Annotated in this window: 82 protein-coding genes, 1 tRNA gene, 2 pseudogenes and 1 CRISPR repeat array; of the genes and pseudogenes, 18 read left to right on the top strand and 67 right to left on the bottom strand. The window is 48.1% G+C overall.

The genetic code is table 11. The features are described 5' to 3' along the window. Positions 1–516 precede the first annotated feature (516 nt). From radA to cas9, 10 genes are all read right to left on the bottom strand, one after another. Positions 517–1896, bottom strand: a complete 1380-nt coding sequence (gene radA, locus DW965_RS12260) for a DNA repair protein RadA (RefSeq protein ID WP_118640954.1) — start codon at positions 1894–1896, stop codon at positions 517–519. A 73-nt stretch (positions 1897–1969) separates the two neighbouring features. Further along, complete coding sequence (locus tag DW965_RS12255; RefSeq protein ID WP_118640956.1) at positions 1970–2383, bottom strand: endosialidase; 414 nt, start codon at positions 2381–2383, stop codon at positions 1970–1972. Positions 2384–2486: 103 nt separating this feature from the next. Next, positions 2487–4961, bottom strand: a complete 2475-nt coding sequence (locus tag DW965_RS12250) for an ATP-dependent Clp protease ATP-binding subunit (RefSeq protein ID WP_117762143.1) — start codon at positions 4959–4961, stop codon at positions 2487–2489. Positions 4962–4977: 16 nt separating this feature from the next. Next, positions 4978–5364 carry a GntR family transcriptional regulator gene (locus tag DW965_RS12245; RefSeq protein WP_117510240.1) on the bottom strand — a complete coding sequence of 129 codons (387 nt, stop codon included), beginning with the start codon at positions 5362–5364 and terminating at the stop codon, positions 4978–4980. A 79-nt stretch (positions 5365–5443) separates the two neighbouring features. After that, complete coding sequence (locus DW965_RS12240; protein ID WP_118595508.1) at positions 5444–6208, bottom strand: type III pantothenate kinase; 765 nt, start codon at positions 6206–6208, stop codon at positions 5444–5446. A 225-nt stretch (positions 6209–6433) separates the two neighbouring features. After that, positions 6434–7063: direct repeats of the CRISPR family, unit length 36 nt; unit sequence GTTTGAGTACCATACATTTTTACATCATTCTCAAAC. Between the two features lie 63 nt (positions 7064–7126). Continuing rightward, positions 7127–7801: a type II-A CRISPR-associated protein Csn2 gene (gene csn2, locus DW965_RS12235; RefSeq protein ID WP_117510242.1), complete on the bottom strand. Its 675-nt coding sequence runs from the start codon at positions 7799–7801 to the stop codon at positions 7127–7129. Next, positions 7798–8103 (bottom strand): CRISPR-associated endonuclease Cas2, encoded by a 306-nt coding sequence (gene cas2, locus DW965_RS12230; protein WP_118640958.1) that lies wholly within the window; start codon positions 8101–8103, stop codon positions 7798–7800. Before cas2 ends, csn2 begins: the two co-directional genes overlap by 4 nt. Before the next feature lie 11 nt (positions 8104–8114). Next, a complete protein-coding gene (gene cas1, locus DW965_RS12225) occupies positions 8115–8981 on the bottom strand; it encodes a type II CRISPR-associated endonuclease Cas1 (protein WP_117814296.1) in 867 nt (288 codons plus the stop codon). After that, complete coding sequence (locus DW965_RS22180; RefSeq protein ID WP_256372859.1) at positions 8978–9253, bottom strand: Cas9 endonuclease PAM-interacting domain-containing protein; 276 nt, start codon at positions 9251–9253, stop codon at positions 8978–8980. The genes cas1 and DW965_RS22180 overlap by 4 nt, the downstream gene beginning before the upstream one ends. After that, the gene (gene cas9 / locus DW965_RS12220; RefSeq protein WP_256372857.1) at positions 9195–12956 is read right to left on the bottom strand and encodes a type II CRISPR RNA-guided endonuclease Cas9; all 3762 of its coding nucleotides are present in this window, start codon (positions 12954–12956) and stop codon (positions 9195–9197) included. The genes DW965_RS22180 and cas9 overlap by 59 nt, the downstream gene beginning before the upstream one ends. Before the next feature lie 413 nt (positions 12957–13369). Here cas9 and DW965_RS12215 point away from each other — a divergent pair. Further along, positions 13370–13452, top strand: a tRNA-Leu gene (locus DW965_RS12215). Between the two features lie 157 nt (positions 13453–13609). On the opposite strand, the gene DW965_RS12210 is transcribed toward DW965_RS12215, so the two are convergent. From DW965_RS12210 to DW965_RS12200, 3 genes are read right to left on the bottom strand one after another with little or no spacing between them, the layout of a single operon-like run. Further along, positions 13610–14887, bottom strand: a complete 1278-nt coding sequence (locus DW965_RS12210; RefSeq protein WP_117510246.1) for a diaminopimelate decarboxylase — start codon at positions 14885–14887, stop codon at positions 13610–13612. 23 nt (positions 14888–14910) lie between these two features. After that, positions 14911–16347 (bottom strand): pyruvate kinase, encoded by a 1437-nt coding sequence (gene pyk / locus DW965_RS12205; protein ID WP_118595511.1) that lies wholly within the window; start codon positions 16345–16347, stop codon positions 14911–14913. Positions 16348–16362: 15 nt separating this feature from the next. Further along, positions 16363–17226, bottom strand: a complete 864-nt coding sequence (locus tag DW965_RS12200) for a hypothetical protein (protein WP_055228519.1) — start codon at positions 17224–17226, stop codon at positions 16363–16365. Between the two features lie 218 nt (positions 17227–17444). On the opposite strand from DW965_RS12200, the gene aroC reads away from it, so the two are divergent. Beyond that, positions 17445–18551, top strand: a complete 1107-nt coding sequence (gene aroC, locus DW965_RS12195; RefSeq protein ID WP_117762148.1) for a chorismate synthase — start codon at positions 17445–17447, stop codon at positions 18549–18551. Positions 18552–18634: 83 nt separating this feature from the next. Here the strand turns inward: aroC and DW965_RS12190 are convergent, their stop codons facing one another. The 6 genes from DW965_RS12190 to DW965_RS12165 form a co-directional block, all read right to left on the bottom strand. Further along, entirely contained in the window at positions 18635–19636 is a 1002-nt protein-coding gene (locus tag DW965_RS12190; RefSeq protein ID WP_334295220.1) for a lactonase family protein, read from the bottom strand. 279 nt (positions 19637–19915) lie between these two features. Then, positions 19916–20443, bottom strand: coding sequence for an RNA polymerase sigma factor (locus DW965_RS12185; RefSeq protein WP_022463214.1), 528 nt, complete (start codon positions 20441–20443; stop codon positions 19916–19918). Positions 20444–20721: 278 nt separating this feature from the next. Then, positions 20722–24519, bottom strand: a complete 3798-nt coding sequence (locus tag DW965_RS12180; RefSeq protein ID WP_117762150.1) for a phosphoribosylformylglycinamidine synthase — start codon at positions 24517–24519, stop codon at positions 20722–20724. Positions 24520–24765: 246 nt separating this feature from the next. Then, on the bottom strand, positions 24766–25437 hold the full coding sequence (locus DW965_RS12175; RefSeq protein WP_055268197.1) for a phosphatase PAP2 family protein: 672 nt from the start codon (positions 25435–25437) through the stop codon (positions 24766–24768). Positions 25438–25509: 72 nt separating this feature from the next. After that, positions 25510–26382, bottom strand: coding sequence for a glycerophosphodiester phosphodiesterase family protein (locus DW965_RS12170; protein ID WP_022463211.1), 873 nt, complete (start codon positions 26380–26382; stop codon positions 25510–25512). Beyond that, positions 26379–27326 carry a diacylglycerol/lipid kinase family protein gene (locus DW965_RS12165; protein ID WP_158568590.1) on the bottom strand — a complete coding sequence of 316 codons (948 nt, stop codon included), beginning with the start codon at positions 27324–27326 and terminating at the stop codon, positions 26379–26381. Before DW965_RS12165 ends, DW965_RS12170 begins: the two co-directional genes overlap by 4 nt. A 335-nt stretch (positions 27327–27661) precedes the next feature. Here DW965_RS12165 and DW965_RS12160 point away from each other — a divergent pair, with 335 nt between their 5' ends. Continuing rightward, a complete protein-coding gene (locus DW965_RS12160) occupies positions 27662–29224 on the top strand; it encodes a PucR family transcriptional regulator (protein WP_055221422.1) in 1563 nt (520 codons plus the stop codon). On the opposite strand, the gene DW965_RS22175 is transcribed toward DW965_RS12160, so the two are convergent. Genes DW965_RS22175 through DW965_RS12150 form a run of 3 tightly spaced genes read right to left on the bottom strand, consistent with a single transcriptional unit; the run spans position 29160 to position 30339 of the window. Further along, entirely contained in the window at positions 29160–29339 is a 180-nt protein-coding gene (locus DW965_RS22175) for a phosphatase PAP2 family protein (protein ID WP_334295219.1), read from the bottom strand. The two genes, DW965_RS12160 and DW965_RS22175, sit on opposite strands and share 65 nt — an antisense overlap. Next, complete coding sequence (locus DW965_RS12155; RefSeq protein WP_330421164.1) at positions 29339–29680, bottom strand: phosphatase PAP2 family protein; 342 nt, start codon at positions 29678–29680, stop codon at positions 29339–29341. Before DW965_RS12155 ends, DW965_RS22175 begins: the two co-directional genes overlap by 1 nt. Positions 29681–29682: 2 nt before the next feature. Then, complete coding sequence (locus DW965_RS12150; RefSeq protein ID WP_147345119.1) at positions 29683–30339, bottom strand: NAD(P)-dependent oxidoreductase; 657 nt, start codon at positions 30337–30339, stop codon at positions 29683–29685. A gap of 190 nt (positions 30340–30529) precedes the next feature. Between DW965_RS12150 and DW965_RS12145 the strand changes: the two genes are divergently transcribed. Further along, on the top strand, positions 30530–31414 hold the full coding sequence (locus DW965_RS12145; RefSeq protein WP_118742230.1) for an N-acetylmuramoyl-L-alanine amidase: 885 nt from the start codon (positions 30530–30532) through the stop codon (positions 31412–31414). 67 nt (positions 31415–31481) lie between these two features. On the opposite strand, the gene pcrA is transcribed toward DW965_RS12145, so the two are convergent. Continuing rightward, positions 31482–33710, bottom strand: coding sequence for a DNA helicase PcrA (pcrA, locus tag DW965_RS12140; protein WP_055228510.1), 2229 nt, complete (start codon positions 33708–33710; stop codon positions 31482–31484). A 178-nt stretch (positions 33711–33888) separates the two neighbouring features. On the opposite strand from pcrA, the gene DW965_RS12135 reads away from it, so the two are divergent. Further along, complete coding sequence (locus DW965_RS12135; RefSeq protein WP_117762188.1) at positions 33889–34509, top strand: DUF1836 domain-containing protein; 621 nt, start codon at positions 33889–33891, stop codon at positions 34507–34509. A 59-nt stretch (positions 34510–34568) separates the two neighbouring features. Here the strand turns inward: DW965_RS12135 and DW965_RS12130 are convergent, their stop codons facing one another. The 5 genes from DW965_RS12130 to DW965_RS12110 form a co-directional block, all read right to left on the bottom strand. Next, positions 34569–34868, bottom strand: a complete 300-nt coding sequence (locus DW965_RS12130) for a YerC/YecD family TrpR-related protein (RefSeq protein ID WP_022463203.1) — start codon at positions 34866–34868, stop codon at positions 34569–34571. A gap of 96 nt (positions 34869–34964) precedes the next feature. Beyond that, positions 34965–35852 carry an AraC family transcriptional regulator gene (locus DW965_RS12125; protein ID WP_117762189.1) on the bottom strand — a complete coding sequence of 296 codons (888 nt, stop codon included), beginning with the start codon at positions 35850–35852 and terminating at the stop codon, positions 34965–34967. 21 nt (positions 35853–35873) lie between these two features. Then, positions 35874–37343: a xylulokinase gene (gene xylB / locus DW965_RS12120; protein WP_117805009.1), complete on the bottom strand. Its 1470-nt coding sequence runs from the start codon at positions 37341–37343 to the stop codon at positions 35874–35876. A 124-nt stretch (positions 37344–37467) separates the two neighbouring features. Further along, entirely contained in the window at positions 37468–38934 is a 1467-nt protein-coding gene (locus DW965_RS12115) for an L-fucose/L-arabinose isomerase family protein (protein ID WP_055221457.1), read from the bottom strand. 109 nt (positions 38935–39043) lie between these two features. Beyond that, on the bottom strand, positions 39044–39661 hold the full coding sequence (locus tag DW965_RS12110; RefSeq protein WP_117805010.1) for a DUF4867 family protein: 618 nt from the start codon (positions 39659–39661) through the stop codon (positions 39044–39046). A gap of 326 nt (positions 39662–39987) precedes the next feature. Between DW965_RS12110 and DW965_RS22590 the strand changes: the two genes are divergently transcribed. Then, positions 39988–40167, top strand: a complete 180-nt coding sequence (locus DW965_RS22590; RefSeq protein WP_330421163.1) for a hypothetical protein — start codon at positions 39988–39990, stop codon at positions 40165–40167. Then, the gene (locus DW965_RS12105; RefSeq protein WP_442857801.1) at positions 40128–40655 is read left to right on the top strand and encodes an energy-coupled thiamine transporter ThiT; all 528 of its coding nucleotides are present in this window, start codon (positions 40128–40130) and stop codon (positions 40653–40655) included. The genes DW965_RS22590 and DW965_RS12105 overlap by 40 nt, the downstream gene beginning before the upstream one ends. 71 nt (positions 40656–40726) lie before the next feature. Here DW965_RS12105 and DW965_RS12100 read toward each other — a convergent pair whose 3' ends face one another. The 18 genes and pseudogenes from DW965_RS12100 to DW965_RS12025 form a co-directional block, all read right to left on the bottom strand. Next, complete coding sequence (locus DW965_RS12100) at positions 40727–41446, bottom strand: SpoIIIAH-like family protein (RefSeq protein WP_238033485.1); 720 nt, start codon at positions 41444–41446, stop codon at positions 40727–40729. Between the two features lie 13 nt (positions 41447–41459). Continuing rightward, a complete protein-coding gene (locus tag DW965_RS12095; RefSeq protein WP_055221404.1) occupies positions 41460–42029 on the bottom strand; it encodes a hypothetical protein in 570 nt (189 codons plus the stop codon). 4 nt (positions 42030–42033) lie between these two features. After that, positions 42034–42588: a stage III sporulation protein AF gene (locus DW965_RS12090; protein WP_022463195.1), complete on the bottom strand. Its 555-nt coding sequence runs from the start codon at positions 42586–42588 to the stop codon at positions 42034–42036. A 26-nt stretch (positions 42589–42614) separates the two neighbouring features. Next, positions 42615–42671 (bottom strand): annotated as a pseudogene (locus tag DW965_RS22585) (DUF6783 domain-containing protein); the annotation flags it as partial. Between the two features lie 23 nt (positions 42672–42694). After that, positions 42695–43981, bottom strand: coding sequence for a stage III sporulation protein AE (locus DW965_RS12085; RefSeq protein WP_158565909.1), 1287 nt, complete (start codon positions 43979–43981; stop codon positions 42695–42697). After that, positions 43968–44351, bottom strand: coding sequence for a SpoIIIAC/SpoIIIAD family protein (locus DW965_RS12080; RefSeq protein WP_055221401.1), 384 nt, complete (start codon positions 44349–44351; stop codon positions 43968–43970). The genes DW965_RS12085 and DW965_RS12080 overlap by 14 nt, the downstream gene beginning before the upstream one ends. A gap of 29 nt (positions 44352–44380) precedes the next feature. Continuing rightward, positions 44381–44551: a stage III sporulation protein AC gene (gene spoIIIAC / locus DW965_RS12075; RefSeq protein WP_119198426.1), complete on the bottom strand. Its 171-nt coding sequence runs from the start codon at positions 44549–44551 to the stop codon at positions 44381–44383. Between the two features lie 50 nt (positions 44552–44601). Beyond that, positions 44602–45117 carry a stage III sporulation protein AB gene (locus tag DW965_RS12070; RefSeq protein WP_055221399.1) on the bottom strand — a complete coding sequence of 172 codons (516 nt, stop codon included), beginning with the start codon at positions 45115–45117 and terminating at the stop codon, positions 44602–44604. After that, the gene (spoIIIAA, locus tag DW965_RS12065; RefSeq protein ID WP_055228503.1) at positions 45117–46124 is read right to left on the bottom strand and encodes a stage III sporulation protein AA; all 1008 of its coding nucleotides are present in this window, start codon (positions 46122–46124) and stop codon (positions 45117–45119) included. The genes DW965_RS12070 and spoIIIAA overlap by 1 nt, the downstream gene beginning before the upstream one ends. A gap of 57 nt (positions 46125–46181) precedes the next feature. Next, on the bottom strand, positions 46182–46733 hold the full coding sequence (locus DW965_RS12060; RefSeq protein WP_117802514.1) for a 4'-phosphopantetheinyl transferase family protein: 552 nt from the start codon (positions 46731–46733) through the stop codon (positions 46182–46184). A gap of 82 nt (positions 46734–46815) precedes the next feature. Next, complete coding sequence (locus tag DW965_RS12055; protein ID WP_055221393.1) at positions 46816–47322, bottom strand: SEC-C metal-binding domain-containing protein; 507 nt, start codon at positions 47320–47322, stop codon at positions 46816–46818. Positions 47323–47432: 110 nt separating this feature from the next. Further along, positions 47433–47909 carry an Lrp/AsnC family transcriptional regulator gene (locus DW965_RS12050; protein WP_055221452.1) on the bottom strand — a complete coding sequence of 159 codons (477 nt, stop codon included), beginning with the start codon at positions 47907–47909 and terminating at the stop codon, positions 47433–47435. Positions 47910–47917: 8 nt separating this feature from the next. Beyond that, positions 47918–48811 carry a hemolysin family protein gene (locus tag DW965_RS12045; RefSeq protein ID WP_330421161.1) on the bottom strand — a complete coding sequence of 298 codons (894 nt, stop codon included), beginning with the start codon at positions 48809–48811 and terminating at the stop codon, positions 47918–47920. Between the two features lie 14 nt (positions 48812–48825). Further along, a complete protein-coding gene (locus DW965_RS21435; RefSeq protein WP_330421160.1) occupies positions 48826–49266 on the bottom strand; it encodes a CNNM domain-containing protein in 441 nt (146 codons plus the stop codon). Positions 49267–49291: 25 nt separating this feature from the next. After that, positions 49292–50670, bottom strand: a pseudogene (locus DW965_RS12040) (aminopeptidase). Positions 50671–50958: 288 nt separating this feature from the next. After that, the gene (locus DW965_RS12035) at positions 50959–51666 is read right to left on the bottom strand and encodes a DnaJ domain-containing protein (protein WP_119198425.1); all 708 of its coding nucleotides are present in this window, start codon (positions 51664–51666) and stop codon (positions 50959–50961) included. A gap of 6 nt (positions 51667–51672) precedes the next feature. After that, a complete protein-coding gene (locus DW965_RS12030; protein ID WP_055264770.1) occupies positions 51673–52512 on the bottom strand; it encodes a DUF5685 family protein in 840 nt (279 codons plus the stop codon). A gap of 21 nt (positions 52513–52533) precedes the next feature. Beyond that, positions 52534–52935: a hypothetical protein gene (locus DW965_RS12025; protein ID WP_022463182.1), complete on the bottom strand. Its 402-nt coding sequence runs from the start codon at positions 52933–52935 to the stop codon at positions 52534–52536. Between the two features lie 191 nt (positions 52936–53126). Between DW965_RS12025 and DW965_RS12020 the strand changes: the two genes are divergently transcribed. The 3 genes from DW965_RS12020 to DW965_RS20045 are packed head-to-tail and all read left to right on the top strand — an operon-like array spanning position 53127 to position 53961. After that, positions 53127–53363: a hypothetical protein gene (locus DW965_RS12020; protein ID WP_055264772.1), complete on the top strand. Its 237-nt coding sequence runs from the start codon at positions 53127–53129 to the stop codon at positions 53361–53363. Next, a complete protein-coding gene (locus DW965_RS20050; protein WP_243036630.1) occupies positions 53360–53536 on the top strand; it encodes a hypothetical protein in 177 nt (58 codons plus the stop codon). Before DW965_RS12020 ends, DW965_RS20050 begins: the two co-directional genes overlap by 4 nt. Beyond that, positions 53512–53961: an HAD family hydrolase gene (locus DW965_RS20045; protein WP_330421165.1), complete on the top strand. Its 450-nt coding sequence runs from the start codon at positions 53512–53514 to the stop codon at positions 53959–53961. The genes DW965_RS20050 and DW965_RS20045 overlap by 25 nt, the downstream gene beginning before the upstream one ends. Positions 53962–54009: 48 nt before the next feature. Here DW965_RS20045 and DW965_RS20040 read toward each other — a convergent pair whose 3' ends face one another. The 9 genes from DW965_RS20040 to DW965_RS11975 all read right to left on the bottom strand — a co-directional run bounded on the left by DW965_RS20040 (position 54010) and on the right by DW965_RS11975 (position 65576). Beyond that, on the bottom strand, positions 54010–55062 hold the full coding sequence (locus tag DW965_RS20040; protein WP_243036632.1) for a transglutaminase domain-containing protein: 1053 nt from the start codon (positions 55060–55062) through the stop codon (positions 54010–54012). Positions 55063–55199: 137 nt separating this feature from the next. After that, complete coding sequence (locus DW965_RS20035; RefSeq protein WP_243036629.1) at positions 55200–56546, bottom strand: transglutaminase-like domain-containing protein; 1347 nt, start codon at positions 56544–56546, stop codon at positions 55200–55202. 153 nt (positions 56547–56699) lie between these two features. Next, positions 56700–57281, bottom strand: a complete 582-nt coding sequence (locus DW965_RS22580; protein ID WP_119188856.1) for a glycoside hydrolase family 18 protein — start codon at positions 57279–57281, stop codon at positions 56700–56702. Beyond that, positions 57272–57712, bottom strand: coding sequence for a glycosyl hydrolase family 18 protein (locus tag DW965_RS22575; protein ID WP_119188855.1), 441 nt, complete (start codon positions 57710–57712; stop codon positions 57272–57274). The genes DW965_RS22580 and DW965_RS22575 overlap by 10 nt, the downstream gene beginning before the upstream one ends. A 27-nt stretch (positions 57713–57739) precedes the next feature. After that, a complete protein-coding gene (locus tag DW965_RS11995; RefSeq protein WP_256372493.1) occupies positions 57740–59038 on the bottom strand; it encodes an alpha-L-fucosidase in 1299 nt (432 codons plus the stop codon). 184 nt (positions 59039–59222) lie between these two features. Continuing rightward, positions 59223–60863, bottom strand: a complete 1641-nt coding sequence (locus DW965_RS11990; protein ID WP_117814259.1) for an extracellular solute-binding protein — start codon at positions 60861–60863, stop codon at positions 59223–59225. Between the two features lie 138 nt (positions 60864–61001). Then, the gene (locus tag DW965_RS11985; protein WP_022463175.1) at positions 61002–61931 is read right to left on the bottom strand and encodes a carbohydrate ABC transporter permease; all 930 of its coding nucleotides are present in this window, start codon (positions 61929–61931) and stop codon (positions 61002–61004) included. Between the two features lie 14 nt (positions 61932–61945). After that, the gene (locus DW965_RS11980; RefSeq protein ID WP_022463174.1) at positions 61946–62881 is read right to left on the bottom strand and encodes an ABC transporter permease; all 936 of its coding nucleotides are present in this window, start codon (positions 62879–62881) and stop codon (positions 61946–61948) included. 454 nt (positions 62882–63335) lie between these two features. Further along, positions 63336–65576, bottom strand: a complete 2241-nt coding sequence (locus tag DW965_RS11975) for a glycoside hydrolase family 3 N-terminal domain-containing protein (protein ID WP_147398788.1) — start codon at positions 65574–65576, stop codon at positions 63336–63338. 242 nt (positions 65577–65818) lie between these two features. On the opposite strand from DW965_RS11975, the gene DW965_RS11970 reads away from it, so the two are divergent. From DW965_RS11970 to DW965_RS11960, 3 genes are read left to right on the top strand one after another with little or no spacing between them, the layout of a single operon-like run. Then, the gene (locus DW965_RS11970) at positions 65819–66886 is read left to right on the top strand and encodes a carbohydrate-binding family 9-like protein (protein WP_055221380.1); all 1068 of its coding nucleotides are present in this window, start codon (positions 65819–65821) and stop codon (positions 66884–66886) included. 51 nt (positions 66887–66937) lie between these two features. After that, positions 66938–67570, top strand: coding sequence for a LacI family DNA-binding transcriptional regulator (locus tag DW965_RS11965; RefSeq protein WP_119198422.1), 633 nt, complete (start codon positions 66938–66940; stop codon positions 67568–67570). Next, a complete protein-coding gene (locus DW965_RS11960) occupies positions 67507–67959 on the top strand; it encodes a substrate-binding domain-containing protein (RefSeq protein ID WP_119198421.1) in 453 nt (150 codons plus the stop codon). Before DW965_RS11965 ends, DW965_RS11960 begins: the two co-directional genes overlap by 64 nt. A gap of 84 nt (positions 67960–68043) precedes the next feature. Here the strand turns inward: DW965_RS11960 and DW965_RS21425 are convergent, their stop codons facing one another. The 5 genes from DW965_RS21425 to DW965_RS11945 all read right to left on the bottom strand — a co-directional run bounded on the left by DW965_RS21425 (position 68044) and on the right by DW965_RS11945 (position 74346). Continuing rightward, positions 68044–68862 (bottom strand): glycoside hydrolase family 38 C-terminal domain-containing protein, encoded by an 819-nt coding sequence (locus DW965_RS21425; protein WP_330421157.1) that lies wholly within the window; start codon positions 68860–68862, stop codon positions 68044–68046. Then, positions 68805–70814, bottom strand: coding sequence for an alpha-mannosidase (locus DW965_RS21420; RefSeq protein WP_330421156.1), 2010 nt, complete (start codon positions 70812–70814; stop codon positions 68805–68807). Before DW965_RS21420 ends, DW965_RS21425 begins: the two co-directional genes overlap by 58 nt. After that, on the bottom strand, positions 70784–71152 hold the full coding sequence (locus tag DW965_RS21415) for a hypothetical protein (protein WP_330421155.1): 369 nt from the start codon (positions 71150–71152) through the stop codon (positions 70784–70786). The genes DW965_RS21420 and DW965_RS21415 overlap by 31 nt, the downstream gene beginning before the upstream one ends. Positions 71153–71267: 115 nt before the next feature. Continuing rightward, positions 71268–72257, bottom strand: coding sequence for a glycoside hydrolase family 130 protein (locus DW965_RS11950; protein ID WP_055221374.1), 990 nt, complete (start codon positions 72255–72257; stop codon positions 71268–71270). Positions 72258–72474: 217 nt separating this feature from the next. After that, a complete protein-coding gene (locus DW965_RS11945) occupies positions 72475–74346 on the bottom strand; it encodes a beta-N-acetylhexosaminidase (RefSeq protein WP_117762250.1) in 1872 nt (623 codons plus the stop codon). A 238-nt stretch (positions 74347–74584) separates the two neighbouring features. Here DW965_RS11945 and DW965_RS21410 point away from each other — a divergent pair, with 238 nt between their 5' ends. The 3 genes from DW965_RS21410 to DW965_RS11935 all read left to right on the top strand — a co-directional run bounded on the left by DW965_RS21410 (position 74585) and on the right by DW965_RS11935 (position 76208). Further along, entirely contained in the window at positions 74585–74794 is a 210-nt protein-coding gene (locus tag DW965_RS21410) for a hypothetical protein (protein ID WP_330421154.1), read from the top strand. Continuing rightward, complete coding sequence (locus DW965_RS11940; RefSeq protein ID WP_264466096.1) at positions 74697–75170, top strand: ATP-binding response regulator; 474 nt, start codon at positions 74697–74699, stop codon at positions 75168–75170. The genes DW965_RS21410 and DW965_RS11940 overlap by 98 nt, the downstream gene beginning before the upstream one ends. Before the next feature lie 147 nt (positions 75171–75317). Continuing rightward, the gene (locus DW965_RS11935; RefSeq protein ID WP_022463164.1) at positions 75318–76208 is read left to right on the top strand and encodes a LysR family transcriptional regulator; all 891 of its coding nucleotides are present in this window, start codon (positions 75318–75320) and stop codon (positions 76206–76208) included. Between the two features lie 93 nt (positions 76209–76301). Here the strand turns inward: DW965_RS11935 and DW965_RS11930 are convergent, their stop codons facing one another. The 3 genes from DW965_RS11930 to pflA all read right to left on the bottom strand — a co-directional run bounded on the left by DW965_RS11930 (position 76302) and on the right by pflA (position 79489). Then, positions 76302–77879 carry a flotillin family protein gene (locus tag DW965_RS11930; RefSeq protein ID WP_022463163.1) on the bottom strand — a complete coding sequence of 526 codons (1578 nt, stop codon included), beginning with the start codon at positions 77877–77879 and terminating at the stop codon, positions 76302–76304. Positions 77880–78126: 247 nt separating this feature from the next. After that, positions 78127–78474, bottom strand: a complete 348-nt coding sequence (locus DW965_RS11925; protein ID WP_055221368.1) for a HEAT repeat domain-containing protein — start codon at positions 78472–78474, stop codon at positions 78127–78129. A 235-nt stretch (positions 78475–78709) separates the two neighbouring features. Further along, positions 78710–79489 (bottom strand): pyruvate formate-lyase-activating protein, encoded by a 780-nt coding sequence (gene pflA, locus DW965_RS11920; RefSeq protein WP_330411471.1) that lies wholly within the window; start codon positions 79487–79489, stop codon positions 78710–78712. Between the two features lie 213 nt (positions 79490–79702). Between pflA and DW965_RS11915 the strand changes: the two genes are divergently transcribed. Continuing rightward, positions 79703–80020, top strand: coding sequence for a PadR family transcriptional regulator (locus tag DW965_RS11915; RefSeq protein WP_022463160.1), 318 nt, complete (start codon positions 79703–79705; stop codon positions 80018–80020). 17 nt (positions 80021–80037) lie between these two features. Beyond that, positions 80038–81093 (top strand): DUF4097 family beta strand repeat-containing protein, encoded by a 1056-nt coding sequence (locus DW965_RS11910; RefSeq protein WP_119198420.1) that lies wholly within the window; start codon positions 80038–80040, stop codon positions 81091–81093. A gap of 93 nt (positions 81094–81186) precedes the next feature. Here DW965_RS11910 and DW965_RS11905 read toward each other — a convergent pair whose 3' ends face one another. The 4 genes from DW965_RS11905 to DW965_RS11895 all read right to left on the bottom strand — a co-directional run bounded on the left by DW965_RS11905 (position 81187) and on the right by DW965_RS11895 (position 86344). Then, complete coding sequence (locus DW965_RS11905; RefSeq protein ID WP_118601331.1) at positions 81187–83109, bottom strand: hybrid sensor histidine kinase/response regulator; 1923 nt, start codon at positions 83107–83109, stop codon at positions 81187–81189. Between the two features lie 78 nt (positions 83110–83187). Beyond that, positions 83188–83391, bottom strand: coding sequence for a hypothetical protein (locus DW965_RS11900; RefSeq protein WP_022462380.1), 204 nt, complete (start codon positions 83389–83391; stop codon positions 83188–83190). Between the two features lie 80 nt (positions 83392–83471). Beyond that, positions 83472–84227, bottom strand: a complete 756-nt coding sequence (locus tag DW965_RS20025) for an ATP-binding response regulator (protein WP_243036631.1) — start codon at positions 84225–84227, stop codon at positions 83472–83474. 86 nt (positions 84228–84313) lie between these two features. Beyond that, a complete protein-coding gene (locus DW965_RS11895; protein ID WP_243036628.1) occupies positions 84314–86344 on the bottom strand; it encodes a transporter substrate-binding domain-containing protein in 2031 nt (676 codons plus the stop codon). Positions 86345–86727: the final 383 nt, after the last annotated feature.

Here is an 86727-nt window from a genome sequence, read left to right as displayed (position 1 = left end):
ACTGTTTTAAGGATCTTTCGATCGTTTTGAATTACTTATTCAGAACTTTCGAGGATGTGTTTCACTGTTTAATTATCAAGGATCTTTGCTGTTCCGACTCGGATCAGCTCATTTATTTTATCACAGAACTTTTCGTTTGTCAAGAACTTTTTTAATTTATTTTTTGAAGCTCTTTCGAACTTCTTTGCTGTTCTCTCGATCAGCAACTCGTTTATTTTATCAAACTCATTCGCTTTTGTCAAGAACTTTTTTCAGGTTTTTTTGAAGCAGTTTTTGCAACCCGCGGCAGCCACCCGGCTCCGAACTAAGTTTTTCTGTTTCAAAAGAACTCATTCGCATCAGCTCTCGCTGACAGCTTAGTTATAATAACACCGCCAAAAGCAAAAGTCAACACCTTTTTTCGAATTTTCTTATTTTTAGAAAAATATAGTTAATTCTGCATATTTTATATTTTATCTGAATTTTTTAAAAAAGACCGTACGCATCACACGCCGGTCCTTTTTCCACAACTTCCTTCTAATTTTTCCCCACGCGCAGAATCGCATCCTGAATATTTTCCACCGGAATCAGTGCGATTCCACCGATTTTCTCCACGGACTTCATGCAGACAGCAGGTAAAATCACCCGCTCGAAGCCCAGTTTTTTTGCTTCCAGTACACGCTGTTCCGCCATGCTGACGGCGCGGACCTCACCGCTTAAGCCGACCTCGCCAAATACGACCGTTTTCTCATCGATCACCTGATCTTTGTAGCTCGATACGACGGCAAGTGCGATGCCAAGATCGATCGCCGGCTCATTCATCTTGATTCCGCCTGCGATGTTGACGTAGGCATCGCTTGTCGAAAGATTGACTCTTGCGCGTTTTTCCAGCACTGCCATCAGCAGGTTCACACGGTTGAAATCGCATCCTGCTGCGGTGCGGCGCGGGATTCCGAAATTACTGTGGCAGACCAGTGCCTGAATCTCGATCAGGATCGGGCGCGTTCCCTCCATGGAGCATGCGACAACCGAACCGGAAGCTCCCTCCGGCCGTCCGTTCAGCATGTACTCCGATGGATTTTTCACTTCCACGAGTCCCTCTGTCTGCATTTCGAAGACGCCGATCTCATTTGTAGAACCAAAACGGTTTTTGACGCCGCGTAGAATCCGGTAGGACGCATGACGGTCGCCCTCGAAGTACAGCACGGTATCTACCATGTGTTCCAGCACACGTGGGCCGGCCACATTACCGTCTTTTGTCACATGACCGACGATAAAGATCGAAATTCCCATTCCCTTTGCAATCTGCATCAGCACATTCGTCGATTCCCGGACCTGGGATACACTGCCCGGCGCGGAGCTGACCTCCTCGTTGTACATGGTCTGGATCGAGTCGATGACGGCAATCTCCGGCTTCTCTTTTTCCATGACGGCGCGGATGATGTCAAGATTCGTCTCACAGAGCAGGGACAGATTTTCATTAAATTCTCCGATCCGCACGGCGCGCAGTTTGATCTGGCGCAGGGACTCCTCGCCGGAAATGTATAAAACCTGATGTCCTGCTGTGGACAGCATGCGGCACACCTGCAGAAGGAGTGTGGATTTTCCAATTCCCGGATCGCCGCCGACCAGTGTCAGGGAACCCGGCACGATTCCTCCGCCGAGCACCCGGTCGAGTTCTCCGATTCCCGTCGGGATACGCTCTTCTTTTCCTGTTGAAATTTCCGTCAGATGCACCGGCTTTCTGCCCGCTGCGCTGTGGCTTCCGAGCCCCTGGTTTCCCGCCGGTGTTTTGGCCGCCGTCGGTTCCTCCACAAACGTATTCCATTCTCTGCACGCCGGACACTGGCCCATCCATTTTGCTGACTCATATCCGCAGTTCTGGCAGAAAAAGGCTGTTTTTTTTGCTTTTGCCATAGTTGTGTCTCCCTTATAATTGTCAAAAAAAGCTGCCGCACACGTTCTGCGACAGCCTTCTTTTCTTATTTCATCATGCTTTTACGATTTCTACTGCTACATTCTCTGCTTTTTCCAGCTCTACGCTGAAGGAAAGTTTTCCGCCGAGGTTTGTGGTCATGTGGCCAACGTTTACACCGTCGAGCAGCACCTTGTATTCGGTCTCTGCTTCCATTTCAACGGTGATCTGTGCATCCTCCGGTCCTTCTACTTTGAAGGTCATGCCGCCGTCGAATACGTTCAGATCGGTAACTGCGGTTCCCGGAACAGATTCGTATACGAACAGTCCGTTTCTCTCCAGCTTTGTGATTTCCTTAAAGGTTTTTACTTTATACAGATCTCCTCTGTGCTCAAAATCAGATTTTTTTGCCTTTGCCGCAAGCTCATAATCTCCGAAGCTGATGCCTCCGTCTGCCTCTGTGCGGATTAATTCTTTTACTACTGACATTTGTAAATGCCCTCCTGGTCTTGTCTTTTGTGGTGTTTCGTTTGTTTGTGAAAATCATACCATAATCGAAAAGATTTTACCATATAATTTATGGAATTTTATATTATTTTTTCTCAAGAACCTTAAATGTAATCTCTTTCTTATTCATTCCAGCCGCAACGGTATCGCCTTTTTTCACTTCTCCGTTCAGGATGGCTTCTGCGAGCGGATCCTCAATTTTGCTCTGGATCGCGCGTTTTAACGGGCGGGCACCGTACTTGCTGTCGAAGCTGTTTTCCACGAGATATTCTTTCACGGTGTCACGGACTTTCAATTCAATGTCCATCTGCTCCTTGCAGCGGCGCTCCAGATCTTTGAGCAGAATCTGCAGAATCTTCTTCATATCCGCCTTGGTAAGCTGATGGAATACAATAATCTCGTCGATTCGGTTCAGGAATTCCGGCTTAAACATCCGTTTGACTTCTTCCATCACCTGGCCCTTCATGTATTCGTAGTCTTTCCGCTCATCTTCTGTCGAAAGGAATCCAAGGCGTTTCGGCGCTACAATGTTCTGTGCTCCGGCATTGGATGTCATGATAATGCAGGTCTGTTTGAAATCAACTTTTCTGCCCTGCGCGTCGGTGATATGGCCATCATCAAGTACCTGCAGCAGAATGTTGAACACATCCGGGTGAGCTTTCTCGATCTCATCGAACAGGATCACACTGTACGGGTTGCGGCGCACTTTTTCAGAGAGCTGGCCGCCTTCCTCGTAGCCAACGTATCCCGGAGGGGAACCGATCAGCTTGGAAACGCTGTGTTTCTCCATGTATTCCGACATATCAACGCGGATCAGGGCCTGCTCTGTACCGAAAACTGCCTCGGCGAGTGCTTTGGAAAGTTCTGTTTTTCCGACACCGGTCGGTCCAAGAAACAGGAAGGATCCTGTCGGACGGTTCGGGTCTTTTAATCCGACTCTGCCTCGTTTTACGGCTTTTGCCACAGCTGTCACGGCTTCTTCCTGGCCGACAACGCGTTTATGGAGTGTCTGCTCCAGTCTTGCCAGACGTTTCGATTCTCCTTCCGCGAGACGCTGTACCGGAATTTTCGTCCAGGTGGATACGGTTTTTGCGATTTCTTCTTCTGTTACCTGCAGTTTTTTGTTTTTGCAACGGCGTTCAAAGCGTTTTCGGATCTGCTCCAGATCTTTTTCGAGCTCCTGCTGGCGCGCCTGCAGTTCTTTTGCCTGCTCAAAATCGCCGGTACTGATCGCGGATTCTTTTTCTTTCTGTACTTCGAACAGTGTCTGCTCCTCTTTTGCCATGTTGTCCGGCACCTGGTAGCCGGCGAGCTGTACGCCTGCGGATGCCTCATCGATCAGATCGATGGCTTTATCCGGCAGGAAACGGTCGTTGATGTAGCGGACGCTCATTTTTACGGCTGCTTCCAGTGCTTCATCGGTGATTTCCACGCCGTGGTGGCGTTCGTAGTATGGGCGCAGGCCTTTTAAGATATCAAGTGCTTCGCTTTCCGTCGGTTCTTCTACTTTCACCGGCTGGAAACGGCGCTCCAATGCGGCATCTTTTTCGATGTATTTACGGTATTCTTCGAGCGTGGTTGCACCGATGAGCTGAATTTCTCCGCGGGAAAGGGACGGTTTTAAGATATTGGATGCATCGAGTGCTCCCTCTGCACCGCCGGCCCCGATGATGGTGTGAAGTTCATCGATGAACAGCAGAATATTTTCATTGTCCGTCACTTCCTTGACGACACGTTTGATACGTTCTTCGAACTCACCGCGGTATTTGCTTCCGGCTACCATTCCGGAAAGGTCAAGGACAACAACTCGCTTATCGCGGATCGTTTCCGGCACAATGCCAAGGGCAATCCGCTGCGCCAGACCTTCCGCAATCGCCGTTTTTCCGACACCCGGCTCTCCGATCAGACACGGGTTGTTTTTTGTCCGGCGACTTAAGATCTGAATGACACGCTCAATTTCCTGCCCACGGCCGACAACCGGATCGAGTTTTCCTTCGCGCGCAAGCTCAGTTAGATCCCGGCTGTACTGGTCCAGTGCCGGCGTTTCGCTGGTCTGCGCTCCACCTCTTGTCTGCGGTCCGCGGCCGGTATTTGCATTTCCGCTTGCACCGCCCTGCAGCGGTGCCTCGCCCATGGCAGTAAGGATTGCTCCATATAGTTTCTGAATGTTGATCCCCATGGTAAAAAGCAAACGGGTAGCAACACAGTCACTTTCTTTTAAGATTGCGATCAGCAGATGCTCGGTTCCCACAGCTCTGCTCTTAAAACGCGCTGCCTCCGCTTCTGCATTTTCAAGCACTCTGCGTACCCGCGGAGTATAGCCCGGTCGGGATTCGGTCACGGTGTTTCCGCCTGGTGCAATCAGACGGTCAATCAGTTCGGTAAGCTGTCCGGCATCTACGTGAAACTCAGAAAGCACCATGCCTGCTGTGCCATCCTCCACGTTCAGAAGTCCGATCAGAAGGTGTTCGGTTCCTACGTAATTATGTCCACATTTTTCAGCTGTCCTAACCGCATATGCCAGTGCTTTTTTTGCCTGACTGGTATATCCTTCTCTCATAATACTATTGTCTCCTTCATGTTTCGTCTGCGTAATTGCTGTAAATTTCATCTACAAGCTGATGTACTTCTTCTTTTGATATATTTTTGCAGACGGCTTTTGCAAGAATCACCTGCAGATCTTCGCGCAGTTCCTGCATGGCATACAGTTTATCCGCATCGATAGAGATAACGGCTCCTTTTCTTCGGTCAATCGAAAGAAGCCCCTCCTGCCGGAGTACGCTGTAGGCCTTATTTACGGTATGCATGTTGATACCGATATTGTCTGCGAGCTGTCTTACCGAAGGTAGAGTATCTCCTTCCTGAATTCTGGAAGTGGCAATACCCAGAATAATCTGATTTCTCAGCTGGATATAGATCGCTTCATCGCTGTTGAAATCGATCTGTATTGTCTCATAATACATAGTTACACCCTGCTTTCTCGTATCGTTTTGTTATACATATGTTATAACAATTCGCAAACTTTGTCAACAAACGGTTTCCCTACCTGTTTTTCTCGTAGATGATCTGAAGACCTTTCAGGAGCAGATTCTCATCGATGATGATGTCATGTCTGCAGTGCGGAATCACAGCTTTCGCCAGACCTCCGGTAGCCACAATCGTGCATTTGCAGCCAAGTTCTTCTTCCATCCGTTCGATCATGCCGTCGATGCTGGCAGCGTTTCCATAAATCATACCGCCTTTCATACAGTCCAGCGTATTTTTGCCAATGACTTTTTTCGGTGCTGTCAGACTGGTCTGGCTAAGCTGCGCGGCATTTGATACGAGAGCATCCAGCGAAGTACGAAGTCCCGGAAGAATCACGCCTCCGATGAAGCTTCCTTTCTGATCAAGTACACTCATCGTCGTGGCAGTTCCCATATCGATAAGAATCTGCGGACATGTGTATTCATTCAGCGCTGCTACTGCTACAACAACAAGATCGCTTCCTGCCGTTGCGGGGTCGTCCAGTTTGATATTAAGTCCGGTCTTCACACCGGGGCCGACAACTTTGACCGGCTTTTTAATCACTTTTTCTGCCGCACTCCGGCAGAGCTCTGTCACCTGCGGAACAACGGAAGAGATGATACCTCCTTCGATCTGCTCCACCGGAATCTCATACAGTTCCAGTACATTTTTCAGGCTGACTGCGTATTCCAGCTCTGTTTTTGCCTTGTCCGTGGAGAGTCTTTCGATGAAGTATGTTTTTTTCCCTTCCACACACCCAAGGACGATGTTCGTGTTGCCGATGTCTATTGCAAGGATCATGATTCAGGTTCCTCCTGTAAAAACTATGAAATGAAATTCTTGTGGTTTTATTATACATGGTGCGGCGCTTTGAGACAAGGAAAAAGACAGCAAGAAAAAGACAATTAAGTCGATTTCATACTGTCTTCTGAATATTTCATTTTGAATTATCTATTCTTGTTGTTCACAAAAATAAATTTTACATCATTCTCAAACGTACGATTTAGCAGAATTTGCCCTGAAAATGTTTGAGTACTATACATTTTTACATCATTCTCAAACCATTACTTACAGATTTAGGGGAGGTGGAAAGTTTGAGTACCATACATTTTTACATCATTCTCAAACGACAACACGACTGGACAACAACAAGAAAAAGTTTGAGTACCATACATTTTTACATCATTCTCAAACCCGGAAACGACATTGGAGGGTTATCGGATTGTTTGAGTACCATACATTTTTACATCATTCTCAAACTAATATAAATATAACCCTCTTCGTAATACTGTTTGAGTACCATACATTTTTACATCATTCTCAAACCTGGCTGATGAATGGCGACGCTTGCGTCCTGTTTGAGTACCATACATTTTTACATCATTCTCAAACCCAGCAGACACACGACGCCGTGACACTGAAGTTTGAGTACCATACATTTTTACATCATTCTCAAACAGTGTTGCAAGACAGTCGCCCTCATGGAAGGTTTGAGTACCATACATTTTTACATCATTCTCAAACGCTTTCTGTTCTCATTGCTCACTACTCCTTGTTTGAGTACCATACATTTTTACATCATTCTCAAACAGGCGGCAAATTGGGACTCTGACGGCATTTGTTTGAGTACCATACATTTTTACATCATTCTCAAACCTCAAATTTAAAAATGAACTGCTTTCATCTGCACAAAACAGGTACTCAAACATCCGATGGATATTAATAGACATCACATCCATCTTTGTCAATTATATAATATTCTCTCTGATTCGAAAAGTCCCTTTGTATATTTTCTATGAAAAGCAAGGATATTTCATAGTAGCATGCCATTTGGGAGAGTTTGTTTATTTGTGTTTCGTTCAGATAGGATCGAATATTGACTAAAATCACCAGTTCTTTTTGGAGAAGTTCGGCCATAACTTTGATATATTGCGTTAATTTTTCCAGAAGTCCCATCTCTTTTTCGGTTTCTGTCTGAACTCCCATCAATTTTAGGAGTGCGCTCAAATCGATTTCCTCATTTTGTTCCAATTCGTACCCACTGACAGCTTCCAATTGATAGATGTATTTCTTCAGTTCCGCAATAATTCTCTGTGTTTCCAGAAACATTTCTTCATTTTGCGCACTTTTGACCAGCTCTGTAAATAACCGTTTTTGTATTCTGTGATCCGCAAAATCAAGAGAAAAGGGCGTTAATACCAATTCCACATCTCTTTTCATATTCAGCTCTGTGTCAGCTTTAGAAAGTACGAAATTTCCCTCCTCTCCCTGATTTTGTTTTTGCAGCTGCTCCACATATTTTAAAAACAGCTCCGGTGATTCTATAATCCATTCCGTGGGACAGTTCCGATGAATCGCAATAGGTTTTTCCAAGTCCACATGTACCAGTTTCATAAAATCACCAGCCTTTCATCCGTATTCAACACTTCGCTCTTTACGTTCCCAACAATCAGATCCATTTTCGCATACTGCTTCTCAGTCACCGTTAAAAGCTGTAGCAGGCCTTCTTCCGGCTTATTTTTATGAATCTGATCCACGATTCCATTCACTGCAGTTGTATTTAACGCAAGCTTACAGTATACGGATTCCTGGAGCATCAGGAATCCGCTTTTCAATAAAAACTTTTGAAATCTCGCATATTCTCTTCTCTGATCGCCCGTCAGCACCGGAAGATCAAACAGTACCAATACTCTCATAAAACGATAACTCATAGGCCGTAAAACCGGATCAATGCACTGTCATTCTCATTTAAGGCATCAAATACACTTTTACAGTAAATTTTTATGGCATTATTCACATACTGTGTTTTCCCGTCTATCATGACTTCGTTGTTTAATACATTGACCAATTGTATTTTTTCCTCATGCGTAAATTCTTTCCTCTGCATTTGGATTACTTCCCGGTCAATCAGGACACGGAACGGTTCCATCAAATCGGACGCCAGATTAAACTGATTAAACATATTATCATGAAAGAGTCCGAGCTGTGTAATATAACCGCTCGCTACAATTTCTCTCGCAAACGCAGACAACAAAATGCTATATCCGTAATTCAGCGCTGCATTTTCCGGACAATCCGCAGTTCTGGTAAATGTCATACCGAACAACGCATTAAAATATACCTTTGCCGCATGCCCTTCCCGGTTTGTCTCATCGTTCCAGCCAATCTCCTGTAAATATGCTTCTAACAGACCCGCTTCTTCCTTTCCCAGATTTTTTAACAGTTCCTTCTGTTTTCGTATTTTTTCCGTCACAATCTCTGTCCAGATCGCTTCTTTACTGTGCCGGCTCCACTGAATCTGCTTTCTGACCTTATTGCTGGTATCATGACTTCCGTAATACCCAACCAGTTCCGACGATGGATTTCTCTTTTCATCGCAAAAAATCACTTTTATTTTCTTTTTTGTCAGCTCTGCCAGCAGACTTGTTGTGACTGTTGCTGCTGTTGACTCAATCAGAATGGTTGATATTTCACTTAAATGTATTTTTGTTACTTCCTCATTTCGCACCACAAGATAACCAAGCTGATAGTCCAGCTTTGCCCGTTTGGAAATAACCACAATCCGCCAGCTCATAATGCATTCAGGTCTACTGCCTGCTCGTAAATACCGGTTGGCGATTGATGAATCATTTCGATTCGACTGCAATCGGTTATATTTTTGTTGAGATACAAAATTCCTGCTCTTCCAGATCCTCCAATTAATTTCAAATCAGCGGTAACACTCTGGCACTGGAAAAAATGTAAAATTTCATACAAAACGATACACTTTTCTTCTATGCATAATTCTTTAAATTTTTCTCTTTTTTCCGTTAATGTCTTTGCCTGTGCTCCAAGTTTTTTTGCTATATACCGTATTTGTTAATTTATTTAAAAAGGTTTCATACTGCATCACCACCTTCTTTTCTTCTAAATGGTCGGAATCGTAAATTTTCAGTTCTTTATTCTGTTTTTTACGTTCCACGTACTGTACTATTTTTTTCAGTATTTCCATTTCTTCCTGGGAAAGTACCAGCTGATTTGCACCTTGCATCAATAGCTGATCTCCTGATCTTCCGGAAACCCACATATAAAATCCGTCCACACAAAACAGAGTATCTATTTTGATTTCCGGCACCAGCACTCGCGGATTCTTTAACTGTCTTTCCTCTTCCAGATACCGAATTATATTTTCTTCTGACTTCTGAATTTCCTTTTTCAGACGAATCGGCACATACTCGATTGTTCGTATTTTCTTTCCCTTTTTGCCCTCCGATTCTGCCAGTACAAAGTAAGCTCCCGCCTCTTTGTTATATCCTCCATACTTCTGTATATCACAAAGCCGTTCATCACTGCTCTTGATCGGAACCTGACCTTTTCCTTTTTTGACAATCTGCTGGTCAAACAATGCACCTGTTGCCTCATACGATCTTCGCGTCACAAGAATGTTGTTCTTTTCCATAAACTTTCGAACTGTCACAATGGTTCCGTTCCCGCCTTCCCAGGCAATTTCTCCGTTTCGTTCAATTCTTTCCTGTTCAAACATCTTCTTCAGATTATAACTTCTTCCCGGATTTTCCTTAATGAAGTGAATCGGATTTGATGTGAATTTTACAAAATATGCGTTGCCAACGACAATATTCAAATAAGCATCCTTCGCATGATGATAATCATTCATCTCCCGTACCTTCAGAAATTTAAAATCCTTACGGAACTTTGAAACGGTTGGCGCTTTCACATAAACAATCTGTGTATCCGGGATCACCTGCTGCAGAATACTTGCTGCCGCTTTTGTACTCTGACGAGTTTCCACCAGCTGCCTGGAAATAAATCCAGCCAATTCAGACGGTTCAAATCCGTTTCTTCTTATCAGCCGTTTATATTTTTCTTCACTGATCAATCCGGCATCCACTAAAGATTTCCAGAATGGCTGCATTTTTTTCCGAACTGTTTCATCGATCGGATATTTATCCTCTTTCATCTGATTACACTTTTTCTTTACAAGTACCCGGTTATCCAGGCTATCATCCATCACTTTGGACTGTGGAAAAATATGATCAATGTCATACTTCTGATTATCCCACAATTCCTCCAGTTCAATTGTTTCACCGGAATACATGCATTTTCCTTTTTGCGTATAATACAAATACAGCTTGTCTCTTCTCATTTCCGCATCGGAACGTTTTTCAATCTCATCTATCCAGTCTTTTTCTTCCGCTTTACATTTTTTATAGAGTTCCAGCAGTTTCTTTTTTCTTGAAGAGGTTCTTCCCTGATCGGTTTTTTCTCTTGCCATTTCTATAAAAACACGTTTCGGTGGGTTTCCCATTACTTTACAGATTTCCTTTACAATCAAAAGGCTCTGCCAAATCTGCCGCTTCACTGCCGGTGATACGTAAAGTTCCTCGACTAATTCATACGAAATATCCCGTTTTTTCTGTTCGTTTCCATTCTTTTCTTCGATTGCCGATGCAAACAAATATTTTTCGCTAAGCAGTTGCATCAGATTGTCATTCGTCTCCCACAAAGCCCGAATAATAGACCATGCCTCTCCCGTTTCCGGTGCCGGTGCTTCCGTCTCTTCCAAAAACACTTTTGAGAGTCTTCCCCAACCACGATACGGCAGTTTACTTATGCTGTCTCTTTGTTTTTCTGTCAACTCCGGAAACAGTTTCTTTAATCTCTGTTTCAGTATCGCTTTATCATCTCCAAACAGCGTTACGTTCAGGATGATGCATTCTTTTTCCGCCTGGTTCAGTGACAGATTTGTTAATTTCTCTTTAAAGTCATGGTATGCCGTAAGAGAACTCTTGAAATCACCATCAATTCCGGTAATTTCAACTTCTTTTCCGGTAATTCCTTCTTTCACTAAATAGTTTTTCAGTTTTTTCTGTGTAACTTTTCTGCTTTTCTGGAATACTTCTTCATATATTTTCTGTTTCTGCTCTACAGATATCTTTTCTCCATCCAAACGCAGATTATTTAATTCATTTAAAACTTCGTATTTGCTATACAGCAGAGAATACTTTGGTAAAACATCTTCACTTGGCAGATAAGTACATTTATTCGTCATTCTTCGAATAAACTGCTCTGCACTTGCTTCCAAATCTACCATCTCATCGAAGTTCCATGGATATATTTTGCCTTCTTTTCGTACCGCCCAGTTACTCTTCTCCCCTTTTTTTCGAATTCCGTTTAAGGGTCCTACGTAGTACGGAATGCGGAATGTGAAAATCTTTTGAATCTTCTCTCCATTCTCTTTCAGTAGCGGAACTTTATCTTCCAGATTTTTCAGGATTGCATTTAATTCATATAAATGAATCTGATACGGAATGACACTGTTGTCTTTTACAGTCTGTTTCGGAAGAAACGTTCCCATTTCCATTTCCTTCTGCATACAGGATACTTTCGTCACATCTGATATCTTGCCCAGAATATTCTTTTTCAGATAACCGTAAAAGTCTTCCTGACTACATTGTTTTGGTGCCTTGATATACGCATAATAATTAGCTTTTTCATCCTTTTTTGCAAACAGTCTCTGATATTCTTCCCTTGAAAGATTCTCTCTGACCAGCTTTTTCAGATCTTTCAGATCTTTTTTATGCTTTTCATAAAGTGCCACTTTTGCCTCTGAAAGAGAAGAATAGTTCTGCAAAATATCAGCCAGAACAGCCCAATCGTACACTGCTTTTGCGTGTTCAATTAATACATATTTTTCTCCCAGCTCTGCTTCGATCTCTCCAGCGTATTCTTCATAACCTGCATCTGCGAAGCAAAGTTTTGGCCGTTCCAGTGTATCCATCTGTTTTTCCCCAAACAGATTTCCCAGTTTTGCTGTTCCACCGGTAATCAATCCCAGCCACTCTTTTTCACAGGATGTTTCTGCCCGCATTGCTTTTACTGCTTTTGTCTTTTTCGCAGATTTGGTCAATGTCCGGTCTTTTAAAATTGCCTCTATTTCCTTGCTTCTTTCCACTCCAATCTCGGAAGAAAAGCCAAGTTCTTCTGCCCTCACTGCTTCAAGGAACTGTTCAAATGTTGTCTGAAATTCTCTTACCTGTTCGATATTTCCGTTTAATAGAAAATGGCCTCTGTGTTTCATCATATGATGCAGAGCAAGATATATCAGGCGAATATCAGGCGTTTCGTCAGTTTCCATTAACCATTTTCTCAGATGATAGATGGTTGGAAACTGTTTATGATATTCTTTGTCTGTGTAATCATCATCCGCAAACAATGCATAGGGAAGTTCTGGACACTTTCCCCGCCTGTCACGCTTATCCTCTGGCCAGTAACGACTCTCTTTCATTCTGCGAAAAAATCCATCATCTATCTTTTCTACTTCTTCCGCAAAAATTTTCTGCAGCAATTCTATTCTCCAATTACGACGATCCAATCTTCGTTTTGCTGTCCGAAACCCTCTTCTCTCTTCTGCAGTCTGTGCACTGTCAAATAGCCGTACACCCCAAAGTGTTTTTCCATGTGCGCGCAAAATTTCGTACTTCTCATTTGTCACAGCCCATCCAACCGAACTGCTTCCCATATCAAGTCCGAGATAATATTCCCCTTTCATCTATTCTTTCCTCCATTTTCTACATTTTATCTAATTTTACCATATATTTTGATTTTTTACATCTTTTCTTTCCTATTTTCAACAATTCTACTTCCTGGTTCTTGCTGTTCCCACAGTACTGAATCATAACCATGTTTCATTTCTAATTTTAGACAACAAAAAAACTGCTGTCTATGAAGACAACAGTTTTCGTTCCACACACTGTGGACCATCTAACGATGGCGTTTTCGATAAATCGTTATTTGAACTTATGATGTAAAATTTAGTATGGTACTAAACTATTTACACTATACTTCTATTTTTTCCTTTCGTCAATCTTTTTTAGAAAGTTTTTATGATAATTATTCCATTTTTTTCTCTTGCGTCCTTCTTGTTTTTATGGTAAAATATATCTTGTTCTGATTACGAACACTGCCGCTGTGGCGGAATTGGTAGACGCACTTGACTCAAAATCAAGCGGTGAATAACCGTGCCGGTTCGAGTCCGGCCAGCGGCATAGCTAAAAAAGATCTGCAAAAACGAACGTTGATGCAGATCTTTTTTTATTGTCTTCCCTTCAAAAAAACAGCTTTTGAAAGAAAGAAAACCCCTTTCGAAGAACCGGCCATCTGCCGCATGGTTCTTTTTGAAAGGGGTTTTACTGTTGTTATCTCTTATTTATTTCCAAACATCTTCTCATACTCCGGTGTTCCATCCAGTGTAGCGAAATAGTCTTTCGGGGTTTCTGCGCGGCGGATGACTTCAAAGCTGCCGTCCTCTTTTAACAGAACCTCTGCAGATTTTAATTTTCCGTTGTAGTTGTATCCCATGGAAAATCCATGTGCGCCGGTGTCGTGGATGAAGAGGAGGTCTCCGACTTCCACTTCCGGAAGCATGCGGTCGATCGCGAATTTATCGTTGTTTTCGCACAGGGAACCTGTTACGTCATATTTGTGGTCGCACGGCTGATCTTCTTTTCCCATCACCGTGATGTGGTGGTAAGCGCCGTACATTGCCGGCCGCATCAGGTTGACCGCGCAGGCGTCGCAGCCGATGTACTCTTTGTAGATGTGTTTCTGATGGATGGCGCGGGTAACGAGTCCGCCGTACGGTCCCATCATAAAACGGCCCATTTCCGTGTAAATTGCAACATCGCCCATGCCGGCCGGAACAAGAACTTCATCGTACACTTTATGTACACCCTCGCCAATCACGCGGATGTCATTGCCTTCCTGACCCGGTTTGTACGGGATTCCGACACCGCCGGAAAGATTGATGAATTTAATCTTCACGCCCGTCTCTTTCTGCAGCTTTACAGCCAGCTCAAACAGTGTTTTTGCCAGAACCGGGTAGTAATCGTTGGTTACGGTATTACTTGCAAGGAAGGAATGGATGCCGAACTCTTCTGCCCCTTTTGCCTTCAGAATGCGGAATGCCTCAAAAATCTGCTCGGTTGTCATACCATATTTGGCATCTCCCGGATTATCCATGATGTCGGTGCTGATTTTAAACAGTCCGCCCGGGTTATAACGGCAGCAGATTTTCTTCGGAATGTAGCCCAATGTTTTCTCAAGAAAATCAATATGCGTAATATCATCAAGGTTAATGATCGCACCAAGCTCTGCAGCCAGTTGATACTCTGCAGCCGGTGTTACGTTGGATGAAAACATGATTTTATCTTTCTCAAATCCCATCGCATCGGAAAGCATCAGCTCCGTGTAAGAAGAGCAGTCGCATCCGCAGTCATATTCACCCAGCATTTTGATCAGTGTCGGGTTTGGGTTCGCTTTTACAGCAAAATACTCACGAAATCCCGGATTCCAGGAAAAAGCTTCCTTTACTGCTTTCGCATTCTCACGAATTCCTTTTTCATCGTAAATGTGAAACGGAGTTGGTACTGCTGCTGCGATTTCTTCCAGTTTTTCTTTTGTTACAAAAGGCTTCTTCGTCATTCTCTTTTGTCTCCTTCTTCTGCTTATTTTGCCTGAATAATGTGAAGCATGTTTGTCATATATCCTTCACCCGTCACCTCGTTAGTAGCAGGGTCTCCGGCCGTAAAAATAACCATATCGCCACGTTCTACGAGCTCCTCACGGCGCACCATATACATAGCATGGGAAATGATGTTCTCCGTAGAATCTTCCTCGTATCCGGTCACCGGACGAACGCCCCAGTAGAGCTGCATTTTTCTTCTTGCCCATTCATATGGGGTAACGCCGTAAATCGGTACGCTCGGACGAAGGTTGGAAATCAGTCTTGCGGTCTGACCAGACATAGTCGGGGTCACAATGCAGGCTGCTTTGATGTGTTCTACCATAGAAACGGCTGCACTTCCGACTGCTGCGGAAACATTCAGCTTTCCTTCCAGCGCTTTTCCATCGCGGTAATCTTCGAATTTCAGATAGCGCTCTGTCTGCTCGGCAATCTCTCCCATCATGGTAACTGCCTCGATCGGATATTTTCCGGCTGCTGTTTCGCCGGAGAGCATGATTGCATCCGTTCCATCATAAATTGCATTCGCAACATCGGCTACCTCTGCACGGGTCGGGCGCGGGTTCCGGATCATGGAATCCAGCATCTGGGTTGCTGTGATAACCGGTTTGTATTTATGATTGCATTTTTCAATGATGATTTTCTGTACATGCGGTACCTGGCACGCCGGAATCTCTACACCAAGGTCTCCCCTTGCAACCATCACACCATCTGCCGCATCGATGATGCTGTCGATGTTCTGCACACCCTCCGCATTTTCGATCTTGGCAATGATATCAATACGCTCTCCTCCGTTTGCCACAAGGAACTCACGGATTTCGTTAATTGCCTCTGCATTTCGGATAAAAGAAGCCGCTACAAAATCAATATCCTGTTCAATACCAAAGAGAAGATCTCCTTTGTCTTTCTCCGTCAGGTTCGGAAGATTGATCGAAACGTTTGGTACATTCACACCCTTCTTCTCTCCGAGCTCGCCGCCGTTTACTACGGTACAGACAATTTCCGGTGCATTTACTTTTTCTACGCGCAGGCCGATCAGACCATCATCGATCAGAATTGTGTCTCCCTCTTTGATATCGTCGGTAAGGCCGGTGTAGCTGACCGAACAGTGATTTTCATCTCCGGTCTCCTGAACGGTTGTCAGGGTAAAAGTCTGTCCGGTTACCAGATTTACTTTTTTGCCATCTTTCAAAACGCCGGTACGGATTTCCGGTCCTTTGGTATCCAGAAGGATTGCCACAGGAGTTTTCAGCTCTTTTCGAAGCTCTTTCAGCATATCCATACGCATTTTCTGCTCATCGTGGTCTCCATGAGAAAAATTAAAACGAGCAACATCCATTCCGGTTTCAATCAGTTTTTTCATCAGGTCACGGGAGTTGGTATTTGGTCCCATGGTGCAGACAATTTTCGTTCTTCTCATACTTTCTCTCCTTCTTCATTTTACATGTTCATGCGTAAACAGGTGATCCTGGCAGTATTCATAGTTTCCGTTGCATCGGGAACAGAAACGGAACTCCAGATTCGGATCATCTTTTTCGGTCCGGCCGCAGATCGCACATTTGTGTTTTGTGATCCCGTTCGGATTGCGGTATTCGGCTTCGCCTCTTGAAACGGCCTTTTTAAATTCCTTCCGGCGTCTGTTCTGCTGGAAAGAGCCGCGTTTTCCTTTTCTTGTCATCAGGAAGAACACAAGGACGTTTGCAAGGGAACAAAGAATAACAACACATCCTGCCCAGTTTCCGCTCATGATGCTGGTAATCATGCTGTAGGCGAGAAGCGCTACGTCAAGGTATGCCAGCCATTTGATTTTGATCGGAATAATGAAATACAGCAGTACCTGCATATCCGGGAAGCTGATCGCAAAGCCAAGGAAAATCGAGAGGCTGATGTAGTAAGTGCTGAATGCCGTTCCCATCAGCGACGGATATCCGTTGACTGCATATAAGATTCCATACAGCAGGAAGGAACCGATAATGGTCATCAGAATGCCGGAAAAGATGTAAACATTATACTTGAAATCTCCCCAGGCTCTCTCAAGGCTTGTTCCGATTGAGTAATAGAAAAACAGCATGATGATCGTAAAGATATCAAGGCTGCTCGGCGGAATCAGAATCCAGCTCACCAGACGCCAGATCTGTCCGTGCAGAATATAATATGGTTCCAGCGTCAGATACTGTCTCATGATGGGAGCCGCAAGCGCAATGATATATCCCGCAATGTACGTTACGATAATGTACATCGTCAGATGGCTTAACGCGTATCTCCCATATTTTCGCTCCATTTTGTCTAAAAAATTCATGCACACTCTTCCTTTTTGTTTGTTTTATTTTACCGGCTTTCACTGCCCGAAAATACATTCTCATTATACGTGCTGCCTTTTCGTTTGTCAAACGGTATAACGGTGAATTTCGTCTCCGAAAAAGAGCTTTACGAATGTTTTACTTTCCGGTATAATTTATTAGAAATCTTTTCCAGTTATTTTATAAATATACGAAAAAATTCAGGAGGACTTTATATATGGCAGGATCATCATTTGGTACCATCTTCAGACTGACCACCTGGGGAGAGTCTCATGGAAAAGGCGTGGGCGTTGTTGTGGACGGAGTGCCGGCCGGCCTTTCGCTTTCCGAGGAGGATATTCAGTTTTACCTCGACCGCAGGAAGCCGGGACAGAACCGCTTTACCACAAAACGGAAAGAATCCGATACCGTTCAGATTTTATCCGGCACTTTCGAAGGAAAAACGACCGGTACCCCGATTTCCATGGTGGTATGGAATGAGGATCAGCATTCCAAAGATTACAGCGACATTGCTTCCTATTACAGACCGGGCCACGCCGACTATACGTTTGATGCAAAATACGGTTTCCGCGACTACCGCGGCGGCGGACGCTCCTCAGGACGCGAGACGATCGCACGCGTGGCTGCAGGTGCCATTGCCTTAAAAATGCTCTCTGAGCTTGGCATCACCGTTTCCGCCTACACCCGCTCCATCGGTGACGTGGAAATCCAGTCTTTTGATACCGCTGAAATCGCGAATAACGCCCTGAATATGCCGGATGCAGAGGCTGCCGAAAAGGCTTCCGAGCTTTTAACAAAAGCCATGGCGGAAAAAAATTCCGTCGGCGGTGTGGTCGAATGTGTCGTTCACCATATGCCGGCCGGTGTCGGCGATCCGGTGTTTGAAAAGCTCGATGCCAACCTTGCAAAAGCACTCGTCTCCATCGGCGCCGTAAAAGGCGTGGAAATCGGAGACGGTTTCTCGGTCTGCACAGCTACCGGGCTTACCAATAACGATGCCTTCCATGTAAATGCGGACGGCTCCATTGTCAAGCTGACCAACCACGCCGGCGGTATTTTAGGCGGTATCAGCGACGGAAGCGATATCGTTGTCCGGGCTGGTTTCAAACCGACCCCGTCCGTTGCTGCTTCCCAGCAGACCATCAACAAAGACGGCGAAAATATTGCCATCGAAATCAAAGGCCGCCACGACCCGATCATCGTTGCACGCGCCGTTGTTGTCGTGGAATGCATGACCGCTCTTGTCCTGGCGGACGCACTGCTCGTCGGCATGAGCGCCAAACTGGACAATGTAAAGAAAGTCTGGGCTCTGGACGAGAAATAAAGGCCGGACTGCTTCTTTCTGGCTTCAACACAAAAAATGCCTGCGGGATACAGTTCTTCCTGCAGGCATTTTTGCGTTATTTTTTAGTGAACGCCTTTTTTCGTAATCAGAATACAGTTCGGCGTCTCCACTTTCATCGGGCGGCCTTTCTGAACCAGCACGTTTTTCTCATAATCAACGGTAAATGTTGTGATCGTGTTGGACTCATGGTTTGCCACTGCGATATGTTTTCCGTCCGGGAACATTGCAATATCCTTTGGATATTCGCCGCTGATCGGAAGTGCAAACTTCTTCTCCATGCAGCCGGTCTCCGGGTCGATATGGAACATTGCTACGGTATTGTCTCCGGCTGTAGAAGTAAACAGGTAGTGGTGATCCGGGGAAAGGCACATGCCGGATGCAGCGTCGTGCGCCTGGTCCACGTTCGCGGATGTGGTGCTGATCGACTGCAGTTTTTCAAATTCCGGTCCGTTTCCCGTATCACGGTAGCTGAATACATCGACTTTGTTCATCAGCTCGTAAATGACATACGCGTATTTTCCGGATTCACTGAAAACGATCTCTCTCGGACCGGATTCACGCTCACAGCGCAGGATATCCACCAGTTTCAGGCGGTCACGCTGTGTGTTCAGCTTGTACATTTTGATCTGGTCAATGCCGTTGTCGACTGCGCAGACATATTTGTTGTCCGGTGTAGGAACGACACAGCTGACATGCGGGCGGAAGTTACGCTCTGCCACACTGCCAAGGCCCTTGTGGAACACGCCGTCCATCAGACTTCCGAGGCGGCCGTCCTTATGGGTATGTACAACGGTTACTTTTCCGTCATGATAGCCTGCCACGAACAGGTATCTTCCGGTTTTGTCCACCGACAGATAGCAGCCGCGCATGCCGTCGATGTCTACTTTGTTGATCGGGGTCAGGTCTCCGTCATCCTCCACTGCAAACACTGCAACGCCTTCATCTGCAATCGAATACAGGTATTTGCCGTTTAAGGAACGGGCAATGTGGGAAGAGTTGTTGACCGGTATGACTTTTCGCTCTGTCAGAGTGCCTTCTTCTACATTTACATCATATAAATGAATACCAATGCTGCTTCCATGGGTATAAGTGCCTACATAGCTACGTACTCATCCTTCATGTTGTTTTCATCCTTTCTGCCTTCTCGCACATCGTGTGAATTTTCTAAAAATATTTTAACACAATTTCCGCGCCACGACAACGAGGAAAACGGATTTTTGATATGTAAACGGTAACACTTTATTTTTAGACACAGGATATTCTCCTGCAGAGAATTTTTTAGATATTTCTATTGTTTTTGGATTGTAAGAGTTGAGGTTTCCGCTGCATACCATTTCCATTTTCTACGCTCTCGTCAGACTGATTTCCTGACTCATCATTCCCTGCAGTTTCTTGATTGCGCGGCTGTACTGGCACTGCAGCGCCTGCTCGCTTTTCTTGCAGAATCCGCTGAGCTCTTTGTAGCTGAATCCATATGCTCTCCCCCAGAAAATGCGCTGATCCATCGGATTCAGGTTCTGGATGCAGTTCTGCATCACCATTCGTTCCTCAATCTCGGCTGTCGCGGCCGCCTCCCCTTCATTTCTGTTCTCTTTCTGATACTGTGTATAGGAAACTTCATTCTGATAATAATGTTTTCTGCGCTGATTCTTGATCTTGTTTTTTGCCACACAGAACAGCCATTTCGTCATCTCTTCTCCTTCGAGATCGGCAACGGTTTCAAATTTTACCACCAATACCTCCCATACATCGTTCAGCACATCCTTCGCCGTCTCCCGGTCATTGTTCAACTGACCGCAGATATAACGGAACAGCACATGACTGTTTTCCTCGAATATGATCTGAAAAAATCGTTCCTTCTCTTGTCTCATACACTTCTTTCTCCCTCCTGTTATTTCGCTGTCCTTCTCTTCCGGGCCCGTCATATATGTAATGTGTTGAGACTATCGAAATCTTTCGTTTTTTCAGAATATTTCTACTATTTGACCTTATTACTTTTGTTAATAAAGCAAAATATTGCGTTATAACTGCACCGCGGCGCATAATCAAATTTTTTCTTTCGAAATCAGAAATTACTGTTTCTGACAAAAAATTCCCGCAGAAAGGAGCTTTCTTCCTCTCTGCGGGAATCTTCTATTTTGGTTTTATTTTATTTAAAGTAAGCAACACCGGACTCAAAGATCTTCAGATCCTGCTCTCCGTAGATGTTGACTGCTACGCCGTTGTCGCGGCGCTCTGCGTGTGCCATCTTACCAAAGACACGGCCGTCCGGGCTGGTGATACCCTCGATTCCGCAGTAGGAACCGTTGACATTCCAGTACTCGTCGTTGGTCAGGTTTCCGTTGACATCGCAGTAGCGGGTTGCAATCTGGCCGTTTGCCATCAGCTTGTCGATCCACTCTTTCGATGCTACGAAACGTCCCTCTCCGTGGGATGCCGGGTTGGTGTAAACACCGCCAAGCTCGGCGCCTGCCAGCCATGGGGATTTGTTGGTCACAACCTTCGTGTAAACCATCTTGGAAATATGGCGTCCGATAGTGTTGAAGGTCAGAGTCGGGGAATCCTCCGTCTGTCCGAGAATCTCACCGTACGGAACGAGTCCCAGTTTGATCAGTGCCTGGAATCCGTTGCAGATACCAAGGGCAAGTCCGTCTCTCTCATTCAGCAGTTTGGTAACAGCTTCTTTGATCTTCGCATTCTGGAATGCGGTTGCAAAGAATTTTGCTGATCCATCCGGCTCATCACCTGCGGAGAATCCGCCAGGGAACATGATGATCTGCGCCTGGTTGATGACTTTTTCAAAGGCATCGACAGAACCGCGGATGTCTTCTGCGGAAAGATTGCTGAATACCTGAGTGATAACTTTTGCACCGGCACGCTCGAAAGCTCTGGTGCTGTCATACTCACAGTTCGTTCCCGGGAAGACCGGAATGAATACGGTCGGCTGTGCCAGCTTGTGGGAGCATACGTGGATGCTCTTTGCCTGATAGCAGCTGTCTGCAACAATTCCGTTTTCGTCTGCTGCTGCCACATTCAGGGCATCTACCTCCGGAAGCTCTGCACCGGATACGGTCTTGAATACTTTTTCCAGCGGTTTGTTCCATGCGGAAACGGCCTCGCGGATGGTGATTTCGGTGTCTTTATAGGAAAGAACCGGTTTGTCTGTCACTTCACCGATGACGGTGTAGGTGCTTGCCAGCTCTCCGACTTTTTCAGCCGGAACTTCGCAGATCAGATCTGCAATATATGGAGTAAAGAGATCTCTCTCGTCTACATTGTGCTCGATGGTTACGCCGAGAGCATTACCGAATGCCATCTTGGATACGGCTGCTGCGATACCCTGACGGTCTACGACATAAGCGGCTTTCACACGGCCGTTCTGCATATCCTCATGCAGTTTTCTGTAGGTTTCCATGACGCCTTCGTACTCTGGAAGCAGATGTGCGTCGACTGGAAGGTGGATCCACACGAGTTTGTCTCCTGTGTTTTTCAGCTCCGGAGATACTACATCTTTTAATTTTGCAACGTCAACCGCGAAGGATACGAGTGTCGGCGGTACATCGATATGGTTGAAGGTACCGGACATACTGTCTTTTCCTCCGATAGACGGCAGGCCGTAGCCCATCTGTGCGTCGTATGCACCAAGAAGTGCTGCGAACGGCTGGCTCCAGCGGTGCGGATCCTCAGTCATTCTGCGGAAATATTCCTGGAAGGTGAAGCGGACTTTGCTGTAATCGCCGCCGACTGCCACGATGCGGGACAGGGACTCGGTTACGGCATAGACTGCTCCGTGATACGGGCTCCAGCTCGATACGTATGGATCAAAGCCGTAGCTCATCATGGTAACGGTGTTGGTTTTTCCATCCGGAACCGGCACTTTTGCAACCATGGCCTGAGTTTCAGTCAGCTGATATTTTCCACCGTACGGCATCAGCACGCTGGCTGCTCCGATGGAGGAGTCAAACATCTCGACAAGACCTTTCTGGGAGCATGCGTTGAGGTCTGACAGGGTGGACAGCCATTTTTCTTTCACGTCGGCAATGTCACCGCTTCTTTTTAACGGGGTGTCCTCTGCTTTTGGAATCTCTACGAAGACATCATTCTCCTGATGTGCTCCGTTGGTATCCAGGAATGCACGGGAAATATTGACGATCTCTTTTCCTCTCCAGGAGAGTACCAGACGCGGGTCCTCGGTTACGACTGCAACTTCGGTTGCCTCCAGGTTCTCTTCTGCGGCATATTTCAGGAACTGCTCACGGTCTTTCGGGTCGATGACAACGGCCATACGCTCCTGGGACTCGGAGATGGCGATCTCGGTTCCGTCGAGGCCGGCATATTTTTTCGGTACTTTGTCCAGATTGATCTTAAGGCCCGGTGCCAGCTCGCCGATGGCAACGGAAACTCCGCCTGCACCGAAGTCGTTGCATTTTTTAATCAGAAGGCTGACTTCCTCGCGGCGGAACAGTCTCTGCAGTTTACGCTCAGTCGGTGCGTTTCCTTTCTGTACCTCTGCACCGCAGGTCTCGATGGATTCTGTCGTATGTACTTTGGAGGAACCGGTTGCACCGCCGCAGCCGTCTCTTCCAGTACGGCCGCCGAGCAGGATGATGATATCGCCCGGATCGGAATTTTCACGGACAACGGCACGGCGCGGTGCTGCTCCAAGGACGGCTCCGATCTCCATACGTTTTGCCACGTAGTCCGGATGGTAAACTTCTTTGACATAGCCGGTTGCAAGACCGATCTGGTTTCCATAGGAGCTGTAGCCGTGTGCTGCTTCTCTTACGAGTTTTTTCTGCGGAAGTTTTCCTTCGAGTGTCTCGCTCTGCGGACGGGTCGGATCTGCGGCTCCGGTCACACGCATTGCCTGATATACATAGGTTCTGCCGGAAAGCGGGTCACGGATTGCACCGCCAAGGCAGGTTGCTGCACCACCGAACGGCTCGATCTCGGTCGGGTGGTTGTGGGTCTCGTTTTTGAAGTTGATCAGCCACTCTTCGTCTTTTCCGTCTACATCTACCGGTACGACGATGGAGCATGCGTTGATTTCATCAGACTCTTCCTGATCTGCGAGTTTTCCTTCGGATTTCAGTTTTTTCATTGCCAGAAGGGCAAGGTCCATAAGGCAGATGAATTTGTCGTCACGGCCTTTGTAGAGTACCTCACGGTCGCTTAAGTAGCGGTCGTAGCTTTTTTTCATCGGCTCGTAGTAGTCGCCTTCGCCGAAGGTCACGTTGGTAAGCTCGGTGGAGAAGGTGGTATGGCGGCAGTGATCGGACCAGTAGGTATCGAGTACGCGGATCTCGGTCATGGATGGATTTCGTTTTTCTTCGCCGCGGAAGTAGTTCTGGATATGCAGGAAGTCTTTGAAGGTCATGGCAAGGCCGAGGGAATCATACAGGGCTTTTAATTCTGCCTCCGGCATGTCGATGAATCCGTCGAAGATTTTGACGTCTGCCGGCTCTTCAAATTTTGTCACGAGGGTTTCCGGTTTTTCAAGTCCTGTCTCTCTGGAGTCTACCGGATTGATGCAGTGTGCTTTGACTGCGTCAAACTGCTCATCAGTCATCTCTCCTTCGATAACATACGTAACGGCGGAGCGGATGATCGGCTGCTCGTCTTCTTTTAAGAACTGCACGCACTGTACGGCAGAATCGGCTCTCTGATCAAACTGTCCCGGAAGGAATTCTACGGAAAATACTCTCGCACCTTCTGCACGCGGGAAATCTTCCTGATAGCAGATATCAACCGGCGGCTCTGCAAAGACTACTTTACATGCTTTCTCATATGTCTCATCACTGATATTTTCTACATCGTACCGGATCAGCTCCCGTACGTTGGTTACGGTCTGGATGTTCAGATAGTGCTTGATTTCATGCTTCAGATCTTTCGCCTTAATCGCAAATTCCGGCTTTTTCTCCACATAAACGCGTCTGACTGTACTCATTTTTATCCTCCATTTGTCTGAATCATAGTCCCCCAAAAACGGGACAATCTTTCGTTACTTACAGAATAGCATATTTATCTTTATAAATGAAATTAATATATCTTATATGTTTTATAAGTTTTGTTTCTTAATAGACGGACGCATTCCATTTTTCCTGCACTACCATCCCACTCATCACCCATTCTCTCCCGTCCTAAACCGTCAGGCCCGCGCACCTTCTGGTGCGCGGGCCGTCCGTTTCCGTTTTTACATTCTATATTTCGCTTTTTTCTCCCGTGTCCGCAGTGCATTCCCCGCCTTTGCCGGCCGGTACAGCAGCATACAGGTTCCCGCATTCATAACAAGCGCACAGCACACATCCGATACGGAGTGCTGTTTTAAAAACATGGTCGAAAACACAATCAGCACCGTCAGGCCCAGGCAGACGTTTCGGAATACCGGGCGGTTTTTGAGCTGCTCGCTGTGTTCTACGGCAACAGCTACGGCTACGGAATTATATACGTGAATACTTGGGAATACGTTGGTCGGTGTGTCTGTCAGGTAAAGGCCTCTGACCAGATCCGTGAAAATGTTCTCCCGTGGGAATACCGTCGGGCGCAGGTTCTGGCCGTTCGGGTACAGATAGGAGATCACGAGGAACGCCGTCATTCCGATTCCCAGGTTGATAATCAGCTGATAATATTCTCTGCGGTTCTTGTTGCAGAAGCCGAAATAAAGGACAGACCATGCAATATATCCAAACCACATAAAATAAGGAATCACAAAAAACTCACAGAACGGAATCATATCATCAAACGGAGTATGAATCAGATGATAACCTTTCGTAATGTGCGTTTCCAGATATTGAAAACATTTCAGATAGAAAATACCATAAACCACTACCGGAAGAAAATGCTTATATTTTTTTATTGTCTTCATAGTTTCCCTCCACTTTTCTGACGAGGTTTTTCTCTTCAACCTGCTGAAATTATAGCACACCGAAAACCGAAGTCAATAAGCTTTATTATTTTTTAAGAAACAATTCATCGGTTTCTGAAAACCGTCCTTGGGATGGAAATGTTCAAAGATCGCCGCGTCGAATTTTTTCCGTGTCCGGTTATATACATGCTCATCTTTTACCGTCCATGCAAATGCCGGTGTCCGAAACAGCATACGGTCGATCAGGAAGCCCGGGCAGTCGGCGTAGCGGTGGTCGTAGGCGATAAAATCCGGTTTCCCGATAAAATTCAGCATCAGATGACGCGCCATTATCCGCAGGATCAGATGCACCTTATCATCCTTTGAAAAACGGCCGGAAAGCTGGCCGCGCAGCGTCTGCGGCATGTGGCGGCGGCACCAGCGGAGGGCCAGGCTGTTGAAGGATTCCATGCAGAACATACCGGTGTACCCCTCCATCTCCTTCTGAAATCCCGCACAGACCGCCGTGGAAAGTCCCGGCATCTTGATTTCGATTAAAAGCGGCACGCGGCCGTCTACCGTCTGCAGTACCTCACGAAGCAGCGGAATCTTTTCCGTGCTGTCGCCCAGATGGAACTGCTGGAGTTCCTCATACGTATAATCGCTGATTTTTCCCTCGTTTCCACACATCCGCTTCATCGTGTCATCGTGGAACACCACAATCCGTCCATCCTTTGTTATCTGAATATCCAGCTCGATGGCATATCCCTGCTCCGCCGCGCGGGCAAAAGCCGGAAGAGAATTCTCCGGAACTCCCTCCGCCGCGTTCCACAGACCGCGGTGCGCATAATTCCATTCCGCAAATTTCAGACATTCCTGCCGTCTCGATGTAGCCGGCAGAATGGAAAAGAAATAACCTGCTGCCAGGACGGCAAGCACTGCAAAAAATATGATCCAGAACATCATCTTTCCATCCCTTCTTTCACCCAGTCGCCCAAAAGGCGGAGACGCTCCGTTTCCAGTCCGATCCTTTCCTCCGTGCGGTGTCCGCCCGATTCTCCGTCCAGGTGGACCGGTTCCGCGCGGTCTGTCTGAAAGGAAAGGCTGCTGCACCGCTCCATATGTACCTCAGGAAATCCCGTGTGGCGTCCAAACAGCGCCATCGGCAGAAGATAGCTGACTTTCCATTTGGCAAGATTGGAAACCACCATCACGTCGAGCAGATCATCTGTCCCGTCCGCCTCCGGGCAGAAGCAAAAGCCGCCGCCCTCGTACGGAAAATTCATTGTCACTGCAAAAAGAACATTTTCAAACGAACGGTGTTCTCCGTTTTCCAGCGCTGCATCCAGTGTGAACGGTTCGAGATAAAAGAGCTGCCGCAGTGCAATCATCACATACGTAAGTTTTCCCAGATGCAGCCGGTTCAGCGTATTCTTGATTTTTGATGCCAGCGCCTCGTGGCAGATGCCTGCATCAAAACCGATGCCGGTGCTGACGAGAAATCTCCGCTTTTGGCTGCCAAGAAGCGCCGTTCCAATGTTGATCTCCTTTTCCTCCCCTTTCAGCACAGCTTCCAGCGCCTGCAGCGGATCGGAGGGAATTCCGGCACCGCGCGCAAAATCGTTGCCGCTTCCCGTTGGAATATAACCGAACTTTACATCCGACAGGCTGGTGATTCCATCGACCGCCTCATTCGCCGTACCGTCTCCGCCGATCGCCAGAAGGACATCATCGGGATTCCATACCCCTTTCGCGGTCAGCCGTGCTGCCGTCTCCCGTGCGCTTCCGTGATACTTTGTCGGATATACACGAAATTCCGTCCTGCGCCGCTCAAGCTCGCCCTCAATCACCGGCCACAGCTTCTCGCCGCGCCCCGACCGCGATTTTTTATTTACTATAATATGATACATTAAAGTCATACCTTCCTTTTTCTTCTGTAAAAAACCACTTCAAATCACCTGAATCATATTCTTACGCAGCGAAACAGCAAGTGTTTCACTGCTGAGTGAACAGTAACCAAATCAGCCATATTGTAGCAGTTTTCCCCGCAAACCACAACTATCTTCACAAAATCTTAACTTGTTGCCGCCGTAAAAATTCCCGCACCCCTGTCTTTTCTTTCTTGACAGACCTTTTTGTTCTGCTAAAATAAAAAGTACCGCGGTTTCGTCCGCAGAACGTCACTCATTTCTGAGGAGGTTTTTATGAATTTTTACGATATGACACGCGCAGGGAGGATGATACGATGAAGCTCTCCCCCGCATTTCTCGCTTATAAACTAAGCAGCGCTTTTTCGGTTCTTGCACCGGAAAACCTGCCGCTCTCCGGCACACTGGAACTGCCTGTTCTTTATCAGACAAGCTCCGCAGCCACTGCGCACCGGGTCTTTCTCTGCACAGAAGAACAGATCGGCTCTCTTTCCTCCCTCCCTGAAGAAAGCAGCTCCCTTTTTCTTCTCTGTACCGAAGAACTGCCGGAGGAACTTCCGGCTCCGGTTTCGATCGCCGTTAAAAGCAGCGTATCCGCTGTTTTTTCGTTCCTGCAGGAGCTTTTCTGGACGTACGATTCCTGGCAGAAGGAGCTGATGCAGGCACGGCTCGACGGAAAATCGATCCAGCATCTTTTAAATCTCTCCCTGCCTGTTTTTGCCCACCCGCTGATGGTGGTCGGCATGGATTTTTCCATCATCGCCGCAGCGTCCGAAGAACCTTCCTTTTTTCCCGAAAAGGTGTTTGGCTCCCTCGATGCAACGCGCCCGCTTCTGCTCTCCTTGACAGAAAGCAGCGAATACGCGTCCGTCCGCGATCTCGATGGATGGTTCCGCTTTCCGGATCACGTAACGGGACTTGGTTCCCTCTGCGTCAACATCACGCAGCATGGTCAGAGCGCCTACCGCCTGCTGCTCCTCGACACGAAAAAGGATCTTTCTGATTCCGAAGGCTTTCTTCTTGAATTTCTTGCAGAAATGATCCATCACGCCTTCCTGCACAATGTGATGCAGAAAACCTCGCCGGCGCAGTCGCTTCACACCGTGCTGCTCCGTGCCCTCGACGACCGGATGGCCGACTATATTGCGGTCAGCCAGGCTCTCGATGCGCTCGGCTGGCATTCCCGCCACACCTACTGCTGCCTCTATCTGCAGCTCTCCGATATGGATCAGAAAAACCTGACGGCAAACTCGGTCTGCGCCTATCTGGAAAACATTCTGACCGGCTGCTCCGCGTTTCCGCACGGCGGCGGTATCGTTGCGTTCTTTAACCTCACGCTGTCCGATTTTTCCATGACCGATCTGATGGAACGCATGGTGCACTTTGTGGAGGACAGTTCCTTAAATGCCGGCTTTTCGCGCTGCATGAACGGCCACATGAATCTGCGCCGCCAGTATATCCAGGCAAAAATCGCCCTGCAGTTCGGTACGCGAAAATATCCCGACAAACGGATGCATCCGTTCAACGATATCTCGTTTGACTACATCCTCGATCAGGCAACAAAAAAGCTCCCAGGCTACATGCTGTGCCATGAGAGACTTCTCTTTCTGCAGGAGCACGACGACAGCTCCGGCAGTGACTATATGCGGACGCTCCGCTGCTATCTGGACAACCACTGCAATGTCGTCCAGACGGCGCGTGAGCTTTTTATCCACCGCAGTACCCTGCTCTACCGCCTGGAAAAGATCAAGGAAATTTTAGAATCTGATCTTTCCAGCCCGGATGAAATTCTGTATCTGATGCTTTCGTTCCGTTTTATCGACCTCGAGAATGAAGAAGAAAACCGTTCTGGATCTTCGCAGCCAGAAAAGCACAGATAAAACCAACCGCAATTCCCGCTAGGACATCGGTCGGGAAATGCACAAACAGATACAGTCTGGAAAATGCAATCAGGCAGGCCAGAATCAGTGCGGCAGCTCCTTCTTTTTTGTGCATCACAAAATAGAGACTGCCGCCGCAAACGAGGCTGCCGAATGGCCCGATGGGAAGGAATAGTCCTTCGGAGCGGCAACCAGCAGCTTTACCTGCTCGTCAATCCAGCACGGACGCGGGCGCGCTGCCAGCGGCTTTAACACCAGATTACATAAAATCAAATCTAAAATCAGCGCGATCGCCATTCTTACACCGCATTTCCGGTATTTCGGAAGGATTAAGAAAACGGCGGTCAGCGCAATCCAGATCCATCCCGCATTTCCAAGTGAAGTGATTCCCACCATCACCCGATCGAGCACTGCATTGTGAAGATGCTGCAGTGCATATAAAATTGAAAAATCCATTCTTACCCCTCTCTGTAAAAAATGGGCATTTTTCTGCTGTACATCTGCTGATCGGCGGCCGCCTCGTACAGAAATTCCGCCAGGGCCTCTCTCGAGTATCCAGGCCGGAACTGGCTGCCGTCCAGCGAAATACTGCAGTTCTGCCCTACCTTTTTCACTTTCCCGTCTCTTCCAGGACACGTCCGCACCAGTGTCCAGTTCAGATCGCTCCGTGCCAGAACCTGTCCCATCTTCTGCATATCTTTATAGACACCTGGCCAGAAAATCTGCATGAATTTCGTACTCATTCTCTGGTATTTGTCCTCGCAGTCTCCAAACGCATGAATGCAGACATGGCCTACCGTCACAAACCGCGTTTTTCCAAGCTGCTTCATGGCCGAGAGAATCATTGCGTTTCCGTCAGCCAGCGGTGTCTCCTCTTCTTTTACATGTTTCACACGCATCGGAGTCAGCACGCTGATGACTGCATCCGCTTCCAGCAGTGCCTCCAGCACGCGTTCCCGGTTCTGAAGGCTTCCCTCAATCACGGTCATATTTTTTCTCGGCCAGATCGCTTTTGCATCCGGCACGTAGGCGGTCACCTGTGCGCCGTGAAGAAGCGCCGTGTTGGTCACATACTGCCCAAGCAGTCCCCCCAGACTGAATATTGTAATTCTCATGAAATCCTCACTCTCATCTGTGTGTCTTTTGTATCCTCCGCAGATTTTTTGACACACTTTCCTAATGTTATCTCCTATTCTAACACACCGCCCGTATACGATACAATGAAATAAAACTAAAAAAAGTATAACCTTTTTCGTCCTTTCTTCATATCGTAAGTAGAACCGTATTTTCAGGAGCTTTGATCTTATGCCCTATACTATCGTAATTGATGCCGGACACGGGGGAAGTGATCCGGGCGCTGTCTATGAGGGACGCAGGGAAAAGGATGACAATCTTTCCCTCGCCATCGCGGTCGGCGAGCTTCTTTCCCAGCAGGGTGTCTCTGTCATTTATACCCGCACAACCGATGTTTATCAGACGCCGTTTGAAAAGGCGCAGATGGCCAATCAGGCGGATGCCGACTTTTTTATTTCTTTTCACCGGAATTCTTCGGAGGAACCGAACCAGTATACCGGCGTGGAAACGCTTGTCTATGACAACTCCGGCATCAAACAGACAATGGCAGAAAACATTAACGGCGCGCTCTCGGAGCTGGGATTCCGGAATCTCGGTGTCAAGGCACGGCCAGGGCTTGTTGTTCTGCGGCGGACGAAAATGCCGGCTCTTCTGATTGAAACCGGCTTTCTGAACAATGAGCAGGACAATACGCTCTACGATGAAAAGCAGGAAGAAATCGCCCGCGCCATCGCGGATGCAGTGCTTGGAACGCTGGATCTCGAGACGGTCACGGAGGCTGACCGGCGCGCTGCGGAAACGGAAGCCGCCCGTCCGTCCGTTTCAACAGCGGATACCGTCACTGCTTCCGCTTCGCCCCGTCCCACGCCGCCGGAACAGGAAAATCCTTCCGACACACCGGAAACCTTCTACCGTGTCCAGACCGGCCTTTTCCGCATCCGCCAGAATGCCGACCGTATGCTTTACGACCTTCTCGACCAGGGCTATCCCGCTTTTCTTCTCGCCGAGGACGGCTTTTTCAAGGTCCAGGTCGGCGCTTACCGCCAGCTCGGAAATGCCATTCTGATGGAACGCCGCCTGCGCCGCGACGGCTATTCCACCCTGATTACCACCTGAGCGTCTGCCGCATCAGTCGAAAAAAGAGCGTGCCGGAATTTTGTTTTCCGACACGCTCTCGTTCTCCTTATAACTTTTTCAGTTTTGCAAACGAAGCAAACATTTTCTTCGTACCAGCCTGGTCGAAGTTGACGGTAACTTCATAATCTCTTCCGCCGTCCACGATATCCGTGACAATGCCGACACCGAACTTGATATGGCGCACCGTATCCCCGATTTCGTAATCGAGTTTCGTCGCCTTCTGCGCGCTGAAGGTTTTCGCCTGCTGCGGCTTCTCGCGGAATGCCTGCTTCATCGCCGCATAGACGCTGCCTCTCGTCGGAATGTCCATCTTCGGCTTCCGGTCTTCGATCTCCCCGCGCTCCCGCTCCAGGGAAATCAGCTCCCGCGGAATCTCTTTGACAAAACGGGACATCTTGTTGTACTGCACTTCGCCGCGGATCATTCTCTGGCGCGCACACGTCAATGTCAGATGCTGCATCGCACGCGTGATGCCCACGTAGCAGAGACGGCGCTCCTCCTCCAGCTCCGACGGATCATCCCCGGTGATCGTCATGTAGCTTGGGAAAATGCCATCCTCCATGCCGGCAAGGAATACGTTCGGGAACTCCAGTCCTTTTGCGGAATGCAGTGTCATCAACAGCACGTAATCGCTCTCCTCATCCACCGAGTCGATATCAGACACCAGCGCAACCTCCTGCAGAAAACCACCGAGAGATGGCTGTTCGGCGCTCTCCTCATAATCCGCAATCTTTGAAATCAGCTCGTCGATGTTCTCGATGCGGGCTGCCGCTTCTTCGGTTCCCTCCGCCTGCAGATCTGCTACATAGCCGGTCTCCTCGATGATTTCATTCAGCAGCTCTTTGACCGACAGATAATCTGCTTTCGCGCGGAGTACCTGTAAAAAGGACGTGAAGGATTTAATCTTATTTAAAGACCGCATCAGCCCCGGCACATACTCGGCCTCGAGAAGCGCATCGTAGAAACGGATGCCCTGCTCTGCCTCCCAGTCCTGCACTTTGTTGATCGTCGCCGCTCCGATACCGCGCCGCGGAACGTTGATGATACGCAGTACCGCAAGGTCATCCTCCGGGTTCTCGATCACACGCAGATACGCCAGCAGATCCTTGATCTCGCGTCTCGCATAGAAGTTGACACCGCCCACGATTTTATATGGAACATTTGCAAGCAGCAGTTTCTCCTCAAAAAGACGGGACTGTGCGTTGGTACGGTAGAGAATTGCATAATCACGATACTTCTTTCCCTCCGTGCGGACGCCGCGCGTGATTTCTCCTGCCACGTACTCCGCCTCCTCAAAACCGCTCTGGAACTGCCGCAGATCGATCAGGTCACCCTCCGGGTTCTCTGTCCACAGGCGTTTTGCTTTTCGTCCCTGGTTATTCGCAATCACTTCATTTGCCGCATTCAGAATATTCTGCGTAGAACGGTAATTCTGCTCCAGTTTAATGACCTTCGCATCCGGGAATACATGCTCAAAACTCAGAATATTTTCAATATTCGCCCCGCGGAATTTGTAGATCGACTGATCATCATCGCCGACAACGCAGAGATTGCGGTATTTTGCCGCCAGAAGGCTCACAAAGCGGAACTGAACCGTGTTGGTATCCTGATACTCATCGACCATGATATAGCGGAACTGCTCCTGATAATAGTCGAGCACTTCCGGGAACTGCTGGAATAATTTTACGGTCTGTACCAGCAGATCATCGAAGTCCATCGCATTGTTTTTCTTTAACTCTGCCTGATACTCCGCATAAACTGCCGCATACTTCTGCAGCTTCCAGTCGATTCCCGCGTCAATCCGGTACTGGTCCGGCTCAATCATCTCATCCTTTGCGGACGAAATTGCCGCCATGATCGCACGGTCGCGGTACAGTTTCGGATCCATCTGGAGCCGTTTCATGATGTCCTTGATCAGCGATTTCTGGTCATCGGTATCGTAAATTGCAAAATTGTTGGCGTATCCCAGACGTTCAGCATGGCGGCGCAGAATCCGCACGCAGCTGGAATGGAAGGTGCTGACCCAGATCCGCTCCGATCCGTATCCCACGATTTTATCGACACGCTCACGCATTTCTCCGGCGGCCTTGTTCGTAAAAGTGATCGCCATAATATTCCACGGATTGACGCCTTTGTCCCTGATCAGGGAGGCGATGCGGTGCGTCAGTACCCTCGTCTTTCCCGAACCGGCACCTGCAAGGATCAGAAGCGGCCCTTCGGTGTGCTCCACAGCTTCCATCTGCATCGGGTTTAATCCTGTTTCTGTCTGATTCATGTTCTTTCTCCTTCATCTGCTTCGAATCTTTTCACATGCATCTCAGTATATAACAAATCCGCCCCGGTTACAAGTAAGAACGAACATACGTTGCATTTTTATCATGGAAACTTTTTTCGCAAAGTCCTTGCTATCTGGTATTAAAAACTATATAATGGGAACAGTGAGGTGATAACAAATGACGATAGACTCAGATAAAATTCTTCATGATTTACTGAATTCACTGGATTCTCTCGAAGGCATCCGCCCGGAGGAAATCCCGAACATTGCTTTATATATGGACCAGGTCACGACCTTTATGGACGCACAGCTCGCTTCTTCGCGCCGCTTCGAGTCCGATAAGGTTCTGACAAAAACAATGATCAACAACTATGCAAAAAACAAGCTGCTCCCGCCGCCGGTCAAAAAGAAATATTCGCCGGAGCACATGATGCTTCTGGTTTTTATTTACTACTTTAAAAACATCCTCTCGATCACGGATATCCAGACACTGCTCGCCCCGATCACCGATCGGTATTTCGGCACGGAGAGCGGCTTTTCCATCAAAGATATCTACGACGAAATTTTCCAGATGGAAAAAGAAGAAATTGCATCCGTAAAAGAAGATCTTCTGAAAAAAGCGGATGTATCCAAGTCCATGTTCGGCAGCTCACCGGAGGAGGACCGGGAATTTCTCCAGCTCTTTTCGTTTATCTGTCTGCTGAGTTTCGATGTCTATCTGAAAAAACAGATGATCGAGCACATGGTGGATGAACTGGCATCCCTCGCGGCGCCTTCTGATCCGAAAAAGAAAAATTAAGAACAAATGTGTAATCAAAAAAAGACGGCTGCGTTGGAATCGCACCGTCTTTTTTGATTTTACACATTTTCTTTCTTTTCCATCCGTTCAAACACCATCTCATATCCGTCGTTTCCATAGCTTAAGGAACGGTTCACGCGGCTGATCGTCGCCGTGGATGCTCCCGTCTTTTCGGAGATTTCCAGATACGTTCTCTTCTCCCGCAACATTTTCGCCACTTCAAACCGCTGCGACAGCGAAAGCAGTTCATTGATGGTGCATACATCCTCAAAAAAAGTATAGCATTCTTCCTTATTCTTCAGACACAAAATTGCCTCAAAAAGCTGGTCTACTGCTTCTGAATGAAGTTTCTTGTTCATTTCAAGCCCTCCTGTACGAAAATTAAGTCCCCATCTCATTCTTATAACTCGGAATACTACCATTTTAGCACAGTAAAGTGTGAAATACAAGTCCTTTTATCCCTGCATCAGCAAAGCCTGTACCATCGACTCCCGCTGTCTGCGGTAATCGCTCGGCGAACAGGCCTTTACCGTCTTGAAGGTACGGTTGAAGGCACTTAAAGAAGAGAATCCGGAATTCATCGCCACATCCGTGATACTCATCTTTTTGTCGTACAGAAGCTCCTCTGCGCGTTTGACGCGTTTAGAATTGAGGTACTCATAGAATGTCATGTTCATGTACTGCTTGAAAATTCTGGTAAAGTGGAACTTGGAAAATCCGCTGACCGCAGCTACTTCCTCGAGAGAAAGATTCTCCATGTAATGGACATTGATATAACGGCAGGCGCTTAAAACAGCCTCTATATATTCCTGCTGCTTCATTGCCCCGAACGTATTCTGCGCGTTGGCATCCGAAAAGCCCTTGCGGCCAAACTCTGAAAAAAGCTCTTTGAGGCCGGTGCAGATTCTGTGCGTCATCACTGCGCCCTCATTATCGTATTCCCGCACCAGTTCCAGAATCTGGCTGCGTAGAAACAGATAGAAGGGATCTTCCTCATCCTCTTTTTTGAAGTAGATGGCCGGAAGCCGCAGGAAAATCGTTTCCATTTCTTCCTGATTCTCCACACAGCCCGGTTCCACCAGCATGACAATCCGTTCTCCCTGGGATACGAATCTCATTCCGTGTACAACGCCGGAATTGATCATAATGATGTCGCCCTCTTTCAGATTATAGCTGTCTTTTCCGACAACAACCTCATATTCGCCTCTGGTCGGCATGATAATTTCAATTGCGGTATGCCAGTGCTTCGGATAGCCTTCTGTCACGGTGTTGTGAAAGATTTCAAACGCCGGCGGGTTTGCTGCATTCCGGTCAAATGTTTTCCCATGTTCCACTTTCTTCATCTTATTTCTTACCTCTTTTTATTACAGCAGCTCTGTAAACAGATCTTTTACGGTCGGATAAATCTTTGCAAATTTCTGATACTGGCGCTCATATTTCTCAACCAGTTCCGGTTCCGGCTCGATGGTCTCTGTCACACGAACAATTTTTTCTGCCGCCTCTTCTACGGATGAAAAGACACCGCAGGCAACGGCTGCCAGCATGGCTCCGCCAAGTGCCGGGCCTTCCTCGGACTCAATACGGTCCACTTTGATGTTCAGCACGTTTGCGATCATGCGTCTCCACAGCGGGCTCTTTGCACCGCCTCCGCAGATTTTCGTTCTCTCGATCTGGATGCCGAGGGATTTTGCTACCTCAAAGGAATCGCGGATCGCAAAGGCAACGCCCTCGAGAACAGCCTGGGTCATATCCTCTCTTGTGGTGTCCATGGTCAGGCCGATGAAGGTTCCTCTTGCATCCGGGTTGTTGTGCGGGGAACGCTCGCCCATCAGATACGGCAGGAAGAATACATTATTCTCGCCAAGTTTTGTGATGTTCTCCTGCTCTTTTGTATATTCTTTTGTGCGGATGATTTCATCCATCCACCATTTGTTGCAGGAAGCTGCACTCAGCATGCATCCCATCAGGTGATAGTGGCCGTCTGCGTGTGCGAATGCGTGCAGGGCATTGTGGCTGTCTACGCCGAATTTGTTGCTGGAAATGAATACGGTTCCGCTTGTACCAAGGGAAACGTTGCACATGCCGTCGCCTACGGTTCCGGTTCCGACTGCGGCTGCTGCGTTGTCTCCGGCTCCTGCTACAACTTTACAGGTCTCCGGCAGTCCAAGTTCTGCTGCTACTTCCGGTTTTAAGGTTCCGACAGCGTCAAAGCTCTCATGGAGCTCCGGCAGCATCTCCAGGGAAATACCGCAGATTTCTGCCATCTCTTTGGACCAGCATTTGTTCTTGACATCCATCAGAAGCATGCCCGATGCATCGGAGTAGTCGCTTACGAATGCGCCGGAGAGACGGTATGCCAGGTAATCTTTTGGAAGCATGATTTTGCAGATTTTTGCGAAGTTATCCGGCTCATTTTCTTTCACCCAGAGAATCTTCGGTGCGGTAAAGCCTGCAAATGCAATGTTTGCGGTGTACTCGGAGAGTTTTTCTTTTCCGATTACGGTGTTCAGATAATCGGTCTGTTTTGCGGTACGGCCGTCGTTCCAGAGGATCGCCGGGCGGATGACGTTATCGTTCTCATCCAGGATGACAAGACCATGCATCTGGCCGCCGAAGCTGATGCCGGCTACCTGGGATTTGTCTATGTCTTTTACCAGCTCGCGGATTCCCTCTTTGCTCTGCTCCCACCAGTCTTCCGGTTTCTGCTCAGACCAGCCTGGATGCGGGAAATACAGCGGATACTCTCTCGATACAATATTTACAATTTTGCCTTCCTCGTCCATCAGAAGCAGTTTGACAGCGGAAGTACCAAGGTCAACACCAATAAAATACATGTCGAATCTCCTTTTTCTACTCTTTTTCAAAAAGGGCGGCAGCAGACCTAGATCTCTGCTCCGCCCTTTTGCTTATGCGTTACTGCATATCTTTCTTATTTTTCAGTGAATCTTCCGGAACGGATTAGCCCCACGGATTCTCTGTCGGGTAACGAACACCCTTCGGCTGGTTGTAGCCGATCTCATCTACTTCAACACCGAGCATTTTGAATACTTCGAATAACGGTTTTCCGAAGTGTCCGAATGCTACTGCGCCGTGATGCGGATAGTTTTTCTCTACCAGTACGTGACGGTAGAATCTGCCCATCTCCGGAATAGCGAAGATACCGATGCTTCCGAAGGAACGTGTTGCTACAGGAAGAACCTCGCCCTCTGCGATGTATCCGCGCAGTTTTGCGTCAGATGTGCTCTGCAGACGATAGAAGGTGATGTCTCCAGGAACGATATCTCCCTCGAGGGTACCCTGTGTTACTTCTTCCGGAAGGGTTCTTGCCATGATCATCTGATATTTCATAGAGCAGAATGCCAGTTTGGTGGAAGCGGTATTTCCGCAGTGGAATCCCATGAAGGTATCTTTTAAGGTGTAATCAAATTTGCCTTTGATTTCGCTCTCATACATATCCTTCGGAACGGTGTTGTTGATGTCGAGGAGTGTTACGGTGTCTTTGGATACAACGGTTCCGATGAACTCGGACAGTGTTCCGTAGATATCTACCTCACAGGATACCGGGATGCCCATCTTGGTCAGACGGCTGTTGACATAGCAAGGAACGAATCCGAACTGTGTCTGGAATGCCGGCCAGCATTTTCCGGTCAGGGTTACGTATTTTCTGGAGCCTTTGTGTGCTTCGATCCAGTCTAACAAGGTGATCTCGTACTGAGCCAGTTTCGGCAGGATTTCCGGTTTCAGGTTTCCTTCGCCGAGCTCTTTTGCCATATCTTCTACGACTGCCGGGATTCTCTCGTCGCCTGCGTGTTTGTTGAATGCTTCAAACAGGTCAAGCTCGGAGTTCTCTTCGATTTCTACGCCGAGGTTGTACAGCTGTTTGATCGGTGCGTTACATGCCAGGAAGTTGGTCGGACGCGGTCCGAAGCTGATGATTTTCAGGTTCTTAACAGCTACAACTGCAGTTGCAACCGGTACGAAATCTTTGATCATGGCTGCTACGTCTTCTGCATCGCCAACCGGGTACTCTGGAATGTATGCGTGCAGGTTGCGCAGTTTCAGGTTGTAGCTTGCGTTCAGAACGCCGCAGTATGCATCGCCGCGTCCGCCTACAAGGTCGTCGCCGGTCTCTTCTGCTGCTGCTACTACCATGCAAGGTCCGTCGAAGTATTTTACAAGCAGGGTTTCCTCGGTCTCCGGTCCGAAGTTTCCAAGGTATACAACAAGTGCATCACACTCTGCTTTTTTCAGGTCTTCGAGTGCGTTCATCATGTCGATTTCATTCTCGACGATGATTGGACATTCGTAGATTTCTCCGTCGTATGCTTTTACGACTGCTTTTCTTCTGTTCTCGGAAAGGCTGTTCGGGAAGCAGTCACGGCTTACTGCAACGATACCTAATTTGATTTCCGGTGTATTGTTGATCATTTTTGAAGATCCTCCTTTTTTTGGTTTTCTTGGTTTTTGGTTTCTTTTTATGTTCAGAACTGCTCTTTTGGGGCAGTGTTTCTGATTTCTGGTTTTGTCTCTGGTTTTATTTTACCGAGAGGTTTTCTCCTTTGATGCCTGCTACGCTTCCAGCGATGTTTGCATCCGGGTGGCTTAAGAGCCATTTGTTTCTGGCGAAGAGCAGGTCGTCTTCCGGGGTGTGTTTTTCTTCCAGGGTGATGTCGGTATTGGTTCCTTTTGGAAGGACTACGACGCATTTGAAGCCGCTGGCTGCCACGTTGCATGGTGCGTAGTGGAGGGTGGTTGCGTAGACTTCAATGGTGGTTCCGGCCGGGATTAAGAAGGCCTCCATTTTGGATGAGTCGTAGGTGTGGTCTTCGGTGATGTCCTGTTCTTTTCCGAGGATCAGGATCAGGTCGGTTACGGCGATGTTGATTTCGCTGTCGCGGTGGTATTCTACGGCGTTCAGTAAATGGTTGTGGCCGTTGCAGTAGCCGATCTGGATCGGCATGCCGCCGTAGAGGCTGTCGGATACGGACTGGGCGCTTTTGCAGGCTTCGAGGCTTTCAATGGCAGGCTCGTAGACTACGTCGTCGGGACATGGGGTCTCGGACATGGCGGTGATGATGTCGCTGACGTCGAGGTCTTTGATGACTTTGCCGTACTGGCGGAATGCTTCGTCTGTTACTTTCAGAATCTGCATTGTGTTGGTGCTCCTTTCGTACAATTAGTTTAATGATTGAACTAATTGTAATATAGCACTTGTATGTACTTCTTGTCAACATGTATTTGGATGAAAAAACGGGTAGGTTGACAAATAAGGGGGAGGTTGGTATACTTTAATACGTTAAAATAATAAGACGCTAGGGGAGCCTTTGGCTGAGAACGTGGGACAGGGATAAGCTCACGGACCTCACTACCTGAACGGGATAATTCCTGCGTAGGGAAGCTGGAACGTGGTTTCGGAGGTGATTCGGGACTGTGTTTTTATGTGAGCCCCTCCAAGCGGAATGCGAAGGAGGTTTTTTTATGAGTTTTTTTGTTACTGCTGACGGCGGACTGACGACGGCCGGTTATGTTGGATGCGTGGTGCTGATGGTGGCGCTGGTGGTGATTGCTTCGGTTCTTTCTGCTCAGAAGAGTAAGGGGACGGGAATGGATGCAAGGAGCTGGCGTTTTGTGCGATGGGGATGGCGCTGGCGTTTGTGACTTCGTATGTGAAAGTGTTTGAGCTGCCGTACGGGGGATCGGTTACGTTGTTTTCGATGCTGTTTATTGTGCTGATTGCGAACTGGTATGGGGCGAAGACGGGTATTCTCGTTGGTTTTGCTTATGGACTGCTGCAGTTTATCCAGGGGCCGTATGTGCTGTCGCTGTTCCAGGTGTGCTGTGATTATGTGTTTGCGTTTGCGGCGCTGGGTGTGGCCGGATTCTTTGGAAAGAAGAAAAACGGGCTGCTGATCGGGTATATTGTAGCTGTGCTGGCGAGGGGATTTTTCCATACGTTAGGCGGGTATCTGTACTGGATGGATTATATGCCGGAGAATTTCCCGCAGTCTTTAAAGGCGCTGTATCCGATTATTTACAACTACAGCTATCTGCTGGCTGAAGGTGTGCTGACGGTGATTCTGATCTCGCTGCCGCCGGTGAAGAAAGCACTGCAGACGGTTGCAAGAACAGCACATGGTGCAAATTAAATAGAATTACGTGAAAAAATCCGGGAACGCATGATTTTGCGTTTCCGGATTTTTTACGTGGATATCAAAATTTACTGAGCACTCTCCTCTGCGGCTGTGTCGGCGGCGGAGCTCATGGGGGTGATGACGATGTTTTCTACGCCGATTCCGGTTTTGCGGGTTACGATGTCTTCGATCTGGGCACGCTGTTCCTCGGTTACTTCTTTCATCGGAACGACGATGTCGGCGGTTTCGCCGGTCAGGTTTACAACGACGTCGGTGAAGCCTTTGGCTTCGAGGAGGAGTTCGGTTGCCGACTCTTTTTCTACGAGTTCCGTCATTTCCACCATGCTCTGGACGGCGCTCTGGCGCTCGGTTTCGGAGAGGTTGGTGTTGTTGATGATTTCATTTAAAGTGTCTTTGTTCTGGGAACGGATCTGTTCGCGGTCGATTCTGGCCTGGGCCATGTATGTAGATGCCCCGGCAAGGACTGCCTCTCCCGGCGTTTCGGTGACGGTCCGCGACGAGTCCCCTGCTGTGCCGGCATCCACCTCGTCGGTGATATCGGTGTCCAGGCTGGAGATGTCTTTTAAAACGGTGCTGGCATCCGCCGTGGTTCCGTCTGCCTTCTCCTTCGTGGACAGGGTACTGTCAGCATAGTTGATGTATCCGGCGACGGCGATCATGATCGCAAGGGCGGTGATGATGACCTGATTTTTCCGGAATTTTTTCTTTTTCCCGGCCGTCTTTTTCGGCGATGGTGTCTCTGCCATTTTCTCAGGTGCATTCATTTCCTGTTCTAATTTTTCCACGCATTTGACTCCTTTACTTCATTTTGACTACTTTAATCTTATTTGCGCCCACCTGAAATAATGCCATCACGGCCTCCTGAATCTCCTGTACCGTCACCGGGTTTCCCCCGCCTTCTGCGATGACGAGCACGCCGCGCACCGCCGGGTACTCCTCGGAAACCACATACGGCGTCTCGGCCCCGTTCTGCGTCTTTTCATAGACAGTTGCCTCATCCTGCGACGCGGATGTAACGCTTCCGGTCTCCTCTCCCTTCTTGTTTTCCTCCGTTGTGCTCCGCGTTGGGACATCTTTTTCCACAATCTTTTTTCCTGTGGATTCCAGCGTCACCACGACGTGCACTGCGCCCACACCGTCCATCTGGGAAAGTGCGTCACAAAGGCGCTGTTCCATCTCCTCCTGCACCGAAAGTCCCGCATCCCCCGCCGGACGCGCAGCCGTCTCCTGCGGCTGTTCTGTCTCCTCACTGGTCTTTTTTGTTCCCGTCGGCAGCAGCAGGACAACGCCGATTGCCGCCAGCAGGAAGTACAGCATCCACTGCTCCTTTTTCTGTTTCCGGAAAAACGCCGCTGCCTTTTCCCTCATAGGCCTATTCCGAAATCTCTACCATAATATGCGCCGGATCGGTTCCGTAGACCTCACTTAAAACACTTTTGATCTCTGTCAGCTTTTCATCGAGCATTTCCCGCTGTTTTTTCTGTTCTTCGCGGTAAATGCTCGTCTGCCGCATCGGCGCTTCAATGCGGATCTCTTTTGCCTCACCGGTGTTTCCCGGCTCCAGCGTTACCGAAACGGCTGCCCCCGGAATGCCGCTCTCTGACAGATACATCCGGATCTGGCGCTCCGTCTCTTTTTCCCAGGCGCCCACGTAATACTGTTTTTCAAAGCTTTCTGCACGAATCTGTACATTTTCCATTGCTGCTGCCTCCTCTTCCAGCGTCAGACGGTCGAGCGTCTGCGCCATTTTCTGCTCCAAACCTCCCGCTTTTAGCACGGGCTGGAAAAAAATCAGTACCATCACAATTCCAAGAAAAAACTGAACCGGCTTCTTGTCCTCCTTCTCCGGGATCAGGTTCAGCACAGTTGTCATAAAAATCAGAAAAATTGAAATATTCTTAAGCCACTGCAGAATCTCTTCTACCATGCCGCCTCCCGCCGCTGCCTGCCCAACTACATGCTAGAGCATGTCTGAAAAATCATTTCCGCAATCTGCAAGCCCCAGTTTGCGAAAAGCCTTTTTCAGACACGCTCTAGGAAAAAGTTCCCGCCAGGATTGCAATCGTCAGCAGAAACAGGACTTCTACGGTCAGAAGGAGACGCAGAAGCATCGCATATCCTTTTCCTGCCGCCGCAAGACATCCCGCGATCCGCTTGTCCGAGACGGGCTGCGCCGCCGCGGCGAGAAGGCGGAAGGAAAGACCCGAAACGAGAAGCTGAACGGCGGGAACCATGCCTGCTGCGAGCAGTACCAGCATTGCCGTCACGCCAAAGCAGTTGCGGATCAGCACCGCGGAGCCTGCCACCAACTCGGTTACAGCATTCACCGCATTTCCGATGCCGGGAATCATTCCGGCAGTCCGCCAGAGTGCCATCTGCCGCAGGGAATCGAGCGCCGGTGCGATCAGATTCCGGATCATCTGCATTCCCACAAGTACGCCGAGCGACGATTTTAAAAGGCCGTTCACGCAGGTTTCCAGCAGCTCTGTCATATGGGACAAAATCTCCTCGCCGGAAAGATCGTTTACAAGGGCGATGAGCAGATAGATATGGATCATCGGGAGGACGAGGGCGAGCAGAAGCTTTTCGACAGCCAGAATCACTAGAAGGAGCATCTGATAAAACATCACGGCTGATGATGCACCACCGGCGGCCGCGGCCGCCAGATAGTAGGATGGCGTCAGAATCCGCATAAAAGCGACCAGCGATGTGATGACAGCTTTCAGGTTTTCCCCGCTCGACTGGAAATTTTTCAGAATCAGTGCAAGCGCAAGCAGATAGACCATATAAAAACTGGCGTCCCTGACCTGTTTTCCTTCAAAGAGAGAGGAAAAACTGCCGAGCACCGCGCCTGCCAGAACGAGGAGAAACAGCTCCTTCATCAGCCCCTTCTGCGCAAGGAATGCTGTTTTGGCACAGGAGAGAACGGCATTTCCGGCACGGAAAATGCGGAAGGGATCGCCATCCTGCAAAAGAGAACGCACCGTACCGGCAAAAGAAAACTGCTGGCTGGACAGCAGGCTGTCCACTTCCTGCTGGATTGCATCGAAGTCGAGTTCTGCAAGAAGTTCGTCCTGCGCTGCTGCTGCCTGATCCGTTTCGGTATCCCCCGCTTCTTTCTCCTGCTGTCCTTTCTTTTCTCTGACCGCCGCACGCTCCGTCTCCTGATCTGTTCCTACGGTGTCCAAACGTGATTCTTCTTCCAGGCTCTCCGGCACGTTTTGTACCGCTGCTTCGATTTTCTGCGTTCTTCCCGTTCCGAAAATGAGACACAGAAAAAGCAGCGCCATGCCCCATCCGGCTTTTTTACAGAAAATCATGAACCGTTTCCAGCAGAGCGAGCAGCACTGGCATACTGACGGCAAGGACCGCCAGGCGGGCGAACAGTTCAATCTGCCCTGCAATGGAAGAATAGCCCGCATCCTTACAGATCCCGGCGGAAAACTGCCCCACATACGTGATCCCAAGCATTTTCAGCAGCGTATTCAGATACGATGAGTCCACCGGGAGATACGATTTCATTTGTGCGAGCATGCCGAGCAGATACTGCATTTTTCCGACGGTCCCGGCAAGAATGCAGAGGCCGGCACCGACCGTCACAAGAAGGGCAAATTCCGGCTTTGCTCCCTTTACTGTGATTCCAAGCAGCACGCCCGCCGTGCCAAGCGCAGCGATCCGAAGTATATCCATATGATCCCCTCCGTTTTTTCTCCCTGCTCTTAAATTGTAAACAGTTGTTTGATGTCCTCAAACAGCGCGGAAATATAGGGAAGAATCCAGAACAGCACCAGCACAAGACCGGCAAGGCTTGCAAGAAATGCCTGTTCTTCCCGGCCGCTGTGTTTTAATACCTGGCACAGGACCGATACCAGAATCCCGACTGCCCCGATTTAAATAGAATCCCGACCTCCACGCCTGCTCCTCCGTTTTCAGACACGCCCTAAACCAGAATCAAAAATAAAAAAAGGCCTCCCATGATTCCAAGACTCTGACAGAGCCTCTTCCTTTCCGGCAATCCTTTCTGCAGTTCCGCGATCCGCTGCACAAGGCGTGCCTCATACCGGTCCAGATTCGCCTTCTGCATGGCGCGGTCCCCGGTTCCAAGGCTGCATCCGGCCTCCTGCAGCTCTTCTTTTTCTTCTTTTGTAAGGCGTGTGTCCGCCAGGTGGACTGCCGTATTCTCTTCCAGAATCGCCGGCAGTGTCTTTCCGTCCGGGCGGCGCATATCCTCGGAAATATCCTGTAAAAAATCCCGGTACGGATCCCGCATCCGCCTTCCCGTCTCCCAGAACGCATCCGGCAGCGGGGAAGCCGCCGTCACAATCTCTCCACGCAGATACTGGATAATTTTCTGCAGTGTTTCCAGATCTTTCACATGAGCCGACAGCGCCGCACTCTTTGCAAAGCCGATCCCGACGCAGGCAAGAGAAGCCGCCAGTAAAACTGCAAGCCGCATCACAAAAACGCCTCCCTTCGGTACAGTGTCGTTCCTCTTCCGTCAAAAATAGCCTGTACGCTTCCGGCGTGGGGTTTCGCATCCAGCACGATGTACCGCTCGAAAACGTGGGATTCCACGAGGCGGTTCAGGAGAGGCTTCTGCTTCATATCCTCCATGGAATTGCCATGCACGGTCGCGAGCAGCTTGCACCCGCAGTTAACGACGGACTCGATCGCACGGATGTCCTCGCCCGTTCCGATCTCATCGACTGCCACCACATCGGGCGACATGGCGCGGATCAGCATCATCATGCCCTCCGCCTTCGGACAGCAGTCGAGCACATCGGTGCGGATGCCGACATCATTCTGCGCAACGCCGAGATAGCAGCCTGCGATCTCGCTCCGTTCATCGACCACACCGACGGTCAGCCCCGGATACGGCGACTCCCCGTCCGAAATCTGGCGGATGATATCGCGCAGCATCGTCGTTTTGCCGCAGCCGGGTGCGGAGACAATCAGGGTGTGCAGGAAACGGCCGTCTTCCCAAAGGTACGGCATCACTCGGTCCGCGCAGCCCTTTTTCTCATGAGCAACCCGCACGTTGATGCAGGATATATGACTGATGCCTTTCACCTTTTCCCCTTCGATTACCGTCTTTCCGGCAATGCCGATCCGGTGGCCGCCCTCCACGGTCAGAAAACCCTGCCGCAGTTCATCCTCGTAGGCGTAGAGGGAAAAACTTCCTATGTAATCCATCGTATCGCGGATATCCGTCGGTGAGACGGGATAACCTTTCTCCCACTCCCCGGTCAGTGCTCCGTCCGGGGTCAGAAAGTACTCCTGATCCTTTGCGACCACCAGAAGCGGCGCGCCGGTCCGCAGACGGATTTCCTGCAGGTCATCAGCCAGCAGATCTGTGTTTTTCAGAATTTTCCGTATATTCGCAGAAAACAGGCGCAAAAGTTCCCTTTGCTCCTGTTTTTTCTCTGGCGTAACAATATCCTTTTGTCTTCCTGTCCTTTTCATCTTCACCACCTCTTATCGTTATATATATGAGATGGCGGGACAGGTTATGCACGGTTTTTATGGTTCTATTCTTTTCATGCAGATTTTCACGGGCTCCGCTGCCCAGACGGCGCCTTCATATCCTTTCTCCGGACTGAAATGCGTGCAGAGGCCCTCTTTCTTTTCCGTTCCAAGAGAACCCGAAAGACCGGTTCCCCTCCACTTGCCGTAGCTCTCCTCCTCGGTCCAGATCCGGAAAAACAGCGTTTCAGCATTCTCCACTGCGGCAAGGCGTTTCTGGTCTTCGGCGGAAAAATACCGTTCTGCCATGCGCTCCCAGGCAGCGCGGCGGTGCTGCTGCAGATCCATGCCGATCGGAATGGAAGCAAAAGCGCAGGCAGCGTATTCCCCCGAATGAGAAATATTAAAACAGATCTGCGGATGCCCCGGCAGGTACGGTTTTCCGTGCGCATTCCGTTCGATCGTTATCTTTTCTCCATCCAGCCCATACTGTTCCTTCATTCCCATCCGGAACAGCTCCCATCCGCACTGCGAGAGTTCCCGTTCCAGCTCTTTTTTTTCGCCCTCCGGCTGCGTAATTTTTTTCAGATAAACTACCGTCTCCTGCATTCTGCTTCTCCCTCTTCATAGAAAAAGAGACCGCGAAGCCTTTCAACTTTCGGCTCCCCGGTCTCTTCTCGAAAATTCTTTCTTATGCGTTTTTACCGCAGCAGTATTTGTATTTCTTTCCGCTTCCGCACGGGCATGGATCGTTTCTTCCGATTTTTTTGCCTTTGATTACAGTGCCGGATTTTTTCTGCTCCATGTAAAGCGTTTTCTTCTGCTCTTCTGTGAAGATCTCATCCCACATCGGCAGGTTGTACAGCCAGTCTGCTTTTGCGTCTACCATGTTTTTGTACAGAAGCTCTTTATCGTAAGCCAGTGTAACAACGGTATCCTCTTCCATCTCCTCGATCGGGTTCGGGATCACAAGGCTGTCGTTGATGCCGTCCAGGAAACCAACCATGGTCATAACGTCCACTTTGTATTTCTCTGCCAGCTCTTTTACGGTTCCTTTTACCACTTCATCCGGGTTGGAAAGAAGCTGCTCGTAAATGTTTTTCTCAATCAGGAAATAATTGGTCCAGAACTGCTGGAGCTGTTTTTTGTCTGCTTCCTGATTATAGGCGATATCACGCCAATTCTGTAATAAACTCATGTTATTATCCATCCTTTATCTGTTTCTCTGAGCGCGTTTTTTCGCGCCGTCCCCTAGCGGGATTCCGGTTTTTGTAACACGCTTTAGTATATCGGAAAGTCCGCAGAAAATCAACCTTTTTCTTCTTCCTGCTCCAGAATCGGGATTCTGGTATCGCCGAGCGGAATTCCTCTGTGTTCCACCGATGTAGAGAACACGATCTGCGTCTTCGTTCTTCCAAAATGCTGAAGCTGGCCGATAAACTGATCCAGCTCAGATGTTGTGTGGAACACAACCTCCATCAGCATCGAATAGTCGCCGGTCACGCAGTTGCACTCGATCACATTCGGGCAGTCGGTGATGTACGGATAGAATTCCTTTTTCCGCACCGGCTCAACCTCCAGATTGATGAATGCCTTGATCCGATAGTCGAAAACCTCCGGGTTCACACTCGCACGGTAGCCGGTGATCACCCCGTCCTTTTCCAGGCGGTCGATTCTCGCCGAAACCGTCGGCGAAGTGAGACTTACCTTGTCTGCAATACTTTTGAGCGGAAGCCTTGCATCTTCCTGCAGCAGTTCCACAATTTTCCGGTCTGCTGTATCCAGTTCACGTTTCATTCCCTCTCCTTACGTTCCTCCTGCTCTCCTTTTTCTTTCGGAGGCAGTTTCTTTACCACCGTATTTTCCACGCGGTGTTCTTTGACCCGCATGACCTTGATCCAGAGATCGTCGGTCTCGAGTTCAAACTGGCTGCCGTCATCCGGAACCGCACCGAGTTCGCCGAAAATGTAGCCGCCGAACGTTTCATATTCATCGACCGGCAGTTTGATCTTCAGTTCCTCCGCCACATCATCCAACGAGGCACTTCCCATGATTTTCCAGGTGTCTGTGGAAATCAGCTCAATTTCCGATGGCTGCCCGATCTCCGCCTCATCATTCAAGTCCCCGACAAGCTGCTCGATCAGGTTACGCACGGTGATAATTCCATCCATGCCGCCGTACTCATCCAGAACCACGGCAAAATAGTTGCCGGTCTTTTTCATGTTCTGGAACAGCGTGGCAGCCTTGATGTTTTCAGGAACAAAATAAGGCTGTTTGATTGCTTCTTTCATGACATGATCGCGGTCCTTGGTGCGAAGCCGGAAATAATCCTTGGCGTCCAGAACGCCGATGATATCGTCCACATTTTCACCACAGACCGGGTAATAAGAATGGCGGCTTTCATGGATCAGCTGCTCCCACTCCTCCATCGAGTCTTCCAGCCACAGAAGATCTACATCGGTTCTGTGGACGCAGATTTCATCAATGGTCAGATCATCAAACTCAAATACGTTCTGAATCATATCTTTTTCTTCATTGTCGATCGCGCCTTTTTCGCTGCCGGCATCTACCATCATTCGGATTTCTTCCTCCGTCACCTGATCGTCGTCCTCATCCGGATCGATCCCCAGAAGGCGCAGGATACCGTTTGTCGATGCAGTCAACAGCCACACAAGCGGTGCAAACACTTTCGAAGCACCGCTTACAGACCGGAAATCCCGAGCGCAATCTGCTCAGCCTTCTGCATTGCAATCCTTTTCGGCACCAGTTCGCCAAAGATCAGGGTGATATAAGATAAAAGCAGCGTAATCAGCACAACGGCAATCGCATCCAGTGTCTTTTCCGGAATCTTCATACCCGCGTCCACAAGAGCGGAAACGATTCGATCCGAAAAATTTTCTGCTGCAAAGGCACTTCCAAGAAAACCGGACAGAGTGATGACCACCTGTATCGTTGCAAGAAAACGGGATGGCTGTTCCGTCAGATGAAACAGCTTCGCCGCTCTTTTGTTTCCCTCCTGTGCCATTTTTTCCAGTTTAGCGTCGTTGCAGGAGACCACAGCGATCTCCGCGCAGGCAAATACCGCATTGACCGCTATCAATACGACCTGCAAAAGAATACTGCCGACTATGTCACTGTCCAAACGTTTCAAACCTCCTCAATATTATTTATGCATTTTTCAAAAATGCCACATAGGCCTTCTTGGCCTCGTAAACATCTGCTTTGCTGGTTACTTCCCATGGAGCATGCATGCTGAGAACCGGTACACCGGAGTCAATCACTTCCATACCGTACAGAGACATGATGTAGGCGATGGTTCCGCCGCCTCCGACATCAACTTTACCAAGTTCTGCTGTCTGCCAATTTACTTTTGCATCATCAAAGATAGCGCGAAGAGCTCCGACGTACTCTGCATTGGCATCGTTTGAGCCGCTCTTTCCGCCTGCTCCTGTAAATTTGTTAATTACGATACCTTTTCCGAAAAATGCAGCGTTTTTCTTCTCAAATGCTGCTGCATACAACGGATCAAACGCTGCACTTACATCGGAAGAAAGCATTCTGGAAGAAGCCAGACATCTCCGAAGTGCAAGCTCCGTTCCCTCACCTGCAAGTGCAAGCAGCTCTGCCATGGTGTTTTCGAAGAATGAGACTGCATGCCGGTTGCTCCGACGCTTCCGATCTCCTCTTTGTCTACGAGCAGGCAGCAGGATGTCTTCTCCGGTGCTTCCACCTCGAGCATTGCGACAAGAGAAGTGTATGCGCATACACGGTCATCCTGGCCGTATGCAAGAATCATGCTGGCATCCATACCAAGCTCACGCGCTTTTCCTGCCGGTACAATTTCAAGCTCTGCGGAGAGGAAATCCTCTTCTTCGATGCCATACTTGTCGTTTAAGAGCTTTAAGGTCATGGCTTTCACTGCATCTTTCTCTGTTCCTTCCAGCGGCTGGCTTCCGATCAGAAGATCGAGGTTCTCGCCCTCTACTACCGTACTTGCCGGTTTGGTCTGCTGCTCTCTGGAAAGGTGAATCAGAAGATCTGTCACACAGAATACCGGATCGTTATCATCCTCGCCGATGACTACATCCACTACTTCGCCATCCTTCTTGGCTACAACACCGTGGATTGCAAGCGGAAGCGTTACCCACTGCCATTTTTTGATACCACCGTAATAATGGGTATCAAGATATGTAAATCCGTTGTCCTCATACAGTGGATTCTGTTTTACGTCAAGACGCGGAGAATCGATGTGCGCACCGAGAATATTCATACCCTCTGTCAGAGGCTTGGTTCCGATCTGGAACAGGGCAATGGCCTTCTTCATGCATACAGCATAAACCTTGTCACCCGGTTTTAACGCACGATTTTCTTTTACATAGGTGTCGAGGCTTACGTATCCGGCCTCTTCTGCCTGACGTACACTTTCCTTTACACACTCACGCTCCGTTTTTCCGTGATCCAGGAATGCGCGGTAGCCGGCGTTTAATTTTTCCAGCTTTTTCATATCTTTTTTCTTGTACTCATTCCATGCTGTTTTTCGTTCCATAGCTTTTCTCTCTTTCTGTTTTCTTTCTATGATCCGTTCGTATTTTTTTGCTCCGGTCATAATTGCGATCTCTTTCATTATAATCTGTTTTGATGGGAAAAACAAGGACTTTCGGCTGTTAGAAAAAAGCCCCACAGCGAACCGTTTTTTTGGTTGCAGCGGGGCTTTTAAGGGGAGGATAAGTATTTCCTTATTTTTCTTTTGTATCATCGAACAGGGGAATTTCGATGACACTGTTATTCTCCCCTGAATGTTCACTTTTATACATTTCTTGTAATTATTTTTTGATCAACAGCAGAAAAATCCTCTTCCGCCGCAGCAACAGCAATTGCAGATGGCATTGATTGCCATACATTCACAGCACCATTTTCCGAGATCACCTGCACTTCTCTCGTAGCCATAGCCGCTTCCCATGTCGGAATACCACTGGCCGCTGCCCTGGAGCTGGCTTAAAAGCTGCTGGTACTGCAGATTCTGCGGTTCTAATTTGACTGCCATCTCGGCATCCTGCACGGCATTGATGTTGTTGCCGAGGCGCGAATTTGCGATCGCATGCAGGAAATACCATTTTCCGCTGCGGTCGGAAATGTCGTTCAGCACGTTCATCGCCTCGCGGAAGTGGCCGCTGTTGATGTAGTTGGCTGCCGCCTGCAGCCGCATTTCCTGCTCGGAATTTCCATAATCATTCCGTGCGGAGCCGCCGTTTCCGTACGCGCCGCCGAATGGGTCGAAGCCGCCGAACGGGCCATAGCCGCCGTAAGCATCTCCGCCATACGACGAACCTCCGCTCTGGTACGAGGTGCCGTGCTCGCGTTCATCCATGATCTGTTTGTACGCCTGCTGCACCTGTTTGAATTTTTCTTCTGCTTCTGCTTTATTCGGATTATTGATATTGGCATCCGGGTGATACGTCCGGCTGAGTTTTCGGTATGCTTTTTTGATTTCATCGTCCGAAGCCCCGCGGGACACGCCCAGCACCTCATATGGATCTGTCATCAGTCTTTATTTCTCCTCTTTTTGGCGCTCTTTTGCGCTTTTTCGCATTTCGTATTTTTCCCAGATACCAGCATACAATATATTTCGCAGAATGTCTACATTTTCCAGGATCGGAAGTTTTTCAAATGCACGCGACGCTTCCGCCGTCATCATCAGCAGGATTTTTTCTGCGTTTTCCTCGAAGTCCGGCTGATCTGCGATGGACAGAAACGGGTTGTAGTTTCCGCTCTTTTTATCTTTTTCCACGTCATCAAGCGCATCCATCAGGTAAATGAATTTTCCGATGTAAAAGCCGACCTGGCGCAGATCATCGCTCCAGATGTCCTCCTCCGGAATATAGATCTCCGCCATCACCTCTCCGGTATAGCCTGCCGCAAGATCGAGGTCTGGATTGTTTTCCTTCTCGCATGCATGCAGCTTTTCGAGGTAATCCTGCACTGCTTTCGTCTGGCGCGGATACGATGCCTCGATGCGTGTCACAGATTTTTTCAAAGCCTTTGCCGCTGTAAACGCCGCGTAGTTTTTCTCGTCCTCCCAGTCATCCAGCAGATTGTAATAGGCGAGCAGCACGTTCATGTCTGCGCAGTATTTTGTGTATTTATTCCGCAGGCATTTATGTTTTTTGCCGGGATGAAGAAAGCAGTAATGCTCCTCTTCTTTTGTCTCACACTCATAAAGCCCGGTCAGCAGGATGGAAAGAAATGTCATATCAAACGTCAGCATCGCCTGACCCTTTTTTCCATACGCCTCTTTGATATCCTGACACAGACCGCAGTAGTATGCCTGATATTTGTTGTAATCTTTGACTTTCAGGTCATCCTTTCGGATGGTCACATAACCAAACATGAATCGCACTGCTCCTTTTTATCAGGTGTTTTTGATGAATTTTGTTCCGCATTTCGGGCAGCGGATCTCGATGTGGCCTTTTCCTTTCGGCACACGCACCTGCTGATGGCAGGACGGGCAGCGGAAGTAGCAGTGCTCTTTATCCTTGAATGCACGGGTTCCGCCTCGGAAGAATCCGACGACGCGGTTTTTCAGTTCCAGGAATTTCTGGTTTTCCGCATACCGTTTGGAATGGTTCTTGGACATAATGCGCACATCCGCCCAGACGATCAGGACGAGTGCCAGGGTGTAGATAAGGGAGCTCCGTACAACCGCTCCGAAAATCATCATGGCAACTGCCGCCCACATCATAAAATTGCCCAGCTGATCGATGCCGTAGCGGCCGTACATCAGGCGGGAAAGTTTTTCTTTCAGTTTATCCATTTTGTTCTCGTTTCTCCTTTTTCAAAGTATATGCCAATACTCTATCCCTTTTGAGGGAAAAAAGCAATCGAAAGCGCCATTAATTTTTTCTAAAAAATTCTTAAAACTTGCGGTGGATGTTTCTTTTCAACTGTGCTACACTTGGTTATGTTTCTTTATATTTTATTTTCAGTAAACGATCGGAGATTTTTATGAAACGACTCAAACAGATCGGCGCCCTTCTCTCCATCGCGGTCCTGATCGGATTCGGGCTTGGCGCCATGATTTTTGCGTTTATCGACACGCCGTTTGCACACAAGGCGCTGACGGTCTGCCTCTACTGTGCAATTACCGCACCAGTGCTCATCTATGCCATGATGCTGGTTGCCAAGGTTCTGTCGCACCGCGATGAGAACGACAAATCAGACAAAGGAGAAAAACAGTCATGATTGATACCATTATTTTTGATGTAGGCCGCGTACTCGTCAACTGGGACTACGAGTCCTATCTGAAACGCTTTGCTTTCGGTCCGGAAAAGACGAAAGCAATCGCCGCCGCAACCTCGAAGGCCCTTACTGGCGCCAGTTCGACCGCGGAATTCTCACACCGGAGGAGATTGTAAAAGGATTCTGCTCCCTCGCCCCGGAATACACCGAAGAAATCAAAGAGGTTTTCGCCCACTGCGAGGAAACCATCACCCCGCTGCCGTATGCAGAAAGCTGGGTACGCTCCTTAAAAGAAAAAGGCTACCGCCTCTACATCCTCTCCAACTACTCCGGAGACCTCTTCGAGCGCACCAAAGAGAAAATGCCCTTCCTCCCCTACATGGACGGAACCCTCTTCTCCTACACCTGCCATTTAACAAAACCGGAACCGGAGATCTACCAGCACCTGATCCAGAAATTCTCCCTCACCCCGGACCGCTGCGTATTCCTCGACGACACCAAAGCAAACGTCGAGGCCGCAGAGCAGGCAGGGATTCATGGAATTCATTTTATGGGATATGAAGATGGCGTAGCACAGTTGAAAAAACTGGGCGTTCTTTAAAAAAACAGGCTGCCGCATTCGTGCGTCAGCCTGTTTTTTAGTATTAACTTACGCTTTCGCCGCCTCTTCCATCAGCCGCAGCATCAGTCCGACGCTGCCGACGTTATATCCGGCATAAGCGCGTCCGCCGATGTTTCCCGGCAATGCGAGGATCAGCAGTGGGAGTTTTTCTGCATCGATTCCCATTTTTTCGGCGATCGCCGGGGCGTCGTCGGATGGGTCGAGGTAGAGGGACATGTTGTGGATTGCTGCGCGGGCTTTCTGGAAAGTCGTGTTTTCCAGGTCGGCTTTCGTGCGGAGCACGGCTGCCATGGCAGCGTCTTTTGCATTCCACTTCTCTGCGATTTCGATCAGCTCATTCAGAACATGCTCGGTCGGCTCCTCTCCGGTTCCGAGGAAGGCCAGAAGGATCGGGCCGTCTTTGGTGAGATCGTTCAGGGTATGCGCCTTTCCATCCAGATCCTCCAGCGTGATCTCCGGCAGTTCGATGTGCTCTAACAGCTCATCCAGCTCCTTTTTCACGGTTTCCAGATAAATCTCTTTTGCTTCTCCCGCCTTCAGTTCAAACACGCGGTATGCGGCATGCTGGTCACCGTTCGGCATACGCATACTTGTAATCAGACGATAGCAGCCCGGCTCCAGGGTCAGAGCCAGTGTTTTGCCATTGAATGCGGTTTCTTCGTAATTCAGCGTCTCAAACACCGTTCCATTCCACTTTCCGATAGTCCACGTCTGATAGTATTTCCATGCGCTTCCATCCTCCGCACGCAGTGTCAGAACCGCACTTTCCGTTTCCTCCTTCAAAACAGCTGCTTCTGTTTCCACACTGTGGAATTCCCCATCACGGTAATACTCCGGCTCCAGTGTCACCGGATTCAGTCTTGCCGCTACATTGAGACTCCGGCAGATTGCCACAAACAGAATCTTCTGCGCCAGAGGACTTCCCTGTTTCATCGTAAGGACGCCGACCGGTGTTGCCATGATCGTGTCATACTCTTCTTCTGCATGGAAGGTAATATTCTTCTTAAGATAATCCAGAATCCGTTCCGGCTGCTCCGCAAAGCTGTGTTTTGTCTCTTCCTCAAAAAATCCGCGGATCACGCTCCGATATGGCGTCAGCTCCTCGAGGAAAATACGCGGGCAAAGAAGATCCTTCCTGAAAATCTCCTCTGGAAGATCCCCCTGCTCACAGTCGAGATGATCCTCTAAAACGGATGCCTTCAAGTCCTTCGCATCCTTTAATGCCAGCGAAAACAGCAGCTTCTTCCGGTTCGGATTTTCATCTTTGGAAAGGAATGTATAAACCTCCTCAAAATTCTCTCCTGCCCGGTGGAAAATCTCTTCCGCTTCCGGATACGCAGCAGCTTTTTTCTCATCAAGCATGCTGCAAACCGTGCCTTCCGAAGCCGTTCCGCCTCTGCCATCCGTGCCGCATTGCGCTCCTTCTGCTCCTTTGTGGCAACGACATTCCGTACCGGCACCTCCTTCGGTGCCCGGATTTCCAGCGTCTGCCACGTATCATCCGCTGACGGAACCGCCTCTTCCTGCAGCACCAGTTCCAGCGAATCTTCCTCCTCTATCCTCATCATGGCTTCTGCCCGGCGTATTCCGTCAAATGCCCGTACCCGGATATCGCCAAGGCCAAGTGTCATCTGAACTTCTCCGTCCGCATCCGCAATCATCACTGCAGCCGGGAAAAACTCTGCCATATTCAGGATTTCAACCGCAATATGCGCTCCTGCAGCCGGTTTTCCATTCTCATCCTTCACAAGAATCTTCACCAGCTTCGTTCTGCCATAAAAATCTGTATGGTTAAAGTAGTACAGCGCTCCTTCTTTTCCAAGATACTCCTCGTTACTTTCCTTCACATAATCCGAAAAGTTCCGCGTATGAATCAGAATTGCCCGATTCGCCGGACCCGAGAACCAGCCGGTATCCAGCACTTCTTCCGGCTCACAGGCGCCAAGGAAATGCCACTCGCCGTCCACAAACACCTCAACCCATGCATGATTGTCATCACAGTGCGCCCATCTTGGTGTATAGACCTGCCGCGCCGCAATACCGACACTCCGATACGCCGTAACTGCAAACGTTGACTCCTCGCCGCAGCGTCCCTTTCCGCTCCGATACATCGTCATCGGAGATGCCGTTCTGCTGTCCGTCGCCTCATACGTTGCATGCTCCGCACACCAGTAATTAATCTCCAGAATTGCCTCCCAAAGACTCATTCCGGCTACACGCCCCATAATCTGCTCGTAAAAAAACGGTCTGCAGTCCGTAATATCCTCGGAATTGATCCGGTCATACAGCACATAATTTACAAACACATCCTCCGGCAGTTCCTTACACCATGCCACCTTCTCCCGCAGCATCAGCGCATGCTTCACGTACGAAAGAAAAAGGTTAAATCCATATTCTCCCGCATCCCTTACCGGCATCGTACCATACAGAAACTTCATCAGCACAACCTCTTCTTCACTGCACTGTTTCAATTTTTCTTCGATAACAGGCATCACCGGAGCCAGAAGCTCTCTCCGTCCCTCAAATTTTTCCGTTGCATATTTTTTCAAATTTTCTGAGATCATGATTCTATCTATCCCTTTCTCTTTTTTCCTATCCGTCTCCACAACGTACATCCGCCCACCGGCGGCAGACGCCATGTGAAAAAGGATTCCTTGCGATTTTTCAGGAACACCGGAGCGAGGAGCCTTTTCACATACCGGCTGTGGGTCACTACGCTACATATTTTTCTTTATAAATGAAAGTAATTCTCCGCTGGGATCGCATTTATACTCCCAGAACATAATGCCCCCCATGCCCTTTTCTTTCAGGTACGCAATTTTCACCCCAAGTGACTCGCAGTCCTCATAGCTGATAAATGTTTCCCCGTCAAACAGATACGGAACCTTTGCCTGCTCATCCCAATACCGGATAAATCCCCTCTTTCCGATCCAGCTCTCTTTGAGCTCGCCATAGTCACCGCCATATCCTCCGACCGTCTCTGCTTCCATTCCAAGCCCGTTGCGGCATCCGGCGCCTTTTACTCCATCCCATTTTCTGGAATAAAACGGTACGCCAAGAATCAGCTTCTCCATTGGAACGCCTGCATTTACAAAACCGTTCACTGCCTTCTGCACACATGCATCAAACAAATTTCCCTCACTGTGATACAGCGCCGCATGATGTCCCGTCACCTTCTGGAAACCGCCCTGCAGATCATACGTCATCAGCTGCACATAATCCAGATACCGGGAGGCCTCCTTCATATCTGTCTGCAGTGCAAAGTAAACATCTCCGCCGACTGCTGTCGTTACAAGCATGCCTTCTCTGTACGCGTCCAGTGTCTTCCGAGCTCCGCCAGAAGCAGCGTATAATTCTCTTTATCCGATCTGTCCGACGCAATTCCTGCCAGCGATGTGCCCGGATACTCCCAGTCAATGTCAATGCCGTCCAGACCATACTCCTTCACAATTGCAAGTGCACTCGCAGCAAACCGCTCTCTTCCCTCTTTTGTTCTTGCAGCCTGGGAAAAGCCGTCTGCTCCCCAGCCGCCTACGGACAATACAATCTTCAGCTCCGGGTTGCTTTTCCGAATGGATACTATTCCATCCCGTGCATCCTTTGCATCCCATACAACTTCTCCGTCCCGGATCAGACCAAATGCAATATTGATCACGGTAAGTGCCCGCACATCCTCTTCTCGCATATGATTTAAATCCGCCGTATTTACATAGCCAATTATTCTCTTCATCTCATAAGCTCCTCTGTCCGAATCGTTTTACTCATTAAATGTTACGACTTCCCCGTGTCCCAGATTGTAGGTGATCTCATCCTCAAGCTCCACCTTCACAACCGTTGCAAACGGATGAATGCTCATCTCTCCGGCCCAGATCCAGAGCGTTCCCGGAATGCCGCTCCATGGAAGTGAACCTGTGTAGGAGAACCGGAGCTCCTCTCCCGTATGCAGAACCGTCACCCTTTTTACCGGTGTTTTAATGCCTTTCACACACAGTGTCTCCTGCGGCTTATCATAGACGAAAAGATACATCGTCTTCTTATCCGCCGAAATCGTGCTTCCGCCGAGGAAATGATTGTAATCCAGTCCTTTTTCTGTTCCAAATACCGCTTCCTTATGGTCATGAATCCATCCGCCCAGATCCAGAAGAACTTTCTCCTGGCGTTCATCCAGCGTTCCGTCCTCCTTCGGTCCGATATCCAGCAGCATTCTTCCTCCAAGGGTGATACAGTCGCAGAACATGCGCACAATCTGACCGCTGCTCTTGTAATCATTGTCCGATGGACGATATCCCCAGGAATCGTTGATTGTCGTACAGAATTCCCACTCGCCTTTCGGTCCGTACAGCGGAATTCCCTGCTCCGGTGTCTCATAATCTCCATAGCCCTGCATTCTCGAATTCAATACAACGTTCGGATTCAGGGTATGCAGATATTCCCTGAATTCCGGCATCTTCCACTGTGCCGCGCTCCGTTCCCAGTCACCATCAAACCATAAAAGATCCACCGTTCCGTAATTTGACATCAGTTCTTTTAACTGATGATTGTTGAATTCCAGAAACTCCTGCCATTTCTCCGGCTCCTCCTCTTTTCCGGCCGGGGAACCATAGATATCGTTCAGACAGTCTTCTTTTTTCATTCCTTCCGGGTAAACCGTGCGGTACCGCGGATCCGACCAGTCGATCAGCGAATAATAAAGGCCGACCTTCAGACCTGCCTCACGCATGGCAGCTGTATACTCTTTTACAAGGTCGCGCGCTGCCGGTGTTTTCTTCACAACACTTAAATCACTGTATCCGGTATCAAACAGTGCCACGCCGTCATGGTGCTTCGCTGTCATAACCACGTACTGCGCACCTGCTTTTTGAAACAGCTCCGCCCATTTTTTCGCATCAAACTTCGATGCTGTAAAGCCTTCACACTGTTTCATGTAATCTTCATAAGAAATATTTCCGTTGTGGAACGACCATGACTCTGACACATCACCCACCGCATAAATCCCATAATGGATAAAAATGCCCAGCTTCGCGTTCCGAAACCAGTCCTGCATCATCTCTTCCAGCTCCTCCTTTTTTTGTACTCCCGGATTAAAAGACTCCGGGCATAGCTTTTTTATCCGATCTAATTACCCCTTTATTGTTTCTTCCCATTATATCAGTTCTTGCCCAAAAAGAAAGGCATATTACCGTTTTACACTGTAATATGCCTTTTTTCACGCCACAGGAAATATCGTTACCTTTTCCTGTTTATTTCGCGATTTCCTCGATACCCTGAGTTGCTACCCAGTCCTCAAGTCCCAGAGAGTACATACCGTCTACATAAGCCTGCCAGTCAGCATCGTTGTCAATGTCAAGCTCGCCGCATACGAACTGCGCCTGCTGCTGCTCAAAGAAATCTTTGATTGCTGTGTTCGTATCAGAGAAGGTATCAATTTTATCCAAGTCAATCCAGTAGGACGGAATAATTTCTTTGGTCAGATTTGCCTCATAAGCTTCCTCTGTTGCTTTTTTCTCATCATACATCGGATGCTCTTCTACAAACTCGAAGTCTGCCGGCAGATATTTCGGCAGAGACTGCGGCCACAGATTGCCCCAGGAATATTTTTCCTGATCTTCCTCAGACAGTGTGGTGGTGTCAATCGCATGGTATCCGTCATCCTCTTTGTTTACAATCACACCAACCGGTCCTCTGTTGCAGCCGATGCCGTTCTCCAGTGCGAATGCATTGTCAAACCAGCGGCAGATGATTTCCGGATGCTCTGCCTTGTTTGTGATGACAGCCTGGGTTCTGTATACGCTGAAGCCTTCCGTATCGCGCAGCCAGATTCCGTCTTTGTCTGTGTTCAGAACAGGCATGGAGTCGAAATCGCCTCTTTCCTCTGCAGCCGGGATTCCGGTAAACTCTCCGCTTCCGTATGCGATGGAAACGCCGTACAGGTCCTGATTTCCTTTACCTTCCCATGTGGAGCTGTCCTGTGTGTAAAGCTCTACGTCTACGAGTCCTTCTGCATACAGTTTGTGGAACCAGGAAAGGAACTCACGGTATGTATCGCTGACACCGCCGTAAACAACCTTTTCATTCTGGATTGCAATACCAAGTTTGTTCATCGGAAGTCCGAAGTAACCGGCCATAGCCTCGATATGTTTGTTGTTCGGGTCGGTAGAGAACGGGATTTCATCGGAAGCGTCACCGTTGCCGTTTGCATCCTGCTCTTTGAAGGCTTTCAAGACTGCCTCAAACTCGTCTGTAGTGGTCGGCATGCTCATGCCAACATTCTCCAGCCATTTCGTATTGATGTATGGGCTGTATCCAACGGTTGAATCGGCGCATACGTACGGAATTGTGTAGATGTGTCCGTCCGGTGCTGTCATTTTTTCTCTTACACCCGGCAGATCCAGGATCGCAGAAATGTTCGGGCAATATTTCTCAAAATAATCTTCCAGCGGAATGAATACGCCCTGGTTTACACCATAGGTCAGGATTGCATTGTCGCTTAAGGTCCATCCGCCGATCACATCCGCGTAATCTCCGGAGTTCAGATCCAGATTCAGTCTCTCCGTTGCTGTTTCGTATGGATAAATTTTCAGGTCAACGTCTACATTGGTCTGTTTTTTGAACTCATCGAGCATGATAAACTCGCCGGATTCGCTGGAATCATCGCAGAAGATAGAGAAGGTGTAATCTCCCTCGTCTACCAGCGGAAGACCTTCCTGATACATAATGCCGTTTACTTTTCCGTCCTCATCCACGGTGTCGTTTGCTGCGGATGCTGCGGATGCTGCAGAAGCACTCTTTGCCGAGCTGCTTCCATTATCACTTCCACATCCGGTAAACATAGATGCCACCATTACTGCAGTTAAAACTGCTGCGACTGCTTTTCTTTTCATGATTTTTCCCTCCTGTGTTGTTCCGGCGGCATTTTCCCGCCGGAAGCGCTTTTGCCTGTCCGTTGTCCGGACTCTTTATTTACATACCGCCGTTTCCCGTGCGGCAGATAAATCGTTAAAAAAACTTCTTCTTGTAAATCAACCCTTCATGGATCCGATCATAACACCCTTTACAAAGTGCTTCTGCACCAGTGGGTACATAACCAGAACCGGGATACTGCTGATGATGATCAGCGAGTATTTCATAACGTCGATCAGCTGCTGTTTTTCCTGCAGTGCTGCTCTTGCTGCCGCAGTTGTTGCTGTCTGGGACAGCGCGGTCTGGTTCGTGATCAGGATGTTACGCAGAACCAGCTGCAACGGATACTTTGCTTTGTCCGAAATATAAACGAGTGCTGAGAAGTATGAGTTCCAGTGACCGACACCATAGTACAGAACCAGAATTGCGATGATCGCTTTGGAAAGCGGAAGTGCAATCTGGAAAAAGAATCTCGCCTGGGTGCAGCCGTCAATTTCAGCTGCCTCATACAGCTCTTCCGAAATGTTCGACTTGAAGAAGGTTCTTGCCACGATCATGTTGTATACGCTTAAGCATCCCGGAAGAATCAGTGCCCAGATCGTGTTCAGCATCTGCAGTCTCTGAATAACCAGATAGGTAGGGATCAGACCGCCGCCGAAGAACATGGTGATCAGGTAAAAAATGGTGATCGGTTTCTTTCCGGAGAAATTGCTTCTGGAAAGTGCATATGATGTCGGAAGCGTTACGATCAGGTTGACCATGACACCGCAGAAGGTGATGATCAGGGAGTTTAAAAAGCCTCTCATAACCTGGTCGTTTTTAAATACTTCTGCGTAGCCCTTCAGGGTAAATCCGATCGGGTGAAGCAGTACTTTACCACTCGATACGGCGCTTGGCGCACTGATGGATGAAATGATAACCCAGTACAGCGGATATGCCACAACAAACAGAACCAGCGTCAGGATAATGAAGCAGGCTGCGTCAAAAACGACGTCCTCTTTGCAGCGTTTTATTTTCTTTTTTGTCACTGCGGTATTTTCTTTACTCATGTTTTTGTTTCCTCCTACCACAGGCTGTTGCCCGAAAGTTTATCAGATATCGTATTGACAATGATCAGCATAACCATGTTTACGATGGTGTTGAACAGACCGATTGCTGAAGAATACGACATATCGTTGTTGATCAGACCGACCTTATAGACGTAGGTGGAAATGATCTCGGATACACTGGCATTCAGGTTGTTCTGCAGAAGGAAGGCTTTTTCGAAGCCGACGGAAAGAATGCTTCCGCAGTTCATAATCAGAAGAATGGTCGCGGTCGGCATGATCAGCGGAAGGTCGATGTGACGGATCAGCTGTAATTTCGTTGCGCCGTCTACCTTTGCCGCCTCATGCAGCTCCGGGCTGATGCCGGCGAGTGCTGCGAAGTAAATAACAGAGCTCCATCCTGTACTCTGCCATACGCCGGTCCACACATAAATGTGTCTCCAGTAGGCTTTTTTCGCCATGAAGTTGACCGCCGGAATTCCGATTGCTTCCAGTACGTGGTTGATAACACCGACGGACGGAGACAGGAACAGAATGATCATACCACACATAACTACGGTGGAAATGAAGTTCGGCGCGTAGGTGACGGTCTGGATCACTTTCCGGTATCTCTTATGGCGGAAGGAGTTCAGCATCAGTGCCAGGATGATCGGAATCGGGAATGATACAACCAGTCCGTACAGACTCAGGATCAATGTGTTCTTGATGGTGGAAGCAAAGTATGGAGAGTTGAAGAATCTCTCAAAGTAGTACATGCCTACCCACGGGCTCTTTGTGATTCCGGCTGTCGCATTAAAGCGGCGGAACGCGATCTGTACACCATACATCGGAATGTAGCTGAAGATGAATGTCAGGATTACGCCCGGAACACAGAAAAGCCAAAGCGAGATGTCTCTCTTAAAGGCGCGGATGGTGCGGCCTTTTTTCTTTGCTTTTGTTGGTTTCTCTTTCATTTCTCTCTTGTCCTCCCTTTTAAAGGTTTCGTGTTTTCCTTGATTGGAGCATCCCTTGTCGTGAACATTTTGAACATTTTGCTTTCGCATCATCCTCGCATGCTGCTTCTTTTTTGTACAACTGCCACAATCAAATCTGTTATTTAAGATTTATCCAACACTGTTTTGATGAATTTATTTTACATTTTGTTTCCTTATTTGTCAATTAATTTTTGAACACAAATATTATTTTGTTACTTTTACGCAATTTAAACCGATACTTTTTAAGCACTTTTCCCATAAATTCTCCTGTTTTTCCCTTTGTTTTTCGTTTCACGGCATCGGAGCATACGATCCATTTATATTTTTATCCATTTTTTGCAAACAAAAAGAAGGAAGCTATGTTTCTTTATTTTGTAATATAGTTTCCTTCTTTGTTCATTTTTATTATATTTTTATGTTTTTTCGTCCGTTCTTACATTTCCGTCACGTTTCCAGTCCACCATTTCTCTGCTCCATCTTCAAGCATCAGCTCGTACTCATGGCAGATGACCTCTGGTTTTCCCGGAATCTGGACAAAATTCAGCTCCTCTTTTGTAAGATGGAACACAGCTTCTTTTTTCTCTCCCGGTGCAAGTGCAATTCTCGTAAAGGCTTTCAGCTCTTTGATTCTTGCCACAACGCCGCCGGAACGTTTCCGCACATACAGGCACGGAACGGAAGTTCCGGCCATATTTCCGGTATTTTCCACGGTAAAGGAAACAGAAATACCATTTTCTTCTTTTGTTACGGAAACATCACTGCCGGTAAACGTTGTGTAGGATCTTCCTTCTCCGAAGGTATGCAGCGGCTGGCTTGTCATATCACAGTACGCCGGGGCAACGGAAGTCCGATAATTGTAGCATACCGGGATCTGTCCCACGTGGCGTGGCATAGAAACCGGAAGACGGCCGGACGGATTGCTGCTTCCATAGAGAAGCTCAGCAACTGCCCTGCCTCCCATCGGTCCCGGGTAGAATGCATATAAAACGGCATCGGAAGCATTTTCGATCTTCTCGATACAGTATGCTCTTCCGGCAATTACAACCGTTACCAGTGGTTTGCCAAGGCGGGCAAGTGCTGCAATCAGTTCTTCCTGCGCGGCCGGAATGTGAACCTTCGCGGTGTCCATTCCCTCGCCGCAGTCCATCGAACGGCTGCCCGTTCCCTTCGAGGCTGCTCCGTTTGCATCGAACACAGCTCCTCCAAACCGTGAGGAGGAACCGCCGACAACGGCCACGATCACATCGCTTTCTTCTGCAAGTGCCATCGCTTTTGCTTTTTCATGCTCATCCGCCTCGGAAAAACCGGACCCCATCGCATAAGAGACTTTCACGCCATCCGGTGCTTCCTGCTTCATGCCCTGCAGAACCGTGACGCACTCGCTTTCCGGCACCGGCGGAGTATAATCGCCGAGCATACAGTAACGGTCTGCCGCATGGTAGCCGATCACTGCTACTTTTTTATATTTCTTTGCAAGCGGAAGCACCGTCTTTTCATTTTTCAGAAGCACAGCAGACTCCCGCGCCAGTGCAAGAGATACCTCCGGGATGCCGGCTTCTTCCGGGGAAAGCATGTTTTCTTCCATATAAGGATGCTCGAACAGACCTTTTTCAAATTTCAGTTTCAGAACGCGGAGCACCGCCTCATCGATCTGGCTCTCCTCCAGAAGTTCCTGATCAACCGCCTCACCGAGACGGCCAAAGGCTTCATCCCACAGGCTCACATCAACACCGGCCTTTCTTGCCGCAACGGCTGCATGCAGCGTATCCCCCTCTGTGTTTTTCAGGAAATCGACAGCCAGTCCGTCTGCCATCACAATGCCGTCAAAGCCCATCTCACCGCGCAGTACATCGCGAAGCAGCCATGCATTTCTGTGGCAGTACACGCCGTCGATCTCGTTATACGCCGCCATGATTCCTTCCACACCGGCTTCGCAGCACGCTTTTGCAGACGGAAAATGGATTTCACGCAGCTCACGCTCCCCGATTCTCGCCGCACTCGCATTCACACCTCCGGTCGTCTCGCCCTGGGCGCAGAAATGTTTTGCCACGCTGCCGACGCCGGTCGACTGCATGCCGGTCACGGCTGCTTTTGCCATTGCGGCTGCAAGGCATGGGTCCTCAGAGTAGCACTCTTCACTTCTTCCCCATCTCGGATCACGCGCCATATCAAGTGCCGACATCAGCGCCAGCTCCACATGACCGCTCTTTAACTGCTTTCCGCATGCCTTGTAGCCTTCCGAAAGAAGCGCCGGATCAAACGTTGCTCCGGCAGCCAGGTTGACCGGAAGCAGACCTCCTCCGAGTGCCTGATGGCCATGGGGGCACTCGCTGCTCATCATCATCGGAATGCCGAGGCGGGAATGTTCCATGACGTAGTGCTGTACCATATTGTAGGCTTTCGCGGAGAGTTCCGGCACGATTCCGGTCTTCTCGTCCTTATCTGCCCACGGGTCGGCACGGTACAGGCCGTACAGAACCCCCAGTCCGCCCATGCGCTCTACTTCTTCTTTGAATTCGTCGGTCAGGGTAAATTCCTCTCCCTGCCGCTCATAGATCCGGAATCCGTACAGACGCTGATTGAGCTGTCCCACTTTTTCCTTTAATGTCATCCTTCCCAGAAGATCCTTTGCTCTCTCTTCCGGTGAAAGGGCTGTATTCTGATATGCTTCCATCTGATTTTCCTCCTTATATGCTTTCTGCCCGGCCGTTTTCTTCCTGCCGGTGTATTTTTGATCTGTTTCCCCCAAAATTCTCTTATGAAACGGCTTTATTGTATCTCATTTTTTTACTTTTGTCCACAATAAGTTATATTTCGTTCATTTTTGTTCATTTTTCATGTTGAAATTTATTACTTTTAGTGTTATGATACCTTTCGCTACTAAATTTTGCAAATTACAAAGGGAGGTTTTTACTTATGAGCAAAAACATCACGATTCCGGTTCCGGCTGTCCCGTTTGCACCGCCAGTTTATACCTGCCACCGCGCAAAAAAAGAGTTCCATCTGGACGGAAATATCAACAAACCATTCTGGGAGGACGCACCGTATACCGATGAATTTCTGGATATCCAGGGCAGCCACATGCCGCTTCCGCGTTTTGTCACCCGCGCAAAAATGCTCTGGGATGATGAAAATCTTTACGTTGCTGCCGACCTTGCCGGCGATGAAATCTGGGGTCATTTAACAGAACGCGATTCTGTCATCTACTTTGACAACGATTTCGAGATCTTCGTTGACCCGGATTCCGATACGTACCATTACTATGAATTTGAAATGAACGTTCTGAACACGGTATGGGATCTGTTTCTCGCAGAGCCGTACCGCGACGGCGGCAGCGGCCTCAATGGCTACGATATGCACGGCCTTCGCACCGCTGTCCATGTGGACGGTTCCATCAACGATCCTTCCGCTGAAAACAAAGGCTGGAGTGTTGAGGTTGTGATTCCGTTCTCCGCTCTCTACGAATACCAGAAAGAGCGCCGCGCACCGAAAAACGGAGAATTTTACCGTATGAACTTCTCCCGTGTGCAGTGGAATGTGGATGTCAAGGACAACACTTACGTAAAACGCACCGATGAAAACGGAAATGTTCTCCCGGAAGACAACTGGGTATGGGCTCCGACCGGCGTCATCAATATTCATTATCCGGAGCTGTGGGCTTTCGTCTTCTTCTCCGAGGACCGCGAGGATGCTCCATGCGACAGCACCATTCCGGAGGACGAGTATCGCAAATGGGAGCTCCGCAAGCTGTATTACGCAGAAAATATTCTGTTTGAGACAACCGGCTCCTACAGCAGCAGCCTCGATGAACTGCAGAAAACGCTGGATGCGTATGCACCGAACGACTGGAATAAATCTGTAAAAGATCTTGGATATACCATTGAAACCACCAGCCGTACGTACCTGATTTCCTGTCCGAGTGCCGATCGTGCACATCTCCTCCTTCTGTATTCCAACGGAAAGGTTGAAAAAATTACACTTTAAGCGTATAATATCGGTTAGTAGTTAAAATTTGTAACAGGATCGGTTGAAACTATGAAAAAAGTCACTTTACAGGAAATTGCAAATTCCCTGGGCATCTCCCGGACCACCGTCTGGAAGGTGTTCAGCGGACACGAAGGTGTCTCCGATTCCCTGCGCACCAAGGTCATCGCCAAAGCCCAGGAGCTTGGCTATGCCATCCCGGAAGATTTTCAATATCCTTCCAGCGCGGAGGAGACCACGCCGGTCAACATTGCAGTTGCCGTCTGCAGACCGGAAACCTCACTTTTCTGGATGACCATCATCCACCAGATTGCAAAAGTATTTTCAACACACAATGTCAATCTCGTTTACACGTATCTTCCGACTTCGGCGGATAAAACGTATTTTCTCCCGCCCACACTTACAAACGGAAGCGTCCACGGCATCATTGTTCTGAACGTGTACAACGAACGTCTTCTGCGTCTGCTCGCAGAGACACAGATTCCCAAAGTGTTCCTGGACACTTCCTCCCTCGTATCCCCGGATGAACTGAACGGCGATCTTCTCCTGATGGAGAGCCGGAACAGCGTCCGCAATATTACCGCCCATCTTCTCGAGAAGGATGCACTCTTCCGGGCTTCATGGGTGATATCGGCTACGCACAGTCCAACCGCGAACGCTATGAGGGCTTCTGCCAGGCACTGATGGATGCCGGAAAAACACCGAATCCTTCTCTTTGCCTGACCACACCGCTTGGGATTGACTCCTACCGCGAGGAAATCGATTCTTTCCTTTCCTCCCTTTCCCGCATGCCGGACGCTTTTGTCTGCGCCAGCGACTACGTTGCCTGTATTCTGATGCAGCTTCTTGAAAAGCGGGGACTGCGCGTGCCGGAGGACGTTGCCGTATCCGGCTTTGACAACAATATCGAGGATCTTCTGGCAGAAAATCTGACTACCGTTCAGGTCTTCAATGAGGAGCTCGGCTCCCGCCTGGCGCTTCAGATTCTTTACCGGATCAAATATCCGCACACGCCGCATGAAGTCACGTATCTGGAATCCAAAGTTCTGTACCGCGCTTCCACCGGCGACTGATGCATCCGTTTTTTGATTTTGCTTTTTGAAAAGACACCGTATTTCCGTTTTTCGGATACGGTGTCTTTTTTATGTTTCTGTACGTTATTTCTCTGTGCGGATGCGGATCGTACGGATCTCGTACGGTTTGATCGTAAGCGAAATCTCGTTCTCCTTCACATCGATTGCGCCATCTGCCGGCTGCTCCAGCAGATTGGTCTCCTCTGCAGAAAGAATGGATTCTGCGCAGTGCAGTGTCACTTTCGTTCTCGCATTCTCCACCTCGTACAGACGCACAATCATGCCGTCTCCGTCCTCTGCTTTCTTCACGGTCTCAAGCACTACGTTGCGTTTGTCTGCAGACAGGAACTCCATGCGGTCTTTTTCTGCCGCACCAAAAACAGCTTTTGCCGGCACATTCAGATTCAGCGCTTCCTGTACCGTACCTGCCTCACGCCACGTTCCTGCATGCGGATACAAGGAGTACGTAAAGGAATGCTCCTCCTGGTCTGCCGTCAGATTCGGCTCAGTTCCGGATTTAATCAGGGTCTGTGTCATCACGCGATCCTTCATGGAATAGCCGTACTTGCAGTCGTTCATCAGGCTGACACCGTAGCTTCCCTCGGAAAGATCGGCCCATTTGTGGCCACATACCTCGAATTTTGCCTGATCCCAGCTTGTGTTGGTGTGCAGTTTTCTTGTCACGTTACCAAACTGGATATCGTACGTTGCCTCATCGCTGTGAACGTCAACCGGGAAGTGTACTTTGAGCACATGCTCAGCAAATTTCCAGTCAACGTAGGTTTCGAAATCAATTCTGCGGTCTTTTGCGTAGAAGTGGATCTGCTGGCGGATGACGGTATCCATCACTTCGCGCTCGATCTCCAGGGTTGCACGGACCGGACCGTTTTCTGTCCACTCCATGCGGCGCACGCCTCTACCTTCCAGGATTTCTCGGTATGGAAGATGTCCAGATTCCATGCGCTGTACTGCAGCGGTTTATCCTCATAGATCCGCAGTTCATTTCCTGTTTTTCCGATCTGAAGTACTTCACGGTCATTTTCTTTGTCAAACAGGGAAGTAAATTCGCCGTTTGCATCGATTGCAATGGTGTAAAACGGTGTCTCAAGGGTATATCCCTCTCCTGCTTCTGCTATGGCAAACGGTGTTTTCACAACGGATCCGCTTACCGGGCGCAGTACCTGATATCCCTTGGACGGCAGATTTTCTGCGTAAATAACCGCTCCGTCTTTCGTCTGCTGTACCGGATACACGTTCGTTCCATCGGTCAGTGCCTCAGCGCTGTTTGTGCCCAGCTCTACGATATCGTTTCTTCTATGGCCCAGCGTATTCCATACGGTCACACTCTCGTCCTTCTTCGCACAGAGTGCATCCAGACGCTCACCGATCAGTTTTGCAGATGTTTCTGCAATTTCCGCATACTCTTTCTTCGTCTGCTCATATACCTCATGGATGGAGGAACCCGGCAGAATATCGTGGAACTGATTTGTCAGGATCATCTCCCACATGCGGTTCAGTTCTTCGGTCGGATATGCTTTTCCGGCCTTTTCTGCCAGAACGGACAGAAGCTCTAATTCCATCATCGCATACTCGCTCTTACGGTTTCCGCGTTTGTTGCGTGCCATCGAAGTATACGTTCCCCGGTGGAACTCGAAATACAGCTCTCCGATCCAGGTTGGGAGGCGTTTGCTGTCTTTTACTTTCTCATGCAGTTCGTCGAAATACGTTCTCGCAAATGCCTGGCGTACTTTCGGCACGCCCTTGATGCCTTTTTCCATTCGTTTGGATGTCTCAAGCATCGTTCTGGTCGGGCCGCCGCCGCCGTCCCCGTAGCCATAACTGATCAGAATATCGTTGTTGATATCCTTATTCTGATAGCGGTCCCAGCCGCCCATGATTGCATCCGGATGCAGCATGCCGTTGTATGTCGTAAAGAAGCTGGTCTCCGGCTGGCCGACGCCGAGCGTTGTGATCATATGCGTGAAAACTTTGCTTCCGTCGATTCCTTCCCAGTTCATGGTATCGTACGGCACTTTGTTAAACTCGTTCCATGCCAGCTTTGTCGTCATGAAGTAATCAATTCCGCATTTTTTCAGAATCTGCGGCATGGCAGCGCTGTATCCGAACACGTCCGGCAGCCACAGAATTTTGTTGTCTACACCGAACTCCTCTTTGAAGAAGCGTTTTCCGAACAGGAACTGACGCACAAGGGACTCTCCTGATGTCAGGTTGCAGTCTGCCTCAACCCACATGCCGCCTTCCGGCTCCCAGCGTCCTTCTTTGACTCTCTGGCGGATTTTCTCGTATACTTCCGGGTGTCTTTCCTTTACAAAGCTGTAGAGCTTCGGCTGGCTTGACATGAAATGATAGTTCGGATACTCATCCATCAGTTTTAATACCGTTGCAAAGCTTCGGCAGGATTTCTGGCGAACCTGGTCAATCGTCCACAGCCATGCCACATCAATGTGGGTGTGGCCGATGCACGTTGCCACAACTTCGTCCCAGCCGCCCATTTTTTCATAGATCTCTTCCTGGATGCATTTTTCTGCCTCTTCGATGGAAGCGTAGAACTCTTTACTGTACGGCTTGCGCAGGTCCAGCAGATTGATCGTGTTGGTCAGTGCGGTTTCGAGATCCAGACGCGTTTTATTATCCTCGTCCATACGGTTCAGGCCCTGCATCGGAACGATGAGGTCGTAATAGATCTCCTCGATTTTCGCATCATGCTCCTCAAGGTCTGCCAGCAGACGGAACTCGCTGTGCAGCGTTCCGGTGTAGGACTGCAGGTCAAACTGGATTTTTTCACCGGCCTTTGCATTTTCTCTTACAAGTACTTCGCGGTGGTTGATATCCATACCTGGATCACTTCGCCGTTTGCAAACAGCAGGAACTGCGGGTTTCTTCCGTCATCCCATTCGTCCAGTCCTGCATGGACTCTCATCCAGAGATTTTTTCCATCGAAGCTCTCCGGAATGGTGATGGTGGTGCGGAACCAGTAATGTTTGTCCGGTCCGTACCAGCGGTCATTGACCGTATCAAACGATGTCCACGGCTCTTTTGATGCATCGGCCTCTGCCGGTGTGATATAGCATCCATTTTTCACCTGCATATCGGTGATTTTAATTTTCTGTGAAATCGAAAGTCTTGCCAGTTCCTGGCAGATTACGTTCACACGCTCTTTTACAAATTTCATAGTGCCTCCTTATGCTGTCCATGGGGTCATTTTTAAAAAGAAAGTCCGCCGGACCTGCAGGCTTCTTTCACCCGTAAGCCCGGCGGACTTGTCGCTTTTTAAGTTATCTTATAAATCAAAGGCTATTCTCTTTCACATAGTTCAGCAGCTCATCTACGGTTGTGAATGCCATACCGGTTACAGTATCTGCGCATCCGTAGTAGATAGTGATTCTTCCGGTTGCTGCATCGCTTAAGGTTGCGCACGGGAATACTACGTTCGGAACATCACCCATGCACTCGTACTGGGTGATCGGAGCCATAATATAGTCTTTCGTTCTGTATTTTACTTTCCACGGCTCGTCGATATCAAGCAGTGCGCATCCCATACGATATACGTATCCGTTGCAGGTTGTGATAACGCCGTGGTAGATCAGCAGCCATCCCTCATCTGTTTCGATCGGAACCGGGCCGGCACCGATCTTGGTGCACTGCCATGCAGACTCATCGCCGCGGACCGGGCTCATCATGTGACGGTGTCTTCCCCAGAATTCCATATCTTTACTCTGGCTGACAAAGATATCGCCGAACGGTGTATGGCCGTTGTCGCTTGGACGGCTCATCATCATGTAGTAGCCGTTGATCTTTCTCGGGAACAGCACGCCGTTACGGTTGAATGGAAGGAATGCGTTCTCAAGCTGAACGAATTTCTTGAAGTCATAGGTGTAAGCAACACCGATGGTCGGGCCGTGATAGCCGTTGCACCAGGTTACATAGTATTTGTCGTCGATTTTGCAGACACGCGGGTCATAACGGTACTCTCTTGTCAGAATCTCCTCGTCAGCGCCCTCAAATTTGATCGGTTCATCCTCGATCTCCCAGTGGATACCGTCTTTACTTCTTCCAACGAAGATGTCCATGCTGATGGAACGGCTGTCGCAGCGGAATACACCTACGTATCCGTCCTCGAACGGTACGACTGCGCTGTTGAAGATACTGTTGGAACGTTTCTGCTCGTAACGGCCGATGATCGGGTTCTGATCATAGCGCCATACCGGCATGTGCTCTCCTGCTGGTTTTTCCTGCCAAGGCATATCCGGCAGATTGTTTCCGATGATTTTACTCATGATTGTTTCCCTCTGTGAAAATTATTTTTTTCTTTCTCTCTTGTCACGCCATACGGACATTTTTGATCTTTCGATCCGATACTTCTATCTTCGTCCATTTCTGCGCAAAAGTCAAGTGTTTTTGTTCACTTTTATGTAAATTTTCGTTTTCTTTGTTACTTTTTATCGTTCATTTATTTTCTATTTGTGTTCATCTTTGTTCACAAATGGATTTTTTCTATTTTTCGTACGGTTTTCTTCCCCGCAGAATGTCGGCATACCAGAATACAATCTCTGAAATGTGGTGCAGATCGCCTTCTTTGCTGATGCTTCTCCAGGACGCTTTATACTTCATAAACCAGGTTTCCAGCCGTCCCGCAAGTGCCGCGCAGGCTGTCTCATCCTTTTCTTTTCCAAGCTCAATGTCACACATTCTCGCGCCCGTCTCATTCCAGATGTCAATCGCTTCCATCGTGAGTTCCAGCACCGGAACCATTGGACGGCAGGATTCTTCCAGAGCACCGGCTGTCTTTTTCAGTTCTTTTTTCAGAGCCGCAATTGTTTCCTTTGCAGCTGCACGCTTCGCCTCATCCTGGATTCTCGCGTCAAACAGCGCATTCCGGTTGTTCGGATGACCGAGCACTTTTTCCTCGTAAACGACGTTGGCATCCCACCAGTCAAAGATGGAGCATTCTGCCGTTTTTGCCATATAGGAAACGAATTTTCCGCTCCGGTCGCCGTAGGCCAGACGGGAAATCTGTTCATTCAGCTCCTCAAAGCTGTCGGTATCGTCTCCCCAGGAGAAGACGGCTCCATAGATCATGCCAGGAAGGGAAAAGTCCGGCTGATTGATGTGGCCGCAGTCACCCCAGTCTGTGTTCAGAACACCTTCCGCATGGTATTTTCTCGCATAGCCGCACATCCGTGCGATATTTTTGTAGCTGTTCTCCACCAGGTTCATCCACTGGTTCCAGCCGCCGACCCCAGGACAGAGATACTGTCTTGCACCAGCTTCCGCCATCACTTTTGCCTCATGCTCTCTCTGCTCGGCTGCATAGCCCCAGGTCAGGCAGACGGTTTCCTCTGGCAGCTCTTTGATCAGCTCCGGCTGTGCGCAGATGATATCGCCCCAGAACATCGGCTTTTTGCCTTTTGCCACGAGAAACTCGCAGAGCTCTTTTACATAGTCGATATACAGGCGGTGAACGCCTTTCTCGTCTGCCAGCGGTTTCGATTTTCCTTTTCCAAGGTCGAACGTTTCGTCCGCGCAGATGTTGAATTTATCCGTGGCAAAAAGCGCCATGTACTCCTCGATCATGGCCTTGATCAGCTCGATCGCTCTGCCGCCGGAGACATCCACCGTGTGATGCTGCATCCGGTCCCAGAAGGAAAACGGCTCTTTCCAGCTGTCTGGGAATTCACAGAGGTCGCCATAGCTCTTTGTGGAGAGCAGCATGTACAGATGGCCGAACGTTGCGATCGACGGCACCAATTCGATATGAAGCTTTGCGCAGTACGCATCCAGCTCGCGGATTTCCTCTGCCGTAAGCGGCGTCTCATCGCGCCACATCTCGGAAAGTCCGGAGAACAGATACGTGTGCTCCACATAGAGCTGCAGCTGGTTCAGCTTGTAGTACGCCATGCGGTCTGCCACCTGTTTTAAATAGGAAAGTGTCAGCACACGGCCTCTCGTCTCATCGAGATAATAGCCGCGCACCGGCAGATCCGGCTCATCCTCGATCCGCACGGCAGGAAGCAGTGCACCGTATTCGTGCATCATCTGGCACAGCGTCTGCACACCGTAGAGCACGCCGGCTCCGTCTCCGCCCTGGATGCGGATTTCCTCCTCTGTCACCTGCAGCACATACTGCTGGCTTTTCCTTGTCTCATCCAGTTCCAGTACAATCGCGCCGGTCTCTTTTCTTCCCGGAACGCCGTATCCGATATCGTACTGCATTCCGGTTTCCTTTTTGATTCCCTTCTGCAGCACTTTCGCATACGTATCCCCATTTCCCAGCAGTCTGCCATCCAGTACAATTCTGCCGTCATAGCAGAGTGCATGTTCCCCCGTCAGGAGTTTTACCTCTTTTGGTTTTGGTAAAAATTTCATTTTCCTTCTCCTCTTGTTTTTTGTTTTCTTTGTAACCATAGAACTTTCACTGAACGTTAAGTAACATTTTGAAACCACTTTTCTCTTCTCCCCCATCCTACCATATTTTTTCCACATATTCCACAATAATTTGTAATTTTCTTCAATTTTTTTCAAAATTTCTTCCTGTTCTGCTCTTTTATATGTAAAGTAACTTTTGTTTCCCATTTTCATTCCGGAACAAAATCTGTTTTTTCGGATGAATGCGATCATCGGCTTTACCGCTCTGGCTGCCGCCCACGTCAATCAGCCGGACCAGGTGCAGGAATACCTGAACAAGATTTCCACCTCCGGCCAGCACCTTTTTCCGCCTGAACCAGATTCTGCTGAATCTGCTGAGCAATGCCACGAAATTCACACAGAACGGCGGCACCATCATTGTCCGTATTATTCAGAAACCGTACTATAAAAAAGGGTATGCGCTCTACGAATTCCACGTCCGCGACAACGGCATCGGCATGAGCCGGGAATTCCAGGAGCACCTCTTTGAATCGTTTACACGCGAGGAGACTTCTACGGTCAGCGGCATTCAGGGTACGGGACTTGGCATGGCGATCAACGTCAGCCATATGGTACAGGAAATCGCGATGGAGCTCCTTTCGAACGCCGGATTTTCCGTCAGCCTTGCAGACGACGGCGATGTTGCCGTTGAGACGCTCCGCACCGCAGCGCCGGATCAGTTCGATCTGGTGCTGATGGATATTCAGATGCCGAAACTCGACGGATACTCTGCAACGCGCCAGATCCGCACGCTGGACAGCGCCATTGCCAAAGTGCTTGGCTGATTCCCCTTTCTTATCTGCCGGAACCGTGAATTTTCTCTTACTCGAAAAAGAGGAGAAAAAGTTCACGGCTCCGGCAGATTTTTTCTTGCATTCTTTCGGGGAAGTGTGCTAGAGTGAAGATATCATATTTTATAAGAGGTGCTTATTTTGGATATTAATTACGAGTTATATAAGGTTTTCTATTACGTTGCCACCACACTCAGTTTTTCCGAGGCCTCCAAGCTGCTTTTTATCTCGCAGTCGGCGGTCAGCCAGTCGATCAAGGTACTGGAGAAAAAGCTTGGAATCACGCTCTTTATCCGCAGTACAAAGCGCGTGCAGTTAACGCCGGAGGGAGAAACGCTGCTGCGCCACGTAGAGCCTGCGATCAACCTGATTGCGCGCGGTGAAGCACAGATTATGGAAGCGGGAACGCTTGGCGGCGGCCAGCTCCGCATCGGCGCGAGCGACACAATCTGCCGCTATTTCCTTGTTCCGTACCTGAACCGTTTCCACCGCTCCTTTCCGAATGTCCACATCAAGGTGACAAACCAGACTTCGACCCAGTGCGTCGATCTGCTGGAATCCGGCCAGGTGGATTTCATCGTGACCAATTATCCAAACTCGCATCTTTCCAGCCGTCTTCACACGATTCCGATTCATTCGTTCCACGATATCTTCATCGCAAACGGCGAATATTACCCGGAACTGGAAAACAGGCCGGTTCACTTAAAAGAGCTGCTGCAGTACCCGATTCTGATGCTCGACCGCAAGAGTACGACGAGTGAGTTCCTGCACAGCCAGTTTCAGCGGTTCCAGCTCGACCTCGTGCCGGAAATTGAGCTTGGCAGCAACGATCTTCTGATCGACCTGGCGAGTATCGGCCTTGGCATCGCGTTTGTGCCGGACTACTGCCTTGTAAAAGAGACGGCGGCCTTCCAGCTCGACCTCGTGGAGGAGCTTCCGCCGCGCCAGCTTGTCGTTGCCCACAGCTCCCATCTGCCGATCCCGCAGGCGGCAAAAGAGTTCATGAGCATGCTGGAAAAAGGCGCCGAATAACTTTTTCCGATCTATACGTCAAAAGAGGCAGGATCCTCAAGAAATTTTTCTGGATCCCTGCCTCTTTTTCTGTTTTTATGATCCGTTCTGGATTTACTGCTCGCTGCCGTCTTTCTGCACCGGTTCGGATGCTTCCGCTTTTTCCGGGCTTTCTGCATCCGCTGCTGCCTTTCCGGCTTCTGCTTTCAGATACTCTTTGAGCTCTTCCGGGCTGGAGATCTGAATGTTGCGGTTTACTTTTGCATCGTATGTATCGGCTCTCATGATTTCGGAGAGATCGACACCGGTCGCCTCTTTCATCGACTCAAACAGCTTTGCCATCACCACCGGCACATTGCCCGCTACGGAGCCGATGCCGTTGTCTTCGCTTCCGCCGCCGATGATCGTAATCTTGTCGATCTGGCTGAGCGGCTCTGCGATCTTTCCGGCGATCTCTGGCAGAACCTTGATCATCATCTCTGCCATTGCGGCTTTGTTGTAGCGCTGGTAAGCCTCAGCTTTCTTCTCCATACCTTCGGCCTCTGCAAGTGCCTGGGCACGGATGGATGCGGCTTCCGCCTCACCTTTTGCCTTGATACCGAGTGCTTCCTGCTCCATCGCATAGCGCTGGGCTTCTGCCTGGGCTTTCTTTGCCTCCGCCTCGCGGATTTTTTCGAACTGGTCTGCCTCTGCGTCTTTCTGACGGCGGTACAAATCTGCCTCTGCCTGCTGCTGTTTTGCGTAACGCTCGGCCTCGGCTTTCTTCTTGACTTCTGCCTCGAGGGATTTCTCGGTTACTTCTACTTCTCTGGCACGGAGCTCAACCTCGCGCTCCTGACGGGCGATGTTCGCATTCGCGGAAGTGATTTCCAGCTCTTTTCTCTGCTGCTCTTCCTGAATCTTGTACGCTGCATCTGCCTCTGCCTTTTTGATATCGGACTCTTTTTTCAGCTCTGCCGACTTGATTGCCAGATCGTTGTTTTTCTTTGCGATCTCAGTCTCGGCAAGAACGCGCTCATCGTTCGCCTCTTTATTTGCACGCGCCTGGGCAATTTTGATTTCTTTCTCGGAATTGGCACGGGCGATCGCCGCAGATTTCTTGATTTTTACGATATTGTCGATACCGAGGTTTTCAATGACCTGATTGGAATCAACGAAATTCTGTACGTTGAAGCTGATGATGTCAAGTCCCATCGCAGCCAGGTCCGGTTCTGCATTTTCTTTGACCAGCTCCGCAAACTTCTGGCGGTCGGAAACCATCTCTTCCAGACGCATCTTTCCAACGATCTCACGCATGTTTCCTTCAAGGACTTCTCTTGCAACCTTGGCAATATATTCGCTGTCGCGGTTCAGGAAGTTCTGGGATGCTTTCTGGAGCTTCTGCGGTTCGTCCCCGACTTTGATGTTGACGGCTGCATCCACCTGAATATTGATGTAGTCAGCGGTCGGCACGGCGTCGCTCGTCTTCACATCAATCGCTACCAGCTTCAGACTCAGCTTGTCCAGCCGCTCAAAGAATGGGAGCTTGATGCCGGCTTTACCGATCAGGATCCGCTGGCCTTTTTTGAAACCGGAAATAATAAATGCGGTATCCGGCGGCGCCTTCACATAACCGCTCGCCAGAATGGCAAGAATGATCACCACAACGGCGATCACGGCAATCATGGTTGCATGTTCGAATACAAATTCCATCTTGTTTCCTCCCTTTTTTCTGCGGATGCTTTTCGCTCCGCGTTCTGCTTTTGTGTCTGTGTTATTTTCACTATAGCATTTTTTGCGGGATAGATACAACTGCATTATTATTACGATTTTGTAAGATTTCTGTTCGGGCAAAAACAATCCGCTGGAGCAGATTCTGATATGCCTTGCAACAAAAAAACGAAGGAGCTTCTTTTTACAGAAACTTCTTCGCCTTTCCTTTTTTTCACTGATCCTGCTCTTATGCTCTTTCGACAATCTTCTCCAGCGCTTTTGTGATCGCTGCTTTCAGCTCCGTCTGATCTGCCGGTGTCTTGACGGCCAGCTGACGGATCAGTGCTGTTACGTGATCGTCTCCAACCTCACCAAGGCTCGTAACGGCCGCGGTTTTTACGTCTACATCGTCTACTTCCAGAAGAGAAGTCAGAATATTAACAGAACCATCATTTCTCGAAGCTGCACAGGCTTTTGCAAGCGCTACCTGCGTTGTCTTGTCCGAATCCAGATACTGTTTTCTTAATTTGTCCCATTTTCCTTTTTCCACCATTTTTTTCAGCTTGTCTTCCGATGCCTCTTTTGAACCAAACATTGTAAATCCTTCTTTCTTTTTGCTCTTATTTTTGGTGGATGCAGCAACTGCCGCGGCGAATCAAAAAGGTTCGTAGTGTTTTTGCTGTCGTCCCTGTCATGTCCGTCACATTGTAACCATGCTCTCGTCCATAACAGAGATTATACTCCTTTTCTTCTGGTTTTTGAACAGAAATACTATAAAATTTTTATAAAAATTGTTACTTTTTCACATTTTTTTCTTGTTGTTCTGCTTTTTATTTCAGATATCCCGTATATTCCGCCGTATGCAGCAGTTTATTGGCGTTTTCCACGCGCTCTTTGGTCGGCGGGTTGATGCCTTCGAGTTTGTATGGGATTCCTAAGGTTTCCCATTTGAATACGCCGAGGGTGTGGTATGGGAGAACCTCTACGCGCTGTACGTTGTGCAGGCTGTGTAAAAACTCATCGAGGCGAATCAGGTATTCATCGTAGTCGCTGCGTTCCGGGACGAGGACGTGGCGGATCCAGACTGGTTTGCCGATCTCGTCAAGGTAGCGCGCCAGGTCGAGGATGTTCTCGTTGGTGCAGCCGGTCAGCTCTCTGTGCGCCTTGTCGTCAATCAACTTGATATCGAGCAGCAGCAGGTCGGTGTATTTCATCAGCTCATTAAATTTACTGAAATACGGCTCCTCTCTTGTGAACGGATTTCCACTGGTATCCAGCGTTGTGTGAACGCCGTTCTTTTTTGCCTTGCGGAACAGCTCGATCAGGAAGTCGATCTGCAGCAGCGGTTCTCCGCCGCTTACAGTAATGCCGCCCTTTTCGCCCCAGTAATTTTTGTAGCGGAGCGCCTTTTTCAGCACCTCATCTGCGGTCTGCCAGTCGGCATCTTTCATCGTCCAGGTATCCGGGTTGTGGCAGAACTGGCAGCGCATGTTGCAGCCCTTCACGAAAATCACGTAGCGTACGCCAGGTCCGTCGACGGATCCGAAGCTCTCGATCGAATGGATCGCGCCCTTTACCGGGCCATTGTTATTCTGATTCATTTCACTCATATTTTTTCCTCTTCTTTCCAACTTACTATCTTTCTATTTTTCTGTATTTTCCGGTCAAATTTCAGGGTTCTGCTTGATTATACGGAAATCCGCGGTTCTTTTCAAGTCATTTCCATGTACAAAATCGAACACATGGCAGGATAAAAATTTGGTTTGCTATATTGCATTATGATATAGTCTGTGTTATGATCTACTCAACAAGGAGGTGTTCATATGAATCCACAACTCAAAAAGGGCGTCCTCGAGCTCTGTGTCCTCTCCCAGCTGACAAAAGAGGACAAATACGGCTATGAGCTGACAGACGCCATTTCCCGCGAAATGTCCATCGCCGCAGGAACGCTCTATATGATTTTAAAACGACTCAAGGAAGCCGGTTACGTGGAAACGTATCTGCAGGAATCCGCATCCGGCCCTGCCCGGAAATATTACCATCTGACTGAAGCAGGAACAGCTTATCAGCAGGAGAAAAAACAGGAATGGCTGGATTTCACCCAGCAGATCAACCGACTGATTTCAGATGAAACGATCTGACGATAGAAAGGAAAATCATGATGAATACAACGTATGAAACTTATATGAATGCATTGAAACAGGGCCTTGCATCCTTTGATTCTGCCGCCGCAGAGGAAATTTTAAACGATTTCGAATCCCATTTCGCCGACGCCCGCAGCCAGGGTCTCTCCGATGAGGAAATCTGTGCGGAACTCGGCAATGTCGACGATGTCCTCGAATTTTTCCGTCAGGAATATGCCACAACGGAGCAGCCTGTTGCAAACGTGCTGCCACAGGAGAAAATCCACTCCAATTCTGAAGAAACACATCCGAACTACCCGTACGCCCCTTCCACCGCCATCACCGCTATGGAAATCTCCCTGCGGAACGCTTCTGCCGACTTTGCTCCGGGCACTTCCGCTTCGGTTGAGTTTGACTTTTCCGGCGACTTCGATCCGGACCGCTTCGAAGCAGGCATTGAGGGCAATACGTTCTGTCTGCGAGAGAAAAAGCTCATCCCTTCCGTATTCTGGAAACATCTTTTCTGCAATAATCACCAGAAAGAGGTGTTCTCCTTCCAGGTGCCGTCCACCGTACAGAAGCTGACGCTCCGCTCTTTGAACGGCGCGACCGGGCTTGATACCCTCTCCCTTACTACGCTCGAAATTTCCGCCACAAACGGCAAAATCACCGGCGATTCCCTTTCCGCATCCAGCTGCCGCATACAGGCTGCGAACGGAAAGATCGTCCTGACCCGTCTGCGCACAGACAGCCTCGATGTTTCCGCCACAAACGGCAGACTTGAAATCACCGGCGACTGCTCCCGCGCAGCTTTAAACGGTGTCAACGGCAAAGTCCTCTTCGAGGGAACCTGTTCCGAGTCCCTGACAGCAAAATCCGTCAACGGTTCCGTGAAACTCCATCTCCCGCACGACCTTGCCGATGCGTCCATTCATGCATCCACGACAACCGGAAAAATCCGCCTCGTCTCCAATGGAAGAACGGAATCCTACACAAAAACATTCACCCGCTCCGGTATTTCTGCCTTCACCATTCAGGCAAGTACCGTCAACGGAAATGTCCTGCTCTCTGACTTGCCGGCAGAAAACTGACAAAAAAGAATGGACTGGATAAAATGTTTTTCTTTAGTCGACTGATATGTAAGAAGAACACTGACTACAAAATCAGTGTCCTTCTTTCTTCCTTTACATATATTTCATAATAGTCGGCAATAATACATTCATATCTATTGGTTTTGCAACATGATCATTCATGCCACTTGCCAAAGCCATCTTCTTATCTTCTTCAAACGCATTTGCTGTCATTGCAACAATTGGAATCTGCGATTTGTTACCGTCTTTCAGTTCTCGAATTCTCCTGGATGCTTCATATCCGTTCATAATCGGCATCTGAATATCCATCAGAATCAGACTGTAGTAATTTTGCTTTGCTTTGTTAAACATATCAATACATGCAACGCCGTTCTCCGCTCTTTCTATCATGATTCCCTCTTCCGTCAAAAGTTCCGTTGCAATTTCTGCGTTCAAGTCATTATCTTCTACCAGAAGAACCCTTTTTCCTTCCAGTTTTTTGATATTCAACTGACCGTCTGCATGTTTCGGATTCCTTTCTTCCGCATTTGCTATTTTTAATGGAAGCGTGATTGTAAAAGTAGAACCTGCTCCCGGTTTGCTCTGAACTGTGATCTTGCCATTCATTAAATCCACCAGTTTCTTCACGATTCCCATGCCAAGTCCGCTACCTTCTATTCCGCTGTCTGACGAAGATCGTTCCTGTGAAAATGATTCAAAAATATGTTTTTGGAATTCTTCTGACATTCCGATTCCGTTGTCTGCTATGATAAGCTCTAATACACTCCAACCTTCTTTTTCGCCGGGATATTGGTTCAATGTACAGCTTATGTTACCGCCTTCACCCGTGTATTTCACAGCATTACTCAAAATGTTAATCGTAATTTCAGATGATCTTGCATCATCCATATGCAGGTATGGATATCGAATGTTCTTATTGACTTTCAGTGTTTGATGTTTTTCTTCTATCGGTTTTCTAAACATATCAATACATAAATCAAAGTTTTTAGAAACATCTGTTATTGTTTCATCCAGCGTTGCTTGGTTGTTTTCGATTCGTGCTAATTCAAGAATGTTATCAATCAAATGCAGCATTTTCTTTCCGCACAATAATATTTTTTCAAAGTAATCCTCTAATATAGTTGGCTCCTTTAAATGTTTCTCTCCCAATTCTGCATATCCAATGATTGCATTCATAGGGGTACGAATATCATGAGACATATTAAATAGAAATGTTGATTTTGCTTTGTTAGCTGAATCGGCCAGTCTTGCAGCTTCCTGCAACAGTTTTTGCTGTTTCTGCTCATTTTCTTTTTGCTTCTTATATACAGAATATCCACAGGTACATAATATTACCAAAATACACGCTGTAATGCATCCCAGTACAATACTTAACTTATTCGTCTTCTCAACCATTCCATACGCTTTCTGCATATCCATTTCTATGCAGAAAGCACCTATCACTTCATTAGATTCATCTTCCGCTGTCACAGGATAACAGGCTGTAAAAATAGGTCCCCATGTTGTATCAACAATATCCTGAGAATATACTGTTTTTCCAGAAAGTGCTTTTTCTATATAAGGAACCATCTCCTTTTCAATCGGATCTCCTGGATGTCTGACGTCACCAGCCGATGGATCCAGTCCGTCTACAACGTAAATCAATCTACCGTCTTCATTTCTGGTTGCTGTGTAAATATATCTCGTAGAATTCAGCGTTCTGATTTCATTCATATATGTCGACATATTCTTGAATAGTTCTGTATTCTCATCAGCTTTACTTTTTATTTCATTAAAATCTTTTCGTCCCAGTCTGTTATTTACCAGCTTATGAACCGCATCTGCACTGGAAATATCTCGTTCAATTTCTGTTTTCAGAGCAGTTTTGGTATATGCTTGTTGTAAAATAAAAGTATATGCAACAACAGCCAAAATCACCATTGCCAGAAGGAATACCAACCGTCCCTCAAAAATTTTCCAATGATTTACCGGATTTTGATCTTTTCTTTTTTGTTTTATATAGTTATTTTTCATCATCGTATTTCACATGCCTTTTATCTAATTTTAATTTAATACAAAAACGTCTCAACTCTTCACGTATTTTGCAAACATGGGTTACATTTCCAGACTCATCCCTTTTTTTACAGTAAAAAGCATCCTGTGCCAACTGCCATCACACATACGGTATTCTGTGGAAATGCATTCTTCCGCCTTCAATCTTGCTGAAAGTGTAGAGATATCCAGAAATGGACGGATCAGCGAGCGGTATTCAGATGCAGCCATTGTATCACAAAACTGATACAGTTTCTGTTCTGTCATAACAAAATCCTCTCTCTATGTTTCCTGTCTGCTTATCCCATGCAACTGGAAGGCTCCTGATTGCTGCGGTTGCCTCATAATCATTCATGACAGGCATTTTGCTTTCTCAACTCTTCGCTTATGGTCTGCTTAATTTTTTCATCATCCAACGGCTTTGCAAGATGTGCGTTCATTCCTGCTTCCATACACCTTTCGGCATCTTCCCTGAATGCATTTGCAGTCATAGCAATGATAGGAATTGTTTTTGCATCCTGCCGATCCAGAGCTCTTATTGTTCTTGCAGCTGTAAGACCATCCATCACCGGCATCATAACATCCATTAAAATAACATCGTATGTTCCCGGTTCGGAAGCTTCAAAATGCTGAACAGCTTCTAACCCATTGTTCACTGTTTCTACTTTAGCTCCATTTTCCGTCAGCATAAATTCTGCTATTTCCACATTCAGCTCATTATCTTCAACCAGCAATACCCGGATATCTGATATATCTGCATCAAAATCTTCTTTTTCTTCTGGCCGTGCATTCGTATCAATTTTAAATGGAAGTATTACAGTAAAACAACTTCCTTCACCAAGCTTGCTTTCAACTGTTATGGTTCCGCCCATCTTTTCTACAAGTTGTTTCACAATAGGCATTCCCAGACCTGTCCCATTATAATCAGAACGCGGGGAATTATCTGCCTGTACAAATGGAGTAAACAATTCATTTTTTATAAATTCTTCTGACATTCCAATTCCATTATCTTTTATTTTAAATTCACATGTCATGTGATCTTCTGATCTTTCAATCGTTCTCATACTCATGTAAATAAAACCATTCACCTTATTGTACTTCATACTGTTTGTAAACAGATTCATCAATATTTTTTTCAGATGAACTGCATTGCTCCAAACATATATACCACTGTAATCATCATGTTCTCCTATAACATGAAGTCCTTTTTCTTCTGCCTGAAAGTATAGCGACTCCGTAATTTCTTTACATACCTGATCCAGATTGATGGATTCATCACTAAAAACCACGGTATTCGATCTAACTTTGCCATATCCAAAACATCATTTACCAATGATAATAGCAGTTTCGAAGACTCATTTATTTTATTCAGGCAATCTTTTGTCCGCTCACCATCATTTCCGCTTTTTTCAAGAATTGTAAGCATGCCCATAATGCCATTGATCGGTGTCCTGATGTCATGAGACATGTTATTTAAAAAGGAAGTCTTAGCCTTATTGGCACTCTGTGCTTCTACAAGTGCATTTTGTAATTCCTGCTGTTTTTCTTCAAGCTCCTGATTCAGCTTCAATGCCTGCTCAGCAGACTTCTTGGATTTTTCTTCCGCACGTTTTGATTTTTTCAAAGAATCAAGAATTATACACAGGACAACAAAAATAGAGATTCCAACTATGAGTGAGACAGCCAGTAAATTGTCCTGAATAAAATCCTTCGCTGTAACTTTTCGTGAAGAAGCATTATACGAAACTACTGCACCTGAAAATTGAGTTGTAGGCATAGATGTCAGTGTTTTATTCAGAATGGACAAAAGAACCGGTTCTCCCTGCTGAACAGCAAATGGAACATCAGCTTCTTTTGTCAGGAAAACACTATGAAGCTTATTATTTTTCAAATAGTCTGAAACAGTACCTGAATTGCTTACAATACAATCCGTCTCCCCTTTCTGCATTGCTTTTACTGCTGCATCTGATGTTTCATATTCCACAACCTTCCATTGCGGATAATTGTATGAAAGATATGCTTTCAATGCAAAATCATCTTTTTCAACGGCAGCTATATTCTCTTTATTTTCATCAAAAGAATCCTTTGCCGTAATTGCTGCCATATCGAGAGTCAATAGCGTATCCGACAAAGCAAATCCATTTGTTTCTGCAAAGTATGGATTCTGGTTTGCATGAAAAATCAGGTCTATTTTTCCATCCTGCAATGCCTGAAGCAGTTCACTTCTTGTCTCATATCCATTTAATTCAAATTCCAGAGTCTGACCTTGCAGACAATTTTCTGCAAGATCCACATAATCTGTAATAACACCTGTCAGTTTACCTGTTGATGGATCTACACTGCTGATACCTCCATCCTGATTCAGATACCCTATCCGGATTGCACCATGCTGCCCGATCCACTCACTTTCTTCTTTTGAAAGAAACGAGCTGCTCTGTGCAGAAAGATAACGCCTGTAGAGATCATCTGTGTAAAATGGGTTGTCATCCTTGATTCTGCGCATAGCACTATCCAGTGCTTCTTTGATATCCGGACGTTCTGGATTTATAGCGAAATAGATTTCTGTCTCTCCAATACTTGTAAGCGGTGAAATATCCGATTCTTCCCAACGGGATTCTTCTACCGAAACAAAGCAGTCAATTTCGTGTTTCGACAGTTTGTCCATAACTTCTGCGGTATTAGAAACATTGACATGCTGCGTATGCAGACCATACTTTAACTCCCATTCGTTAAGCACATCCTCCGTTATATTATCTTTAAGCACACCAATATTTTTTCCCTCAAAAGAATCCAAATTTCCTGCTGTAAGATCCATATTGGATGCATCCGTATAGATGTAATATTTCTCTTCCCCCATAGGCATATCGGAAAAAAGCATATTTTCAGCACGTTCGTCTGTATAGGAAATGCCACCTAGAATATCAATTTCTCCATTTTCCAACTGTGTAAAGCAGTTTTTCCAATCACTTGTTATGTATTTATATGTCCATCCTGCATAACCTGCAATATCTTGAAGATACTCATAACCATAGCCGCTTCTTTCTCCCTTTTCATTGACTACATTATAAGTTTCCTCAAAAGATCCTACCCGGATAACATGATCAGAATTTTCTTGGGCAGATGTGGAAACAGGAAAAACAACCAAACATATCATTATGCAAAATATAAAATAACAAAATTTGAAATTTCTTATATTCTGTACTAATTTGCACTTCTTCATCTTTCTCCCACCCTCCAGGCTACAGTCGCTTGCTTGCTTGCAGATTTTAATTTTACATTCATTAATGTTCAATACCTCCACAACATTTTTATAAATATCTTTGCGACAGCTTCTGCTGTACTTTTACTATAATTATACTCTACAGCCAACTTGTGTCAATTTACTAACAGAGTAATTACATTCTTTTACTCCTTAATCTTGCTATTACTCTCCCCACAAATAGAGCCAAACTAGAGCCATTCGATAAAACAAATGCCGAAAACCCGCATAAATACACAATGTCATTAACTTTAGCAAAGAGCAGAAATCGTAAGCATTTATAAAACTATGATTCCTGCTTTTTGTTTGTATATGGGCATACTTATCCCCTTCTCTTTGTACTC

Origin of the sequence: Blautia sp. AM47-4, from assembly GCF_003479865.1 — a bacterium.
Lineage (GTDB): Bacteria > Bacillota > Clostridia > Lachnospirales > Lachnospiraceae > Fusicatenibacter > Fusicatenibacter saccharivorans.
The sequence above is the reverse complement of the archived record's forward strand: the minus strand, read 5'-3'. Positions and strand labels throughout refer to the sequence as shown.

Coding starts and splice junctions, on each gene's coding strand:
- DW965_RS21415 (WP_330421155.1), bottom strand. CDS start 71,152: ATGAAATTTGTAAAAGAGCGTGTGAACGTAATCTGCCAGGAACTGGCA.
- DW965_RS21420 (WP_330421156.1), bottom strand. CDS start 70,814: ATGGATATCAACCACCGCGAAGTACTTGTAAGAGAAAATGCAAAGGCC.
- DW965_RS12125 (WP_117762189.1), bottom strand. CDS start 35,852: ATGAAGAAAGTGGAACATGGGAAAACATTTGACCGGAATGCAGCAAAC.
- DW965_RS11910 (WP_119198420.1), top strand. CDS start 80,038: ATGATGAATACAACGTATGAAACTTATATGAATGCATTGAAACAGGGC.
- DW965_RS12170 (WP_022463211.1), bottom strand. CDS start 26,382: ATGATGTTCTGGATCATATTTTTTGCAGTGCTTGCCGTCCTGGCAGCA.
- DW965_RS11990 (WP_117814259.1), bottom strand. CDS start 60,863: ATGAAAAGAAAAGCAGTCGCAGCAGTTTTAACTGCAGTAATGGTGGCA.
- DW965_RS12080 (WP_055221401.1), bottom strand. CDS start 44,351: ATGGATATACTTCGGATCGCTGCGCTTGGCACGGCGGGCGTGCTGCTT.
- DW965_RS22590 (WP_330421163.1), top strand. CDS start 39,988: ATGAGTTTTTTTGTTACTGCTGACGGCGGACTGACGACGGCCGGTTAT.
- DW965_RS12185 (WP_022463214.1), bottom strand. CDS start 20,443: ATGAGACAAGAGAAGGAACGATTTTTTCAGATCATATTCGAGGAAAAC.
- DW965_RS12090 (WP_022463195.1), bottom strand. CDS start 42,588: ATGGTAGAAGAGATTCTGCAGTGGCTTAAGAATATTTCAATTTTTCTG.
- DW965_RS12060 (WP_117802514.1), bottom strand. CDS start 46,733: ATGCAGGAGACGGTAGTTTATCTGAAAAAAATTACGCAGCCGGAGGGC.
- DW965_RS22580 (WP_119188856.1), bottom strand. CDS start 57,281: ATGCTTGTAACGACAGCAGTCGGCGGAGATGTTTACTTTGCACTGCAG.
- DW965_RS12135 (WP_117762188.1), top strand. CDS start 33,889: ATGACGATAGACTCAGATAAAATTCTTCATGATTTACTGAATTCACTG.
- DW965_RS12255 (WP_118640956.1), bottom strand. CDS start 2,383: ATGTCAGTAGTAAAAGAATTAATCCGCACAGAGGCAGACGGAGGCATC.
- DW965_RS11945 (WP_117762250.1), bottom strand. CDS start 74,346: ATGAAATTTTTACCAAAACCAAAAGAGGTAAAACTCCTGACGGGGGAA.
- csn2 (WP_117510242.1), bottom strand. CDS start 7,801: ATGAAACTGGTACATGTGGACTTGGAAAAACCTATTGCGATTCATCGG.
- DW965_RS11900 (WP_022462380.1), bottom strand. CDS start 83,391: ATGACAGAACAGAAACTGTATCAGTTTTGTGATACAATGGCTGCATCT.
- pflA (WP_330411471.1), bottom strand. CDS start 79,489: ATGAGTGAAATGAATCAGAATAACAATGGCCCGGTAAAGGGCGCGATC.
- DW965_RS21410 (WP_330421154.1), top strand. CDS start 74,585: ATGAATGCGATCATCGGCTTTACCGCTCTGGCTGCCGCCCACGTCAAT.
- DW965_RS11925 (WP_055221368.1), bottom strand. CDS start 78,474: ATGTTTGGTTCAAAAGAGGCATCGGAAGACAAGCTGAAAAAAATGGTG.
- DW965_RS11915 (WP_022463160.1), top strand. CDS start 79,703: ATGAATCCACAACTCAAAAAGGGCGTCCTCGAGCTCTGTGTCCTCTCC.
- DW965_RS11975 (WP_147398788.1), bottom strand. CDS start 65,576: ATGGAAGCATATCAGAATACAGCCCTTTCACCGGAAGAGAGAGCAAAG.
- xylB (WP_117805009.1), bottom strand. CDS start 37,343: ATGTATTTTATTGGTGTTGACCTTGGTACTTCCGCTGTCAAACTGCTT.
- DW965_RS11985 (WP_022463175.1), bottom strand. CDS start 61,931: ATGAGTAAAGAAAATACCGCAGTGACAAAAAAGAAAATAAAACGCTGC.
- DW965_RS12245 (WP_117510240.1), bottom strand. CDS start 5,364: ATGTATTATGAGACAATACAGATCGATTTCAACAGCGATGAAGCGATC.
- DW965_RS22575 (WP_119188855.1), bottom strand. CDS start 57,712: ATGAAGAGAATAATTGGCTATGTAAATACGGCGGATTTAAATCATATG.
- DW965_RS12155 (WP_330421164.1), bottom strand. CDS start 29,680: ATGGATTTTTCAATTTTATATGCACTGCAGCATCTTCACAATGCAGTG.
- DW965_RS11965 (WP_119198422.1), top strand. CDS start 66,938: ATGAAAAAAGTCACTTTACAGGAAATTGCAAATTCCCTGGGCATCTCC.
- radA (WP_118640954.1), bottom strand. CDS start 1,896: ATGGCAAAAGCAAAAAAAACAGCCTTTTTCTGCCAGAACTGCGGATAT.
- spoIIIAA (WP_055228503.1), bottom strand. CDS start 46,124: ATGAAAAGGACAGGAAGACAAAAGGATATTGTTACGCCAGAGAAAAAA.
- DW965_RS22175 (WP_334295219.1), bottom strand. CDS start 29,339: ATGCACAAAAAAGAAGGAGCTGCCGCACTGATTCTGGCCTGCCTGATT.
- DW965_RS12025 (WP_022463182.1), bottom strand. CDS start 52,935: ATGGATAAACTGAAAGAAAAACTTTCCCGCCTGATGTACGGCCGCTAC.
- DW965_RS11960 (WP_119198421.1), top strand. CDS start 67,507: ATGGGTGATATCGGCTACGCACAGTCCAACCGCGAACGCTATGAGGGC.
- DW965_RS12210 (WP_117510246.1), bottom strand. CDS start 14,887: ATGACGAAGAAGCCTTTTGTAACAAAAGAAAAACTGGAAGAAATCGCA.
- DW965_RS20050 (WP_243036630.1), top strand. CDS start 53,360: ATGATTGATACCATTATTTTTGATGTAGGCCGCGTACTCGTCAACTGG.
- DW965_RS12145 (WP_118742230.1), top strand. CDS start 30,530: ATGCCCTATACTATCGTAATTGATGCCGGACACGGGGGAAGTGATCCG.
- DW965_RS12180 (WP_117762150.1), bottom strand. CDS start 24,519: ATGAGTACAGTCAGACGCGTTTATGTGGAGAAAAAGCCGGAATTTGCG.
- DW965_RS12150 (WP_147345119.1), bottom strand. CDS start 30,339: ATGAGAATTACAATATTCAGTCTGGGGGGACTGCTTGGGCAGTATGTG.
- DW965_RS12130 (WP_022463203.1), bottom strand. CDS start 34,868: ATGAACAAGAAACTTCATTCAGAAGCAGTAGACCAGCTTTTTGAGGCA.
- DW965_RS12085 (WP_158565909.1), bottom strand. CDS start 43,981: ATGATTTTCTGTAAAAAAGCCGGATGGGGCATGGCGCTGCTTTTTCTG.
- DW965_RS11905 (WP_118601331.1), bottom strand. CDS start 83,109: ATGATGAAAAATAACTATATAAAACAAAAAAGAAAAGATCAAAATCCG.
- DW965_RS12160 (WP_055221422.1), top strand. CDS start 27,662: ATGAAGCTCTCCCCCGCATTTCTCGCTTATAAACTAAGCAGCGCTTTT.
- DW965_RS12110 (WP_117805010.1), bottom strand. CDS start 39,661: ATGCAGATTCTGAAAGTAACAGACGAAGCATTCCGCCAGTACGGCAAA.
- DW965_RS12070 (WP_055221399.1), bottom strand. CDS start 45,117: ATGCGGCTTGCAGTTTTACTGGCGGCTTCTCTTGCCTGCGTCGGGATC.
- DW965_RS12165 (WP_158568590.1), bottom strand. CDS start 27,326: ATGTATCATATTATAGTAAATAAAAAATCGCGGTCGGGGCGCGGCGAG.
- DW965_RS12020 (WP_055264772.1), top strand. CDS start 53,127: ATGAAACGACTCAAACAGATCGGCGCCCTTCTCTCCATCGCGGTCCTG.
- pcrA (WP_055228510.1), bottom strand. CDS start 33,710: ATGAATCAGACAGAAACAGGATTAAACCCGATGCAGATGGAAGCTGTG.
- DW965_RS12240 (WP_118595508.1), bottom strand. CDS start 6,208: ATGATCCTTGCAATAGACATCGGCAACACGAACATCGTCCTTGGGTGT.
- DW965_RS11930 (WP_022463163.1), bottom strand. CDS start 77,879: ATGGAATTTGTATTCGAACATGCAACCATGATTGCCGTGATCGCCGTT.
- DW965_RS11970 (WP_055221380.1), top strand. CDS start 65,819: ATGAGCAAAAACATCACGATTCCGGTTCCGGCTGTCCCGTTTGCACCG.
- DW965_RS11950 (WP_055221374.1), bottom strand. CDS start 72,257: ATGAGTAAAATCATCGGAAACAATCTGCCGGATATGCCTTGGCAGGAA.
- DW965_RS12175 (WP_055268197.1), bottom strand. CDS start 25,437: ATGAAGACAATAAAAAAATATAAGCATTTTCTTCCGGTAGTGGTTTAT.
- DW965_RS21425 (WP_330421157.1), bottom strand. CDS start 68,862: ATGGAGTGGACAGAAAACGGTCCGGTCCGTGCAACCCTGGAGATCGAG.
- DW965_RS11895 (WP_243036628.1), bottom strand. CDS start 86,344: ATGAAGAAGTGCAAATTAGTACAGAATATAAGAAATTTCAAATTTTGT.
- cas9 (WP_256372857.1), bottom strand. CDS start 12,956: ATGAAAGGGGAATATTATCTCGGACTTGATATGGGAAGCAGTTCGGTT.
- cas2 (WP_118640958.1), bottom strand. CDS start 8,103: ATGAGAGTATTGGTACTGTTTGATCTTCCGGTGCTGACGGGCGATCAG.
- cas1 (WP_117814296.1), bottom strand. CDS start 8,981: ATGAGCTGGCGGATTGTGGTTATTTCCAAACGGGCAAAGCTGGACTAT.
- DW965_RS12055 (WP_055221393.1), bottom strand. CDS start 47,322: ATGAGTTTATTACAGAATTGGCGTGATATCGCCTATAATCAGGAAGCA.
- DW965_RS12095 (WP_055221404.1), bottom strand. CDS start 42,029: ATGAGGGAAAAGGCAGCGGCGTTTTTCCGGAAACAGAAAAAGGAGCAG.
- DW965_RS12030 (WP_055264770.1), bottom strand. CDS start 52,512: ATGTTTGGTTATGTGACCATCCGAAAGGATGACCTGAAAGTCAAAGAT.
- DW965_RS11980 (WP_022463174.1), bottom strand. CDS start 62,881: ATGAAAGAGAAACCAACAAAAGCAAAGAAAAAAGGCCGCACCATCCGC.
- DW965_RS12200 (WP_055228519.1), bottom strand. CDS start 17,226: ATGAATTTTTTAGACAAAATGGAGCGAAAATATGGGAGATACGCGTTA.
- aroC (WP_117762148.1), top strand. CDS start 17,445: ATGGCAGGATCATCATTTGGTACCATCTTCAGACTGACCACCTGGGGA.
- DW965_RS20035 (WP_243036629.1), bottom strand. CDS start 56,546: ATGATCTCAGAAAATTTGAAAAAATATGCAACGGAAAAATTTGAGGGA.
- DW965_RS12035 (WP_119198425.1), bottom strand. CDS start 51,666: ATGACAGATCCATATGAGGTGCTGGGCGTGTCCCGCGGGGCTTCGGAC.
- DW965_RS20025 (WP_243036631.1), bottom strand. CDS start 84,227: ATGAAGTACAATAAGGTGAATGGTTTTATTTACATGAGTATGAGAACG.
- pyk (WP_118595511.1), bottom strand. CDS start 16,347: ATGAGAAGAACGAAAATTGTCTGCACCATGGGACCAAATACCAACTCC.
- DW965_RS12250 (WP_117762143.1), bottom strand. CDS start 4,961: ATGAGAGAAGGATATACCAGTCAGGCAAAAAAAGCACTGGCATATGCG.